Genomic DNA, 112,808 nt, shown 5'->3' with positions numbered 1-112,808 from the left:
TTGCCGCAGGCCATCCGGCCGGTCCGGGAGGACACGTCCGTCGGCCTGCGTTCATCGAGGACCCGGACCGCTCGGAGAGCGGTGCGCTGGCGCGCCCGTGTCCGTCTGCCGAAACTTCTCGCCCGCGCGCGAGACGGCGACGGCCGGGATGCACGGCCGATGGGACAGTTGTGCTGTCCTAAGTCGCGAAACTGCCAGATTGAAATGTTTTCAGCAAGAGACTGCAGGCCGCGACGGTGTCGCCGCTCTGGATGATGGGCCGGGATCCGCTCCGCGCCTCCGCAATCTCGCCCGAATCGCGGGATCTACGGGTCGTGCCGAGCACAAGCGGCATGCGGGGCAACGACCTCGCCGGCATGGTCGAGGTCCGGGTCTACCGGCCCGGACCATGCCGGAACCGGACACGAACCGGACACTCTGCCGGGTCTCCAAACCCAGAACGCACAAGAGTGACGATGACGAGCAGAGCCGCTGCGCGCTTCCCACGCCCGATGAGCCGGACGCTTCGCGCCGCGTGCCTGTCGGCGCTCGCTCTCTTGGGCGCATCGGGCGGCGCGCGCGCGCAATTCGCCTTCGAGGAGGAGGTCCTTCCGCCTCGCGTCGTCGCTTGGCGCCTCGCAGATCGCGGGTTCAGCGGCCTGAGCCGCCCGCGCTTCGACGGGCGGGTCTACGTGGTCGACGCCGTCGGTCCCGCCGGCGCGCCCGTCCGGCTGTTCGTCGATCCCATGACGGGCGGGATCGTGGGCCGCCGGCCGATCGGTGCGCCCGAGACCGTCGCTCGGCTGGAGCGACCCGCACCGGGCTTCGGCTGGACCGAGGACGAGGTCGTGCCCCGCCGCGCGATGCGTCCGGTCCCGCCCGAGGACGGTCCGATGGCTCGACCCCAGCGCCGGCCGGGCACCGAGGCCCTGCGGCCCGAGGCCAATCCCGAAGGCGTGAATCCCGACAGCGTCGGCCGGACCGCTCCGCCCAACGCTCCGCCAAAGCGGGTCGCGCGCGGAGCGCTCGCCCGGACGCCGGAGCTGAAGCCGCCGCCCCGCACGTCTCCCGAGGCACCGGCCCCCAAGCTCCCGCCGGCCGATACGGCCAAGGCGGATCCGAACGCCGGTCCCGCGCCCGAGACCAAGGCGGCGGCGATCGAGAAGGCCCCGGCCCCGGTTCCCGCTGCGCGACCCGCCGCGCCGTCGAAGCCGGCCGACGCCGCCGTGGCCGAGACGGCCAAGCCGGCCGCGAAGGATTGGAAGGATCCGCCCACGGACAAGAAGCCGGTTCGGGTGATCGGCGGCGCGACCATCGTCCCCGGCCAGGCCGAGTGAATTCGGCGGACGGAACCGGCGCGTCACGCGCCGTCCGTCAGCCGCTCGGCTCCCGTGAACACCGTCACGGTGTCGGCCCGCGCGATGGCGCAGAGCGTCATGCCGTAGGACCGGGCTCGGTCGAGGGCCAGCGACGTCGGCGCCGAGATGGCGACGATCACGGCCGCGCCGAGCCGCGCGGCCTTCTCGACCATCTCGTACGAGCAGCGGCTGGTGATGACCAGGAAACCCGAGTCCGCGGGCGTCCCGGTCCGCATCAGGGTGCCGATCAGCTTGTCCAGAGCGTTGTGGCGGCCGACATCCTCGCGCACAGCCGCGAGGCCGCCGTCGAGGCGCGCCCAGGCCGCGGCGTGGACCGCGCGCGTCTCCGCGCCGAGGCGCTGGGCGCTGTCGAGATTCGACAGGGCGCGGGCGATGGCGGGCAGCCCGACCCGGACCTCGGAGTCCGCCCGCTTACCGGCCTGCGGCAGTTGCGCCAAGTCCTCGATGCCGCAGACCCCGCAGCCGGTGCGGCCGCTGATGGCGCGCTTGCGCGCCAGATGCTCGCGGAGCCGGCCCGGCGCGAGATCGACGTGAAGGCGCAGGCCGTCCGGCGCCGTCTCGACGCGGGTCGCGCGGATCTCCTCCGCGCTGTCGACGATGCCCTCCGTCAGGCTGAAGCCGTAGGCGAAATCCTCGAGGTCGGCGGGCGTCGCCATCATCACGGCGTGCGGCACGCTGCCGTAGACGAGGTTGACCGGCGCCTCGACGGCCAGCGCCCGCGTGTCCGGCCTCGGCGCCGAGCCCGTATAGGTCATCACCTGCATCGGCGCCGGCACTGCGCAGGGCAGAGGACCGGAGGTGGGGCTGCCGGTTTGGGTGGACATCTCGAACTCCGCAGGCGTGGCACGAACGCGTCGCGACGCTTCATCCCCGGCGCGACGTGACAGGGAACGATTTCGCCGGCCCCTAGTGCGCCGACGCCACGAGGCGCCGTCAACTGGCGGGAAAGCGCGCGATGCGACGCTTGTGCGGTTGCACGTGGCCGGCCCTTGTGGTCTGAAGCGCCGGTCGGATAATGCCGGGTGACACAACCGGTACTCCGTCACGTCGGTACAATCCCGCACGCGTTCAAGACGGGGAGGTCCGGCGGCAGCCAGACAGTTTCAGGGGAGCCACGAGAGGCAGATGCGGACGGTGCGGACGATCAACCGGTCACTCTGGAGCCTCGCCGCTCTCGGCGCCCTGCTCTTCCCGATATCCGGCGCGCAGGCCGCGGGCTTCGGTCAGCCCGTGCCGTGGGAGATGGACCGGCAGATCCCGGTCACCGAGAACGCGCGCGACATCCTGAACTTCGAGATCGGCCTGCACTGGCTGTCCCTCGCCATCTCGGTGTTCGTCCTCGGGCTCATCCTGTGGTGCGTCTACCGCTTCGGCGAGAAGCGGAACCCGACGCCGTCGCGCACCACGCACAACACCGCCATCGAGGTCGCCTGGACGATCGTGCCGGTGCTGATCCTGGTCGCCGTGGCGATCCCGTCCTTCCGCCTGCTGCGCACGCAGCTCTCGGACCCGAAGGCCGACATGATCGTCAAGGTCGTCGGCCACGCCTGGTACTGGTCCTACGAGTACCCGCAGACCGAGGCCGGCGGCGGCTTCACGTTCGATGCCAACATCGACGAGGACAAGCAGCCGCGCCTGCTCCAGACCGACAACGAGATGGTCGTTCCGGTCAACAAGATCGTGAAGATCCAGGTCACCGCCGCCGACGTGCTGCATTCCTGGGCGATGCCGGCCTTCGGCTTCAAGATCGACGCCGTCCCCGGCCGCCTGAACCAGATGTGGTTCAAGGCCGACAAGGAGGGCACCTTCCACGGCCAGTGCTCCGAGCTGTGCGGCCAGCGCCACGCCTACATGCCCATCGTGGTCCGCGTGGTCAGCGAGCAGGCCTACGCCGACTGGCTGAAGGAGGCGAAGACCAAGTACGCCCGCATCGACAACGGCACGAGCTTCGCCGAGGCCCGCTGAGCCCCGGCTGATCGAACAGACCCCATCAGATCCACAAGGCATTCGAATCCATGGCTACAGCCGCAGCCCATGCCGGGGCCCATGAGGTCCACGACCACAAGCCGTCGTTCTTCGCCCGCTGGTTCCTGTCGACGAACCACAAGGACATCGGCACCCTCTACCTGCTGTTCGCCTTCTGCGCCGGAATCATCGGCGCGTTCCTCTCCTTCGGCATCCGGATGGAGATGGAGGCGCCCGGCCTGCAGTATTTCTCGAACCCCGCGACCTACAACGTGTTCGTCACGGGCCACGGGCTCATCATGGTGTTCTTCATGGTGATGCCGGCGCTGATCGGCGGCTTCGGCAACTGGTTCGTGCCCCTCATGATCGGCGCGCCCGACATGGCATTCCCGCGCATGAACAACATCTCGTTCTGGCTGACGGTGGCGGGCTTCTGCTCCCTGCTCTGCTCGCTGTTCGTCGAGGGCGCGCCCGGCGCGTCCGGCGCCGGCACCGGCTGGACCGTCTACCCGCCGCTCTCCACCGCCGGCCATCCCGGCCCGGCCGTCGACTTCGCGATCTTCGCGCTCCACCTGTCGGGCGCGGGCTCCATCCTCGGCGCGATCAACTTCATCACCACGATCCTGAACATGCGCGCCCCGGGCATGACGCTGCACAAGATGCCGCTCTTCGCCTGGGCCGAGCTGGTGACCGCGTTCCTGCTGCTGCTCTCGCTGCCGGTGCTCGCGGGCGCCATCACGATGCTGCTGACCGACCGCAACTTCGGCACGACCTTCTTCGACCCGGCCGGCGGCGGTGACCCGATCCTGTACCAGCACCTGTTCTGGTTCTTCGGTCACCCCGAAGTGTACATCATGATCCTGCCGGCCTTCGGCATCGTGTCGCACATCATCGCCACGTTCTCGCGCAAGCCGGTCTTCGGCTACCTCGCGATGGCCTACGCCATGGTGGCGATCGGCGTCGTCGGCTTCGTCGTGTGGGCGCACCACATGTACACGGTCGGCCTGTCGCTGCAGACGCAGTCCTACTTCGTGTTCGCCACGATGGTGATCGCGGTCCCGACCGGCGTGAAGATCTTCTCGTGGATCGCCACCATGTGGGGCGGCTCCATCCGCTTCACCGCCGCCATGCACTGGGCGGTGGGCTTCATCTTCCTGTTCACGGTCGGCGGCGTCACCGGCGTCGTGCTGGCCAACTCGGCGGTCGATAAGTACCTGCACGACACCTACTACGTGGTCGCGCACTTCCACTACGTGCTGTCCCTCGGGGCCGTGTTCATCATCTTCGCCGGTGTCTACTACTGGTTCCCGAAGATGACCGGTCACATCATCCCCGAGTGGGCCGGCAAGCTGCACTTCTGGCTGGCCTTCATCGGCGCGAACGTCCTGTTCTTCCCGATGCACTTCCTGGGCCTCGCCGGCATGCCGCGCCGCTACGCCGACTACCCGGACGCATTCGCCCAGTGGCACAAGGTGTCGACCTACGGCGGCCACATCTTCGCGCTCGGCATGTTCGTGTTCGTGATCGGCGTGATCCTCGCCTTCCGCTCGAAGGAGCGGGCCGCGGACAACCCGTGGGGCGAAGGCGCCACCACCCTCGAGTGGACGCTCTCCTCCCCGCCCCCGTTCCACCAGTTCGAGACGCTGCCCCGCATCGTCGACGAGCCCGGCGCGCACTGATAGAGATCCCGCGAGGGCCGCGTCCGCGGCCCTCGCCCTTCCCCGGAGGCCGGTCGGCCGACCTCCCGGCAAGGGCGAGCGATGAGGGCGACCCGCACGGGCCGAGGGAGAAGTCCCGGGCCCCGCTCACGCCGATCCTTGGAACACGTCGATTTCGAGACACGACTCGGCCGTGACGCGCGCGGCCGGGCGCCGACACAGCAGCGGCAGACGCGATGACGAGCCTGACGAACACGATCGGACCGGACGTTCCTGCCCCGGCACTCACGACCGCCGGCGGCGACGTTCCGGACTACTTCGCCCTGCTGAAGCCGCGGGTGATGGTCCTCGTGATTTTCACCGCACTGGTCGGAATGGTGGTCTCGCAGGGCCACGTGCAGCCGGCCATCGGCGCGATCTCGCTCCTCGCCATCGCGGTCGGCGCCGGTGCGTCCGGCTGCCTCAACATGTGGTGGGACGCCGACATCGACGCGGTCATGAGTCGGACCGCCACCCGGCCGATCCCGTCGGGCCGGATCACCTCCCAGGAGGCACTGGGCTTCGGACTGTTCCTCTCGGTCGCCTCCGTGGTGGTGCTCGGGCTCGCCGCCAATCTCCTGGCCGCCGCGCTCCTCGCCTTCACCATCGTGTTCTACGCCGTGGTTTACTCGATGTGGCTGAAGCGGGCGACCGCGCAGAACATCGTCATCGGCGGCGCCGCCGGAGCCCTGCCGCCTGTCATCGGGCAGGCGGTGGTGACCGGGTCGGTCGGCGTCGAGTCGCTGATCCTGTTCGCCATCATCTTCATCTGGACCCCGCCGCACTTCTGGGCGCTGGCCCTGATCAAGGCCGACGAGTACGCCCGCGCCGGCATCCCGATGATGCCGAACGTCGCCGGTCCCGCCTCCACCCGCCGCCAGATCGTCTGGTACTCGCTGCTCCTCGCACCCCTCGGCCTCGTGCCGGTGGCCCTGGGCTTCGGCGGCCTCGTGTACGCGGTGGTCGGCCTCGTGGGCGGCCTCGGCATGGTAGCGTTCAGCATCCGCGTGCTGCGGAACCGCGAGGGCGATGCCGAGCGGCGCGCCGCCATGGGCATGTTCGGCTTCTCGATCCTCTACCTGTTCGCGCTGTTCTCGGCGCTCCTGGCCGAGCAGAGCTTCGGCCTGTTCCGCCCGGTCCTGGGTTGAGCGCCATGGCGGATCCCGAGATCCAGTACCGGCCGCTCACGCCCGAGCAGGAGGCGCGCCGCCGCAAGCGCTCGATCGCGATCGCGCTAGCGCTGGGAGCCTGGGTCCTGCTGTTCTTCGTGCTGACGATCGTCAAGCTCGGCCCTCAGATCCTGACCCGGCCGCTCTGAGGCGCTCCCGATGACAGTTCCTCCATCAGGATCGAACCGAGCCGCCACGCGCACCGCCCTCGCCTGCGCGGGTCTCGCCGTGGGCATGATCGGCCTCGCCTTCGCGTCGGTGCCGCTCTACGACGCCTTCTGCAAGGCGACCGGCTACGACGGCACGCCCCGGCAAGGACCGGCCCTCTCGGCCTCCGCGGCGCGGACCGACGACAGCATGGTCGTCCATTTCGACACCAACGTCGCGCCGGGGCTGCCCTGGAAATTCATCCCGGAAGTGAGCAGCGTCGAGGCGAAGCTCGGTGAGACCAAGACGGTCTTCTTCCGCGTGCAGAACACCGGCAGCACGCCCTCGGCGGGTGTGGCGACCTTCAACGTCCAGCCCGGGTTGATGGGTGGTTACTTCGTCAAGATCGCCTGCTTCTGCTTCAATGAGCAGACGCTCCAGCCGGGCGAGACGCTGGACGTGCCGGTGGTGTTCTACGTCGATCCGGCCGTTCGGGACGACTCGAACACCGCGCATCTCTCGGAGATGACGCTGTCCTACACGTACTTCGCCTCCAAGAACGGTCAGCCCGTGAAGGCGGCGGTGGCGAAATCGTCTTCCTCGGGAACGAAGGGCGATTTCTGATCGCGGACCCGTGACAACACGGGGCCGCAGCGACTAAAGCTGCGAGCAAGCTTGGGTGTGGTGCGTGCCGCGCCCGGCCTAGGGCAAGCAACGAACAGCGTTAGGCCGGGAACGGTGCAGGGCGCGAGGGTGAGGAGCGACGGGACGATGGCCGAGGCGCACGCCAAGAATCACGACTACCACATCCTGAATCCGAGCCCGTGGCCGTTGATCGGGGCCTTCTCGGGCTTTCTCATGGCGTTCGGCGCCGTGTTCTGGATGAAGAGCCTCACGATCGGCACCCTGGCTCCTGGTCCCTACATCTTCGGGGCCGGCACGATCGGCGTCCTCTACACCATGTTCTCGTGGTGGAAGGACGTCGCGCACGAGGCCAATTCCGGCGACCATACCCGCGTCGTCCAGCTTCACCACCGCTACGGCATGATGATGTTCATCGCCTCCGAGGTGATGTTCTTCGTCGCGTGGTTCTGGGCCTACTTCGAGGCCGCCCTCTACACCGCCGACCCGATCCAGGTCTCGCGCGTGGAGTTCACCGGCGGTGTCTGGCCGCCGAAGGGCATCGAGGCGTTCGATCCCTGGCACCTGCCGCTCCTGAACACGCTGATCCTGCTGACCTCGGGCACCACCGTCACTTGGGCGCACCACGCGCTGATCGAGGGCGACCGCAAGGGCCTGAAGTACGGCCTGTGGCTGACGATCATCCTCGGCGTTCTGTTCACCGCCTGCCAGGCCTACGAGTACAGCCACGCCGAGTTCGGTTTCTCGGGCAGCATCTACTCGTCGACCTTTTTCATGGCGACGGGCTTCCACGGCGCCCACGTCATCATCGGCACGATCTTCCTGGCGGTGTGCCTGTTCCGCGTCTACGCGGGCCAGTTCACCCCGCGTCAGCACCTCGGCTTCGAGTTCGCCGCTTGGTACTGGCACTTCGTCGATGTCGTGTGGCTGTTCCTGTTCGCCGCCATCTACGTGTGGGGTTCGGGGGTCTTCCACGGCGGCGGCGCTCACTGAGCGGAACCATCCCGTCGCCGCATGGCGGATCTGCGAAGGGCGGCTCAGGCCGCCCTTCTGCGTTTCCGACGCCGCGCGAACCCCGTATCGACGAGAGCGGCCCGCGCGCGGGTCGATGGGGTCCCGCACGGAACAGGTCTGGAGTGTGCCCGTGAACAACCGAACCTACTCGCCGCCTCCGCCGATCCCGACCGGCCTGCGCGGCCGGTGCCCGCGCTGCGGTGAGGGTCACCTGTTCAAAGGGTTCCTGAGCCTGCGCCCCTCCTGCGAGGCGTGCGGGCTCGACTACGCGCATTTCGACTCCGCGGACGGGCCGGCCTTCTTCGTCATGTCGATCGTCGGCCTGATCGTGGTCGGTCTCGCCCTCTGGCTGGAGATCACCTACGAGCCGCCGATCTGGGTCCACGCCCTGGTGGCCTTGACCCTCTCGGTCGGGCTCAGCCTGATCCTGGTGCGGCCCCTCAAGGGCCTGCTGATCGCCCTGCAGTTCAGCAACCGGGCGGAGCAAGGGCGCTTCGAGCCGTGACCGCGAGCGGACCGCACCGCGCTGGCTGGCGCGACCTCGTCGCGCCGGGACTCGCCTCGCTGATCGCCCTGGCCATCCTGCTCGGTCTCGGGACGTGGCAGCTCGAGCGCAGGGCCTGGAAGGAGGATCTCATCGCCCGGATCGTGCGCCAGAGCCGCGCGGAGCCGGTGGCGCCTCCGGCCGCGGATGTCTGGGATCCGGCGCGCGACGAGTTCCGGCACGTCCGGGTCAGCGGTCAGTTCCTCAACGACCGGGAAACCCTCGTGCACGGGCTGGCGCCCGGCGAGACGCCGGGCCGCGCCCTGCAGGGCTACTACGTGCTCACGCCGTTCCGCCGGGACGACGGGAGCATGGTGATCATCAACCGGGGTTTCGTTCCCACGGAGCTGAAGGCGCAGGGCGATCGCCGGGACGGCCTGATCGACGGGTCGACGACGGTCACCGGCATCCTCCGCGCGAGCGAGGCCCGGGGGATGTTCGTGCCGGAACCGGATCCCGCCCGCGGGGAGTGGTTCAACCGGGACATCGCCGGCATCGCGGCGGCGCGCGGCCTCGGAACGGTCGAGCCCTACCTGATCGAGGCCGACGCCGTTCCCGGGCAGACGACGTGGCCGCGCGGCGGCCAGCTCCGGGTCGATTTGCCGAACAACCACCTGCAATACGCATTCACGTGGTTCGGCCTCGCCGCCTGCCTGATCGGCGTGTTCTCGGTCTTCGCGTGGCGCCGCCTGCACGATTCGCCCGCGGCCCGCGCCGCCTAGGACAAAGCCGCGCGCGCAGGATCTCGGCGAAGAAGAGTCTCGCCGAGATCGGCTTAAAAACGGCAACCCGTTCCTTTGACCGACGGCCGTCGCCCCGGAATACTTTCGGTGTTCTTGAGCGATCGGTCGCGTTCTGCATAGTGTATTCAGTTCGCGGCGATCATCCGAAGACGACACGGCGCCCGACCGCCGTGCAACTGAGGTAACGCCGGATGACCAGCCATATCGCCGACGCGGCGGCGCGCGAGCCGATCCGCTTCGCCTACTGGGTGCCCAACGTCTCCGGGGGGCTTGTCATCAGCAAGATCCCCCAGCGAACGAGCTGGGATGCCGAGTACAATCGGAAGCTGGCGCAGATCGCCGAGGAGGCAGGGTTCGATTATGGGCTGACGCAGATCCGGTTCACCGCGGGCTACGGCGCCGAGTACCAGCACGAATCGGTCGCCTTCAGCCACGCCCTGCTGGCCGCGACCACCAAGCTCAAGGTGATCGCCGCGCTCCTGCCCGGTCCCTGGCATCCGACCCTGGCCGCCAAGCAGATCGCCACGATCTCGCAACTCACCGAAGGCCGCATCGCGGTGAACATCGTCTCCGGCTGGTTCTCGGGCGAGTTCCGGGCGATCGGCGAGCCCTGGCTCGACCACGACGAGCGCTACCGCCGGTCGGAGGAGTTCATACGGAGCCTGCGCGGGATCTGGACGCAGGACAGCTTCACCTTCCGCGGCGACTTCTACCGCTACAGCGACTACACGCTGAAGCCGAAGCCGGCCCAGCCGCTGCCCGAGATCTTTCAGGGCGGCTCGTCGCGCGCCGCGCGCGACATGGCGACCCGCGTGTCGGACTGGTACTTCACGAATGGCGGCACGCCGGAGACGATCCGCGCCCAGGTGGACGATATCCGCGCCAAGTCGGCCGAGACCGGCAATCATCCCCGGATCGGCGTCAACGCCTTCGTCATCGCCCGCGACACCGAGGAGGAGGCCCGCGCCGTCCTTCAGGAGATCATCGACAACGCCGACCCGGACGCCGTGAAGGCCTTCGGTCACGAGGTCAAGAATGCCGGCAAGGCCTCGCCGGAAGGGGAAGGCAACTGGGCCAAGTCGAGCTTCGAGGATCTCGTTCAGTACAACGACGGCTTCAAGACCGACCTGATCGGCACGCCCGACCAGATCGCCGAGCGGATCCTGGCGCTGAAGGATGCGGGAGCGGACCTCGCCCTGCTGGCCTTCCTGCATTTCCAGGAGGACGTCGCGTATTTCGGCGCGCACGTGATCCCGCGGGTCCGCGCCCTCGAGGCCGCCCGCGACCGGCGCGCCGAGGCCGCCTGAGCGCCGCCCGCCGAACCGTATCCCGACTGATCGGAGTGAGCCATGAACATCGCCGTCGATGCGCGCACGCTCGAGCCGGAGCACCGCCCGGGCGCTCCCGGCCCCGCGCGGCCGCCCTCACCCGCCCACGTGATCCGTGACGACGCCGAGGCGCTGGCCGTGGCCCACGGGCTCGCGGCCGAGTTCCGGGCCGGCGCGTCGGAGCGGGACCGCCACGCCGTGCGGCCGCTCAAGGAGCTCGACGCCTTCTCGCAGAGCGGCCTCTGGTCGATCAACGTGCCGCGCGCCTACGGTGGCCCCGAGGTTTCGTACCGGACGCTGGCGCAGGTCATCGCCATCGTGGCGGCCGCCGATCCCGCCATCGCGCAGATCGCCCAGAACCACCTCGGCATCCTGGCGGCCATCCGGACCGTGTCGGACGAGGCGCAGAAGCACCTGCTGTTCGGCGAGGTCTTGCGCGGAACGCGGTTCGGCAACGCCTTCTCGGAGCGCGGCACCAAGCGGGCGGCCGATTTCGACACGCGCTTCACCGATCACGGCGACCACGTCGTGGTGCGGGGCCGGAAGTTCTACGCCACCGGCGCCCTCCTCGCGCACCTGGTCCCGATCGTCGCCCTCGATGCCGAGGGACGCGCCTGGTACGCCATCGCCGAGCGGGACGCGCCCGGACTCACGGTGATCGACGACTGGTCGAGCTTCGGCCAGCGCGGCACGGCGAGCGGGACCGTGCTGATCGACGACGTGCGCGTGCCCAAGACCCATCTGGTGCCGGCCTGGAAGGGCTACGCGGCGCCGACCGCCGACGGCGCCGTGTTCCAGATCATCCAGGCCGCGGTCGATGCCGGGATCGGCCGCGAGGCCCTGGACGACACCATCGGCTACGTCCGCGAGAAGGCCCGGCCCTGGATCGACAGCGGGCTGGAGCGGGCGGCCGACGATCCCTACACGATCCAGGCGGTCGGCGACCTGACCATCCGGCAGCACGCCGCCGAGGCGCTGCTCGACCGGGCCGGTCTCGCCCTCGACGCGGCGGTCGCGCGGCCGGACGCCGAGACGGTCGCGGCGGCCCAGATCGCGGTCGCCGAGGCGAAGGTGCTGACCACCGAGGTCGCCCTGGCGGCGTCGAACAAGCTGTTCGAGCTGTCGGGGACCCGCTCGACTCTGGCCGCCGAGAATCTCGACCGTCACTGGCGGAACGCGCGCACGCACACGCTGCACGATCCCGTCCGCTGGAAATACGCGATCGTCGGCAACCACGCCCTCAACGGCGTGAACCCGCCGCTCCACGCCTGGAGCTGATCGGCGGCCTACAGCACCGGCAATCCCCGCGCCTTGGCCTCCTCGCCGGGCTCGACGTGGATGGTCACCACCGCCCCGGGGATCGTCGTCTCCAGGGCGGATTCCAGCCGGTCGCAGATCGCGTGCGAATCCTCGACGGTCATCGCGCCGGGGACGACGAGGTGGAAGTCGATGAAGGTTGCCTGACCAGCGGAGCGCGTGCGCACGTCGTGCGCCTCCAGCGCGCCCTCGCCGTGCTGGGAGATGAGCGACCGGATCTGGCTCACCATCTCGGCCGGGGCGGCCCTGTCCATGAGGCCGTCCACCGATTCCCGGACCATGCGGAAGCCGGACCACAGGATGTTCATGGCGACCAGCCCGGCCACCACGGGGTCGAGGACCGGGTAGCCCGTCACCACCACGGCGCCGACGCCGGCCAGGACGCCGCAGGACGTGACCACGTCGGCGAAGACGTGGCGCGCGTCGGCGATCAGGGCCGGCGACCGCCACCGCCTTCCCCAGCGCATCAGTGCCGCCGCCCAGACCGCGTTGACGATCCCGGCCGCGAAGTTGATCGCGAGGCCGACCGCGGGCGCGTCGAGGGCCTTCGGGGCGAGCAGCCCGAAATAGGATTCGCGCAGGATCAGCAGCGCCGCCACCACGATCAGCGCGCCCTCGATCACCGCCGAGAAGAACTCGGCCTTGTGGTGACCGTAGGGATGGTCCTCGTCCGCCGGGCGCGCGGCGACCCGCAGGGCCACGAAGGCGCCGATTGCGGCGACCACGTTGATGATGCTCTCCAGCGCGTCGGAGTACAGGGCGAGGCTGCCGGTGAGCCACGCCGCGTAGAACTTCATCGCCGTGACGGCGAGGCCGATGCCCGCGCTGAAGAGGGCGGCTTTCTGGGTGCGGTCCATGGTTCGCGCCGTTGGGGTGACGCCGCGCCCATACGGCACCGGCCGCGGCCAAGGCCACGGCAAAGGTTCGACGCCGCCGAAAACGTGTTAGCCGCGGCTAAGTCTCCGACGCGCCGCCGTTGTCGCGGGCGGCCTCGCGCCGCCGGCTCGGCTCCGCCTTGGCACGCGCTGCCTCCGCCTTGCGCAGGAAGCGACGGCGCTGCCAGGCGAAGCGCGCTCCGGCGGCGAGGGTCTCCAGCCGGGCGGCCTCGCGCTCCCAGTACCCGAGGAGCTGCCCGTCGAGGGTGACCCGCCGGGGGCGACCGCGGGGCGTCACGCGTCGCTCCCCCGCGGCGCCGGCGGCTCGCCCGTCTCGGCCACGACCAGGGCGTCCGGATCGCCGCGGAAGCTGCCGGCGCCGGTATTCGGCACCGGGATTCCGGGGCTGCCGAAGGGCTGGCTCGGGTAGGCCGATTCGAACTTCGCGCGGGCGGTGTCGGGATCCTCGGCCTTCAGCACGATCTCGGACGTGCCGGGGAGCGGCCAGCGGGGATCGGCGGCGTCACGGGGGCGAACGGCGTACCAGGGCATGGATCGGGAGCCTCGCGTCTCGGTGACGCTGGAAACGGACGCGCTCCCCGGCGGTTCCGCGGTTGAAACCGCGTGCCGTTCGGTGCAGGCAGCCGGCGATGCGCGTGGACCTCTTCGATTTCGATCTGCCGGAGACCAGCATCGCCCTGCGCCCGGCCGAGCCGCGCGACGCCGGGCGGATGCTCGTGGTCCGACCTGGCGCGCCGCTGGCCGACCGGACCGTGCGCGACCTGCCCCAGGCCCTCCGGGCCGGCGACGCCCTGGTCTTCAACGACACGCGGGTGATCCCGGCCCGGCTGAACGGCGTGCGCACACGGCCCGGCGCCCCCGGCCAGCGCACCGAGGTGATGCTCCACCTGCGGGAAGCCCCCGACCGCTGGCGCGCCTTCGCGCGTCCGGCCAAGCGGCTCGCGGCGGGCGACGCGCTGCGCTTCGGCGATCTGGCGGCGACCGTTCTCGAGAAGGCCGAGGCCGGGGAGATCGTCCTCGCCTTCGACCGGGCCGGGCCAGACCTCGACGCGGCCATCGCCGCGGAGGGTGCCCTGCCGCTGCCCCCCTACATCGCGGGCAAGCGCGCCACGGATGACCGCGACGCCACCGATTACCAGACGGTCTACGCCCGCAATCCGGGGGCGGTCGCGGCTCCCACGGCCGGCCTGCACTTCTCCGACGCGCTGCTGGCCGATCTCGACGCCGCCGGTCTGCGGCGCCAGCACGTCACGCTGCATGTCGGCGCCGGGACCTTCCTGCCGGTCAAGGCCGAAGATACCGAGGCCCACCGCATGCACGCGGAGATCGGCATCCTCGACGCCGCCACGGCCGAGGCCCTGAACGCCGCGCGGGCCGCGGGCGGCCGGATCGTCGCGGTCGGGACCACGGCGCTGCGGCTGCTGGAGAGCGCGGCCCGACCGGACGGCACGCTCGCGCCCTTCTCGGGACCCACCGAGATCTTCATCACGCCGGGCTACCGGTTCCGCGCGGTCGACGCCCTCGTGACCAATTTCCACCTGCCGCGCTCGACGCTGTTCATGCTGGTCTCGGCGTTCTCAGGTCTCGCGACGATGCGCGCGGCCTACGCGCACGCGATCGCCGCCGGGTACCGGTTCTACTCCTACGGCGACGCCAGCCTGCTCTTCCCGGGCCCGGGCGCGGACACCCCATGACCGACAGCGCACACTTCCGCTTCGACCTGCTGGCCCGGGACGGCACCGCCCGCACCGGCGTGATCGGGACGCCGCGCGGCGAGATCCGGACCCCGGCCTTCATGCCGGTGGGCACGGCCGCGACCGTCAAGGCCATGTATCCTGGCCAAGTCCGCGATCTCGGCGCCGACGTGGTCCTGGGCAACACCTACCACCTGATGCTGCGGCCCGGCCCCGAGCGTATGGCCCGGCTCGGCGGCCTTCACCGCTTCATGAACTGGGACCGGCCGATCCTGACCGATTCCGGCGGCTTCCAGGTGATGTCGCTCTCCGCATTGCGGAAGATCGACGAGCAGGGCGTGACCTTCCGCTCGCACATCGACGGCACCGCGCATCACATGAGCCCGGAGCGCTCCATCGAGATCCAGGGTCTGCTCGGCTCCGACATCCAGATGCAGCTCGACGAGTGCGTCCGCCTGCCGGCGGACCACGGGGCCATCGAGAAGGCCATGCACCTGTCGCTGCGCTGGGCCGAGCGCTGCCGCGTCGCGTTCGGCGAGCAGGCGGGACGGGCCCTGTTCGGCATCGTCCAGGGCGGCGACGTGCCGGCCCTGCGCGTCGAGAGCGCCCGCGCGCTGACGGATCTCGATCTCAAGGGCTACGCGGTGGGCGGCCTCGCCGTCGGCGAGCCGCAGGCGGTCATGTTCGCCATGATCGAGACGGTCGAGCCGCACCTGCCCGCCGGCAAGCCCCGCTACCTGATGGGCGTCGGCACGCCGGACGACATCCTCGGCGCGGTCGCCCGCGGCATCGACATGTTCGACTGCGTGATGCCGACCCGCGCCGGCCGGCACGGCCTCGCCTACACGCGCCACGGACGGGTCAACCTGCGCAACGCCCGCCACGCCGAGGACACCGCGCCGCTCGACGAGACCTCGACCTGTCCGGCCGCGCGGGACTATTCCCGTGCCTACCTGCATCACCTCGTGCGCTCGAACGAGATCCTCGGGATGATGCTGCTGACCTGGAACAACCTCGCCTACTACCAGGACCTGATGGCCGGCGCGCGCGCGGCGATCCGGGACGGCCGCTACGCGGAGTACTGCGCAGAGACCCGCGCCGGCTGGGCGAGCGCCGAGCGCGCCGCCGCCTGACCGGGCGTCACGGGTGCGCGAGCACCCGGTAGATTCCATCCGGATCGTCGCGGCCGGTGGCGACGGCGCGCGCGAGATCGGAGACGACGCGCCCCGCCACGGGCAGGCGGTAATGCAGCGCGTCCCAATAATTCGCGTCCCGGGTCGTCAGCGGCGAGATCCGGCGAAAATCCACCACGACCGCGCCCCGGCGCTTCCCGATCGCCGCGGCGCGCGCCTTGCAGGCTTCCTCGCGACGGCCCGCCGCCGATCCCGGTGAACCCTGCGCCCCCGCATGCACCGGCATGAAGGCCACGATCTTCAGGGCCTCGGCGGGCACGCGACCGAGGAGATCGTCCAGGCGGTCGAGGGCCGGCATCGGCAGCTCGGGGGCGTCCGCCGCCGCCGAGTCCACGCGGCCTGCGCGGATATGGGCCTGGGCGCGTGCGAGGTCGTAGCGCGCCTCGGGCGGCGTGAAGACCGCGTAGCCGTCTCCGCGAATCCGCGCCCGCGTCAGCCCGAGATCGGCGAGTCCGGCCCGGACGGCCGTCGTGACCGAGCGCAGGCTGACCTGACGCAGGACATCGCCGGGCACGCGGTCCGCGTAGAGCCAGTCGGGAAAGGCATGGGCGGTCCGGGCCGGCGGATCGGCGGCGCACCATGGGGCATCGAGGCCGAACAGGACCGCGCGGATCGGCCGGCGGGCCAGGAACAGCGCGGCGAGCCGACCCTGCTCGTCGGGCGTCGCGGCATTCACCGCCAGATTGGCGAACCGGACACCGAAGGCCGCGTCGAGAGCCTGCGGGTCGAGCAGTCGCGCCGTCGAGGTGCCGAAGACCGCCGCGTCGAACGGCCCCCCGCGGGCGATCTGCGGATAGGAGAGCCGCTGATTGGCATCCATGATCGGTCCCGGCGGATGCCCGGGCGCGGCCCGCAGTCCGTAGGGATCGACCGCGGCCACGAAGCCGATCAGCGCCAAGCCCATGAGGGTGGCGCAGACGAGGAAGCTGCGCGCGAAGCCGACCCATCCAGCGGGTCGCCGGCCGGCTCGATGGTGAGAGGACGGATCCATCGGGCGGCTACATACGCCGTTCGACGGGCCCCGTCGCGGGCATCGCGTGCCCGGCCGCACCGTGGAGGCGGCGGTCGCGCCGACCTGACCCATCCCGCCGGTCGACCGTTCGATACGGGCGGATCGACAAAGCGCGTGAACCGATCGGCCGCCGCCCGTATAGACGGACGAAGGCGTTGCCCGGCACGAGTGGGCGGCGTGGGGAGGCGGCATGACGTTCACGGCACACAACATCCGCCTCGCGGACGGGTCCGAGACCTTGCCCGAGGCGGGCTGGCTGATCGGCGACAGCCCCTGGACCCAGGCGGCCCTGCGCTCGCTCCGGCTGTTCTACGGGCACAGGCTGGCCGGCCGGTCGATCGTCGATCTGGGCTGCCTCGAGGGCGGCTACACGCTCGAATTCGCCCGCGCCGGGATGCGCGCCACCGGTGTCGAGGTGCGCCGCTCCAACTTCGAGAACTGCCTGCGGGTCAAGGAGGGGACGGGCGTCCCCGACCTCGCCTTCGTCAACGACGACGTGTGGAATCTGGCGGCCCACGGCCCCTTCGATGCCGCCTTCTGCTGCGGACTGCTCTACCACCTCGACAGGCCGGCCGCCTTCATCCGCCTCATGGCCGAATGCGTCCGCGACGTGGTCATCCTGCACACGCATTTCGCGACCGAGACCAACGAGGCCCTGTTCCAGCTCTCTCCGCCCGCCGAGAACGAAGGTCTGCCGGGTCGCTGGATGCACGAGCACGATCTCGACGACACGAGCCAGCTCGAGGCGCACAAATGGACCTCGTGGAGCAACAAGCGCTCCTTCTGGCCCACCAAGCCGGCCCTGATCCAGCTTCTCAAGGAGTGCGGCTTCGACATGGTCTACGAGCAGTACGACATGCTGGGACACGACATCCGCGGCTCGATGGAGAGCGGCTACTACCACCAGCAGGGCCGGAGCATGTTCGTGGCCATGCGGACCTGAGCGGCTGCGGGGCGGACATAAATTTAGAATTCACCATCTCCAAAGACTTGCACTGGTCGGCTCAGTACGCATGTGACCGGCAATGTCCGCTTAATTCCTGCGGCGGATAAATGGCGACATAGGCCTTATTTCGCAAAGTCCCGCCGCCATGTTCGCGACGAGCCTCGCCCTGTGGGTGATAGCCATCCTGCTTCTGCTCTCTTGGTTGCATCTGCAGGAGCGGCTCACCGAGCGGTGTCGCCGCGCGATCCGACCGCAGATCGAGCGCCTGATCATCGAGAACCGGTGGATGGAGCACCACGCGCGCGGAGCGGCAGCGTTCGAGGCGCTCTGGGACCGGGAACTCGTCAGGCTGCACCGCGCCCATCTCTCGCGCCCGCTCCGCGCCGTCGTCCGGTTCCGCGGCTTCAGGCGCCTGGTCAGCGCGGAATTCGCGTCGATCCTGCCGGCCGAGGTCGCGTCCTGGACCTTCCTCGACCGCGTGAGCGCCTCGCAGGCGCATTACGAGGCGCTGATGCTGCGGTGCCTGAAGGCGGCCGGCTGGCGCCTGGATTACCAGGATCAGGACCACTTCGTGCTCCTCCGGGCCCGAACGCGCGTCGTCGTTTGCCTGCATTGGGCGGACCGCGACGTCGCGTGTCTCCCGATCTCCGACGTCGCGGCGGCGGCGGAGCGCGCCGGGTCGACCACGGCGTGCGTGATGACGAATGGTCGGTTCAGCGGCGCGGCGCGCGCCATGGCGGAGGAGCAGAACGTCCTGGCGCTGCACTGCTCGCAGATCGACCTGCTGCTGCCCCGGGACAAGTCGACGGTCGCGCCCCGCACGGCCCGCGGAATCGGTTTCCGGCTCGCCGCCTGACCGCGCCCGGACCCCGCGTCGTGCGATGAGGGCCCATGAGAACGACGACATCCCGCACGGCCGCGCGCCGGGTCCATTCCTCGACGCACCTCCCTCTGTCCCGCCGATGAACTGACCGGCGCGCACGCTTTCGTCAGGGACAGGCGCGATGCTCCTCTACGCATCGAGCGCCCCGGGCCTCGCCCGCCGGTCCGCCGATGCGGGCATCGTCTTCCGCGATCGGACTAACGCTCGCTTCACCATCACGGGCGGAGGCTGAGGCCGAATCGTGGTTCGAGCCGTTGAGGCGCATGGATCAGTCCGCAGCCCTCAGAACGGACCACCCCGCGACCGAACAGGACGCTCTCGCCGAGTTGCCGGCGGGCGATTTCGTCAGGCGATGGCGGCAGATCACCGGCGAGCCGCCGGCCATTCTCCTGAGCTCACGGTCCGAGATGATCGCGCTGCTCGTGGAGAGCGTGCCCATGGCGCCCCTGATCCCGCAGGGCGAGAGCCCCGGCACGGCGGGGTCCGGGGAGACTCCGTCCCAGGATCACGGCTCGGACGGGCCAGACGGGGCGGCCTCAGGATCCTCCGCGCGCAGTGATCAGCGGGGTGCGAGACAGGGACCGGCCTGATGCGGAGCCGGGATGGCGCGACGGCTTCGGTCCGGTCGAGGTGGCCGCATTCGCGAGAGTCTGGGAATACGCGGACGCTGACCAGCGAAGTCACGCGTCATGCGTCAACGAGGTCCCTTGCGAAGGGTGACCGTCCGTTCTCGCTGAACTTGAGATCGCGGGAATTTTGGTCGGAGTGGCAGGATTTGAACCTGCGACCCCCACGTCCCGAACGTGGTGCGCTACCAGACTGCGCTACACTCCGAAGGCCGTCCCGCGTGTCCGCCAGGGCCGGCGAGCGGGTGTATAGCCGCGCCTTTCCCGCACCGCAAGCGCGCTGTTGCGCCTTTTCAGCCCAGATGATCGGGCCAGTCGTCCGGGAGACGGTGGCAGGTGATCTCCGCCTCCGCGGATCGGGACGCCACCGTGGCGACGTGATCGCGCCCGCAATCGACCTCGGCGAAGCTCCAAGGACCGTCCAGGTTCCAGGACGCGTCGCCGTCGGCCCGGAGAAGGCGCGGCGCTTCGGGCGGAACGCTGACGCTGAACCGGTCGAGGGGCAGCGACAGGCCGCTGCCCAAAGCCTTCACCACCGCCTCCTTGCGGGTCCACAGTCCGAAGAAGCGCCGCTCGACCGCGCTTCGCGGGGCTCCGGCCAGGGCCGTCACCTCGTCGGCGGCGAAATGGGCCGCCGCGATCCGCAGCGCGTCCGCGATCGGCCGCACGGCCTCGACATCGACGCCGATCGCCGCGCCGCGGGTGAGCCCGATCAGCGCGCGCGCCCCGGAATGGGAGAGGTTTAATTCGGCGGCGCCCCGTGCCGGGCCCGCGAGCTCCGGCTTGCCGCCGGCTCCGGCGGCGAACTCGACGTCGGCCGGCGCGAGACCGAGCGCGTCGCCGAGGACCAGCCGCAGCGCGGCGTGGCTGGCGCGGAACCGCGCCCGATCCGCCGGGCGCAGGAAACGGTCAGCCCGCGCGCGCTCCGCGGCGTCGAGGACGGCATCGCACCGGTCGACCTGGCTCGAAGTCAGGGCGAGGTCGACGATCCAGACCTGCACCGCGCTCACGCGACACCTCGCGAGGCGGGAGCTGGGGCGCTAGCGTCGGGAGAGCGAAACGGCACGGGCGACGATCCGATGGGGCAGGAATGAGCAGCATCGGATCGCGGCCCGTCTCCTGCAAGAAGCGCCGCGCGCGGTGACGCGGTCCAGCGCGGATCTCCGCGTCGGCCTCCTGGGTAGACCGAGCCTCGGCCAGCGGTCCGTCCGCTACGGCGTCTTCTTCGCCACCTACCTCTACCAGGGCCTCGTCGCGGGTTTCTCGCTGACGGCGCTCGCCAACCACCTCGCGGCTAGGGGCGTCCCGGCAACCGAGGTCGGGCTGCACTTCGCCCTGGCCGGCCTGCCCTGGACGCTGCAGCCGCTGCTGTGGGGGCCCTGGGTGGACCGGGCCGGGGACACGCGGATGGGACGGCGCCGGCCCTTCGCGGTCGCCGCGCTGGTCGGATGCCACGCGACGCTGGCGCTGCTCCTCGTCGCCGGGGGCGACGCCGTCGGCGCGCTCGGTCCGGTCTTCCTCGTCCACAGCCTGTTCGCCTCGCTCCTCGATACCGCCTGCGACCGGATGATCATGGACCACGTCCCCACCCGGGAACTCGGCCGGGTCAGCGCCTGCACCCGCGCGGGCTTCGTGGCCGGAACGAGCCTCAGCGCCGCCGTCTTCGGATGGACGCTCGCGAATTGGGGTTTCGCCGCGAGCGCCCTCTGGCTGCTCGTCGCCGCGATCGTCGCGAGCCTGCCGATGCTGCTGGTCCGCGAGGCGCCCGCCGATCCGCTCTGGTCGCTCGAGCGCCGGGGACCGGCGCCGCGGCGCCTGCCGTTCCGCCGCTTCCTGCGCCGCACCGTGATCGCCCTGCGCCGCCCGCGCGCCCTGCGGCTGCTCGCTCTGTGCTTCGGCCTCGACGCGGCGCTCGGCCTGTTCGAGCTGCCCTTCTCGATCGACCTCCTCCAGCGTCAGGGCTGGGAGGCCGCGAGCCTGTCGCGTCTCCAGGCTTTCCTGACCCTGGTGAGCGGCACGGCCGGTGCGGTCGCGGTGGGACTCTGGTCGGACCGCGCGGGCGCGGCGTCGCCGCTTCGCGCCCTGCTGCTGGGCAGTGCCCTCACCTTCGTGCTGGCCGGGATCCTGATCGGCGCCGGCCTCGTCGGGGCCGCGGCGCCGGCGATCCTGGCGCTCACCAGCGTGCTGCCCGGCCTGCTGATCGTCGCCCTGATGCCGGCCCTGCTCGCGGCGAGCCGGGGCCGCCCGGGCGCGGCCACGCAGTTCGAGGTCTACATGGCGGCCATGAACCTCGGCTCGGTCGCCGGGACGGCGGTCGCGGGCTGGCTGGCCCCGGTCCTGCCTCTGCAAGCAATCGCCGCCCTCGTCGCCGCGACGTTCTTCGCGGCCTTCCGGATGGCGGGGCGCGGCGATCTGCTCGGTGCCCGCCGGTGAGGGAATCGGGGATCGCGCGCCGTGGCCGGCTCCCCGCCGGCCGCCGATGCGTTAGAACCCCGGCATGGCCGCCACGAAATCCGAACCGCTCGATCTCGACCTCAGCGCCGAGGAAGCGCGCGCCGAGTACGCGCGGCTGTCGGACGCGCTCCTGGAGGCCGACCGCCTCTACTACCAGGAGGACGCGCCCGAGATATCGGACGCCGAGTACGACCGGCTGCGCCGCCGCCTGGAGGACATCGAGGCCCGCTTCCCCGATCTCGCCGGCACGGGCGCCGCCAGCACGTCGGTCGGCGCCAAGCCCTCGGAGAAGTTCGCCAAGGTGCGGCACGCCGTGCCGATGCTCTCGCTGGGCAACGCCTTCGACGACGCGGAGGTGGCCGAGTTCGTCGCGCGCGTGCGCCGCTTCCTCGGCTGGCCGGACGACGCCCCCCTCGCCTTCACGGCAGAGCCGAAGATCGACGGCCTGTCCCTGTCCCTGCGCTACGTGAACGGCCGGCTCGACACCGCCGCCACCCGCGGCGACGGCGAGGTGGGCGAGAACGTCACGGCCAACGCCCGCACGGTGCAGGACATCCCGGCGGTGCTCGCGGGGTCCGGCTGGCCGGAGATCTGCGAGGTGCGCGGGGAGGTCTACCTGTCCCACGCCGACTTCGCCGCCATCAACGCCCGGCAGGAGGCGGCCGGCAAGCCGCTCTTCGCCAACCCGCGCAACGCCGCCGCCGGCAGCCTGCGCCAGCTCGATCCCGCGATCACCGCGTCCCGGCCGCTGCGATTCTTCGCCTATGCCTGGGGCGAGCTGTCGGCGCCGATCGCCGACACGCAGACCGGCGTGCTGGAGCACTTCGCGGCCTGGGGCCTGCCGGTGAACCCGCGGACCCAGACCTTCACCGACACGGAAGCGATGCTCGCCCATTACCGCGGCATCGAGGCCGACCGCGCCGGGCTCGGCTACGACATCGACGGCGTCGTCTACAAGGTCGACGACCTCGGGCTCCAGAAGCGGCTGGGCTTCGTCTCGCGCTCGCCCCGCTGGGCGCTCGCCCACAAATTCGCCGCCCAGGAAGCCACGACGGTGGTCGAGGACATCGTCATCAATGTCGGCCGCACCGGCTCGCTGAACCCGCTCGCCAAGCTCCGTCCCGTGACCGTCGGCGGCGTCGTCGTGTCGAACGCCACCCTGCACAACGAGGGCTACGTGAAGGGCGTCGGCGCCGACGGCGAGCCGATCCGCGACGGCCGCGACATCCGCGTCGGCGACACGGTCACGGTGGTCCGGGCGGGCGACGTCATCCCGAAGGTCATGGATGTCGACCTGACGAAGCGCCCGGCCGACTCGCGGCCCTACGCCTTCCCGGAGACCTGCCCGGCCTGCGGCAGCCGCGCCGTCCGCGCCATCAACCCCCGCACCGGCCGGCCCGACGCGGTGCGCCGCTGCACCGGCGGGCTGATCTGCCCGGCGCAGGGCGTTGAGCGGATGAAGCACTTCGTGTCGCGCAACGGCTTCGACATCGAGGGCTTCGGCGAGACCTATATCGAGGTCCTGTTCGAGGCCGGGCTCGTGCGCCAGCCCGCCGACCTGTTCCGCCTCGACTTCGAGGAACTCAAGGCCGCAATCGTGGCGCGGCGCGAAGCGCTGTCGGCCGAGCGGCGCGCGGACTCGGGGACGAGCGAGCCGCCGAAGAAGGCCGCCAAGAAGAAGGGCGACGAGGACGACAAGGCGATCCGGAACCTGCTCGCTGCTGTCGAGGCGCGGCGCGCCGTGCCGATGAACCGCCTGCTCTTCGCCCTCGGCATCCCGCAGATCGGCGAGGCGACCGCCAAGGCGCTGGCGAAGCGCTTCGCCGACATGCCGACGCTGATCGCGGCGATCCGCGAGGCCGCGGCGGCGCAGCCCGGTCCCGACTGGGTCGAGCTCACCGCAGTGCCGCGCGTCGGGGGCACGACCCGGGACCGGCTCCTCGATCTCGGCTTCCCGGAGGACGACGCGGCTCCGGCCAAGGAGCGGGCGCGCCTGAGCGCCGTGCAGCGCGAGAACCTCCTCGCCCATTACGGCGACGTCGACGCGGTGCGCGCGGCGATCGCGCGGGCTGCGGCGCAGCGTCCCGGCGACGCCTACCGGGTCTTCGCCGACGACGGCGAGATCGGCCCGGTGGCGACCGACGCGCTGCTCCTGTTCTTCGCCGAGCCGCACAATGCCGACGCCGTCGCGGCCCTGCTCGACGCGGTGGCGGTGCAGCCGATGGAGCGGGCCGCCGCGGCCTCAGCGTTCGCGGGAAAGACCGTGGTCTTCACCGGCACCCTGGAGAAGATGACCCGCAACGAGGCCAAGGCGGTGGCCGAGCGCCTGGGCGCGAAGGTCTCGGGCTCGGTCTCGGCCAAGACCGACCTGGTGGTGGCCGGCCCCGGTGCGGGCTCGAAACTGAAGGACGCGCAGAAGCACGGCGTCCGGGTCGTCTCGGAGGACGACTGGCTGGCGATGGTGGCGCAGGGTTGATGCCCGAGTCCGGGCGGCCTAGACCTCTCGGGGAACACCCCGAGAACTTCCACCCGGAATGGTTGAACCGCGATGACGGTCCTGGCCCTCGACTTCGAGACGGCCAACGAGCGGCGTGACAGCGCCTGCGCGGTGGGTCTGGCCTGGATCGCCGACGGCCGCGTCGTGCGCCGCGCGAGCCACCTGATCCGGCCGCCCGAGATGCGCTTCGCACCGGGCAACATCCGCGTCCACGGAATCCTGCCGGCCGACGTCGCCGACAAGCCCGACTTCGCCGCCGTCATGGCGCCCTATCTCGGCGATCTCGGGCGGGGGCTGATCCTGGCGCACAACGCGAGCTTCGATATCGGAGTCCTGCGCGCCGGGCTGACACGGGCCGGCCTGCCGGTCCCCGATCTCGCCTATCTCTGCACGGTCCAGGTGGCACGCCGGGTCTTCCCGGCGCCGGAGGGCTGCGGGCTCGGCAAGGTCGCGCGGCGCCTCGGCATCCGCTTCGAGCACCACGACGCCGGCGAGGACGCCTTCGCCTGCGCGGAGATCGCGCTCGCCGCGATGCGCGAGCGGGCGGTCGCGGACGTGCACGCCCTCGCGGCCGCGCTCGGCCTCCCGGTCGCGCGGGCGGTCGGCGGTCCCGCCGTGCCGCGCCGCGTGCCGGGTGCGATCAGCGCCCGGGCCGTGGCAAGCTTCCCCGACGCGCCGGCGGCCCTGCGGTTCGCCATGCGCGGCTCGACCGGCAACCGCTACCACGTCAGCCTGGAGGAACGGCCGGGGGGCCCGGAGCTGCGCTGCACCTGCACGGCCGGCCGCTACGGCATGCGCTGCCGCCACGTGAAGGCGCTGGAGGTCGGCGACATCACCGACCTGCTCTCGGACAATGCCGGCGACGTCGTGTTCCTCGCCCGCATGCTCGGCGCGAAGACCCGGGTCGCGGGCGCGGCCTGACCGGGCTCAGGCCGCGTCGAGGCAGGCGCGGAAGGCCGCGACGGCGCGGTCGATGTCGGCCGCCGCGATGTGCCGGTGCGTGACGAGCCGCAGCCGCCGCGGGCCGAGCGGGCGCGTGCGGATGCCGGCCGCGTCGAGATCCGCGACCCAGCGCGCGCTGTCCCGCCCGGTCCGAGAGAGGTCGACCTGCACGATGTTGGTCTGCGGCAGGTTCGCCGCGAGGCGCGGCAGGGCGTTCAGCCCGGCGCTCAGCTGCCGGGCCCGGTCGTGGTCCTCGACGAGGCGCGCGCCCATGACGGTGATCGCCTCGAGGCCGGCGGCCGCCACGATCCCGACCTGCCGCTGCGTCCCGCCGATCATCTTCCGCAGGCGCCGTGCCGCCGCGATCACCGGTCCGTCGCCGGCGAGCACGGCGCCGACCGGGGCGCTGAGGCCCTTCGAGAGGCATAGAGACACGGTGTCGACATGGGCCGCGAGGTCCGCCGGCGCGACCCCGAGATGGGTGGCGGCATTGAACAGGCGGGCCCCGTCGAGATGGACCTTAATGCCGCGCGCGCGGGCGATCTGCGCCACCGCGGCCATGTGGTCCGGCGGCAGCACGGTGCCGCCGGCGGCGTTGTGCGAGGTCTCCAGCGCGATCATGGCCGTGCGCAGCGGGCTCGCGCCGGGCCGGAGGGCGTCCTCGAGCCGGTCGAGGTCCATGGCACCGTCGGTCCCGGCGATCCCGTCCAAGAACGCCCCGGTCAGGGTGGCGGCCCCGCGCTCGGTGTGAAGCATGTGGGCCTGGGCCTCGAGCAGGACCTGCTCGCTGCGCTGAACCTGGGCCAGGATCGCCAGCAGGTTGCCCATCGTGCAGCTCGGCACGAACAGGGCCGCCGCCTTGCCGAGCATCGCGGCGGCGGTCTCCTCCAGCGCGCGGGCGGTCGGGTCGGCGTCGAGCCCGTCGTCGCCCAGCGGCGCCGACCGCATCCGGGCGTACATCGCCTCGGTCGGACGGGTGACGGTGTCGCTCCGCAGGTCGACCGCGGACGGCGCGTCCGTGGCTTCGCCGTGATCGTCTCGCATGTCGGTCTCGCCGCCCTACCGGTAGGCCGCCTCGTCGCCGGAATCGGTCGGGTTGGCGAGCGCCCGCTTGAGCACGTCGCTCATCGGCAACTCCAAGTTGATACCCTTCGGCGGGATCGGCTGCTCGAAATACTTGCCGTAGAGCCGCGCCACGGTCCCGTCCTGGATCAGCTCGACCACCGCCTTGTCGACCGCAGCCTTGAAGGCCGCGTCGTCCTTCGGCTCCAGGATCCCGTAAGGCGCGAATTCCAGGCCCTTGGTGCCGATCTTGTAATCCGCCGGCCGCTTGGCGCCCGCCACCGTGGCGTGGGCCAGGGCATCGTCGTTGATGGCGCCTGCCGCGCGGCCGGTCTCCACGAGCAGGAACACCTCGGCGGTGTCCTTGGCTGGCATCACCTGGATGTCGAGCTTGTCGCGGACGTTGATCCGGGTGGCGACGCGCTGGGTCTCGCCGCCGGCCTGGGCCGAGATGGCCTTGCCGCGGAACGACGCGATGTCGTCGACATCCACCGGCGTGTCCTTCTTGGCCACCAGCACCACCTGCGCCACGAAGGTTGTCGGCGCGAACGAGACCAGCTTGTGCCGCTCGGGCAGGTTGCTGGCGGTGCCGCATTCCAGGTCGATCGTGCCGTTGTTGATCAGCGGGATCCGGGTCGCCGACATCACCGGCACGTGGCGCACCTCGAGCTTGGGCAGGCCGAGCGCGGCCTTGAGCTTCTGCGCGACGTGTTCGCATATCTCCAGCGAATAGCCGACCGGCTTGGCGTTCTGGTCGAGGAAGCCGAAGGGCGGCGACGCGTCCGGGAAGCCGAGGCTGATCTGTCCGGTCGCGCGGATCTTGTCGAGGCGTCCCTCGGCGACCGACGGCGCGGCGAGGCCGGCCCAGCACAGAGTGGCCAACAGAAGCGGCAGCGTCCTCGACACGATCCGAACCCCCTCGCTATGTCTGAACCGGCGCAGCGCCCGGCCGCCCCGACGGGGAGTCGGCCCGAAGCTTTGCCGACCGATCCTAGGAGCGGCCGCGCGCGGGCGTCCAATGCCGATTCACCTGCCGAGCATACGGATCTGATATGGCCGAGCGGCGCATGACCTTCCGGCACATCGAGGCCTTCCGGGCCGTGGTGGCCAACGGGTCGATGACCGAGGCGAGCCGCCGGCTCCACACCTCGCAGCCTCAGGTCAGCCGGCTGATCGCGCAGCTGGAGGCGATCACCGGCCTGCCCCTGTTCGACCGGAGCGGGAGCCGGGTCGTGCCCTCCCTCGACGGGACGCGGTTCCACGCGGAGGTCGAGCGCGCCTTCGTGGGCCTCACGAGCCTGGAAACGGCGGCCGCGCGCATCCGCGCCTTCGGGGCGGAGCGCCTGCGGGTGGCGGCGATGCCGCGACTGGCGGGCGGGCTCCTCGCGCGCGCGGTCGTCCGCTTCCGGGCCGCGCATCCGGACGTGATCGTGGCGATCCATTCCGGCGACGACGAGACCGTGAACCACTGGCTCGCCACCGGCTCCTGCGACGCCGCGCTGACGATGCTGTACGGCGACGCCCCGGAGGCGCGCGCCGAGCATGTCGAGACGCGCGCCTGCGTCGCCGTCCTGCCGCAGGACCACGCCCTCGCCGCGCGGGAATCGCTCGCGCCCGTGGATTTTCAGGGCGTGCCCTTCGTCGCCGCGTCGCTCGGGAGCGCCCTGCGCGACCGGACCGAGGCCGTCTTCGAGGCCGCCGGCATCGGCCTGACCATCACCGCCGAGGCCGGCCTCGGCGCCTCGATCTGCACCCTCGTCTCGGCCGGGCTCGGGGTCAGCGTGATGAACCCCCTGGCCGCCCACGAGGAGGCGAAGGTCTCGCCGATCGCGATCCGGCCCTTCGCCCCCGCCCTCCCGGTGCATTTCGCGCTGCTCTTCCCCCCGGACCACGCCCGGGGGCGGCTGATGCGGGCCTTCGGTGCCTGCGCGCGCACGGTCCTGCTGGAGGAGCTCGCCCAGCTGCCGGACGCCGCGAGCGGGCGTCCGGCCGACGTCGCTCAGGCGGCGCGCTTCTCGGCGCCGGCGTAGAAGGTGCCCCCGCGCTCGGCCATGGCGGCCAGGTTGTCGGGCACGTGGAAACGGGGCCCGTGCTTGGCCTCGAGCGTCCGCGCGAGGTCGACGAAGGCCGCCGCGCCCATGAAGTCGATGTACGACAGGGCCCCCCCGGTGAACGGCGCGAAGCCGAAGCCGAGGATCGAGCCGACATCGGCCTCGCGCGGATCGGTGACCACGCCCTCGCCGACCGTGCGAGCGGCCTCCAGCGCCTGGACCACCAGGAGCCGCTGCTTCAGCTCGGTGAAATCGACGGCGTCGGGGTCGAGGCGGTTCGGCTGCAGGTCCTTCAGGCCGGGCCAGAGACGCTTCGGCGCGCCCTCGGGATAGTCGTAGAAGCCCTTGCGGTTCTTGCGGCCGAGCCGGCCCTGGTTCTCGACCATCTCGGCGAGGATCGCCTTCTGCGCCGGGTCGACGGCGCCCTGCCCGACCTGCGCCTCGGTGGCCTTGGCGATCTTGAGCACGAGGTCGAGGGCGACCTCGTCGTTGAGCGACAGCGGCCCGACCGGCATGCCCGCCTGGCGGCCGGCGCTCTCGATCATCGCCGGCGGCACGCCCTCGAAGAGCATCTTGTGGCCTTCGAGGATGTAGGCGCCGACGCAGCGGTTGGCGAAGAAGCCGCGGGCGTCGTTGACGACGATCGGGGTCTTCTTGATCAGCCGCACGTAGTCGAGGGCGGCGGCGAGCGCCGCGTCCCCGGTCGCCTCGCCCTTGATGATCTCGACGAGCATCATCTTCTCCACGGGCGAGAAGAAATGGATCCCGACGAACTGCGCGGGCCGCTGCGAGGCCTTGGCCAGCCCGGTGATCGGCAGGGTCGAGGTGTTGGACGCGAAGATCGCGTCGGGGCGGATCACCGCCTCGACCTTCTGGATCACCTCGGCCTTCACCCGCGGATCCTCGAAGACGGCCTCGATCACGAGGTCGCACTCCGCGAGGGCGCCGTAATCCGCCGTGGCCTGGATCCGGCCGAGCAGCGCCTCCCGGTCGGCGGTCTTGGCGCGGCCCTTGTTGATCTGGCCGGTGATGAGCGTGTGGGCGTAGGCCTTGCCCTTCTCGGCCGCCTCGACCGACTGGTCGACCAGCACCACCTCGATCCCGGCCTGGGCGGTGACGTAGGCCACGCCCGCGCCCATGAAGCCGGCGCCGATCACGCCGACCTTGCGCAGGTTCGTGGCCGGCACGTCCTTCGGACGGCGCGCGCCCTTGTTCAGCTCGCCCATGGAGATGAACAGCGTGCGGATCATCGCCGCCGCCTCGGTCGAGCGCAGGATATGCGCGAAGTACCGGCTCTCGACCCGCAGGGCGAGGTCCATCGGCAGCTGAAGGCCCTCGTAGACGGAGGCCAGGATCGCCTTGGCAGCCGGGTAGTTGTCGTGGGTCTCGCGCCGGTAGATGGCGTTGGCCGGCGGCCAGATCATCATGCCGGCGGGCGAGTAGACCTTGCCGGACGGCGCTTTGAACTTCGGCACATCCCAGGGCGCCACAGCCGAGCCGCCCTCGCGGATCCAGGCCTTGGCGCGCTCCACGATCTCGGCCTGCGGCGCCACCGCGTGGATCAGCCCCATGCCCTTGGCCATGGGCGCGCGGATCTGCTCGCCCTTGAACAGCATCTGCAGGGCGTCGCCGGTCTGCATCAGGCGGGCGACCCGCTGCGTGCCGCCGCCGCCCGGGAACAGCCCGACCTTGATCTCCGGCAGGCCGACCCGGGTCTTCCCGTCGTCCGAGGCGACCCGGTGGTGGCACGACAGCGCCAGCTCGAAGGCGCCGCCCAGGCACAGGCCCTGGATCGCCGCCGCGAAAGGCTTGCCGCAGGTCTCGAGCCGCCGGAACAGCAGCGACAGGCGCCGGGACGCCTCGAAGAAGTGGCGCATCGCCACCTCCTCGCCCTGCTCGGCCTTCAGCTGCTCGTAGGCCCGGCCCAGACCCTGGAGCATGGTGAGATCGGCGCCGCCGGAGAAATTGTCCTTGCCGGTGGCGATGACGCAGCCCTTGATCGCCGGGTCGGACGCGACCTGCTCGATAATCTGCTCGAGCTGGTCCATCACACCTTCGGTGATCACGTTCATCGAGCGGCCGGGCATGTCCCAGGTCGCCAGAGCGACGCCGTCGGGATCGGTCTCGAAGCGGAAATCGGTCAGCGTCACGGTGCCGTCCTCCCTGGGTTCCGCCGACGATCCGCCGGCGCACTTGCATTAAGGTTGTGTTGAGCGCGTCCGGCCATTGTCTGCCGGCCGGGGTCACTCACCGAAAGCCGCACATGACGAAGGATTCCGGCTGCCGCGCCTGTCGCGCCGGCACCAAGCTCGACTTCGACTTCACGATGGCGTTCCAGCCGATCCTCGACCTCGCGGACGGCAGCGTCTGGGCCTACGAGGCGCTGGTGCGCGGCCCGAAGGGTGAGCCGGCCTACACGATCCTCGACCGGGTGACCGACGAGACCCGCTACCAGTTCGACCAGGCCGCCCGCGTCAAGGCGATCGAGCTCGCCGGCACGCTGTTTCCCCGCGACAGCGCCACGCGGCTGTCGATCAACTTCATGCCCAACGCGGTCTACGAGCCGAATGCCTGCATCCGCGCCTCGCTCGAGGCGGCGCGGCGCATCGACTTCGCACACCGGCGGATCATGTTCGAGTTCACCGAGCAGGAGCGCTTCCGAGACATCGATCACGTCAAGGGCATCGTCGCCGCCTACCGGAAGCAGGGGTTCCTGACGGCGCTCGACGATTTCGGCGCCGGCTTCGCGGGCCTGAGCCTGCTCGCCAATTTCCGCCCCGACCTGATCAAGATCGACATGGACGTGCTGCGCGGCCTCGACAGCGACGCCGGGCGCTACGCCATCGTCTCGGGCGTGGTCGCAATCGCCCGAGCCCTCGACGTGGCGGTGCTCGCCGAGGGCGTGGAGACCGCGGCGGAGCTCGACGCCCTGCGCAGCATCGGGATCACGCTCGTCCAGGGCTACCACTTCGCCAAGCCCCTCCTGGAGGGGCTGCCCCCGGTCGCGGGCTTCACCCCCATGGTGGCCGCGCGCGCGGCCTGACGCCGGACCGACGCGCGCGGCGCTCATCGCCTACTTCGGCGCCGGGGCCGGAGCCGCGGCCGGCGGAACCGTCGGCACCGGCGGGGCGCCGGGCTTCGGTCCGTTGTCGGTCGCCGCGGCCACCGCCAGCATGTTGAGCAGCTTGGTGACGGAGTTCTGCGAGATCGCCGTGACCGACGAGTTGGGGTCGGCGTTCATCGTCTGGAACTTGAGGTAGGTCGGGTCCGAGTAGATCTCGTCGAGGTGCTTGAGCTCGGCGAGGCTGAATTTCTCGGCGTAGTCCTTCGAGAGCCCCTGGACCATGAGGGTCCGCTGCTTCTCGAACTCGTCCAGCAGCTCCTTGCGCACGGCCTCGGCGCGGGCCTCCGGCATCGGCGCGACGGTCTTCTCCAGGGCGACGTTGAACCCGGTCTGGAGGTTCTTGATCAGGGTCTTGTTGACGAGGTTGGTGGCCGCGGCCACGCGGTCCGCCGCGTCATCGGCGCGGGCGGCCACCGGCAGGCTCAGGGTGACGCCCAGACAGAGCGTCGCAATCAGGCGGTTCAAGGGCTTGTCTCCCGTTGTTTTATCGTCCGGACCGCGAAAGGGCCGAGCGTCGCCCGCGCCTCTAGCAGCGTTCCCGGACTTTGGGGAGCGGCGCGGCGCCGCTCCCGGGCGCGCGGGGATTCACACCCGCTCGATGATGGTCGCGGTGCCCATGCCGGCGCCGATACACAGAGTGACCAGCGCGCGCTCCTTCCCGGTCCGCTCCAGCTCGTCGAGCGCGGTTCCGAGGATCATCGCGCCGGTGGCGCCGAGCGGGTGGCCGAGGGCGATGGCCCCGCCATTCACGTTGACCGCCTCCGGGTCTAGGTCAAAGGCCTGGCAGAAGCGCAGGACCACGGCCGCGAAGGCCTCGTTGACCTCGAACAGGTCGATGTCCGACAGGCTCAGGCCCGACTTCGCCAGGACCTTGCGGGTGACGTCCACCGGCCCGGTGAGCATCAGGGCCGGGTCGGACCCGATATTGGCGAAGGCGCGGATCCGGCCGCGCGGGCGCAGGCCCGCAGCCTCGCCGGCAGCGCGGGAACCGATCAGCACGGCGGCGGCGCCGTCGACGATGCCGGAGGAGTTGCCGGCGTGATGGACGTGCTCCACGCTCTCCACGTCCGGATGCGCGTCCGTCGCGACGGCGTCGAAGCCGCCCATCTGGCCCATCTGCACGAACGACGCCTTCAGCGCGGCGAGCGACTGCATGTCGGTGCCTGGACGCATGTGCTCGTCGCGGTCGAGCAGCGTGATGCCGTTCACGTCGCGGACCGGAACCACCGAGCGGTCGAACAGCCCCTCACCCCAGGATTTCGCCGCGCGCTCCTGAGAGCGGACCGCGTAGGCGTCGCAATCGTCCCGCGTGAAGCCGTACTTGGTGGCGATCAGGTCGGCCGAGACGCCCTGCGGCATGAAGTAGGACTTGATGGCGATCGCCGGGTCGACCGGCCAGGCGCCGCCCGAGGCGCCGATGCCGATGCGACTCATCGATTCGACGCCGCCGCCCACCGCCATCTCGTGCTGGCCGCTCATGACCTGCGCGGCGGCGAAGTTCACCGCGTCGAGGCCGGAGGCGCAGAAGCGGTTGATCTGCACGCCCGGCACGTGCGCGCCGTAATCCGCCACGAGGGCGGCGGCGCGGGCGATGTCGCCCCCCGCCTCGCCCACCGGATCGACGCAGCCCAGCACCACGTCGTCGACGAGGCCGGTATCGAGTCCGTTGCGGTCCTTGAGGGCGCGGAGCGCCGTCTCGGCAAGCCGCAGGGCGGTGACTTCGTGGAGGGAGCCGTCCGCCTTGCCGCGCCCGCGCGGCGTGCGAACGTGGTCGTAGATGAAGGCGTCCGTCATCAGCACTCCCCCGGGGCGTCGATCTTCGCCGGTCGGCGACGCGGCCTTACAGGGCCGTCTCGGTTCGCGCCAGTCTGCCACGGCGCGCGCGCCCTCGGCCAGCCCCGATAGCGGGGAGCCGGCGAAGGGCGCGTGACAGCGGGGGTGGTTTGGTCGTGCTCGTCCGGGCTCGGCCAGATCAGCCGGGTGCCCGGCCGTCCCCGCGCCCGCCCGGATCGAACCTGCTCCTGAAAGAGCAAACTCAGCCCGGATGCGATGCGGGAAATCTCGCGCGTTCGACTAGTCCTGAAGCATCCGCTTCAGCAGCTCGACCTCGTCGCCGAGCACCGAATCTTCGCCGATCTGCTTCTCGATCTTGCGCACGGCGTGCAGCACCGTGGTGTGGTCGCGGCCTCCGAAGCGGCGGCCGATCTCCGGCAGCGAGCGCAGCGTCAGGACCTTCGACAGGTACATGGCGATCTGGCGCGGCTTCACCACCGCGGCGGTGCGCCGTTCCGACAGGATGTCGGACCGCGAGACGTTGTAGCGCGAGGCGACCAGCTTCTGGATGTCCTCGATCTTGATCCGCTTCGGCTCGCGGTTCTTCACGAGGTCGCGGATCGCGCTCTCGGCCGTCTCCATCGTCACGGCGGTGCCGGTGAGCGTGGCGTGGGCCAGCAGGCGGTTGACCGCGCCCTCGAGGTCGCGGCCGTTGGCGGTGATCGCGCGGGCCACGTAGGCCGCCACCTGCGGCGAGACGTCGAAGCCCGGATGCGCGGCCCGCACGGCGGCGAGGCGTGCCGACAGGATCGAGACGCGCAAAGCCTCGTCGAGGGCCGTGATCTCGACCACGAGGCCACCGCCGAGCCGCGAGCGCACCCGCTCGTCCAGGGCCTCGAGCTCGGTCGGGGGCCGGTCGGAGGCGACGACGACCTGACGGCCGGCATCGATGAGCGCGTTGATCGTGTGGCCGAACTCGGCCTGGATCGACTTGCCCTGGATGAACTGGACGTCGTCGAGGATCAGAAGGTCGATTCCGCGAAGCCGCTCCTTGTAGGCGAGCGCCGACTGCGTCTTCAGGGCGTTGACGAAACCGTACATGAAGCGGTCGGCGGTCAGGTAGATCACCCGGCGGCCGGCCTCGCGGGCGGCGTGGCCGATCCCGTGCAGCAGGTGTGTCTTGCCCAGCCCGACGCCCGCGTGGAGGTAGAGCGGGTTGTAGAGCGCGCCCTCCCCCTGATGGTTGGCGACCCGCTCGGCGGCGGCGTGCGCCAGCGCGTTCGAGCGCCCGATCACGAAGCTCGCGAAGGTCAGCCGCGCGTCGAGCGGCGTGCCGCTCAGGTCACCGCCGGCCTCGGCGCCGCGCGCCTCGGGCGTCGGCGCGACCGCGGCGACCGGCATCGGCGCGCTGGTCGCGTGGAGGCGGGCGAGCGGGCCGCTGACCGGGCCTGCCTTCGCGGCTCCGACGGCGACCGGACGGACCGGCGCCCCGGTCCCGCGCACGCCGACCTCGATCCGCGCGATCTCCTCGACCTCGGCCTTGAAGGTGTTGAGGACGCGGTCGAGGTAGTGCGACTCGATCCAGCTCTTGAGGAAGCGGGTCGGGACCGTCAGGCGGGCCGTTCCGCCGGCCACGGCCTCCAGCTCCAGCCGGGCGAACCAGCTGGCGAACACGTCCTCGCCGAGTTCGGCCCGCAGCCGGCGCTTCACCCGGGCCCAGGCAGACCCGTAATCCGTGTTGCCGCCGCCGTTGCGGCCCCCGTCGTCGTCGCTCGCCACCGTTCCGTCGACACGCATCACTGGCTCTCCCGACGCTGCCCACGGAATCCCGCAGGCGGCGCGTACGCACGAATTACGCCCTCAGCGTCCCGCAAGAACGGGCGGGACAGAGTCCTCTGGACGGAGTCAACCCCACCGCGAGGAACTTTTGCCGATTGGGAGAGCCTATCAACAATTACCTACGGTTCCTTTAACAGTGGGACTTGTGGGGACGGCGCCGATTCCCATTCGCAAGTGTTCCGGCGGGAGCTGAACACGGCGGCTAGAGTCTTGGCGAATCAGATCGATTCGCTGGAGTCCCGAAATCGTCGTGTTTTGCTTGTCCGCTGTCAGTTTCTGTTAAGTTACACGCCGTTTCCGGGAACCGCAATCGTGCCGATTCTTGGATAGGGTTAACGCTTTCGACTCATGGCGCCGCCGGCAGCGCGCGGCCCGATCCGGACAGCGCGCACGAAAAAGCCCGGCGCGAAGGCCGGGCTCGAGACCGTCTCGGTGGTGCGTGGCGTCTTAGGCGGCGAGCGCCTTCACGCGGGCGGCAAGGCGCGAGACCTTCCGCGAGGCGTTGTTCTTGTGAACGATGCCGTGCTGGGCGGCGCGCATCATCTCGGGCTCGGCGGCGCGGAGGGCGGCCAGCGCGTCCTGCTGGTTACCGGTGGCGATGGCCTCCTCGACCTTGCGGACGAAGGTCCGCATGCGCGAGCGGCGTGAGCGGTTAATCGCCGTGCGCTTGGCGATCTTGCGGGTCATCTTCTTGGCCGAAGCGGTGTTGGCCATGTACGTCCTCGTGTTTCTCGTCGGGCGATGCCGACGGGCCGGCTGTGCCGGAAATCGGTCGTCGCGTCAGGTTGTCTGGCGATGGCCGAGACGCAACGCGCGCGAAAGCGCGGCCCCTCGGCGAAGCGGCTTCTATAGTCAGGGGGGCGCCGCGCGTCAACGCGCTCGGAGGCGAAACCGGATCGCGGGCCTCGGCCTCAGTCCGGGCGCCGAGACGCATCCGGCAGACCTCCCCGAAGACGTCGGATCGCGGGAGGCCGCATCGCCGCGACGATGACGGGCGCCGGCCGGCTCTCGCAGGAGCGCTCCGGCTATTCGGGCCAGCGCAGGGCCGCCGCCGCCGCCAGCGTCCCGACCACGGCGGCGATCAGCGTCAGCGCCGCCAGCACCGCCAGCGGCACGAGGAACGGCACCGTGCCGCCGCTCGCCGCCTGCGCGGCCGAGACGCCGAAGATCAGCGTCGGGATCATCAGCGGCAGGACCAGCACGGCCAGGATCAGGCCGCCCCGGCGAATCGAGGCGGTGAGCGCCGCGCCCACCGCGCCGATGAAGCTCAGGGCCGGGGTGCCGGCGAGCAGCGTCAGGGACGTCGCGCCCATGGCGGTGCCGTCGAGGGCCACCAGCAGCCCGAAGAGCGGCGCGGCCAGGGCGAGCGGCAGGCCCGTGGTCAGCCAGTGCGCCGCGACCTTGCCGAGCACCACAAGCTCGAGGGGCACCGGCGCGGCGGTCATCAGGTCGAGGGAGCCGTCCTCCTCGTCGGCCTGGAACAGGCGGTCGAGGCCGATCAGCGTCGCCAGAACGGCGGCGAGCCACAGGATCGCCGGGCCGATCCGCGACAGCAGGTTGAGATCGGGCCCGAGGGCGAAGGGCACCAGCGCGACGATCATCAGGAAGAAGACCAGCGACAGGGCGCCGGAACCGCCGACCCGGCCGGCGAGGCGCAGGTCGCGGGCGACGAGGGCGATGACCGCGCGAATCACGCCCACTCCTCCAGCACGTCCGCGACCGGCGCCGCGGCAGCGGTCTCGATGCGCAGCTCCGCCGCGCGGGCGAGGCCGAGCGACTGGTGGGTGGCGGCGATCACGAGCCCGCCGCCGGCCCGATGGCCCTCCATCAGCTCGGCGAGCACCGCCTGCGAGGCCGTGTCGAGGGCGGCGGTCGGCTCGTCCAGGAGCCAGAGCGGACGGGCGCAGACGAGGAGCCGCGCCAGGGCCACGCGCCGCCGCTGGCCCGCCGACAGATAGGCCACCGGCAGGTCGTGCGCGTGGCCGAGGCCGAGCCGCACCAGCGCGGCGCGCGGGTCCAGGCGCGGCGCGCCCAGGAGCCGCTGGGCGAACAGGAGGTTCTCGCCCGCCGTGAGCGAGCTCTTCAGCCCGTCGCGGTGGCCGACCGCGTGGAGGCACTCGGGCAGGCTCGCCTCGCCGACGTCGGAGACGTCGACCCGCCCGGCATCGGCCCGCAGCCGGCCCGACAGGATGGCGAGGAGGCTCGACTTGCCCGCGCCGTTCCGCCCGGTGATCGCCAGGGCGTCGCCGGGTCCGAGGGCGAAGGACAGATTGGCGAAGATGCGGCGGCCGGAGCGGCGGCAGGCCAGATTGTCCACGCTGAGCCGCACCCGATACCCCGCCCTCGTCCCGCCACCGCGCGGCCGCTCGGCCAATCGCCGACTCCATGCCCGATTGCGCCGCGGAACGGAACCGCACGGCCCAGCTGCGCTTTCGTTCTGCAACGGAGGATTGCCCATGGCCGAGGCGAGAAACCCGAGCGAGACCGAGGTCGCCGCGACGCCCGACGCGGTGGCCGGACGCGCCAAGGTCGAGGCGCGCATGGCGCAGTGCACCCCCGAGGAGCAGACGGCGTTCTGGGAGGCGGTCGGCCGCTGCTTCGGCGGCGGCAAGCCGCCGGAGATGAAGCCGGCCTCCGGCTGATCAGCCGCCCTTCCGCGCCAGGGCCCGCAGCGCCCCGCGAAACGTCCGCACATCCTGCTCGGTCAGGCACATGCGGTGAAGCATGTCGCGCATGTTGCGGGCGATGATCTCCTTCTTCTCCGGCGGGTAGAAGCCGGCCCCGTCGAGCGCCGCCTCCAGGCTTCCGAACAGCGCGATCAGCGCCTCGCGGGTCGCCGGCGGCGACAGGAGTTCGCCCGTGAAGGGCAGGCGCGCCCGGCCGTTCGCCTGCCGCCACGCGTAGCCGACCAGCAGCACCGCCTGGGCGAGGTTGAGCGAGGGAAAGTCCGGGGAGACCGGGAAGGTGACGATCGCATCGGCGAGCGACACCTCGTCGTTGGTGAGGCCGACCCGCTCGCGGCCGAACATCACCGCGGTGCGCTGGCCCTCACGGGCCGCGAGCTCGCCCATGGCCTCCTCGGGCGCGAAGACCCGCTTCATCTGCCCGCGCTCCCGCGCCGTGGTCGCCAGCACGTACCGGCAGTCGGCGATGGCGTCGGCGACGCTGCCGTAGATCGTGGCCGCGTCCAGGACGTGCGTCGCGCCCGAGGCCGCCTCGCGCACGCCCTTCTTGGGCCAGCCGTTCTTCGGGTTGACGAGGCGCAGCTCCGAGAGGCCGAAATTCGCCATGGCACGGGCGGTCATGCCGATGTTCTCGGCGAGCTGCGGCTCCACCAGGATCACCGCGGGGGCGATCCCGGGCGGCAGTTCGGTGACCTTCCTCGGGAAAACCTCGGGGGCGTCGCCCTGTGCGTCTCGGCTCGTCATGGCGGCCGTCTGGCACGGCGGGCCCGCACCCGTCGAGGGCCGAGTGACGATGCCGCCCGGATGACAGCGAGCGCCTTCCGTCGCCGGAAGGGCCGCGCTATGTCGCGGGGCGATTCCGGCCCGGGGCGCCCGTCAGGCCACTCGGGACAACGACCGCACGGCCCTTGCATGCCGTGCGCGGGGACAACGCGGGAAGGCATCGGTCCATGGCGAAGATCAAGGTAGCGAACCCCGTCGTCGAGCTCGACGGCGACGAGATGACCCGGATCATCTGGGCCGAGATCAAGAACAAGCTCATCCACCCCTATCTCGACGTCGATCTCGAGTATTACGACCTCGGCGTCGAGCACCGCGACGCCACCAACGACAAGGTCACGGTCGACGCCGCCGAGGCGATCAAGCGCCACGGCGTCGGCGTGAAGTGCGCCACCATCACCCCCGACGAGCAGCGGGTGCAGGAGTTCGGCCTCAAGGAGATGTGGCGCTCGCCCAACGGCACGATCCGCAACATCCTGGGCGGCGTGATCTTCCGCGAGCCGATCATCTGCAAGAACGTGCCCCGCCTGGTGCCCGGCTGGACCCAGCCCTTCGTGATCGGCCGCCACGCCTACGGCGACCAGTACCGCGCCACGGACTTCAAGGTGCCCGGCAAGGGCCGCCTGACCATCAAGTTCGAGGGCGATGACGGCACGGTCATCGAGAAGGAGGTGTTCAAGTTCCCCGAGGCCGGCGTCGCGATGTCGATGTACAACCTCGACCAGTCGATCATCGACTTCGCCCGCGCCTCGATGAACTACGGCCTCGCGCGCAAGTACCCGGTCTACCTGTCGACCAAGAACACGATCCTCAAGGCCTATGACGGCCGGTTCAAGGACCTGTTCCAGAAGGTCTACGAGGAGGAGTTCGAGTCGAAGTTCAAGCCGCTCGGCATCACCTACGAGCACCGCCTGATCGACGACATGGTGGCCTCCTGCTTGAAGTGGTCGGGCGGATACGTCTGGGCCTGCAAGAACTACGACGGCGACGTGCAGTCCGACACGGCCGCGCAGGGCTTCGGATCCCTCGGCCTGATGACCTCCGTGCTGATGACGCCGGACGGCCGGACCGTCGAGGCCGAGGCCGCGCACGGCACCGTCACCCGCCACTACCGCGAGCACCAGAAGGGCCGCGAGACCTCGACCAACTCGATCGCGTCGATCTTCGCCTGGACCCGGGGCCTGTCGCACCGCGCCAAGCTCGACGGCAACGACGATCTGGCGAAGTTCTCCGCGACCCTGGAGAAGGTCTGCGTCGACACGGTCGAGGCCGGCCACATGACCAAGGACCTCGCCCTCCTCGTCGGACCGGACCAGAAGTGGCTCTCGACCACCGGCTTCCTCGACAAGGTTGACCAGAACCTGAAGACCGCGATGGGCGCCTGAGGCTCCAGCCTCGACGCGAAAAGCGGCGGGCGCCCTCCGGGACGGCCGCCGCTTTCACATCCGCGTGCCGCCGGCGCCTCAGGCGCCGCTCGCCTGGTCCTGCGGACCCGTCTGGGCGAGGGCCCGGGCGACCTCGAGAAGCAGGAGGTCGATGGCGGCCCGCATCAGCGGATCGCCGACCGAGTCGATGAGTTCGCGAACCCGCAGGCACTGCGCGGCGAGCGCGTCCAGCGCGGTATCCTTGCTGTCGAAGATCATGTTCAGGCCACCAGGTAAGCGGGTTCGGAGACGAGGACCGAGCGACTGTCGCCGCGGACGGCGCGGAGCTTGGCCAGGGTGCGGGCGTCGAACCGGGCGGTCGCGGCCATGATCTCCTCGCCGGCGATCTGGACGGGCAGGCCGAGCGGCTGCGGGCGGAAATGCAGCTGGATGACGTGGATCATGTAGAGGGTCGGCATCTGCAGCAGCAGGCTGTTGACCCCGTGGGCGAGGCCCCACTCCACGATCCCGGTGAGCAGCGCGATCGAGACCGGATTGACGACGCGGCCCTTGGCCCGGTGCGAGCGAGCGACGCCCTGGCGGGTCCACTCCCAGATCTGGGGGCCGACTGGCCGCTCGCCCTCGCAGAGCTGCGGCAGGACGTCCGACAGGAGATGCGGGCGCGTGGTCGGCAGGAGCCGGCTGTAGCCGACGACGGTGTCGTCCTCCATGGCGAGGAAGTGGATCGCGTGCGGCGTGTCGAACTGGTCGATCTCGCGGCCGTCCGGCCTAGCCAGCTCGCTCCAACCCTTCTCGGCGACGAAGATGTCGTGGCGCAGGCGCCAGGCCTGCTCCATCGCGTCGGCGTAGCGATCCGCGTTGGCGGGGGTGACGATGTGGATCACGAGCAAACCTCACGTTGGTCTGGCGTGAGTTTTCGTCGTTTCACCGGGGGCTGTGTACTACGAGAAACCGTAGGGTCCGCGAGCGCAGCCGGCAGCGGCGCCAAGGACTTGCCGCGGTGCGAACCGCGTTCACCGATGCCGGGCCGCGGAATGTGCGGACTGCGTGGCGCGTTCTCTAGGTTATCAGACCCGCTCGGAGCGCCTGCGCCACGGTGTGGGCGCGGTTGACGGTGTCGAGCTTCGCCCGGGCCGAGCGCAGATGGTAGTCGACGCCGGCGGCAGTGATGCCCATGACGATGCCGATCTCGACGTCGGTCTTGCCCTCCGCCGCCCATTGCAGGGTCTCGCGCTCCCGCGGCGAGAGGCGCACCGGCGCGCGCCCAGCCGGCCGGCTGTTCATCAGCAGCAGCTGACCGACCGCGTAGGTCGCGACGAGGTTGAGGGCGACGCGCTCGGCCGGATCGATCTCGATCCGCTCCCCCGAGACGCTGATCCCGCCCGGCTCGCCGTCGAGGGTCACGAACGGGATCGTGATGCCCGCGCGTATGCCGAAATCGCCGGCCTCGTTCATGACGCGCCCGGCCGTCGGGGTATCCGGCAGCACGGCGCTCCAGTCGAACGGCGTCGCCGTGGTGCACAGCCGCCGGACCGTGGGGTCGTGGAGCGCGTAGCCCTGCGTCACGTACCGGCGGGCCCAGCCCTCCGGCATGGTGCTCGCGAGCACGAACCCGGCGTGCCGCCGCTTCGGCAGGCCGGGTTCCGGGACGATCCCGGCCATGATGTACGAGACCCCGTAGCGGGTGAAGGCGTCGACCAGGAGCCGCGCGATCTCGTCGGGCGATGCGGCCCGTTCCAGATCGCGCAACACGCTGAAGGTCCTGTCGAGGTGCTTCGAATGCGGCATGCCCTAGCTCGAAATTGATGCACGCACTGCGACAAATGATGAGTCGAACGCAACCTGAGGATGGCATCGCCGCCGCTGAAAGGCTAGGGTAGCCGCGGAAAGCTCTGCCGTTTGAATCGGTCCAGCGGGCGGAGTGCGAGTTTCAACGGTATGACTGACGACGCGACCCCGCCGACGACGCGCTGGCTACTGGAACGGATCGCAGCCACGCTGAATGTCTGTCCGACCTACTTCCTTCAGACGGAGCGGCCCGACGAGACCGCGGCGGATCAGGACGCGCGCGACTGCGCGGAGGTCGCCGCGCTGTTCCAGGCGATCAAGTCGCCGGCGCGGCGCACGGCCGTCCTTAACCTGCTGCGCGAGATGAGCCGCGAGACCTGACGGCGCGTGCCGCACGGCCGCCGCTCCGCGGTCAGGCCGCCACGAGGAGCGCGGCCCCGGCGACGCCCGAGAGGACCAGGCGCAGGCGGCCGAGCCAGAGGGGGGTGAGCCCGCGGCGGGGCAGATCCTGATCGATGAGGCCCCAGGCGAGCACGAGGCCGCCGAGGATGCGCAGGTCCCACGGTGCGGGGGCGGCCATCGCGGCCCAGGCGACCAGGGACGGCACGATGGCCACGAGATAATCGCCGTTGCCGCCATTGCGCGCCGCGGCGGCGCCCCAGCGGATCCCGCCGAGGAACGAGGCGATCACGGCGCCGTAGGCCGACAGGATGGTGCGCGGCGACAGGCCGATGCTGCTCAGGCCGCCGTCGGTGCCCGACACCGCCAGGGCAGCGAAGCCCAGGAACGGGATGAGTCCGGCCACGCCGAGAACGATTGCGCCGATCGGGACAGAGTTCCGGTGCGCCATCCATCCTCCGGGCATCGGCAAGGGTTGGCGACCCGCGCGATCCGACCCCGGTCCGACGCCGCCCTGCCGCAGCGTTCCCGCATCGCGGCGTGGCGGTCAAGGTCGGACCCGCGGCCGGGCCGCGGGCCCGGAGCGGCGTCAGCTCCGGCGCGGCGGCGCCGTGAACGGGACAGCGCCGGGCATCGGCGCGCCGAGGAGGGACATCGGCGCGCTCGCCGGCATCTTCGGCGCGGGCGGCTCGTTGACCGCCGCGTCGATCTTTCGCGGCTTGAAGTTCGCCGCGAGGCTCTTGGCGCTGGCGAGGTCGGCGGGGCTGAGCTTGTTGGCCACGTCGTCGCGCTTCTTGCCGGCATCGTCGTCGCCTTGGCTCGCGGCGGCGGAGAACCACGCGTAGGACTGGATCAGGTCCTGCGTCAGGCCGAGACCGCGCGCGTAGAGGACGCCGAGATTGTACTGGCTGTCGCGGACGCCGAACTCGGCGCCCTGCCGGAACCACGAGGCCGCGGAGGCGAAATCCGGCTTGCCGTTGGCGGCCGGGTTCTCGGCGTAGAGCACCGCCAGATTGTGCATGGAACGGGCGTGGCCCTGCTCGGCGGCGCGGCCGTACCAGAGCTTCGCCTTGTCGAGGTCGCGGACGACGCCCGAGCCCTTCTCGTAATGGCCCGCGACCTTGTACTGGGCGGGCGCGTAGCCGGCCGCGGCCAGCTTCTCGAAGAGCTTGGCGGCGATCGACAGATCGCGCGGCATGCCGCGGCCATCGGCCTCCCGCGTCGCGAGGTCCCAGATCGACGCGCCGTCACCGTCGAGGGCGGCGAGCTTCACCTTCGCCAGCGCCGGCGGGAGGTTGCCGAACTCGGCCTGCAGGCTGTTCATCCCCGAGACCTGCGGCACCGCAGCCTTGGCGTTGGGCCGGGCGTCCGAGGGAACGGAGTTGGGCAGAGACTGAGTCGTCGTCGGATCAGCCGGCGCCGGCTTCGACTCCGCGCTCTCCTTGGCGGCGTCCTTCGAAGCGTCCTTCGAAGCGTCCTTGGAGACGTCCGCACTGTCCTTCTGGACCTCCGCGGCATCGCCGCGGGACGGCGCGACCTGGCTCGTCGGAGCCGCCGGCCGCGGCTCGTCCGCGCCGCGCATGGTGATCGCCTGGAGCGCACCGAGAGCCAGAACGATGGCCGCGAGGCCGAGCAGCAGCGGCCGGCGACGGCGATCGATCTCGGCGCGCAACCGTCCGAGGCGGCCGGTCGCCGCCCCCTGCAGAGCGGCGACCCGGTCACTCCGGGCTTCCCGGCGCTCGGCGGGCGCCTCGGCGGCCAGCTCCGCCTGGGCAGCCTGGGCCGCCCGGCGCGCGGCCGCGATGAAGCTGGTCTTGATGTCGGTCTCGGACTTGGAATCGGCCGCGGATCGCGCGGCGGCGACGTCGCCGAGGCGCTCCTGCACGGCCCGGCGGGCGGAGGGCTCGCGGGCAGCGCGCGGCTCGCGCGGCGGCCGGCCGCTGCCGGGCTCCAGAAGATCGTCGGCCAGGCGAGATGCCTCGGCATTGTCGCGCCGCGACCTTGCGCGCGCCTCGACGGGCGCGAGGGACACATCCGGGCTCGTCGACGACATCAGGCGCTCGTCGAGGGACGGCCCCCGCGCCGGGACGGCCTCGGCGGGCCCGAGCCGGACGAGGAGCCGCTCCAGGGCCGACTGAACCCCGTCGAGGGTCGCGCCGAGGCGCTGATCGGAGGCCACCTGCCGGGCCTGCATGTCCGCGAGGCTGGCGCGCAGGAGGCCGATCTCGCCGGTCTCGGCGGCACCGAGGCCGGATGTCTGAAGGGTCTGGGCCACCGCGTTGCGGGCGGCACGCTCCACCACGGCCTCGCTCGGCGCCGATTCCCGGAGCGCCGTGACCTGCCGCAGCAGGTCGCCCATCGTGCGCTCCAGCCCGGCCAGCGCCGGATCGGCGCTGTGCGGCGCGTCGAGGCGGCCGGCCAGCGAGACCACCTGCCGCTCCAGGGCGTCGAGGCCCTCGTGCTCGGACCGGGTGCCGACCTGATCGACCTTCTCGGCGAGGCTGCGGAGCATGGCGTGGATGGAGGCCATGTCGCCCGAGCGGGCCACGTTCACGTCGCCGGTGCGCTCGGACCAGTCGTCCCGTGCGCAGAGCACGTCGACCTTCTCGGCGAGTGCCTGGATCTGCTCCGCCAGCGCCGCCGGCGCGGCGATCTTCACGTCGCTGCGGATCTCCTCGAGGATCGGCCGGAGGTCCGGGCCGGCGGCCGTCCGCTGCAGCTGGGCGATCTGCGCGCTCACAGCCTGCAGGCTCTGCGCGAGACCCTGGATGCGCTCCGGGCCGGCGAGCGCGGCGATCTGACGGCGGATCTCCTCGAGTTCGGCGAACAGGCCTGCGAGGGTCCGGTCGTCCGGACCGGCGGCGCCGGTCGCGGCGGCGGTGTCGAGGCGCTCGGCGAGGCGCCGGACGTCCTCCGCGACGCGGCTGTGGACGTTCTCGGCCACCTCCTCGGCGAGGCGCTCGACCTGGGCCCGGACCTGCTCGATCGGCACCGCGATGGCGGTGAGATCGGTCCCCGCCTGGGCGCGCTCGATGCCGCTCGCCAGGGTGACGACGGCCTGCTCGAGGGCGCCGATGTCCCGGCTCGTCGCGAGCTGGTTGATCGCCTCGCGCAGGCGCGTGGTCTCCTCCTGAAGCTCGATCAGGGCGGTCGACGGGGCGACGCCCTCCTCGATCCGCGCCTCCAGACGGCGGGCGAGGTCCAGGCGCATGCTGGCGACGACGCCGCCATCGGCCGCGGACGCGGCGAGCGCCGGCTCGGCGCCCTTAGCCAGCTCGCGCTGGCGCTGGCGGATGTCCTGGACGGCGCTGCGGATGTCGGCGGCGGCGGGACGCGGGCGACGGCCGGGCGTCCGGGTCGCGGCGACCTGCTCGCCGAGCTGCGACATGCGGCGCTCGATGTCGCCGAGCCGCTCGGTGACCTGCTGGACGGGGGCCGCCTTCAGGGCGCGCTCGATGCGGGCCTCGATCTCCGCGAGGCGGCGCGCCTCGGCGTCCTGGGCGGCGCGCCGCTCGTGGTCGAGGGCGCGGTCGAGACCGTCGAGGCGGTCCATCAGAGCGGCGATACCGTCGCCGTAGCCCTCGGCGCGCTGCGCCGTCCCGTGAGCCCGCTGGTCGGGCGAGGCCGACGGGAGGGCGCGCTCGGCCGAGGCCTCGGGCCGGTTGCCGCCGAGAGCGAGCTGCTCGGCGCGGTGGCGCCGCCGGTGCCGGCGATTTCCCTGACCGGCCGATTGCTGCTGCGGCACCACCGACGCGATCCAGGTCTCGAGCGGGACCCCGGCCCGCGCCGCCACGTCGCGGGCCGCGTCGAGCACCTCGGGATCGAAACTGTCGAGCTGCGGCATCGCGTTGCGGGTCATCGGTGGCCTGTCGTCGGCAGCGTTCGGCGTCCGTTTCCTCGGCGCAGAGCGGGACCGGAATTCGGTATCCACGGACGCACGCGTCGGATCGTTCGAGCGTGACCATTAACTTTCTTGGTAAACACGAAGTTAAGGTTTGATGGGCCCGGTAATGGCCGCGACCACGCGGCTGCTGAGGAACGGCCGCGCCTGTCGCGCTCCGGGCGGGCGGAGCCGTTGCTCCGGGAGCGGCGCGGCGTTTACATGCGGCCAACGCGGCGGGCCGTTCCGAGAGGCCCGCACCAGACGGGGGAAGCCAGAGATGCCGCAGTATCGCGCTCCGGTCGAGGATACGCTGTTCTTGCTCACCGACGTCCTCGGCTTCCATGCCCGGGACAACCTGGCGGGCTTCGCCGACGCCTCGCCCGACGTGGTCGAGGCCGTCCTGCGCGAGGGCGCAAAGCTCGCCGAGGAGGTGCTCGCGCCGCTCAACCGCACGGGCGACGTCGAGGGCTGCCGCCGCGAGGCCGACGGGACGGTGCGCACGCCGACCGGCTTCAAGGCCGCCTACGACACCTACGCCAGCGGCGGCTGGATGGGCCTGTCGGTGCCGGAGGCCTATGGCGGCCAGAGCCTGCCGCACACCCTGAACACGGCGATCCAGGAATTCGCCTCGGGCGCGAACCTCGCCTTCGGCATGTATCCCGGCCTGACGCAGGGCGCGATGGCCGCATTGCTGGTCCACGGCTCGGAGGAGCAGAAGGCGCTGTACCTGCCCAAGATGGTCGAGGGCGCCTGGACCGGGACCATGAACCTGACCGAGCCGCATTGCGGCACGGATCTCGGGCTTCTCAAGACCAAGGCCGTGCCGAACGGCGACGGCTCGTACAGCATCACCGGCACCAAGATCTTCATCTCGGCCGGCGAGCACGACCTCGCCGAGAACATCGTGCACCTCGTCATCGCGCGGATCGAGGGCGCGCCCGCCGGCACAAAGGGCATCTCGCTGTTCGTGGTGCCGAAATTCCTGGTGAACGCCGACGGGTCCCTCGGGGCGCGCAACGGCGTGTCCTGCGGCTCCCTCGAGCACAAGATGGGCATCCACGGCAACGCCACCTGCGTGATGAACTACGACGGGGCGACGGGCTGGCTCGTGGGCCAGGAGAACCGCGGCCTCAACGCCATGTTCGTGATGATGAACGAGGCGCGGCTCGCCGTCGGCGTCCAGGGCCTTGGGCAATCCGAGGTCGCCTACCAGAACGCCGCCGCCTACGCGAAGGACCGGATCCAGGGTCGGGCTCTGACCGGCGCCAAGGCGCCCGAGAAGGCCGCCGACCCGATCATCGTCCATCCGGACGTGCGCCGCACGCTGATGCAGATCCGCGCCTTCAACGAGGCGGCCCGGGCCCTCATGCTCTGGACCGCGCTCCAGGCCGACATCCTGCACCGCTCCGAGGATGCCAAGGAGCGGCAGGCCGCCGACGACCATCTCGGCCTGATGACCCCGGTGGTGAAGGGCGTATTCACTGACCGCGGCTTCGCCAACGCGGTCGAGGCCCAGCAGCTCCTCGGCGGCCACGGCTACATCGAGGAATGGGGCATGTCGCAGTTCGTGCGCGATGCCCGCATCGCCATGATCTACGAGGGCGCCAACGGTATCCAGGCCATGGACCTGATCGGCCGCAAGCTGCCGAAGGACGGCGGCCGGGCAATGATGACCTTCCTGGGCGAGGTCCAGACCTTCCTGAAGGACCACGGCGAGGATCCCGCCATGGCGCCGTTCACCAAGCCGCTCCAGGCCGGGCTGAACGACCTCCAGGGCGCCGTGATGTGGCTGATGCAGAACGCGTTCAGCAAGCCCGACAATGCCGGCGCCGGCGCGACCGACTTCATGCACCTCTTCGGCCTCGTGGCCCTCGGCTACATGTGGGCGAAGATCGCAAAGGCCGCCCAGGCCAAGCACGCCGAGGCCCCCTCCCCCCGCTGGGAGTCGAAGCTGACGAGCGGCCGGTTCTTCATGGAGCGGATGCTGCCGGAGACCGCCCTGCGCCTCAACCGGATCAAGGCCGGGGCCGAGAGCACCATGGCGCTGGAGGCGGAGGCGTTCTGAGCAGCCCGCCGGCTGTGCGCCTCGCGCCAGCCGGCGGCTTCTGGTCAGATCGCTGGAAGCACCGCCGTCCTTGCGAGCGGAGCGAAGCAATCCAGGGTCGCTTCACCGCGCTCGCGATGACGCCGGGCTCACGCACCGAGTGCCGCGTCCAGATCCTCGATCAGGTCGGCCGGATCCTCCAGGCCGATCGACAACCGCACCACGTCGGGTCCCGCGCCCGCGGCGGTCTTCTGCGCGTCGGTGAGCTGGCGGTGGGTCGTCGAGGCCGGGTGAATGATCAGGGAGCGCGTGTCGCCGATATTGGCGAGGTGCGAGAACAGCTGCAGGCTCGACACCAGCTTGACGCCCGCGTCGTAGCCGCCCTTGAGACCGAAGGTGAAGACGGCCCCCGCGCCGTTCGGCGTGTAGCGCCGGGCGAGCTGATGGTACCGGTCGGTCTCCAGGCCGGGATAGCTGACCCATGACACCGCCGGATGCGTCGACAGGTGCTTGGCCACCGTCAGCGCGTTGTCGGAGTGGCGCTGCATGCGCAGCGGCAGCGTCTCGATGCCGTTCAGGATCAGGAACGCGTTGAACGGCGACAGCGCCGGCCCGAGATCGCGCAGGCCCAGCACCCGGCAGGCGATGGCGAAGCCGAAATTGCCGAAGGTCTCGGCCAGAACCATGCCGGAATATTCCGGCCGCGGCTGGCTCATCATCGGGTAGCGCGCGTCGCCGGCCCACTGGAACGAGCCGCCGTCGACGATCAGGCCGCCGATCGAGTTGCCGTGGCCGCCGAGGAACTTGGTCGCCGAGTGCACCACGATGTCGGCGCCGTGCTCGAACGGCCGGATCAGGTACGGCGTCGCCATGGTGTTGTCGACGACGAGCGGGATGTTGTGCTTCTTGGCGATCTGCGACAGCGCTGCCAAGTCGGTGATGACGCCGCCGGGATTGGCGATCGACTCGCAGAAGATCGCCTTGGTGCGCGGCGTGATCGCCGCCTCGAAGGAGGCGGGGTCGTCGTTGTCGGCCCAGGCCACCGACCAGCCGAAGTTCTTGTACGAGTGGTTGAACTGGTTGATCGAGCCGCCGTAGAGCTTGTTGGAGGCCACGAACTCGTCGCCCGGCTGCATCAGGGCGTGCATGGTCAGGAACTCGGCCGCGTGGCCGGAGGCCACCGCCAGGGCTGCGGTCCCACCTTCGAGCGCCGCGATGCGCTCCTCGAGGACAGCGTTCGTCGGATTGGTGATCCGCGTGTAGATGTTGCCGAAGGCCTGGAGCCCGAACAGCGACGCGGCGTGGTCGACGTCGTCGAACACGAAGCTGGTGGTCTGGTAGATCGGCGTCGCCCGCGCGCCGGTGGCCGCGTCGGGGGCGGCGCCCGCGTGGATCGCCAGCGTGTTGAAGCCGGGCATGCGGTCGGACATCGTCGGGTCTCCTCAGAGCACCCGAGCCTGTACGCACGCCTGGGAGTGCGGCGCAAGACTCGGGCGCGAAGACTCGGGCGCGACCGAGCGCTTCGCAATCCCTAGGCGTCCGGCCGGTGGCCGATGTCGATATGCGGCTGGCCCGCATCGACCAGGGCACGGTCCACGGCCTCGATGGCGAGCAGGGTCCGGGTCAGGTCCTCGGCCATGGAGATCGGCGCCAGGTCGAGGCCGCCCAGGCGCCGCGCGATGGCGTTCCGCTGGCGGGCCAGGGCGGCGCGCGCCCGGTTCAGATCCTCGATCTCGTCGGCGGTCATCCGCGCTCCTTCTCGTCGGGGTGCCTCGCCGCGCTCAGGCGCCCGGCGTCCAGTCGATGTTCGGGCGCTGGGCCAGCATGCGCTCGAAGTAGTTGGCGACGGCCTGCGCCCCGTCCGTGTGCATCATCGCGACCGGATGCGCGAGGTAGGCGCGGGCAAGATCGACCGGAATCCGGCCGCCCTGGAGCGCGCTCAGCACCTCGTCGATGAAGGCGTCGTTGGCCTCGTTGAAGTCGTTCGACAGCTTCTTGCGGTCGTTGAGGGCCTTGATCGGCATGCAGCATCCTTGTCGCGCGGAGCCGGGTCGCGCCCGGCCGGAGGGCTCGGCCCGAACCGGGCCGCGGTGGGGAAGGTTCCGGCCATGGAACCTGACGGACAGGTCCAACTGGCGTGCGCGCCCACACCGCTCGGTAACCTTCCACACACGATCCGTGGAGCGGAGTCCCGCGCTCGAGCGTTTACCGGTCATGACGACCGAAATCACGCGCTCTCATACCGTCGAGATCGTCCCGTGCCTGGACGATCCGCGATGTTTTCGCTGGATCATCCGAAGCCGCGGCGGCGCAGTTGTGGAGCACTCGCCCTACGCGTTCGTGACACAGAACGGAGCGCGGATCTCCGGAGAGTGCTGGATGCGCGAGCATTTCGGCGACGGTCAGGTCGCGTAGGCTGCGGCCGCGACCGGCAGGGGCGGACACGACCTTCCATGTGGAATCTGCGCGGGTGTTTCCGCGCCGCGCCGGCATGTCGATGGCAGACGATCCCGCTGGATCATGCGCCGACCGGTCCGCGTCCTCCCGCGCGACCGTCGCGGCGGCCATCAAATACAACCTTGACGATGCTCACGAGCCGTAAGGCATCGGTTAAGCATTGTTTCGCTGGCCATATTTCTTTGTCAGAACTTTAATCACGCCCGACCAGTATCGCGCCGATTCTGTTTCTGACCAGGGTGCGAACGATGCTGAGCGGCGACGGAACGGTCCGGCACGACGATGCCGCGTCGCCCATGGGCGCGGTGACGTCGATCGAGGGATCCAAGGTCCATCTCGAACTCATCGTGCAGGGCGGCCGGCCCAGGGTGCGCGTCACCGTCGGCAATCTGGTTCGGATCCGTGCCGGAGAGGCGATCCTCGTCGGCATCGTCACCACGCTGTCCTCGGGCAGCGAGCGCGGGCACCGGCCGGGCGCCTACGCGAGCCTCGACCTGCTCGGCGAGATCCACGCGGCGCAGGGCGCGCACCGCTTCAGCCGCGGCGTGAGCTGCTACCCGGCGATCGGCGACGATGTGGAACTCCTGTCCGCCACCGACCTCCGGATCGTCCATCAGGTCTCGGCGACCGGCACGGCGGCCGTGGGCGCGCTCTACCAGGATCCCGAGACCCCGGCCTGCATCAAGATCGACGACCTGCTCTCCAAGCACTTCGCGGTGCTCGGCGCGACCGGTGTCGGGAAGTCAAGCGGCGTCACCGTCATCCTCGATGAGGTGATGCGGGCGCGGCCGGCCGTGCGCGTCTTCCTACTGGACGTGCACAACGAGTACGCCGCCAGCTTCGGCGACCGCGCGAGCGTCATCAGCCCGCGGACCCTCAAGCTGCCGTTCTGGCTGTTCAACCTCGAGGAGATCGCCGACGTCATCTACGGCGGCCGGCCGGCCGTGGACGAGGAGATCGAGATCCTGGCCGAGGTGATCCCCCTCGCGAAGAGCAAGTACGGGCAGTACAAGGAGGCGAGCGACCGCCAGATCGTGAAGCGGCCCTTCGGCAAGGGCGCCGGCTACACGGTCGACACGCCGGTCCCCTACATGCTGCAGGATCTGCTCGCGCTCATCGACGAGCGGATGGGTCGGCTCGAGAACCGCGTCTCCCGGATGCACTATCACCGGCTGATCACCCGGATCGAGGCGATCCGGAACGATCCCCGGCACGGTTTCATGATCGACAACGCCAATGTCGGCGGCGACATGATGGGCGAGATTTTGGCGCACCTGTTCCGGCTCGATCCCGACGGGCGGCCGATGACGATCATGCAGCTCGCCGGTCTGCCGATGGAGGTCGTCGACGCCGTCGTGTGCGTGCTGTGCCGCCTCGCCTTCGAGTTCGGCATCTGGAGCGAGGGCGCCGTCCCGCTGCTGTTCGTCTGCGAGGAGGCCCACCGCTTCGCCTCGGCCGACCGGTCGGTGGGCTTCACGCCGACGCGGCGCGCCCTGGCGCGGATCGCCCGCGAGGGCCGCAAGCACGGCGTCCATCTCGGGCTGGTCACCCAGCGCCCGGCCGAGCTCGACGCGACGATCATGTCGCAATGCAGCACCCTGTTCGCCATGCGCATGACCAACGCGCGCGACCAGGCCTTCCTGGCCGCGGCCGTTTCGGACGCCGCCAACCTCCTCACCTTCGTGCCGTCGCTGGGGACCGGCGAGGTCATCGCCTTCGGCGAGGGCGTGCCGATCCCGGCGCGGATGACCTTCCGGCCGCTGCCGTCGGCCCGTCACCCGCGCAACGACGCGAGCGGCAGGGCCGCCGAGGACGACGCGACTGTCGCCGGCGCGGCCTTCGTCGGCGCCGTCGTCGAGCGCTGGCGCGGCGCCACCATGAACAAGGTCGCCGGGTACGACGGCGATCCGGCCGCGGCGGCGCGCCTCGCGCGCGAGGCGGGCTCGGACGGCCCGCACGGCGCCGCCCTCGAGCAGGTGCATCGCCGTCTCCTCCGCCGCCCCCTGGAGGGCGGCGACCAAGCTCAGACCGGCGCCCAGACGGGCGCCCCGGCCGGCGCCCAGGCTGCCAAGCCCCTGTGGCAGCAGGGCGGGGCATGAGCGAGCCCGCTTTCCCGGAGCGTCGAACCCTGCTCGAGGCCGCCATCCAGGCGCTACCCGTCGGGGTCGTGGTCCATGACGGCCAGGGTCACTGCGTCCTCGCCAACGCCGCCGCGCGCGCCCTCGGGGACAGGGCCGTCCAGGCGCTTCCCGCCGCGGCGGCCGGCGCCCGGGACGCCGGGACCGTCGAGGCAGTCGACGACCGGATGCTCGAGGTGCGGACGCGGCCGGTCGCCGAGGACCGGGACGGTTTCACGCTGACGACCCTGATCGACGTCACGCAACATCACCGGATCCAGCGGGAGCTGATCACCAAGGCCTTCATCGACGCCCTGACCGGCCTGCCAAACCGGACGATGTTCGAGCAGAGCATCGCGGATGTCCTGGCGGGGTCCGCGCCGGGGGACCGGTTCGCCCTGGCCTTCATCGATCTCGACAACTTCAAGCACATCAACGACTACTACAGCCACGCCGCGGGCGATGCCCTGCTGCGCAAGGTGTCCGACCGGATCGGCGGCGCGCTGCGCCCGAGCGACCTCCTGGCGCGGATCGGCGGCGACGAGTTCGTGCTGCTCCTCGCTCCCGTCACCGACGGGGACGCGGCGCTGGCCGCCGTGCGCGCCATCTCGGAGCGCCTGAAGCAGCCGTTCTTCATCGACGGGCACGAGATCTTCGCTTCCGCCTCCATCGGCGTCAGCCTCTTCCCGGAGCACGGCGACAGCTACGAAACCCTCGCCCGGCAGGCCGACAACGCGATGTACCGGGTGAAGGGCGAGCTGAAAGGCGGCGTCAGCGTCTTCGACGACGCGATGAGCCAGGCCGCCACGGCCCGCATGGCCGTGGAGCAGCGCCTCCGGCTGGCGATCCGCGACCGCTGCTTCTGCTGCGCCTTCCAGCCCAAGGTCGACATGCGCTCCCACGCGGTCACGGGCGTCGAGGTGCTCCTGCGCTGGCGCGACGAGGTCGGCATGATCCAGGCGCCCGGCGACTTCATCGCCCTCGCCATCGAGCTCGGGCTGATCAACGAGATCACCCTGCAGCTCCTGGCCGAGACGGTGCGGGCGATGCCCGACATCGACGAGGTTTTCGGACCCGACGTCACCGTGAGCCTTAACATCGCCGCCAAACAGGCCTGCGACGTGCCGTTCATGACCGCCTTCTGCGCGGCGCTCGGCGAGACGGGACTCGCCGAGCGCTTCGTGCTCGAACTGACCGAGGAGGCCTTCTTCACGACGGGCCGCTTCCAGCGCGAGGTCCTGCCGAAGATCCGGGCGATCGGCGCGCGCGTCTCGATCGACGATTTCGGCGTCGGCTACTCGTCCCTCGCGGCCCTGGCGGACATCACCGCGGACGAGCTGAAGATCGATCGCTCGTTCATCACCGACATCGACAAGCGGCCGCGCAGCCAGATCGTCCTGAAGGCGATCGAGTCGCTCGGTGCGGCGCTGGGCATGACGGTGGTGGCCGAAGGCGTCGAGACCTTCGAGGAGGTCGCCTACCTGCTCGGCGCCACGCAGATCCGCTGCGCCCAGGGCTACTACTTCGCGCGCCCGCTGCTGCTCGACCAGATCCGGCAGGCCGAGCCGCCGCGCATGGCCGGGTCGCGCGGTCCGGCCGCGCGCGGCCGCGCGTTGGACCTGCGCGCGTCGGACCTCCGCGCGTCCAGCCTGATGCGGCGCGCCTGACGTCCGCCGCGCGGCCGCGGTGTCGTGTCAGGCGGCCAGCAGGGGCCGCCACACGCCCGCCGCGTCCGCGGCCATGGCGCAGATGACCACCTCGTCGATCGAGCGGCGCACCTCGACCACGTGCGGCACACCGGGAGCGAGGGGCGCCTCGACGCCGAGGTCGAATCCGTGCCGGCCGTCGCCCACGCCCGCCGCCGCGATGTCGGCGCGGTACTCCGCCGCCACCGTCACCGCCACGATCGTCCCGTCGACCACGATGTCCAGGCATACGGGGGCGTCGGGCTGCGCGGCGTCGTGGGCCCAGCCGGCCACGCGCAGCGCGCCGTCCGCGCGCAGCGCGCAGCGATCCAGCCACGCCCGCACGGCGCCCGGACGCGACGTCGCGCCGGCCCGACGGATCAGCCGCCTGCGCAGGGCGGCGAGCTGGGGACCGAGCGCGGTGCGCGGCGCGTAGGCCTGCGGACCGATCGCGCTGTCGTCCGGATCGCGGCCGTCGAAGAGCCGCCGGAGGCCGGGAGCGGGCAGGAAGCTCTCGGCCGGCGCGCCCTCCGCCAGCAACAGGTCGTGGCTGTCGAGCTCGATATGCCAGTAGGTGAGATCGATCACGCGCTCACCGCGGGTGATGCTGGTTCCGTTGACGAGGTGGCCGGCGGCGACGAACAGCCCGTCCAGCCAAACGGCGTGGTCCGGCGAGACGAGCAGGTCGCGGGCGGGGACGCCGTCGTCGAGCGCGCCGGCCCGGATGCGCACAGGCCGCTCGGTCGGCGGGGCCGACGATCCGGGATAGGTGCGGCGACCGATCCACCGGATCGGCCGAAGCAGGCCCGCGGCCGTGACGACCCTGTCGCCCACCGCGAGCCGCTCGACAGCGACGTCGCCGCGGTCGGTCCTGATGGACGTGCCGGTGCAGTAGCACGGGGCGTTCCCCGGCGCCGCGGTCCCTTGAGCCGTGCCGGAGGACGATTGAGAAGATCCATTCGACCCGTTGGCGCCCGATGCAGGCGCCGTCGAACCGGAGTTCGACCCGGTCGCGCCCGGCTGCGCTCCGGCCGCGCCGGCGCCCGACCGGAGACCGGCCGTCGCCCCGTACAAACCCGGGTCTCGGCCATCCGGCGACGACACGCGGTCCTGCGGCACCGCGACCGCGTTGGGGTTGTTCGAGTAGACGCGGATATAGTCGATGCTCGAGCTGAAGCGGGTGCCCGTCGTCGCCGTGCTCTGCACGGCCAGGTTGGCCAGCAGATACATGGGGCTGTGCAGGTCGGACGGCGTCGCCTGCGAACCGACGAGCTGACCGTCGACGTAGAAACTGATGCGATCGGCCTGCCAGTTCATGCCGTAGGTGTGATACCCGTTGGGATTGGGCATCTCGCTGTAGACTTGGCGGGTCTGCTGCCAGGTCGTTCCGGGCGGCTGCGGGTCGGTCGTGTGGATCGTGCTGTAGACGCCGCGGTCGTTGTTTCCGTAATGCTCGACGACGTCGAGCTCCTGGTGTCCGTTGGCGCTGCTCGACTGCGGGCTCTGCTGATTCGGCAGCAGCCAGAAGGCGTCCCAGGCATCGGGATTGTTGGAGAAATCCGCGCGGATCTCGAAGTAGCCGTAAGTCTGCGAGAAGTTGCCCTGCGTGCTGATGAGGCCGGACTGCCAGCTCCCCGGATAGCCGGACGCGCTCGTCCCGGGCGGCGCCGCCGTGATCGTCAGGACACCGTTCTGGACGCTGAAGGGATCGTAACCGGACCCGGAATCGAGGAACGAGGACCGGCCGAAGCCGATGTCGGAGTTGGCGTCGTACCGCCACTCGGTGCGAATATCGCGGTAGGTCGTCCCGACGCCGTTCTGCGAGATGCTGCGCGCGTTGAACTCGTCGTCGTAGGTCAGGCGATAGCCCGTCAGATCAAGCATCGACGCCGTCTCATCACCATTCTGGTTCGCCGGACGTGGCGCGCTGTCAAATCAAGATTGCCAACAAGCAATCCGCGAATAGTTAATAATGTCCTGCGTGTCGCGCGGACGAAGTGAGCATCGGCTGCGACAGGCCGTGGCCTGAACGCCCGCCGGTCGCGTCGCGCCATCGAGCAGGCAAAGACGACACGGTTAAGGCTGACTAACCGTATCGGCCACGTGGCGCAAATCAGTCACGGCGCCGCGCGGCTGCGGCCGTACTGGCTGACGGTCAATCGAGGCGCCGCACGGAACGGCCGTGACGGGCTGGAGGGCCGGTGACGGCGGGGGCCTGTACCGCGTCATCGCGGCCAGCGGATCGGAACGCTGGGTGATGCTCGACCGGATGCTCGGACGTCGCCGCGCGATGAGCCTCGGGTCCGCCCCTGCTGTCGCCGTAGAGGCTGTTCAGGCAGGCGATCGGTGCCGGCCCGCAAGCCATTGCAGCTCCGATCTTCCGGGCCAGAACGCGCGTTCAGTGGAAGGAGCCGGCGCAGTCGCACGCGATCGCGGGGGCAAGCGGCGATCCGATCCAGCACGTGGCCTTGTCCAGGGCGACCGATGAGCGACAGGCCGCGCTCGCCGCCCTCTTCGGTCGGGCCGTGCGGCCTCGCGGGTCGGCGGCACCTCCCAGGATGCACTGATCGGACAGTCCCCCGACGAGGAAGCGACTGCATTCCGTTGGATGCAGCCGCTTCCTGGATCGCGTTGCAGCGCCTCAGAGGAAGCCGATCGAGAACCAGGGGACGAGGATGATGGCGAGCAGCCCGACCAGCAGGGCCAGGATGTAGCCGACGATCGGGCGCATCCCGGCGTCGGGGTTGATCCGGCTGATGGCGCAGGCCGCGTAATAGCCGACGCCGAAGGGTGGGGCGAACAGGCCGATGCCCATCGCGAGGATGACCACCATCGAATAGTGCACCTCGTGGACCCCGACTGCCCGCGCGATCGGGAACAGCAGCGGCCCGAACAGCACGATCGCCGGTATGCCCTCCAGCACCGAGCCCAGGATGATTAAGGCGAAGGCCGAGACGAACAGGAACCCGAGCGCGCCGCCCGGAAGGCCCTTCATCACGACGGCCAGCGTCTCCGAGAAGCCCGACTGGGTGAGCGCCCAGGCCATCCCGGTGGCCGCGCCGATGATCAGCAGGATCGCGCCGGACAGCGCGGCGGTGGTCACCAGCATCGGGTAGAGCCGCCGCCACTCGAACTGGCGGTAGATCAGCAGGCCGGCCAGCGCCGCGTAGACGATGCCGATGGTCGAGACCTCGGTGGCGGTGGCGATGCCCTCGACCACGGCGAAGCGGATCACGAACGGCAGCGCCAGCGCCGGGATCGCCACCAGGAAGGCGCGACCGATGACCCGGCCGGACGGCCGGGCGACGTGGCTCAGGTCTTCGCGGCGGTAGCGCCACCAGACCAGCGCGCAGAGCGTCGCGGCGAGGACGAGGCCCGGCATCAGGCCGCCGGTGAACAGCGCGGTGATCGACACGCCGGTGACCGAGCCGATGGTGATCAGCACGATCGAGGGCGGGATCGTCTCGGTCTGCGCGCCGGTGGTGGCGAGCAGGGCCACGAGGTCGCCCTCCTTGGCACCGCGGGCCTTCATCTCGGGGAACAGCACGGGGGCGACGGCGGCCATGTCGGCGGCCTTGGAGCCGGAGATGCCCGAGACGAGGTACATGGCCCCGACCAGCACGTAGTGCAGGCCGCCGCGGACGTGGCCGAGCAGCGAGGCCAGGAAGCCGACCATGGCCTTGGCCATGCCGGTCATCTCGATCAGCAGGCCGAGGAATACGAACAGCGGCACGGCGAGCAGGATGAGGTGGCTCATGCCCTCGTCCATGCGGCCGACCACGACCATCGACGGGGCGTTGGTGGTCAGCGTGATGTAGGCGAAGGTCGACAGGCCGAACGCGAAGGCGATCGGCACGCCGGAGAAGACCAGCGCGCCGACGCCGACGACGAAGAACAGCAACAGGTTGAGGTTGCCCAGCCCCGCCAGCCAAGGCTGGAGGGCGGCGAGCCCACACGCGACCGCAACGCCGAGCACCAGTGCGCCGGCCGTCATCCGCCAATCGGCCGTTTCGAAGAGGCGGATGACGGCGACCAGCAGCATCAGGCCGAGGCCGATCGGCAAGGCAGCGGCGCGCCACGCATTGTTGAGATCGAGGGCCGGCGTCTGGACGTAGATTTCCTCGGCCGCGAACTCGTAGGCCGGGTGCAGGACGAGGCTCACGAAGATCAGGCCGGCCACCAGCGCGACTGTTTCCAGAAAGGCGCGGCTGCGGGGTCCGGTCATGGCGACGATCGCCGTCATGCGCATGTGCTCGGCGCGGCGGAAGGCGACCACGGCGCCCAGCATGGCGAGCCACAGGAACAGGATGCCGGCGAGTTCGTCCGACCAGACGAGCGGCTCATGGAAGACGTAGCGGCTCACGACGCCGGCGAGCAGCACCCCGATCTCGGCCAGCACCAGCAGGGCGGCCGGGATCTCGACGAGATGACCGAGGAACCGATCGGCGGTCCCGAGCCATGGGTGACCGCTCAGCGGGGGCCCGTGCAGGCCGTGACTGGGCGTTGCCTCGACAGAGGCGGCAGCAGCGATATCGACGTGCATGACACCCCACTCTCAACCGAGCTTGCCGGATACGGCTTCGAGGTGGCTCCAGCCGACTTCACCGAACTTCGCCTTCCAGTCCTTGTAGAAACTCGTCTTGGCGAGAGCGGCACGGAATGGCTCGCGGTCGACATCAATGAACCTGATCCCTTTCTCTGACAGGGTCGTGCGCAGAGAGTCGCTGAGCCTGGCCACGTCCGCACGCTGATCCTGACCCGAGCGGTCGAACTCCCTGGTCACGATCGCGCGCAGGTCCTCGGGCAGCTTCTGCCAAGCGCGCTTGTTTCCGAGGATCCAGTAGCCGTCCCAGACGTGGCCGGTCAGGCTGCAGGACTTCTGCACCTCGTAGAGGCGCGTCGTGGCGATGATCGGCAGCGGGTTCTCTTCGCCCTCCACGACCTTGGTTTGGAGCGCCGAGTACAGCTCGTTGAAATTGATGGGCGCGGCCCCGGCGTCGAGGGCCTTGAAGAGCGAGGTCAACATCGGTGCTTGGGGCACGCGGATCTTGAAGCCCTTCAGATCCTCGGGCGTCCTGATCTCACGGGTCGAGGAGGTGATCTGACGGAAGCCGTTGTCCCAGCTCTTGCAGATGGTCGTGATCGGCGTCTTGGCGATCTCGGCGCGGACATAGTCGCCGAGCGCCCCGTCCATGGCCTTCCAGACGGCATCGTAATCCTTGAAGGCGAAGCCGGTGTTGGGCAGGCTGGACGCCGGCACGAAGGTCGACAGGATCGAGTGTGAGAGGTTGAAGAACTCGACCGAGCCGTTCCGCACCTGCGACAGCAGGTCGGTGTCCGAGCCGAGTTGATTGGCCGGGAACATTTTGATGTCGACGCGCCCGCTCGTCGCCTCGCGGATCCGGTCGCACGCTTCCTGCGCCCGGACGTTGACCGGATGGGTCGGGTCCTGCCCGGTGGCGAGCTTGTAGCCGAATTCGGCGGCCTCGCCCCGGCGCGTGATGATGCCGAAGATCGGGACAGCCGCGGCGCCGGCAAGAAGTGTCCGACGGCTTATGTTGAATGTGCTCACGATGTCACTCCCTGATGATGCTCGGTGGCGCGATCCGGCCTGCTACGGTCTTTGAGATCGCCGGCCTCTGCCCATGCGTGCAGGTCGCCCTTTTGCTGAGCGTTTTTATTGTTTTGATCGAATATTGAATTCGTTAATTGTTTTCAGGCGCGCATCATCGCTCGGAGCGCGCGATGCGACCGAATGAATAGAGAAATCTTTCTACGGCACAGCATGATCGCGGACGCGGAGATCCGCGATCATCTCAATTCAGCTCAATTATGGGTGCGAGTAGTCGCTTGTTGTCGCGAGCGACGGCTGCGCCTACAGCCAACCGCGGATGCTTCGAACCATCGCCTCGGTCGAGATGCCGTAGCGGTCGTGAAGGGTCGGCAGCGCTCCGGCGTCGAGGAACTCGTCCGGCAGGCCGACTTGACGGAAGCCGCGCTCCGGCAGGGTACCGTCGCGCATCAACAATCCCGCCACCGCCTCGCCGAGGCCGCCGACCACCGAGTGGTTCTCGGCAACGACCACGAGGCGCCCACCGCGACGGGCCTCGGCCAGGATCGTCGCCGCGTCGAGCGGCTTGATCGTCGGCACGTGCAGCACCGCCACGTCGACCCGATCCTCGCGCAGGGCCTCGGCCACCTCCAGGGCGCGCATCGTCATCAGGCCCGACGAGATCACCAGCACGTCGCGGCCATCGCGGATCGTCTTGGCCTTGCCCCACTCGAACCGGTAGCCGTACTCGTCGAGCACCAGCGGGACGTTGCCGCGCAGCAGCCGCAGGTAGACCGGGCCCTGGTGGGCGACCATCGCCGGGACCATCTGCTCGATCTCGTGCGCGTCGCACGGGTCGAGGATCGTCATGTTCGGCATGCCGCGGAAGATCGCGACATCCTCGGTCGCCTGATGGCTGGGCCCGTAGCCGGTGGTCAGGCCGGGCAGCGCGCAGGCGATCTTAACGTTGAGGTTCTCCTCCGCGATCGCGAGGCAGATGAAATCGTAGGCGCGCCGCGCCGCGAACACCGCGTAGGTGGTGGCAACTGAGACGAACCCCTCGCGGGCGAGGCCGGCGGCCGCGCTCATCAGGAGCTGCTCGGCCATCCCCATCTGGTAGAACCGGTCAGGGTGGGCCTGCGCGAAGATGTGCAGGTCCGTGTACTTGGCCAGATCCGCCGAGAGGCCGACGATGTCGGGCCGGGTCTTGGCGAGCTCCACGAGGGCGTGGCCGAACGGGGCGGGCTTCGTGCGCTGCCCAGGGGCGGCCAGCGAGGCGATCATCGCCGAGGTCTTGGCGCCGCCGCCGACGCGCGGCGCGGGCCTCTCATATTTCGAGCGTCTCACTGCACCCTCCCCTCGTCCAGGATCTCCAGCGCCTGCGTCCACTCGGCCGGCTCGACCCGCAGGAAGTGGTTGCGCTCGCGCTCCTCGAGGAACGGCACGCCCTTGGCCATCTTCGTGTCGCAGATGATCACCCGGGGTTCGGGACCCGGATGGTGCCGGGCGGCATCGAAGGCCTTCACGAGCGCGTCGAGGTCGTTGCCGTCGACCCGCTGAACGAACCAGTTGAACGCCTCGAACTTCGGCGCCAGCGGCTCGAAGTTGAGAACCCCGTGCGAGGGGCCGTCCGCCTGCATGCCGTTCACGTCGACGATGCCGATCAGGTTGTCGAGCTTGAACGACCCGGCCGACATGGCGGCCTCCCAGGTCGAGCCCTCGTCGAGCTCGCCGTCGGAGAACAGGTTGTAGACGAAGCTCTTCGCGTTCTTCCGCTTCAGGCCCAGCGCCATGCCGACCGCGATCCCGAGCCCGTGGCCGAGCGACCCGCCGGTGATCTCCATGCCGGGCGTGTAGGCGGCCATGCCGGACATCGGCAGGCGGCTGTCGTCGCCGCCGTAGCTCGTCAGCTCGTCCTCCGGGATGATCCCGGCCTCGATCAGCGCCGCGTAGAGGGCGATGGCGTAGTGGCCGATGGAGAGGCAGAAGCGGTCGCGGCCCTCCCATTCCGGATCCTCCGGACGGTAGGTCATCGCGTGGAAGTAGCTCACCGCCAGCACATCGGAGATGCCCAGCGCCTGGGCGATGTAGCCCTGGCCCTGGACCTCGCCCATCAGCAGGGCGTGGCGGCGGATATTGTAGGCCCGATCGGCCAGCGAGATGTTCGAACCCTCGTGGGGCCGTTCGGTTGACATGAGGTCCTCCCTCTCAGTGGATCAGCATGCCGCCGTTCACGTCGATCACCGCGCCGGTGATGTACGCGGACAGGTCGGAGGCCAGGAACAGGCAGGCATTGGCGATGTCGTCGGCGACGCCGAGGCGGCCGAGCGGGATGCCCTTGGCGATCTCGACCTTGAGCTCGGGGGTGAGCTTGTCGCCGGTGATGTCGGTCTGGATCAGACCGGGAGTGACGGAATTGACCCGGATGCTGTCAGCGCCCAGTTCGCGGGCCATGGCCTTCTGCAGGCCGAGGACGCCGGCCTTCGCCGCGGAATAGTGCGGACCGCCGAAGATGCCGCCGCCGCGCTGGGCCGAGACCGACGACATGCAGACGATCGAGCCGGATTTCTGCTTCCGCATCTGCGGGACCACGGCCTGGCTCATGTAGAGCGTGCCGCGCAGGTTGACGTCGGTGACCGCGTCGTAGTTCTCCGGTCCCACATCCATCAGCTTGAGCGGCTGGGTGATGCCGGCGTTGTTGATCAGCACGTCGATCGAGCCGAGGCGGGCGATCGTCTCATCGGCGGCAGCTTGGCATGCGCCCCGGTCGGTGACGTTGCAGGCGAGGCCGAGATGGCCGTCACCGAGGTCGCGGGCGGCCGCCTCGGCCTGGCCGGCGTCGAGGTCGAGGATGACGACGCGGGCGCCCTGCTTCGCGAAGAGCCGGGCGGTGGCCTTGCCGATGCCGCGGGCGGAGGCCGCCCCGGTGATCACGCAGACCTTGTTCTCGAGAAGCATGTAGACCCTCCCTGCAAACCGGCCGAACCCGGCTTCTTCTGCGATGGGAGGCGGAGAAAGCGTGGCATGAAGCCAGCTCACCCTCTCGGGCCGCGCTCTGACGGGCGTCAGCGTCCGAGCCGTTTCCTCGCGTCCTATCGTTGACGCCCTTATGGCTGCCCGAGAGGCAATGAACAAACGCGAAGATTGCATTCAAACATGAATGAAATTCATTAAACGCTATTCCAGCTCCGAGCTCGGCGATACAGACAGTTCTCTAGCGAGCCAGCGCGCGAAGATCCTCAGAGGTTCGCGCCGTCGCGATGATGGCGGAAAGACGAGATGGTGACCGGTGTAGTGGATATCCACTGAACGACCTGCAAGCGGTGCCACGAGGCGTCCGATCGTCATTTCCCGTTCCGCGAGACGTGTCGACTCCAGGGCGACGCCGAGGCCGTCGGCCGCTCCGGTCAATGCCAGGAAGCTGCGGTCGAAGCGCAGGGCTGCGGATGCCGGCGCCGTCAGGCCGTTCTTGTCGAACCAGTGCGGCCAGCGCACCAGCTTCGTGTCGCTCTGGATCAAGGGATGCCGGAACAGATCGGACGGCTTCTTGATCTGCTCTGCTCGCGACGGGTCGCAGAGCGGTGTCACCGTTTCAACGCCGAGAGGCATGCGCAGCAAGCCCTCGCCGCGCGGGGGGCCGTAGACGATATCGGCATCGAACTCGTCGTTGGTGAAGCGCGCGTAGTCCATGCCTGCGGCCAGTCGCACCTCCATCCCAGGATGGTCGCGCAGAAAACCCGACAGCCGGGGCGTCAGCCACTGTGCGGCAAAGCTCGGGGCGCAATGCAGGCGCAGCAATTGCGAGCCGCGCGTCGAGATCATGTCGAGCCCGCGATGCAGCTCGGCGAAAGCCCGGCTGACGTGGTCGAGGAGCGCCTCTCCCGCTGTCGTTGGCGCGATACCCTGCCCGACGCGCTCGAAGAGAGGCACGCCGAGCGACTCCTCGAGCTTGCTCATGGCGTGGCTGACAGCGCTGGCCGAGAGGTTCAGCTCGCCGGCAGCCTCCTTGAAAGAGCGACGTCGCGCCGCTGCCTCGAAGATGCGGAACGCGGACAAAGGAAGATCCGAAGCCATGACGCTATCTTAAAGTCTTCCATTTTACGAGAGTATCGCATCGCCTATTTGCGAGCAGTTTCCTCACGATGCTTGATCTTGTTGCGCTGACTGCATCCGCGACAATGAATAACGCGTCACGATGCCCTACTCGCCTTATGACCGGTCGCCTTCCGGGTTGAGGGTCTAGGCATTCCATAGGGGCACCTGCCGCATGAGATGATGCGCCAGTGTCTGGTCGAAGCAACACCTATCGGACCGCTTCCCCTTCTGTCCGCGCGGGGAACCAGCGCGCATCGGTCCAATCAGCAGGATCGAACCGGAGGCAGCATGTCCGCTTCGAGACGAAAGCGCGACATCCGATTGCGATCCTGAGCGGACAATCAGGACCGGCTCCGGCAGCCCGACACGGTCGTCGCGTTCCTCGCACGCCCACTTTTCTGGACGCGCTTCGGATCCGGGGACCGGTCGCGCGAAAATCCATGAGGCCGTACAAGCTGGACGAGGATAGACCGGGCTGCCCCTCGAACTCGGCTCGACTGGTATCGGTGACGCTGTACTCGACGTTCTCGAGATCAGTCGACCCGGTGGCGACGACCAAGCCGACCACCTACAGGCCACACAGGTAACCGCTCACCTGATAGAAGCGGCGTCGGTCTGAGCGAGCGTGCGGAGCCGGCAGAGGCTTGCAGGCGAGATCCGGCACATCGGCCGCGAGTCTATCGATCGTCAGCTCACCCGTCAGTGGAGATGGCGTGGTAGCCGCCGGCCATCCTGCCGATGAGTGGCCTCGCGTCGCGGCTCACACGCTGGTGACGTCGGGCGCGCTTCCGCGTCGTGAGGGGGCAAGAGCGCCCTCGATCAGTTCATCTTCCGGCGCCGGTCCTGCACCTCTTGCTGCGCAAGCTTCCGGCCCAGCGATATCAAGAGCGCGTCGGCCAGCGCTTTCAGAGCCGGATCTCGCAACTCCACAATCGCCTGCTGTGCGGCGATGGCGCGATCGGCGGCCCGGTCGAGCGCGGTTTCATCGGGGCGGCGCGTGCCCTCCGCGAAAGTGCCCTCGCTCATCCGCAGTGAGGTGATGTCCACGAGGATGCCGCCACCACCGACCGGTCGCCCCTGATGATCAGCGGTGAAGCGGCCTCGCGCCAGAACCCAGCGGGTCTGACGGTCGACCGAGATGACCCTGTACTCGGTCAGGAAGGTGCTACCTTCGCCGGCGCTGCGCCGGATCAGATCGAGAACCCGCACCCGATCCTCGGGGTGTATGGCTTCGACGTATTGGGTCAGTGGAACGCCCGCCTCCGCCTGCTGCGGGTCGACATCGAAGAGCAGCGCCACGAAGGCGTCCGAGCGCGCGCAGTCCGTCGCCGCGTCCCACTCCCACTGGCCGATGACGTCGAGTTCATCGAGCGCCGACTGAAATGCCTTCGGACACGTCTGACCGCCAAGGGATCGGGGCTTCGGCACGCCGTACCTGCTCTCGCTGTTCGCTCACACCCATGTGACCTGTCGCACGACACAACCACAAAGGGCAAGCTTTGCGCTAGCACAACCGTTGCGCTTCACACGCATTCAAATAGAATTTGAAACGGTATAACAGTGTACACGGCGCGTGCGGGACGCCGAGACGGAGGCCTATGAGCAGCAAGACGCCGCCCCCCAGCGCCCTTCATCATGAGGAGGAATGCTGGGTCTCGACGCTTCGGCAACAGAGAACGGAACGGCTCCTGAGTCGTATCGCGGAAGCGGTGCAGGTGCCGCCCTCTGCGTTCTACAGGCCACCGAACGCCGTCGATGCGAAAGCGTCCGCCGCGGCAATTCCGGTGGCCCCGGTCGCCAGCGACGCTGAGTGCGCGGAGTTGCTGGCCGCTTTCAATTTAGTCCGTGATCCTGAGGATCGACGCAGGCTCCTGGAGCTGATGCAGAAGACGGCCGAGCGCGCCTGAGGCTGAACAGCCGGCCCTCCGCCCGGTGAGCCGATCGGGACGTCGCGACGTGGAATATGCGACCGCCTCAGAATCCGATCCGATCGGCCGCCTTCCTGAGCGCCGGCGATGGGCTGCCTATCCAGCTGGTGCGGCCGTTCTCATACAGCCGGCCCCACGCGCGCCGCCCGCCCGGCGCGAATATCACCTGAAGTTTATGGTCGAGGCAGTCGTGGACTTTGCACACGTCAGCGAGCAGGTAGGTTTCGCCATCCGCTTTTACTTCTCTGGAAGGTTGGGACGGTCCGTTCGACGTGCGGCTATAGGCCGTCACCCACTTCGGCACTGAAGGACCACTTCTCAGCATCGCGTTGTAGGCGCGCTCGTAGTCGGGTCGGCGCAGCAGATCGAACAGGTAGACATCCGCAGCAGCGGCCGGTCCGACAGCGACGAGACTGAGTACAGCGAAGACTGTGTGCATAAGAATGAGAATAGCTCAGCCGCCGGCGCCGGCAACTGCTGGACCCAAGACATCAGCCTTAGCAATATGGTCCGCGGTATGCGACACCCGTCTGGTTCTTCCAGACCATTATCTCCGGCCCCGCCGACACCGCCGCGCGGGGCTATTGTGCATTCTGCTCTTCAGACGCGCTCTCAGGCTGTTAGGGTCCTGATTGGGGCTGATGCTCGGGTGGGTGGGGATGAGCCCTGCCCGCGAGCCGTATCTGCCCGACGTTTCCGATGAGGAACGGGCGCCGGTCGCGCACGAACTGACGCTGCTGCGCGAGGATGCCGGTCAGCGCGAGCATGCGTTGCGGGAGGTGTTCAGCGCGCTGCGCCACATCGTCAGGACCGGCTGCCTGTGGCGGCTGAGGCCGCACGACCTGCCGCCCTGGTTTGCCGTGTATCGGCAGGCGCAGCGCGGACTATCAGGTGGCTGCTTCGAGCAACGGGCCGAGGATCCGCGCGCGGTGCTGCACCTCGCCGCGGGTCGGGCGCCGGAGCCGACCGCAACCATGCTCGACGGCCGGACCTCGCGCTCCTCGCCCGAGAGCGGCGAACGAGCGGGCTACAATGGGGCCAAGCGCGAGAAGGGCTCGATGCTGCGCATGGCGGTGGAAACCCTCGGCCCTCTCCTGACGCGGCACGTCACTTCAGAATCAACCCTTGGGCGACTCGACGTGTCTCAGTTCCATGAAAAGTATAGTCGCCGGCAACGCGCGTCGTTATATTTCTGTTCACTTCGGTAATTTAATTTCTGCATTGTTTCCGAGTCGAGCTTGATCAATTTCGAGCGCCGTTGTCCATGAGCCCGCCGAAAAAGCGGCGCGTTGAGTCAGAAAGATAGCGATCCATGTCTTCGATCACCCTGTCGGCCGCGACGCGTCAGAACCTGCTCTCGCTGCAGGACACCGCCCAGCTGATGTCGACCACCCAGAACCGGCTCGCGACCGGCAAGACCGTCAACTCCGCCCTCGACAACCCGACCAACTTCTTCACCTCCCAGGCCCTCGACGGACGCTCCTCGAGCCTGAACTCCCTCCTCGACGGCATCTCCAACGGCATCCAGTCGATCCAGGCCGCCAACCAGGGCATCACCTCGATCCAGAAGCTGGTCAGCCAGGCCAAGTCGATCGCCAGCCAGGCGCTCTCGACCCAGCTCTCCACCACCGGCACCGCCGCCAACGCCTACAGCGCCAGCACCGCCTCCTCGACCGTGCTCCTGACCATCAACGGCAGCTCGGTCTCGGCCACGGTCGCCGCCTCCTCGAGCATCAGCGCCACCGTCGCGGCGCTCAACGCCGCGGTCAGCTCGGCCTCGACCGCGTCGAGCGGTGCCTTCGGCGCCGGCGCGATCTTCTCGGCCGACAGCACCGGCACCAAGATCGTCCTGAACGCCCAGGCGGACGTGGAATTCCAGAACTCCGGCAGCCAGACGGCGCTCGGCTTCACCGCCTCGGCCACCACCGCCTCGACCTACGGCACCGCCGCCAGCACCGTGATGTCCAGCGACCTGTCGATCTCGGGCGTGACGCAGCGCGCCTCGCTGGCCAACCAGTACAACAACCTGCTCAACCAGATCACGCAGCTCGCCAGCGACGCCAGCTACAACGGCGTCAACCTCATTGCCGGCAAGGGCAATGACATGAACATCAAGTTCAACGACACCGGCAGCTCGAACCTGAACGTCGCCTCGGTCGACGCGACCTCCAGCGGCCTGGGCCTGTCGTCGATCACCAGCTCGAACAGTTCGTCGAGCCAGAACGGCCTCGGCAACTTCCTGCTGAACGCGGACGTCAACAAGACCTTGTCGACCCTGACCAAAGCCGACGCGACCTTGAATTCCGCGGCGAGCGCGCTGGGCTCGAACCTGTCGGTGGTTCAGAACCGCCAGGACTTCTCCAAGCAGCTGATCAACGTGCTGCAGACGGGCTCGGCCAACCTGACCAACGCCGACCTGAACCAGGAGGCGGCGAACTCGCAGGCGCTGTCGACCCGCCAGTCGATGGGCATCTCGGCCCTGTCGCTGGCCAACTCAGCCCAGCAGGGCGTCCTCCAGCTCCTGCGGTAAACCTCACCCTGAGCGTCTACACCACGCCCGGAGCTCGGCTCCGGGCGAACGCATTCCAAGGTATGGATGGTGGCTCCCGGCTACCGGCGATCGATTGCCGGGCGCCGAAAGCTCGCAGAAGCGAGACGATTACAGCGCTACTGCCCGGAACGTAGGGGAATCGTAGATCTGGAAGCAGCCTGCCCAGTGCAGGGCCAGAGATGCTCCAGTGCCCTATGTTGAGGAACCTCAATTCATTCTGAGCCGATGTCGATGACTGACTGGCGGATGGCTGCTTTCGGGATCAGCCAGACAGCTGTCCACAAAGCGGTATGGGTCGGCACCAGTCCGTTCGGTCCTGGAGCCGGTCGATCCGATCCAGCAGCCGCTCGAGCACGGACAGGGCCGGGAGGATGTCGGTCGGAGCGAGGAGCCGGGCCTGGGCCTCGGCGCGGGCAGCGTTGCCTCAGGTGAGAAACAGAAACAGGGCGCCGGTCGCGCGCAGCGGCTCCGAAGTCAGCCCGGCGACGTCGCCGACGATGAGGTCCGGCAGCTCCGCCGGCGCGATGTCGTCATACAGGTCGTGGACGGTGCAACGCCGCGCGGGGCCGAGGGAACGTGCGAGGCGCCCGGTCCGGATCATCAGAGATCAGCAACAGCCCGCCCAAGGCGGCCTCCGTGCGACGACGGGGCGGTGCAGCGTCCAGCTTCGATTGGCGGCCACAGTCACAGAGTGGGCGGAAACCGCTGCGTCGAGTTGGCGAGCTCCTCTGCCGCGCTCACGAAGCTTCGCAAGGCTTCGATCGTGGCAGCATCCTGCAGCCCAAGCTCATGGAGCGAGAGATCCATATCCTTGATCGGGTGCTCCAACGCGCGGCTCAGTTGGAGCAGCCTTTCGCCGCCGGCCTAGATGTGCGGCGCGCGCGCCGAGATCCTCGCCCCGCGCGTACGCGGCAGCGAGATTTGCGTGCAGCCGGTCGGACTGGTCTGAGCCGTTCGGCCGGGCCGGGACGACGCGGATCTCGGCCGTGGCCACCCTCAGGCGGCGCGCACGGTTGCGAGGAAGCGGGCGACCTCGGCGCCGAGATGCTCGGATTGCCGCGACAGCTCCGAGGCCGCCGACAGGACCTGGCCGGCGGCCGCCCCCGTCTCCTCCGAAGCCTGCGCTACGCCCGCGATGTTGCCCGTAACCTCGCTGGCGCCTGCCGCCGCCTGGCTGACGTTGCGCACGATCTCCTGGGTCGCCGCGCCCTGCTCCTCGACGGCGGCCGCGATCGAGGTCGCCACGCTGTCGATCTCCTGGATGCGGCCCGTGATCCCGCCGATCGCCGTCACCGCCTGCGCGGTCACCCCCTGGACCTCGCCGATCTGGCGCGCGATCTCCTCGGTCGCCTTGGCGGTCTGCTCGGCCAGCGCCTTCACCTCGGAGGCCACGACCGCGAAGCCCCGCCCGGCCGCGCCGGCGCGGGCCGCCTCGATGGTGGCGTTGAGCGCCAGCAGGTTGGTCTGGCCGGCGATGCCGGAGATCATCCCGACCATGTCGCCGATCCGCGCGGCGTTCTGGCTGAGCGCCTGGACGAGGTGGGCGGTCTGGTCGGCCTCGCCGACCGCGGCCTGGGCGAGGTGGGCCGAGCCGGTCACCTGCCGGCCGATCTCCTGCACGGAGGAGCCGAGCTCCTCGGCGGCGGCAGCGACCGTGTTGACGTTGGTCGACGCCTCCTCGGCGGCGGCGGCCACGGTGGTCGACTGGGATGCGGTCTCCTGGGCGGTGGCGGTCATCTGCTGGGCGGTGGCCTGGAGTTCGGTGGCCGAGGACGAGACCAGGCCGACGATCCCGCCGACGGCGCGCTCGAAGCCGTCGGCGAGCTCGATCATGGTACGCTTGCGCTCGGCAGCCGCGGCCTCATCGGCGCGGCGTTTCACCTCGGCCTCCTCGGCGGCCTTGCGGGCGACCATGGTCTTGATGCCCTCGACGGCCTGGCCGACGGCCCCGATCTCGTCGCCGCGGGCGGCCTCGCGGATCTCGGCGTCGACCGCGCCCTTGGCCATCCGCTGCAGGACGCCCACGAGGCTGCCCAGCGGGCGGGTGATGCCGAAGATCACGATCAGGGCGGAGAGCGCGACGGCGCTGACGAGGCCAGCCACGGAGGCGCCGATCAGCACGGTTTTAGCCGTGGTGACGGCCTGCTCGGAGTCATCGCGGGCTTGGCGCAGCTCGGCGTTCAGCCGCGTGACGCGACCTTGAACAAAATCCCGCATCTTGGTGCGCGCGGCAGAAGCGTCAGTCAGAAGGACCTTAGCAGCAGCTTCATTGTCATTCTTGAGGCCGAGCGCGTTGGATTTATCCAGAGCAGAGTAGAACTCCTTGAGAATACTCTGGAGAGTTTCGTTGGTGACCTTCCGATCGGGCGTGTCCGCCATCGCGATCAAGGTGTTCGCAGCATCGAGTGACGTCTTTACAGCCGCATCGTACCGCACTTTATAGCCGGCCATCTCCTGCTCGCGGGTTTCGAGAATGAGGTTGCGCGCCTGGATCGCTGCATCGTTGGTGTTGACCTGAACAGCCAAGATCCGTTCGAGGCGGACTGCCTGCGTGTCGACGATCTCGCGCATTTGCCCTGCGAGTAGATTGAGCTCTCCGATGGCGTAATGAACCAGGCCGGCGGCGACTGCGGCCATGATCAGCAGCGGAACAGACGCCTTGATCAGGATACTGGAGTTTCGCAGCATAGAGGCACCACTTTATACTTCTTTAAGTGACACAAAGTAATCTGCATTACTTAAAATAATATTAAAATACATTGATTATGCAGATCATGCAACAGAGATTTCAATATAATATTCGATAATAGAATGATGGAGCAGATTACGAGTGTGCACCTGAATATCGTTATCTGGAGATACGACAACGCAATCAATCGATGATTAATGGCGAATATCGGTATCCAGGATGCATTCGCGAGACAGGTCACGCTCGATGGCTGGCTGCCTCGGCATCATCATCGGTGTAGCAGATTTGATCGCGGTCACCGCCGCCTTATGGCGCACCGCATGCCTGATCCTTAACATTCAGCGTCGGGGTAAGCTCCAAGACAGCCGACGCCCTCTTAAGCCTCATGGCAGTTGACGTATCTGACCCGTCAACGGTCCGAGGCGTGACGCGATCGCGGCCAGGCGATCGGCGATTGCCGAAAACTTGCAGCTTCATCCCGGCTACCGGGATATCCTCTGGAAGAAGCCCGCACCCGAGGGTCCGACGGTCTCTATAGAGATCCAGAAGACTTGCCCCACGGCAATCGCGTTCCGGGATGTGAGACCGCACTCAATCGATGGAGTCCGACGATCCGTGGAAGGCCGCTTTCAGGAACCGTCAGCTCCGTTCCGGCCGTCTGGGTTGGGTCGCGATTGGCCGTGAGCATAGTCACGCTGACAGGGCCCTGTTCCGAGCAGACAAAATCCGGCGCTGGAGCGCTGTTATGCGACCGGCCGCGGGCGTCGGGAAGGGATCCAGACTCGTCAGGGCGGAAACGCGGTGAGCGATTCTGATGGCCTCGTGACGAGTCGAGCCGCCTGCAAGACGCGGCCTGCTGTGAGGCGCGTCATGCGCTCGACGCCACCCTGCGTTGAATCACGATAAGCGCATTGTCCTAAGCACGCGATTCCGAGTGCCTCGAAGCGCTGTATCGCCCGGATATCAACCACCGATAGCCAGATCAACGCGAGTGCCTTTACCTAAAGTAGTCATTATGAATACATTACATTAATGTGGATTAGATTTCATATGCGCCGCGTCTTTCTAAGACGTATAGACAATTTTCGACCGAAATGTGCGGGAGTAGACAGAGAAATGAATAATGATGCGGCCAACGCATGCAACGTCTCCCTCGATTACAGCGCAATGACGGCGAACCTCGTGGCGGCCTACGTGTCTCACAATCGCGTCGCAGCCTCGGAGATGCCGGCGCTGATCGCGACGGCGGCCGCTGCCCTGACCGGCCTTCAGCCCACCGATCCGTCGACCGCGGATGGAGACAGGAAAGCGACACCGAAGATGGTCCGGGCGTCGATCACACGCGAGGCACTGATCAGCTTCGAGGATGGTAAGCGGTACAAGACGATCAAGCGGCATCTGACCGCCTGTGGTTTGACGCCGGAGACGTACCGGGCGAAGTGGGGCCTGCCGAACGACTACCCGATGGTCGCTCCTGCCTACGCGGCGAAGCGATCCAGGATCGCCAGGAGCTTGGCGCAGGGTCGGTCCCAGCGCGATCCCGGTCCGGAAACTGCAGCCGGATAGCTGGCGCATTCCGAAGCTTCGTGCCCAGTCATGAAGTTCGCAAGATATTCGAAAGGTGATGGCTGGCCAGAGTGGTTCTGCCCCGGTCCGCTTTCAGGGGGCAGAGGCATCGGAGCGGACATCGCCATTCGGCCCGCTGCCGATCCTTAACCGATCTGAAGCCGGTGCGATCCCCTTCCGTGATCGGGCGAATAACCCGGCAGGGCACGCCTGCGGCGACGATATTCGGCGGTATGTTCTTCGTGACGAGGCTGCCCGCCCGGACGATGCCGTGATCGCCTGATCCGTGATCTCGGCGGCCTCGCGCAGTCCGGAGACGGTCGCGGGTCCCTGAGCCAACGAGTCCCGTCAGCTGGTGGGGCAGACGGTGGGGTGGACCGCCAAACGGCGGGAAGCTTGTCCACGATCCAGGCCTGCTGGCGGAAGGGGTGGGATTCGAACCCACGGTGGAGTTGCCCCCACGGCGGTTTTCAAGACCGCTGCCTTAAACCACTCGGCCACCCTTCCTGGCAGCATCCGCGACCTCACGGTTACGGCCGCGGCCGAGGTGGCGTCAACAGCAGAACAACCGGTTGACCTCCCGAACCATTCCGCCTATCTCACCGCCCACGCCCGGAGCCGCTCGATGCGCTGCGGGCTCTGCCCCGCCATCTTCGAAACCGGATGCGCAGGGCTCACGGCTGATTGGGGGATAGTTTAACGGTAGAACGGTGGACTCTGACTCCTCTAGTCCTGGTTCGAATCCAGGTCCCCCAGCCACCGCGCCGGCCCGCCCGATCTCCGATCCGGCGGGTTTTTTCTTGCCCGGAGCCCGGCGCATCCTCCTCTGATCCTCAGCGAGGTGTGGGTCTGGCACGGACCGAACAGCGGTCGGCCGTTGACGCGCCGCGGCGCGGCCGCCTAGATCGGTCCATGCGCCGGTGCCAGCCTCTCACGGTTCGAGGGCGCGCGATCATCGGCTTGGTCGCGCTCTACGCGCTGCTGCTCCAAGCCTTCCTCGGCTTCGCCACCCCGGCACAGGCCTGGGTCGATTCGGACGCGGCGATCTGCGCCGGTCACGCCTCGGGCGACCCCGCCGGCCCGGTGGCGCACGCTCATCCGTGCTGCACGCTCGTGCAGGCCGGCGCGCTGGTCCTGCCGACCGTCGACCCGACCGCGACCGGCTGGCCCGTCGCCGCCGAGACGCGCCGCGCGTGGCGCCCCGAATCCGAGATCCCGACGACCGGCCCGCCGGCCTCGACGGGCACCGCGCGAGGTCCACCCAAGGCCTGACGATCCCGCTCCCGATCGTTCAGGCCCGGACCTCCCATCATGTCGATTGTTCTCCACGGCGACGCCCCCGCGTACGGGGCGGCGGCAACGCGGCGACTGTCCCGCGACGCCGTCTATCGGGCCGTCTGGCGGTGGCACTTCTACGCCGGCCTGCTCTGCCTGCCCTTCCTGATCGGCCTCTCGGCCACCGGCGCGCTCTACCTGTTCAAGGACGAGATCAATGGCAGCCTGTTCGCGTACCGGACCCGGGTCGCGCCGCAGGCGACGGCGCCGATCGGCCCGGACCGGCTGATCTTCAACGCGCTGCAGGCCGTGCCCGACGGCGCGCCCGTCACCTACATCGACCCGGCCGCGCCGGACGCCGCGGCGCGAGTGACGCTCGCTTCCGGCGACCGCCGGATCCACGTCTACCTAAACCCCTATACCGGCGACGTGCTCGACCGCGTCGACCGTGACCGCGAGCTCATGGCGGTGATCCGCGGACTGCACAGCCTCGCCCTGGTCGGGCCCCTCGCGAACGCCGTCATCGAGATCGTCGCCGGTTTCGCGATCGTCCTAGTGTTGACCGGCGCGTATCTCTGGTGGCCCCGCGGCCGCGCGGGCGGCGTCGTCACGGTGCGCGGCGGCCCGCGCCGGCGCGTGTGGTGGCGCGACCTTCACGCCGTCACCGGGTTCGTGGCCGGCGGCGGGCTGCTCTTCCTGGCACTCACGGGCCTGCCCTGGTCGATCTGGTGGGGGCAGGAACTGCGCGCGTGGTCGAACGCCGCCGGCCTCGGGCAACCGGCCGCGCTCTGGGCGAATCGGCCGGTCTCGACGGTGCCGCTGCGCGACCGGCTGGAGGATGCCGGGTGGACCCTGCAGGACGCGCCGGTGCCGCGCTCCGTGCCGGCCGCGGCCGCGAGCGTCGGGATCGACGACGCCGTGGCGATCCTTCGACATCTGGGGATGCCCCCCGGCTTCGAGCTGGCGCTGCCCGTCGGCGCGGACGGCGTCTACGCCGCCGCGATCTACCCGCGCGACGTCACGCGGCAGCGGGTCATCACCCTCGACCAGTATTCCGGCCGGCCGCTGGTGGACGTCCGTTTCACCGATCTCGGACCGGTCGGCCGGGCGATCCAGTACGGGATCGGCATCCACAAGGGCGAGCACTGGGGCCGCGCGAACCAGATGGCGATGCTGGGCTTCTGCCTCGCCACATTCCTGCTCGCCGTCACCGCCGGGACGATGTGGTGGAAGCGGCGCCCGGCCGGCGGCCTCGGCGTGCCGCCCTGGCCGGCGGATCGGCGGGTGGCTGCGACCGTGACCGCGATCATCCTCGGGCTCGGGGCGCTCTTCCCGCTGACCGGGCTCGCCATCGCCGCCATGGTCGGTCTCGACCTCGCCGCGGGCCGACTGCGAAGACGGTGGGCGCGCTGAGCCGGTGCGGGCGGGCGCCGTGCCCGTGCACACGTCTCCGCGCCTGAGACGCGGGCGCCCGGGCCTCCCGGGCGCGGTGCTGATCGCGCTCGCGCTCTGGATCCAGGCGCTCGCGCCGGCCGTCGCGCTCCGGATGGCGCAGGCGGATCGGGGCGCGCTGCCCGGCCAGATCCTGTGCGGGCACGCGCCGGATCAGGCCGGTGACACGGCGGTCGGCCCGGGCGCGCCGGCACCGGGGTCCTGCGCCCTCTGCGGGCTGTGTCGGGCCGGTGCCGTCCCGCCGCTGCTCCCGCACGCGCCCGGCCTCGCGCGCCGCCTGCGCTGGACGGCGGTGGCGTGGCCGATCCCGCCCCCCGTCCGGACCGCGTCGGTCCCCGCCTTCATCGGCCAGCCCCGCGGGCCGCCCCGCTGTGCCTGATCGCCCGTCCTCCGGGCGGCGCCGCCGCTCGCCCCATCGATCAGACGAGACCTCCGATGACCTCCGACTCCCCCGTCCTGCACGGCGGCGCCCTCGCGCTCCTGCTCGCCGGAAGCCCCCTCCCCGCCCTCGGCCAGACCGCCGTCACCCTCGAGGAACTCTCAGTGGAGGGCGAGGCCGCGCCCGTTGCGGGCCGGCCCGCCGCGCCGGCCTTCGGCGTGGCGGCGCCGCCGGGCTCGGCGCCCGCGGTGATCGAGCACCCGGTCGGCGAGATCGTCACCGGCATCGGCCGCGATGACACGATCGCGAACCGGCCGGCGACCAGCATCGGCTCGGTCCTGGTGAACAGCCCCGGCGTGACCGTGCGGCAGGGGAACGGCGGCCGCGACGTGGTCATCTCGATCCGCGGCAACAACGCCCGCTCCACCGGCGTGATCAAGAACACCGTCGTCCTGGAGGACGGCTTCATCCTCACCCAGCCGGACGGGGCGGCGCGCTTCGACCTCACGGACCCCCGCGCCTACGGCCGGATCGACGTGTTCCGCGGGCCGCAATCGCCGCTCTTCGGCAACTACGCCACCGGGGGCACCATCGCGTTCCGGACACGCACCGGGCGGGAGATCGACGGCTACGAGATCGGGGTGGATGCCGGCAGCTTCGGCTACCTCAGCAACTATTTCACCGTCGGCGGCGTCAGCGGCCCGTTCGAGATCAGTCTGTTCGCCAGCGATGTCCGCGCGAACGGCTACCAAGACCACGCGAGCTACGACACGCAGACCATCAACCTGCTCGCGAGCTACACCCCGACGCCGGACAATCGCTTCACCCTGAAGGTGATCAACAACACCCTCGACGCCAACCTGCCCGCCCGTGCGTCCCTGGCCCAGTACCGGATCAACCCGTACCAGCGCGGCTGCGCCGCGGCCGCGAACGCGGCTCCGGGCTGCACCACCTTCAACCTGTTCCGGAACGGGGCGTTCGGCGCGACCGTGCCGGTGACGGCCGACGAGGGCAGCTTCGGGCGCAACGACCGCCGGACCATCGTGGCCGTCCGCTGGGAGCACGACCTCGACGCGTTCACCACGTGGCGCACGCAGCTCGGCTTCGACGAGCGCAACTTCGACCAGCCGTTCTACACGACCGCGTCGCGGGGCTCCTACCCGTCCTGGAACTTCCTGACCGACCTGACCCGGCAGGGCGACGTGTTCGGCCTGCCGGCGACGGGCTACGTCGCGCTCGCCTACAACACGATCGACAACCACATCACCACCTTCAACCGGGCCCCCTACGTCGGCCCGCGCCTGGGGGCGCTGATCGGCGATCAGACGGCGGTGCAGTCCAATCTCGGCGGCCGGGCGCGGCTGGAGCTGGGGCTGTTGGACCAGTGGACCGGCATCCTCGGCCTGAGCGCCGAGACCACGGCGATCACCGGGCGCAACGTCGCCTACGCGTACGCGGCGAGCGGCACGACGCGGACGGTGGCGGACGCGAACCGGTCCTTCCTCAACGTCGCCCCCGAACTGGCCCTGGTCTACCGGCCGGACGCGGCCTGGGCGCTGCGCGGCCGGGTCGCCACCGGCTACACCACGCCGGCCGCCAGCAACCTGTTCATCACCCCGGCCGGGCTGCCCGGCAACAACACGCAGCTCCGGACGCAGGAGAACCTCGGCTTCGATCTCGGCGCCGAGTGGAGCCCGGTGACCGATCTCCGCCTGAGCGTGACCGGGTTCTACGAGTTCTTCCGCAACGAGCTGGTCTCGCAATCGCCGGGGGCCGGCCTCCTCGCCTACACGTTCAACGCGCCGGCCTCGGAGCATCGCGGCATCGAGGTCGGCGCCGACTGGGCCTTCGCGCCCGGCTGGCGCGGAACGCTGGCCTACACGTTCGACGACCAGATCTACACCCGCTACGCCGAGCAGCTCAGCGCCGGCAGCCTGAGCCGGTCCTTCGACCGGGCCGGGAACCGGATCCCCGGGGTTCCGGCCCACCAGATCCTCGCCCGCCTCGGCTACGACGTGCCGAGCGGCCCGCTCGCGGGTCTCGGCGCCTTCGTGGAGACGGTCGTCCAGGGCGATTTCTACCTCGACAACGCCAACCTGCTGAAGGCGCCGGGCTACGCGGTGGTCAACGCCAACCTGCACTACGCCACGGAGCTGACGGGCGGCTACGCGAAGCGGCTGAGCCTGTACGTCGAGGTGCGCAACCTGTTCGACACGACCTACGTCGCCTCCGCGCAGAACCTCGCCAACAGCATCAGCGGCACGACCGGACTCCAGAACGGCGCCGCCGTGCTGGCGACCACCACGGGATCGGTCTTCGCGGGTGCTCCGCGAAACATCGTCGGCGGCATGCGGCTGGCATTTTGATAACTGCGCGGCGGCTCGCGCGTGGTGTCGCAGTCGAGCGTACACTATGCTTCGGCAGTCGATCGCAGGGCGGGGCCTGAGCGCGCGGCGGGGCCGTGGGCGGGGATGTGGCGCGATGGTCCGATGAGGCGGCGAACCGTACTCGCTGGGTTGCCCCTGGCGCTCGCCGGGTGGCCGCGCACCGTGCTGGCGCAGGGTCAGGCCCATGTCGCGGCCCTCTGGCCGTTCGCGGAGGGCGATCCCGAGGGCCGGGTGCTGGCGGAATCGTTTCATGCCGGCCTGCGCGACCACGGTCATCCCGATCAGCGGGTCGACGATCGCTGGACCGGGGCCGACCGCGAGCGCACGCGTCTCCTCGCGACCGAACTCGTGGCCGCACAGCCGCAGGTGATCTTCGCCTACCTCAGCGCGCAGCTCACGGCCGTGGCGGCTCTGACGAAGCAGATCCCGATCGTGTTCGTCGGCGCCTCGAACCCGGTCCGCTTCGGGTACGTGGAGAGTCTCCAGCGCCCGGGCGGCAACATCACCGGCTTCACGCTCTACGAGGCGCCGCTGGGCGGGAAATGGGTGGCGGCCCTCAAGGAGGCTGTTCCGAGCCTCAGGCACGTCACGCTCCTGTCCAATCCGAGCACCGAGATCCGCGGCGAGAACCTCTACGCCGAGCCGTTCCGCGCCACCGCGGCCGCGCTCAGGATCGAGCCGGTGGTGGTGAAGATCGACAAGGCGGCCGAGATCGAGCCGGTGATCGCCGCGCTCGCGCGGCGGGGCGACGGGGGCCTGATCGTCGCCCCCGGCACGTTCAGCGAGGCCAACGGCGACCACATCGTCGCGCTCACCACGAGTCTCCGGGTCCCCGCGGTCTTCGCGATCCGGCGTTTCGCCTATCGGGGCGGCCTGATGTCGTACGGACCGGATCCGGTGGAGACGGTCCGCCGGGCGGCCGCTTATGTCGGCCGCATCCTGCGCGGCGAGAACCCCGCGACCCTGCCGGTCCAGGCGCCGACGAAGTTCGACTTCATCGTGAATCTCAAGACGGCCCGCAGCATGGGCGTGACGATCTCGTCGGCGCTCCTCGCCCAGGCGGACGAGATCGTCGAATGACGGCGCCGCGCCCGACAGCCTCCCCGCCGGCCGCGACAGCGCCGCCGCGCTGGTTCCGCCTGCCGCTCGCGGGGAAGTTCGCGGTGGCCTTCGTGGGCCTGGTCAGCCTCGTGCTGCTCATCAACGGCGCCGTCGACCTGACGCTAAACTACCAGGACGCCAAGCGGACCGCGATCGAGACGCAGCGCACCAAGGCGCGCGCGGCCGCCGAGCGCGTCGACGCCTTCCTGTCCTCGATCGAGGGCCAGATCGGCTGGACGACGCGCGCCGAGTGGCGGCGCGTCTCCCCCGAGCAGCAGCGCTACGACTTCATCCGCCTGCTGCGCCAGGCGCCGGCCATCACGGAGGTGGCGTACCTCGATCCGGCCGGCAAGGAGCAACTGCGCGTCTCCCGGCTGGAGCCGGACGCCGTCGCCAGCGGCAAGGATTTCTCGACCTCGCCGCGCTTCACCCAGGCGCTCGCCCAGAAGACGTGGTTCGGCCCGGTCTATTTCCGGCGCGGCTCCGAGCCGTACATGACCGTCTCGGTGGCCCATGCCGGCCGCGACCCGGGCGTGACCGTCGCGGAAGTCAATCTCAAGCTGATCTGGGACGTCGTCAGCGCGATCAACGTCGGCGAGCACGGCTACGCCTTCGTGACGACGGCGACCGGTCGCCTGATCGCGCACCCGGACCTCAGTCTCGTCCTGCGCGACACCGACCTCTCCGGCCTGCCCGAGGTCGCGGCGGCCCTGCCCGGCTCCCGCATGGCGGGTCAGGACTACGAGATCACGACCGGCCTCGACGGCGGCTGGGTGCTGGCGGCCCACGCCACCATCCCGCGGGTCGACTGGATCGTCTTCGTGCAGGAATCGCTGCGCGACGCCATGGGGCCGGCGCTCGAATCCGTGATCCAGACCACGTCGCTGATGGGTCTCGGCGTCCTGCTGGCGGCGGTGGCGGGCACCTTCCTGGCGCGGCGCATGGTCGTGCCCATCCGCGAGCTCGAGGACGGGGCGGAGCGGTTCGGCGCGGGCGACCTGTCCGAGCGGATCGTGATCCGCACCGGCGACGAGATCGAGACCCTCGCGCACCGGTTCAACACGATGGCGAGCCGGGTCCAGGATTCCTACGAGACGCTCGAGGCCAAGGTCGAGGAGCGGACCCGCGACCTCAACCGGTCGCTCGACGATCTCCAGCGGGCGCAGAGCCGGCTCGTCCAGTCCGAGAAGCTCGCCTCGCTGGGTCAGCTCACCGCCGGCATCGCCCACGAGATCAAGAACCCGCTGAACTTCGTCAACAACTTCGCGTCGCTCTCGAACGAGCTGGTGGACGAGCTGCGGGAGGTGCTCGAACCGACGACCCTCGACCCGGACACGCGCGCGGAGGTCGAGGAGCTCGCCGGCCTGCTCAAGAGCAATCTCGAGAAGGTCGTCCAGCACGGCAAGCGCGCGGACTCGATCGTCAAGAACATGCTGCTGCACTCGCGCACCGGGTCCGGCGAGCATCGCCCGGTCGAGGTCAACGCGCTGGTCGAGGAGAGCCTGAATCTTGCCTATCACGGGGCCCGTGCGGCGAAACCCGGCTTCAACGTGACCCTCGTGCGCGATTACGATCCGGCGGCCGGCCTCGCCGACCTGTACCCTCAGGAGATCACGCGGGTCCTGCTGAACCTGATGTCGAACGGATTCTACGCCACCGAGAAGCGGGCCGCCGATGGCGAACCCGGCTATGCGCCCACGCTCTCGGTCGCCACCCGGGACCGGGGCGACGGCGTCGAGATCCGCGTGCGCGACAACGGCACCGGCATCCCGGACAGCGTCAAGGCCAAGATGTTCGACCCGTTCTTCACCACCAAGCCGGCCGGCGAGGGAACGGGGCTCGGCCTGTCGCTGAGCCACGACATCCTCGTCAAGCAGCACGGCGGAACGGTTGACGTCGCCACGGAACCGGGTGCCTTCACGGAATTCATCATCACCCTGCCGCGGCAGAGTGTTACGCCGGACGCGCCGCCTCGGCCACCGACCTTGGCGGCGACCGAGCCGGCGACCGAGGCGGCGACCGAGACTGAGAGCCAGCCATGAACGTCCTGATCCTCGTCGTCGATGACGAACCCGACGTGACAGACCTGTTCCGGCAGCAGTTTCGCCGCGAGCTGCGCGCCGGACGCTTCGCGATGGCCTTCGCGCACTCGGCCGCGGAGGCCCTGGAGCGGATCAACGGCTCGAACGAGCCGAGCCTGATCCTGATGCTGTCGGACATCAACATGCCCGGGATGACCGGCCTCGAATTGCTGCCCCTGGTGCGCGCGGCCCGCCCCGACGTGCCGGTGATCATGATTACGGCCTACGGCGACGCCGAGACGCGCGAGAAGGTCCGCGCCGCCGGCGCCGTGGGCCTGATCACCAAGCCGATCGACTTCGCCGTTCTGAAGGCCGAGATCGATCGCCGTCTGTCCGCCTTCGCGGGGACCGAATGACGCCCGGTGCGCCGAGCGCCAAGATCCTCGTCGTCGACGACGAGCCGGATCTCGAGGCGCTGATCACCCAGAAGTTCCGCCGCCAGATCCGGCAGGGCCTCGTCACGTTCCTGTTCGCCCACGACGGGCAGGAGGCGCTGGACCGCCTGGCCGAGAGCCGCGACGTCGATCTGGTCGTCTCCGACATCAACATGCCGCGGATGGACGGGCTGACCCTGCTCGCCAAGCTGCAGGAGCTGGCCGAGCGCCCCTCGATCATCATCGTCTCGGCCTACGGCGACATGGCGAACATCCGCACGGCAATGAACCGGGGCGCCTTCGACTTCCTGACGAAGCCGATCGACTTCGCCGACCTCGAGACGACGATCGAGCGGACGCTGCGCCACGTCGAGGACCTGCGCGAGGGGCGGCGGCGGCAATCGCTCGCCGAGCGGGCCCACGCCTCCCTGGCCCGGTACTTCTCGCCGAACCTCGCCGAGCGGCTCGCGGGGGACGCGTCGGGCCTCGAACTCGGCGGCCACCGCCGCGACGTGGCCTCCCTGTTCACCGACATCGCGGGCTTCACCAGCCTGGTGGAGAGCCTCGACCCGGCGCAGCTCGCCGAGATCCTCAACGGCTATTTCGCCGAGATGACCGACGTGGTCTTCGCCCACGAGGGGACGGTGGCCAAGATCGTCGGCGACGCCCTGCACGTCCTGTTCGGCGCGCCGGGGGACCAGCCGGACCACGCGGCGCGGGCGGTGGCCTGCGCCCTCGCCCTGGACGAGGCGGCCGAGGGCTTCCGCAATCGCTGGCGCGAGCGGGGAATCGAGATCGGCGTGACGCGGATCGGCGTTCATGCCGGCCCGGCGATCGTGGGCAATTTCGGCGGCGGCCGCTACTTCGACTACACGGCCTACGGCGACACCATCAACACGGCCGCCCGTCTGGAGAACGCCAACAAGGCCTTCGGCACGCGGATCTGCGTCAGCGACGCCGTCGTGATCCGCGCCGGACAGTTCCGCGGCCGCCCCCTCGGCGACCTCCTCCTGCGCGGCAAGCAGACGGCCCTGCGCGCCTACGAACCCCTGACGGAAGCGGCCTACGGCGACGCGCTGCTCGCCCAGTACCAGGACGCCTACGCCAAGCTCGATACCGGGGAGGCCGGCGCGCTGGCCGCCTTCGCGGCCCTGGTCGGTCTGCGCCCCGACGACGGGGTGGCGGCCTTCCACCTGAAGCGGCTGCTGAACGGCGGCAGCGGCAGTCGGGTCGAGGTCCGCTGAGTCGCGCGCGGCTTCCCCGTCGCCCGCCCCGATAGCCCCGCCTTAAGGCAGCGCCTATTACCGTCCGAGGGCGTGCGATCGGAATCCCTCCCGATCGGCGATGCTCGGAACGGGTTCGGACGGGAGACCGGCGGATGAGACGGCGCGACGTCATCGCGGCCCTCGGCGGCGCGGCCGCGTGGCCGGCCCTCGCCGCCGCGCCGGCGAAGGGTCAGCGTCGCCTGGGGATCCTGCTGGTCTACGGCGAGGCGCATCCCGACAGTCCCGTCATCGTCGAGACGCTGAAGGAGAGCCTGAAGCGGGCCGGCTGGATCTGGGGTGAGAACCTGACGGTCGACCTGCAGTACGGCAACGGCGACGCCGAGCGGATGCGCGTCCAGGCGGAGGAGATCGTCGCGCGCGCGCCCGACGCGGTGCTCGCGCAGGGCGTCGTCGGCGCGACCGCGCTCCAGCGGGCGACCACGACGGTTCCGATCGTCTTCATGATGCTTCAGGACCCGGTCGGCGGCGGCTTCGTGACGAACCTGTCGCGGCCCGGCGGGAACCTCACCGGCTTCACCAACTTCGACTTCGTCCTCGTCGGCAAGTGGCTGCAGCTCCTGAAGGAACTCAGCCCCGGCGTGACGCGGGCGCTCGCCCTCATCAACCCCGATTACCGGGCGCGCTTGGCGGGCTACACGGCCGAGATGGCCCGCATCGGCCCAGCACTCGGGATCGACGCCCGGATCGCGGGCGTGCACGACGCGGCCGAGATCGAGGCGGCGATCGCCGGCTTCGCCGGACAACCGGAGGGCGGCCTCATCGCGCTGCCGGACGCGGTGACCGGGGTGTACGGCCAGCTGATCGTCGATCTGGCGGCGACCCACCGCCTGCCGGCCGTGTACGCCTACGCGGCGCCGGTCCACCTCGGCGGCCTCGCCGCCTACACGACCAGCGTCGAGCAGGACGTGCAGCGGGCGGCGGGCTACATCGATCGGATCCTGCGCGGCGCAGTGGTCGGCGACCTGCCGGTGCAGGCGAGCGAGCGCTTCATCACCCTGCTCAACCTGACGACGGCCGCCTCCCTGGGATTGACCATCTCGCCCTCGCTGATGGCGAAGGTGGACGAGCTGGTCGAGTAGCGGCCGCCGGAACCGGTGCCGGTCGTCGCGGCGGCACCGCCGCGACGACCGCGACGGAGCGGATCAGCTGAAAGCCGGCAGGCGTCCGTCGGGCGAGTAGCGGTCGATGGCCGAGGGCAGGTCGCGCGAGAGGCGCGCCAGCAGCTCGCTCTTGCTCAGGCCGGTGCGCTGCTCCAGGGCCGCCAGCGTGTCCGGTCCGATGGCGCGCTCCAGATCCGCGGTCGGGATGTCGCGGTTCGGCCCGTGATTGATCCAGGACTGGGCCGTCTCGGCGTGGCCGCCCTTGGTGAAATGGTCGACCAGCTCGGTCAGGCCCCCGGCGATGAGGCCGCCGACGCCGCCCGCGCTGGCGCCGCCGAGGAGCCGATCCAGGTTCGCCGGGATGGTCGAACCCGTCGCGGGCGGGACCTGCGGCGCCGGCGACCGGGACGCGTCCTTGGCGTGGCCGCCGAGCCACTCGGCGATCCGGTCGCGGTTCTGGTAACCGGCCACGGCCAGCAGGCCCAGCAGGGCGGTCATCGAAGGGTATCCCTTGCTCATCGCGTCGTCCTCTTGAGGCGGGCCCTCGGCCCGGGTGGTACGGCGGTCATCCGCCGCAATGGGTCAGGCCCCGCTCGGGCCCGCGTCGCTCGCGACCGTCCGGCCAGCCAACGCGGACCCGTCCTCCGCGCTCCGGCCGGTCGTGATGGCGCGCTTGACGGTCGAGCGGGCGGCGTCGATGGCGATGGCCGCGGCCGACATGGTCCGCGCCTCGGTCGGTCGCTCGAGGGCGTGCTTGGCGATGTCGCCCGCGAGATCGTCGATCTCCCGGGCGAGGCTCTCGAGACGCGCCGGGTCGGTCGTCTCCTGCGCCTCCTGGCGGATCCTCAGCAGGCGGTCCGTCGCTTCCTCGACGCGCTCCCGGCGCAGGCGCGACAGGCGCTGGCCGATCCAGGCGAGCGCGGAGCCGATACCGCCGCCGAGGAAGGCGAGCAGGTAGATCCAGGTCTCGTAGCGCTCGATGAAGCTCTGCTGCTCGCGCTCGTAATAGTCGACAGCGCCGGGATGGATCGGCAGCCGGGCGCTCGTCGCGCCGACGGTCCCGTCATAGGCGGGCGCCTGAAAATAGTCGGCCGCGGGCGTGACGTTGGCCATGGCGCTGCGCAGCTCGAACAGGTGCTGGGTGACGTCGGCCGCCACCGACCGGGCGAGGTTCGCGCGCGCCATCAGGCGGTACGAGGCGCCGACCGTGTGAACCTCCTCGTCGGGCACCTTGGGGCTGCCGCCGAAGGTCTCGGCCGGCATGGTGACGACCTGCAGCCGCGGTAGACGGGCAACGATCGCCTCGGCGTTCTCGACATCCACGAAGGAGATCTTGCGATCGCGGCTGGCCGCCTGGACGAGGCCGACGATCCGCTGCGCCGTCGGCGCGGTCGGCGCGATGACCGAGATCACCGCGTCGACCCGCTTCCGGGCGAAGGCCGCGCCCAGGTCGCTCTCGGCCATCTCGACCAGGGCGACGTGGCGCGGCGGCAGCGCGCCTGCCGGCTCGGTGGTCACCAGCGTCAGACCGTAATGCTCCAGCATGGCGCGGATGAGCGCCTCGTCGGCGTCCCTGTGGGCCAGGATCGCCAGGCGCTTGCGGTCGAGATCGGGGAAGCGGGCGATCCCGGCGGATTCCGGCGACGCGATGATCATCGCCTGATCGCGCAGGATCGCCAGCGTCAGGCCGTTATCCGGAAGCTCCACATCCGGCCGCACGATCGCCAGATCGGCGCGGCCGTCGCCCAGCGCCTCGGCGCTGTCGCGCACGTCGTCGAAGGGCAGGATCTTGAGGCGGATCTCCTTGTGGCGCTTGGCCAGAGCGTCCGCGTAGGCCTGGATCAGGGCCGGCTCGGTTCCGTCCTTCGGGGCGACAGCGATCGTCAGGACGGTGGCCCGCGACGCCCAGTAGGCCACGCCCGCGCCGACACTCAGCAGGATGGCCAGCATCAGGAAGACGAATTCCTGACGCAGGAAGAGGCTGGCGAAGCGCCGCATCGGCTCTGCTCTCGCGCATCGAGCGGCCAGGCCCGGCACCGTGCCGGGCGAGGGCCTGAGGGCGGCGCCGAGGGGACGGCGCCGCGGGACGGGCTCAGTGCTTGCCGATGATCTTGTCGGCGACGGACTTGGCGCCGTCCTTGACGTCGCCGACGGTCTTCTGCGCCTCGCCCTTCAGCTCCTGCGCCTTGCCCTCGGCCACCAGCTTGTCGTTGCCCGTCGCCTTGCCGGCCGCCTGCTTGACGTTGCCCACCGCCTCGTTGGCCAGGCCCTCGATCTTGTCGGTCGTGCTGCTCATCGCGTGCGCTCCTTCACGGTCGTGGTGGCGGTCGTACTCGTCGGTCGAGAGGTCCGGTCGGGCGCGCGGCCCACCGGGATAGACGGCCCCCGCATGCACGCGGGGGCCGAGGGGATCACCGGGTGACCGGAGAACGGTCCGCCGACGGTGAGATGGCGGTCAGATGATGGCGACGTCTGGTGGATCAATAGTTCCAAATTACCAGTATAATGAAATTCAGCCACCGGGTCCCTGGAGTGGAAATCCGTTCTCCCGGCCCCAAACAACCGCTTCGGTCCGGCGATGGACTCCGAGCTTCCGGTACAGTGCGGCGCCGTGATTGCGCACCGTGTTGCGCGACAGCCCGAGCTTGCGCGCGATCGCGTCGTCGCTGAGCCCCGAGCAGATCAGGTTGAGGATCTGGCGCTCGCGCACGGTCAGGTTCGGCGCCGCCGCGTCGCCGCCCTCCCGGCCAGGCCGGCGCAGGTTCGCCAGCTTCTCGATCAGCCCGCGGCTGAACCACGACGTGTCGGCCATCACTGTCTCGATCGCGTCGAACAGCTCCCGCTCGGAGTGCTTGCGCTCGGTGATGTCCTGCAGCACCAGCAGAAGGAAATCGGCGTCGTTGATCGTGATCCGCTCGGCCGAGACCAGGCAGTCGAGGTTCGCGCCGCTCTCGTGGCGCAGGCAGACCTCAGTACCCAGTACGTAGCCCTCGCTCACCAGCCTCTTCTCGAAGGCCTCCCGCTGAGACGACGTCACCCACAGGCCGGCCTCCTCCAGCGAGCGGCCGACGACGCGGTCCTCGCCCAGGCCGAAGGCCCGGCTGAACGCCTCGTTCACGCCCGTGACCTGGCCGTCCTCGGCCCGCACCAGCACGGTCGGGATCGGCGTCAGCCTGAACGCCTTGGCGAAGCGCTCCTCGCTCTGGCGCAGGGCGGCCTCGGCCTTCCGGCGCAGCTCCAGGTCCGCGAAGGTGAACAGCATGCAGGGCTCATCGCCCATCTCGATCGGCTGCCCGGCGACGATCACGAAGCGACGCCCGCCGTCGGGCAGGTCGAGGCAGGCCTCCATCTGCGGGATCGTGCCGCCCGCATTGAGCCGCGCGACGGCGAGGTCGCGGTTGCGCGCGCCGGCCAGGACGTCGACCTCGTAGACGCTGCGGCCGATGACGGCGTCGCGGGTGTGGCCGGTCATCTCCAGGAAGCCGAGATTGACCCTGACGTGGCGCAGGTCGGACAGCCGCGTGATCACCGCCGGGGCCGGGTTGGCGTTGAAGGTGCGCTCGAACCGCTCCTCGGCCTCGAACTGGTCGGAGACGTCCTTCAGGATCAGCGCGAGGCAGCTCGGGTTGCCGTCGCGGTCGGTGGCGACCAAGCCTCTGAGGGAGTGAACGAACTCGACACCGGGCCGGTCTGTCCGCGTGACCTCGACCACCACGTCGTGGAAGGTCTCGCCAGCGATCACGCGCTCGATCGGGTAGTTCTCCGGCTCGTGATTGTTGCGGTAGCGGAGGCAGAAGCGGTCGCGATAGGCGTCGACGGTTGGGCCGAGCTCGTCGAGGCTCTCGGCACCGTGCATCGCCAGGGCGGCCGCGTTGGCGTAGGCGATGGTCTGGTCGGGCTCGACCAGGATCACGCCCTCGCTCAGGCCGGCGATGATCTGCCGGAGCTCATGCCTGTCGACACCCGCCGTCACGATCCGTCCGGTCCCCGCCGCCTCGACGCCGCGCCCCTCGCAGCGGGGCACAAACGGGTTGCGCGCAAGCAGGTTCCGCCCGATCCGCAATTTTCACTGGTATACCTGCATCATTGACGTCGTCGAGATCAACCAGAGATAAGTTCGCAGCCCTCCCGCGAGATGTCGTGCCCGTCGCGACGCTGTCTCCACCCCATCGAGCCCAGAGCTTCACCGTGAAGCCCGCTGTCGAAGAGCGCGATCCGGCCGGCGCGTCCGATCCCGTCATCTCGTATATCCAGGCGCAACTCGGTCATCGGCTGCGCCAGTACTATTCAGAAGTTGCACCGATCGAGATGAGCTCACGGCTGGCCGGCGTGCTGGGCCGCCTGTCCGCGGCCCTGGATGCCGCCGAGTCCGAACGGCAGGTTCCCGGTGCGTTCAAGGACGATCTGATCGCCCTGGTGCCGCGCCTGCGCCGCTACGCCCTGTCGCTGACGTTCGACGGTGTCGAGGCCGACGATCTCGTGCAGTTCACGCTGCTCAAGGCGTGGGAGCACCGGCAGCGCTTCCAGCCCGGCACGAGCCTGGTGGCCTGGCTGTTCACGATCTTGCGCAACGGCTTCATCAACGGACGACGCAAGCGACGCTTCGAGGTCCCCGATCCCGACGGCGCGCACGCCGTCACCCTCTTCGAACCGGCCGCCCAGGAGCACAGCATGGGCCTGAAGGAGGTCCGGGCCGCGATCGATCGGCTCGACCCGGCCTATCGCGAGGCGCTGATCCTCGTGGCCGTCGACGGTCTTGCCTACGAGGCCGCGGCCTCCGTAATCGGGTGCCCGCCGGGCACGGTGAAGAGCCGGGTCAGCCGCGCCCGCGACCGCCTGCTTCACGAGCTGGGCGAGCGCTGACACACGCGCGACTCCGGTGGCCGGCGCAGGATGCTGGGCCATCGTCGCGAGCCAGCAATCGCGGGGACGCGAACGCCGCACCCGATCGATCAGGCGGAGCGGCGGTCGGGCCGTGTCTGCGCGGGCGTCCGCTCGATGGGCAGGCGCGCGACCGAAGCCCCTCTGGCATCGCGCACCACCAGCACCCAGTCCTCCGCGTAGCCCTCGTCGGCGAGCTCCTGGACCATGTCCCGGATCACGCTCCGGGCGTCGTCGAGCGCCTGGTCGATGCTCGTGGCCTCGATGCCGATCTCGTCCTTGATGATCTCGCGACCGTGCTCGATGTCGAAGTAGAGGCGGCGCGGAACGAGCCGAAAGTCGCTGCGGTCGCCGCTCGTGAGCCTGTCGATGTCGAAGATCTTCGCCGGATCCTGCGAAGTCCGGGACCTCGCGACCTTCAGGAGCGCGAGTCCGCCACCCACCAGTACGGCGGCTGCACTGGCGACACAGGACGCGAGTATTATCGTGTAGAAGCCGAACGTTTGCCAGCCAAAGGCAAGCACAGGCAATCCGCCGCACAGGGCGGCTAAGATGACAACCAGCGGCATCCCCCCGGCCCTCGATCGCGCGTTGGCTCTCCGATGTGGGGTATACGGCAAAACTCCGGTCCGCAAGAACGTCCTGACAATCGGTGCGCGTTCGACGGGACGGGCTGAAATTAACGCTACTCGCGCGACCGACGGATCGAGTATCCCGCGTGAAGAGCGAACACAGGGCGCCGAAATCCGTCTCGCGCGGTCGCTGGTCGATGGTTCATCCAGCGATCGGAACGCGGTCGAGCGCTCGGATCGCGAGATCTGGCGCACGCGGAGAGGCACAATCTCGTGAGCCTGCACGTGTCGACTGACGGGACCTCGCGCGCCACGCACCGCGCAGTCTGATCGAAAGCCTATCGGAACTCACCGGCGCCTCTGTCCACGCCTTGCCATCACCGTGGGCGGCAAAATCATCGTATGTCGCCAGGACGGCCCTGAACTTGGCGACGAGCGGGCTGTCGACCGGGTCCGCCAGCTGGCCGAGACTCGCGACGCTGCCGCTAGGAAGGGTCGCCGCCGCATTCGCCTCGGATCGCGCGTCGCTCGAATTGCGCCACTGTCTGCCATTCTCGGCAGGACGAGGCCGCTCCGGTTCGTGCGTGGGAGGAGCCGTTCGCGCATCCAGGGCCCATGCGTGAGCTGCATTCAGCGCGAGGCACAGAGCGATGAGGTGACCGCGGCGCATAGTCCAGATCCCGTTTCCCGCGTGTTTCCCGCGCGACGCCACGCGCCGCGTGGCGGGGCCCGCCTGTGCCAGGGCGGAGCCGTCCGTGATACGATGGCATACGACTGCGCGATGAGGACAGGGATGCGCGTGCGCGGCGTCGACAACCGAGAGCTTAGGCAATGGTTCTACGACAGCCGACCAATGGTCTTCGGCTTCTGCTTGACGGCGTTCGTCGCGATCTTCTGGCAGGTCAGCCGGTTCGAGGGCTTTCAGCCGATCTTCTCCTGCGCCCGCACGACGGACGTGGACCGTCAATTGCTGCGCCTGGGAATGGATGCCTGCATGGGCAACGCGCGCACCCAGTCGGATCGCGAGGGATGCATGCGGACCGTCCATCTGCTCGCTTGCATGAAGGAGCGCTGGCGCTGATCGACCGCGGCCGCGGCGCGAGAACCCGCAGCGGGGTTGCAGCGGACGCGATCACCTACAGCAGGCCGCTCGACGCGCCCCCGTTCAGCGAGCGGCTGGCGCGCGCGACCAGCTTCGCGAAGGCCAGAGCCGCCGCCGAGGCCTGCGTCCGGGAGGGAAACGACCGGTCGGATTCGGCCACCGTCATCTCGGTCTCGTCGAGGAGCACCCAGGTCCAGAGATGCTGTCCGGTGGCTTGGATCCTGAAATGCATCGCGAACTCGCAGGCTGAGGCATCGTGCGATCATGCCCGGCGGAAAGTCGCGCCGTGTTAATGGGTTGCGCCGCGCAACATCCTATGTCGGTGGGATCGCGTTCCATCCCCGATATCCCCGCCGATCACAGGCTGCGACGCTCGGCAGCGATCGATCGGAGATTCGCACGACGCGCTGAGCCGGCAATCCGATCGGCGCGAAGGCATCTTTTGATGAGGACAGCGACGCCGGATGTTGGTCGTAAGGCACCGTTGTCGCCGACCGCATCCACGGGGCCCCGAGCGCCCCGGGCGAGCAGCCTTCGGGCATGCGTTCGGCCGGAGATGCTTCCGCCTCGCTGATGGATCAGATCGCCCCCGCTCGTACCGGCCGCACCCGCAGGAGGCCTCATCCGGCCCTTGTCGTGGCGTCTGTCGCCCTCGCCATCGGCCTCTGGTTCGTCATCTACGCGGTGGCCGGACGCGCCATCTGGTTCTGGTGAGGCGGGACACCCGGCCCCGTCCCGCCGGAGCTTCCTAGCCCTCAAGAGGTCGCGACTGGGCCGGCGCAAACCATCGCCAGTAAAGAAGCTCAGCGGCTGGACGACGCGCGTGCCTCGAGGGCGCGGAGCGCCCACGGAACGAGCCGGGCTTTCCGCGCAATCAGGTTTCTTGGAGAAAGTTCGCAGATTCTGGTGACTGCCAGCGTGCTGGCGCTCCCAAGGGGACCGCGCCGAGGCTGATGCATCAATGCTTTAGGCCGAAGTGGGACCCGATAACCGCCCACGGGATCATTGGGCTTTTTGCCCCTGAGGTCCCACCGTTTGGCGCCCTCCCCTGCCCGCGGTAGCCTCGCCTTATGAGCGAGGGCCACGATCCAATTCTCGAAGCCGTTGCGGCGCTCCGTCTGCGCGGTCACGTCGTCGAACCCTGGAGCCGGCGCTACCCGCTCTGGCTCGTCGACGGCGAGACGCTGACGGACGGCGATCTCCTCGCCCTCGCTGTGCGGGTCAGCCTCATGGACTCCACATCGACCAAGCTGCATTGACGGGCGCAGGCCCGTCCGGCCGCCAAAGCACGACGTACTGCCCTACCAAGGCCGCTGGCATCCATTCTGATCGCAGACGTAGATCCCCGTATCAGCCTGTAGGGTGCAAGGCTTTTTCAGCGGATCGCGGAGCGCAACGTCTCGGTCCTTCGTCCACTCTTTGGCGAACCGCTCGGAACAGGCGGGCGGGAACTTCCTGGGCTCAGCCCAAGCAGGTGCGGTGAGCAAGGTCGAGATCGCGAGTGTCAGCACGGCGCTGGCCGTGGACACAGCTCGGAGTGATGTAAGGGACATCGGCTCGCATAGACGGACGTAGCCGCCCGCGCTAGGCCGTCGCCATGGCGAGAGAACCCCCGACCGTTTCCGAGCTGTGCAAGGCCGCAGAGGTCACTGATCAGGAGATCGACGCCGCGGTCGACGCGGTGCTCGCCGACCTCGCCACCGAATCGTACCCGCTGGCGAAGGGCTGGACCCTCGACCTCGTCGAGACACTCCGCACGAATACCCGCGCCGCCGAGGCGCTGAGCACCGACAAGGCCGCCTGGAAGCGCAACATGGTCCAGACCGCGATCCTGCTGGCGCACCCGGTGAAGGGATGAGCGGCGACACCGATCCCGACCGCACGGCGACCGTCGATCGTCTGATGGAGCGGCTGAGCGGCTTCGCGCAGGGAATCGGGATAAGCGGCATCGAGGCGCGCCAGATAATCAAGCGCGTGATCGCGTCCGACCCGTCAGCGGGCGACGGCGACCTGATGGCCAAGGCGCGCACGTGGATGCTGATCGCTCTGGGGTAGCGGCATGAGCGAAGAGGCCGACCCAAGTCCATCAAATGTATGATGGCCTGGCCTCCCGCTCGGGCTACCCGGCGTTCATGACCGACGACACTGACCCGGTTCTCGAAGCCATCGCCGGGCTGCCGGCGTCGCGGTGACGCCGATCGGCGACGAGCTTGAATGCTGGCAGATCGGCGACTTCCTATTTTCGGACGCGGACCTGTGGCGCCTCGCCGCCAGCCGCGGACTCGTCGAGGATGGGCGACCTTGAGATCTGCCGGCGGCAGAGCTACCCCGAAACAGGCGTCAGAGCGAGCGGCTCAAAACATCTTTTGATGGCGATGCAAGCGGTGTCGGCAATTTAATCTCGCCGATCAATCGCGTGAGAAGCAGCCAATGGCTAAAGATTTCCTCGCCGGTCATCGCGTTCTCGTCGTCGAGGATGACTATTTTATCGCCAGCGACCTAAAAGGAGAACTGGTTGCTGCTGGCGCGACGGTTATTGGACCTGCTCCATCGGTAGAGGCCGCGCTTGATCTTCTCGAAGAGGACAGGCCCGACGCTGCGATCCTTGACGTGAACTTGCTCGATGAAAAGGTCTTTCCGGTGGCGGATGCTTTGACATCGGACGGTGTACCGTTCTGCTTCATGAGCGGCTACGATCGACGAGGTATGCCCGAACGATACGCTACGGCGTGCTGGCTACAGAAGCCGCTCGGGCGACCGAAGTTGATGTCGGAACTCCGGCGCCTCCTTGATAGGGCGGCGTAATCGCGAGCCGAAGACTGGCCGAGGAGGGCGACTCGCGGTAGCCCGGTGCCATGCCGAAAGCCCCATCGCCTCGAGGCGGCCGGCCGCGCCAGGATCTCCGCCCGCGCGTGCTGGCGGCGCTGAAGTCTGAGACGGCGACCGCCGGCGCGCTGCTCCGAAGACCGATCATCCTGAAGGCTCCTCAAGACACCCGCGAGCTGAAAAGTGACGATCAAGGGGCTCCCTCGATCACTTCGCCGGAGCATGGCTTGAGACGTATTGGCTCGCACAGCTCCTTGCGAGAGACGCGTTAAGTTGAGCGAGCCTACAGTCGCGACCCCGATTTTGGCCTGAAACGGGGCATCTTCAAGCCGCTCCAGCTCGATTAGCAGACTGCGATCGCAGAGCGTTTCGCGCCAGATCTTAAAACTGTCTTGTCTATGCATTCCTTCTGTTGAAAACAGGGTCTGCATCTCGGTTGTCCGGGGCGGCGCCATCAAATCAGGTGATTTGAGAAAGACTCATTACAGGCAAGCGCGTCAAGCAATATTTGGCGCCGGTCGTCAAATGCATTGAACACCGTGATCGCAGGAAGAAGGCTTTCAACGGGGCCGCCTAGGCAGCAGGATTGCAGATTTCTTTTTTATTCACCAGCTCCCGATCCGGAGCTCTCGGTCCACGGCCATGCCGGTCGCCGCGGCGGACCACCCCAACTGCCTCAAACTCATGAGTCGCGCGCCCCACGGGCGCACTGGCTGTTATCTCGGCAGATTTGCCGACATGCTTGAATTGCAGATCTTCCACGCGGCGTCTCAGGAAGTTGCTTTGGTGCACAATGGGGTGCCCAGGGAGGAAGCCGCCTGCATAGCCCCTGGGGTATCGAGTTGAATCGCCATCCAATCCGAATGAAACCCATTCTTCGCAGCCCGCTCGCGGCACATATTGTCGCACCAGACCAAAGTTTTTTCGGGCCTCAATGACCGATTTCGTGTCATAAACGGGAGCCGTTCTATATTGATTTTAATTATCTCTTAGTCCCTACATCGGTAGATGTTCACTGGTTTCGTTATGTCGCCCTGTGTCACATCATGCTTCGCAGCACCAAGGTTCTCTTTAAGTCGATCGCTCCTATCCTATTGATGGCGGCAGTGGCCGCCGCTCTGATTGTCTACGCCACTGCCAATCTTGACGCCCTCGCAAGACAGACGCGGGAGATTGTCGACCTTCAAGCAGTTCGGCTCGAGAAGATCCTAGGCGTCCGGGTCAGTGTGAACGAGGCCGCAGTCCAGGCCCGAAATATCATCATAGAGACACGCCAGGACGAAATGGCCAAATACCGGGAACGCTATAACGATGCGGTTAAGGCGACCCTCGATGATGTGAACACGCTGATCGCGCTGGCTGAGTCCCCCGATCGCAAGGCAACGAACCAGTCGCTCAAGGGCTTGCTCGAGAACTTCTTCGCCGCGTTGGACAAGTCGAATGCCCTCGGTCTCAGCAACGATAACGACGCTGCCATCCGCGTCCTATTGACCGATGGGGGCGTGGCCCGCGGCAAGGTCCGGGACTTCGTTCAAGGGCGCATCGATCGCTTGACGGCCGAGTTGCGGCAGGCGCGCGACAATGCCGAGCAGGCGGCGGCAACGACGATGGTGGTCCTGATTGCCGCTGCTGCGGTTGGTCTTCTCGGTACGGTCGCCCTGTCTGCCCTGATCGTCGTATTCGGTATCACGCGCCCGCTCGCCAGCCTCGTCGGTGTTCTGCAGCGCATGGCCCGCGGCGAGGTCGACGCCGAGATCCGGGAGGCCGCCCGCGGCGACGAGATCGGCGCCGTCGGCAAGGCGGTCGAGGGCATCAAGGCCATGGTCGCCCGCAAGGCCGCCGAGGAGGCCGAGGTCAAGCGCCGCGCCGACGCGGCCGCCGCCGCCGAGCGCCGCCGCACCATGGTCGAGCTCGCCGACGGCTTCGAGCGCGCCGTCGGCGGGATCGTCGGCATGGTCTCGTCCTCGGCCACCGAGCTCCAGGCCACCGCCCAGCAGATGACCGCCACCGCCCAGGAGACGGCGAGCCAGTCGACCACCGTCGCGGCCGCCGCAGAGGAGGCCGCCACCAACGTCAACACAGTCGCGGCCGCGGCCGAAGAGCTCGGCTCCTCCGTCCAGGAGATCGGCCGGCAGGTGACCGGCTCGGCCCATCTCGCCCAGGCCGCCGTGGGCGCGGCCGATGAGACCGCCCACCTCGTCCAGGCGCTCAGCCAGACCGCCGCGCGGATCGGCGACATGGTCGGGATGATCTCCGGCATCGCCGGCCAGACCAACTTGCTGGCGCTCAACGCCACCATCGAGGCGGCGCGCGCGGGCGCGGCGGGGCGGGGCTTCGCGGTGGTGGCCACCGAGGTGAAGGCGCTGGCCGAGCAGACCGCCAAGGCGACCGAGGAGATCGCGCGCCAGATCGGCGAGGTTCAGGGTGTGACCGCGCGGGCGGTGACGGCGATCGGCGGGATCACGGGCCGCATCCAGGAGATCGACAGCGTGGCGACCTCGATCGCGGCCGCCGTCGAGGAGCAGGGCGCGGCGACCCAGGAGATCGTGCGCAACGTCAGCCAGGCGGCGGCAGGCGCCAGCGAGGTTACGGGCAACATCGCGGGCGTAGCGCAGGCTTCGGAGGAGACGGGGGCGGCCGCCGGCCAGGTCCTGTCGGCGGCCTCGGAGCTGTCGCGGCAATTCGAGCATCTCGGCGCTGAAGTCAGCCGCTTCCTCGCCACCGTCCGCGCCGCCTGAGGTCACCATGCCCGAGATCCGCGTCCTCCCGGTCCGAACCCGCCGCCCGGACCAGTCCGACCGACTGCACGCGGAACTCGCTGCCGCGTACGCGCGTGGCACGGATCTCGGCCCCCGAGCCCCCCACATCCAGGCTGGTGGCGACACGCTGCTCGAACTGACCCGCGCCTTTCAACGCGCGATCGGAGACCTGGATCTCACGTTGATTGAGCCCGGTCTCCAGGATCCGGACATGCATGAAGCCCTGCGAGGCTTCGTCGTCAAGGCGGAGGGCCTCGCCAACACCGCACAGAGCTTCGCGAGCAGCGCACAGGGCCTCGCCAACACGGCCCATCGATTTCCGGCCGCGCTCTGACTGCGCCCACGACTTGGGACCGAGCACAGGACCGGGCAATCATCCGATGGAGGCCGGCTTGGGCAGGCTGTTGTTGATCTCTGACGACTTGGCCCGGACCGGCCGCCTTGCGCGGTCCCTCGGCCCAACCCGGCGCTGTACCGTCCAGGACCTGTACGATGACAGCCTGCCGTCGGTGCAGCCGGATCTGATCGTCGGCGACGTCGCCCAACTCACCTCCGAGGCGATTCTGCGCCTGCGGCGGATGCTGGAGCCGCTGCGGGCGGCTGGCGCCCCTTTCCTGTTCCTGACCCACGGCAACGCCGCCCGCGCCGAGGCCCAGGCTCGACTCCTCGCTCCCACCGACATCCTCCCGGCCCTGACCATGCTCGAGCGTCTGCTGACTCGGATCGACCGCCTTCTGGAGGTCGGTGGCTCCGCCGTCGCTGCCCGGATGGCGGACGAGGCCCGGCAGTTCTTCGACAGGACCTTCTTCTCCGGCCAGATGGTCACGCCCGAGCTCGCGAGCACCGGCACTGGCCTGATCGCCAGATCCGTGCAGCATTGTGGCATCCGCGACTGGATCGGGGCGGTACAGCGCTTCGACGAGGCCACGCACCGGCACTGCCTGATCGTCACTGGTCTCGCCGCCGCCTTCGCGACCAAGCTCGGCTTTGTCGAGCTGGACAGCTACCGTCTGACCAAGGCGGCGCTGCTGCACGACGTCGGCAAGACCCGGATCTCGACCGCGATCCTGAACAAGCCCGGGCGGCTCACCGACGAAGAGATGGCGGTGATGCGCACGCACGCGGCGCTCGGCTACGACATGCTGGTGGATAGCGGCTTCTCGCCGGAGATGCTGCAGGTGGTCCGCTCGCATCATGAGATGCTCGACGGTTCGGGCTACCCGGACGGGCTGCGGGCATCCGAGATCCCGGACCTCGTCCGACTGGTGACGATCTGCGACATCTACGGCGCGCTGATCGAGCGGAGGCCCTACCGGGCACCGATGCCGGGCGTGGAGGCCTTCGGGATCGTGCAGTCTATGACAGGCCAGCTCGACCCTGATCTGGTCATGGCATTCCGCCCAGTGATGACCACGTTTGATCCGGCCGGCACTGCTGCAGCCTAGGATCGGAATGAAGTGGGACAGCGACGTCCGCTTCGATGCGCTTGCTGCTCCAGAGCGGACCGCCGGCTTTCCACCCTAAGCGGTCCTCCGGCTTTCGACCCGATCCGGCCGCCGGGACCCCCGCCAGCACTTCTCCAGAGCGGTCGTTCATCGGCCCTTCGGCGGCTACGGCTCAGGGCGGAAAGCGGTCGGTCCGGCAGCGCTATTTGCAGTATTACGGCATCGAGTTAGGGTCGCCGGGCCAATGCTTCGTAGGGTCGTCGCGTTCGCCTGACGCACTTGCCAGCCATCGCCTTCGACCAAGACGGTGCGGCTTCTGAGAAAGGTAGAAAACTGCGGCTAAAACAACCAGAGCCACCGCGACGCCAATAACCACTAGCAATGCCTCATACATCGCGCCGCTCCAAGACCGTGGTCTATCTTACGATCGGCCAATTCCAGTGCCTCATCCACCCACTGAAGCTTGCTAAAGTTGGAAATTGAGCTTCATGCGTCCATGGTATTTGGCGCACCCGGCTGGAGGGTGATTGAGACGGAGCGCGCACGGATCAGACCATCCAAGCCGTAGCAGGGCTCAAGCTCGATCTCGATGTCTCTTGGTAGCGGATCGAGAGCAAGATGACCCCGCCGCTCTGGGCGGTCAGGCGCGCGGCGCAGGATCAGCCCACCGATGACGTTCTGTTGGCTGAAACCATCGAGTTGCAGGTCCATAATCCCGTCGAGGGCAAACGACACGATGGCCTGCCGTTCGAGCACAAGGAAGCCACCCTCGCCGACCTTGTCCGTCGTGATCCAACCATGAAGGCGTAGCGTGCTCTGCCCTTTGCGTCGAAGATCGAGGCTCAAAATCTCAGCGTCGTGGAAGCTCGACACGCGACCCAACCAACGCAGAAGCTCCGCGCCACCGGACACCTCATGGTAGATCGTTTCGTCCTGTTCGGCCGCCCTGCAGAACATTCAGCCATGGCCACGAAGGATCTGCAATGGTTCGGGAGCGAGCGGAGCAACCACGTCCGCTTCCTTACCTTATCGCCCGTTAGCAGACCGGCAGAAAAGCACCCAACCTAGCCGTTCAGTGGCGCCAGCCAGCGAGGCCGGAAGTGGCCGTACGCGGAATGGCTGCTTCGGAGCAGGTGTGCCGGAAAAGCGGACGGCCTCATATCGACCCGACGCAGCCGCTCAATGCGGCTAACACCATTCCCGAAAGCGGACCTCTGATCTGGTGATGTTATCCAGTTACTCCGAGGCCTGTTTATCCGGAGCTTCACGGAGTGGATGTCGGTCTATCAAGGGAAAAAAAGCCCGGCCGTTAGGCCGGGCTTAGTAGGGTCCCGTTGCTCGGGGACATCAAGACCAGGAAGCTTTGGAGAGCGAACCGGTCTCGATCTGGGATTAGAAGTCGCGCTGGACGCGGAAGCGGAAGGTGGACACGCTGTCCGCCGTCGTGGTCCGCGGCACGAAGGTGCCGTTGTTGATGCCGGCGACGTTCGCGTAGGCTGTCGGGGTCTTGTCGCGGTCGATAACGCGGCCGTTCTTGACGCCGATCTGGGTGTAGAAGCCCTCGACGCCGATATCGAGGTCCTTGACCGGCGACCAGATGATGCTGCCGCCCGCCACGAACTGGTAGGTGTCGCGCAGCGCCTCGCTCAGCTGGAAGAACCGGGTGCCCGGCACGCCGACGGCGTTCACGCCGAAGGAGTTGGCGCCGGCCGGGTTGGCGAGCGAGAACGCCGCGCCCTGCGCCAGACGGGCACCGCTGCCGTAGCTCATCTCACCGTACGACCCGAAGAAGGCCGAGCGCCACTCCGGCGACCAGTAGTGGAGGTAAGACACTGTGGCGGTGAAGCTGGTCGACTGCTCGAGTCGGCCCGAGAACGGGTTGATCGTCGCGTCGACCATGTACTGCGCGAACTTCTGCCCCTGGATGGTGGCCGGGTTCTGCGAGTAGCAGCCGCTGAAGGCGCAGTAGCCGGTGTACATCTGGGCACCGGAGCCGTAGGCGCCCTGCAGGTAGAGGGCGTCGCCCGGCGCGATGAACGGCGTGTTGATCTTCAGGCCGCCCTGCACCGCCCAGCCGTACGAGTTGCTGGTGTGCGGGATGCTGATGTTCGAGCCGGTGCCGGTGCCGGCGCCGCTCTGCACGTTGCCGACGTTCAGCTCGTGAACGGCGGCCGAGACCTGAGCCGAGCCCCAGGCCTCGTCGAGGCGCAGGGCGCCGACGACGTCGGGCATGCGCGAGCGCTGGATCGCGTCGACGAAGCTGTACCGGGTCGGCACGCCGCCGGTGTAGCCGATGAACACCTCGGCGGGCGCGGCCGTCTGAGCGAAGTTCTGGATCGTCGCGTTAACGGTGGCGCCGCCCGGGTTGTTGGTCTGCGAGAAGATCGGGCTGCGGCGGAAGACCGGATCTTCGACCGAGATCGTGGCGGACAGGCCGTTGCCGAGCGTGGCCGTGTAGGCGAGCAGGTTGGTCGAGGCGACGTCGGAGCCGAGCGTATTGCCGATGATTTCGAAGTCGTGGGCGTAGAAGTCGAAGAACGACGAGGCGCGACCGGCGGTCATGCCGGCGAACTGGATGAAGGCCTTGTCGACGTTCACGAACTGCTGGGCGCGACCGAACTGGTCGATGCCGAGGCCCGGGAAGGCCTGGCCGATGCGCTGCTGGGTGCCGGAGGTGCCGACGCCGGAGTAGCCCGTGCGGGATCCGGCATCGAGGCGCACGAAGGCGCGCAGGGTGCCGTAGGCGGTCTGGGTGCGGGCATCGAGGTTGATGCGCATCCGGCCCTGGTAGCCCGACGTGTCACCGTTGGTGCCCTGCCGCGAGTAGCTGGTCATGTAGCCGCCCTCGAACCGGGCGCGGCCGGAGAGACGCAGGCAGGTGTCGGTGCCGGGGATGTAGAAGAAGCCGGCGCCGTACGCGCCGCAGACGCGGACGTACTCGATCGGGACCGCCTTCTTGACCGGGAGGTCGGCGGCGTGGGCTGCGCCTACGGCCGCGAACGCGGCAGCAGACCCGAGCAGCGAGTGCTTCAAAAACCTCATCGATATCCCCAAAACTTCGAGACCCATCTCGTGGCGACGTCCGTTTCCCGGATCACGCCTGTTCATTTGTTGGTTGGGCCCGCGTCTTGGTGGCTGGCTCCAGCAAGCTCTCACGTTGAGGAGGCCCGCTGCTTTCAGATCATGCCGGAAAGGTTCCGGACAGCAATGCCATTTAATCCCGAAATATATCCCTCTCAGGGCGCGCGGTATTTTCGCAACACTAGGTTTGCCGGCTCTACCGGAGGTGTGATCGTGAGTTCGATCGGACGCGGGGAGCGACGCTCATGAAAAACCATTACAAATGAGATACTTGCCAATTTTGCATCGCAACATGACAACCCATGTTAGAACGGTATGGCAAGGCCGCGAATGTTTCTGAAGAGAAATATAGAACGTTCGAAGGCAGATGATGAGTGCGATGTACTGCGTCTCTCACTTAGACCGGACCCGGCCGAAGTCGCCTCTCCTTGGCGCTCATCCGCCATGTGAGTCGCGACAGGATCGGATGCGAGACGTAGATAAATCGCGCCTCGACCATTCAAGAATGGCAGTGAGTTTCTAAGGTGATCGTGGTAGACGCTAGAAATCTCGAAGAAGCTTCTGGAGCTTGCGTTGGGTGTCCTGAAGGCTTGCTAGGCGCCAAAAAGCCGAGCGGATCTTGGTCGCTGGCCGGAGCGCGCTCATGCCCGATCAGAATAGGTCGGACACCGCAGCGAAGGCTGTCTGTTTACGTGCATTCGCTGCCCGGAAGCGGACGGGCAGGAAACCACCCTGATCAGCCATCTCGCTTCGGCCCCTTCGCAAACTCCACGACTGGGCACGAAGCTTTGCAAAGCACCCGCTATCCGGCTGCGCCTTTTGGACCGGGATCGCGCTGATACCGAGCCTGCACCAAGCTACTGGCGATCCGAGATCGCTTCTCGGAGTAGCCAGAGGCCACCATCGGGTAGTCGTGAGGAAGGCCCCATTTCGCCCGGTAAGTCTCCGGCGTCAGGCAACGGGTCGTTAGGTGCCGCTTGAGCGTCTTGTAGCGCTTGCCATCCTCGAAACTGATCAGCGCATCGTGAGTGATCGAGCTTCGAATCTCCGCCTGCGTAGCTTTTCCAGCGCCTTCAGCGGGTGGCGCCTCGGAGACCTCAAGGCTGATAAGAGCATCAGCGGCGATCGCGATCAGCGCAGTCAGATCCGATGTCGGGACGTTGTTGTGCCTGACGTACGCACTCACGAGAGCGGCGGTCATACGTGTGTAGTCGACCGACGAGCCTACGCCGGCGATCCTGATTTGATTCATGGTGCCCCCAGCAGTGGTAGAACCTCTGCGGGATAGCACAAGTCGATCGCTCACAATCTTAATCGCCGAAGATTGTATCTAATTGTTGCATTAGTGGCACATATGTATATTTAAGACTGATTGTTCTGGATGAATCTCTATCAGAAGCAGATGATGAGTCACGACCATCTCTTTGTGTAAATCTAGACAATTGCCGCGTCTCGCTCGCAGCCTGAGTTTAACTTGGCTCTCAGATGACCGGGGCAGCGATGGCTGCTTCTCCGGTTTTTCGCGCGAGAACGGATCTGCTTGAAACCGCCCGTCCGAAAGCGATCGATTGCGCTCGATGGAGTACCCGAGAGCCGTCACGAAAGCGGTGTACTCGCCAACCTTTGCGGCAGCTCCCGCTTCCGCACGATCCGCGCTCGATCTCGAAGGGTGATCTCGTTCGTTGGCCACTCCAGGCAGGCGGCCTCGAACGCGGCGATCGCCACGGTCAGCGGGTAGATCATGGCGAGGTGCAGCTCGAGCTTGCCGCCGATCCGGTCCCAGACCTCGATCGTGTAGGGGACGCCAGGCGGCAACGGCGGTATTTGCTTGGCGGCCGGCGGCGTGCTTCGAGGTGTTCGCGCCGACGATCTTCGCGACCGGTCGACGAATGTGAATGGCCGCCGATTTCGGCTGTCAGGCCATCGGTTTGCGGGGGAATCGCGGTTGGATCAGAGCAGGCCGCTCAACCTGGGTGCAGCCGACATCTTGCCTGCAGCATCGCAGGTCACTTGGCGCTCTCGCTCAGTGAGAGCGTGCGAGCGAGTGCCAGTAGCTTCTGCCGGTTCGCGGGTACGTTGAGCCCATGCCAAAGCCGCAGCAGCTCACAAGCATCACGAGCTTCAATCTCCAGAGGCTCGTTGCTCAGAAGCGCAGCAGGCTGAACGTCAAGTGCAGCTGCGATGCGACTGAGAAGCTCGCTGCTTTGGGCGGGGCCCATGGGTCCTTGATCTGCCTCGCTCATGACCACCAACGTCAGATCCTACGACACGAAGGCGTCGACCAACCCAGCGGTCGAAGGGATGCCCTGCCTGCTCTCATAGGCTCTACCTAGGTGCGATGAACTGCCACACATTAATCACTTAGAAATTGAATCTTAGGGAGCCAGTTCCGTCTGCGCACTGGGGGCGAGCGATGACGGCAGGGGACGATTTCGAGGCGATGGCACAGGCCTGCATCGCCAATTACGAAAAGATCCTCCGCTACGGCCCGCCGGAAATGCAGACTGCGTCGCGCATGCTGCTCTACGCCCTAGTCGAGGAGATCCACCGACGCGAGCAGGCCATGGCTGCCGTGAACGACGATGAGAACTAGCGCCCTTTGGCCGCGATCTCCCAGGTTTGACTCGGGGTGCCACTTAAGGGTTTCGAAACCGATCAAACATGAGGCGGCGAACCAAAATCAGTCTGATCGGTTGGCCCAGCCTTCAGATCGAGCGGGATGCGCAGTGGCTTCGTCGAGATCGCAGCTGGAGACCGTTGGCGATCTTCTTCACGCTGGAATGATCACGCGGTCTCAACTCAATGTCGCGATCGAGGCATTTATCGCCAATCCGAAGATCGGCGCCTTCGAACTTGCCCCCGGCTGCATCGTCGACCTCACGGCGGCCGTGAAGGCGGATCGGCATGCGACAGCGACCTTCAAAGAGCCGACGGCCAAGGCCGGCAGCCGGCGGGCAGCAATCAGATCCGCGCTCCAAGTCGCTCGCCCGATCTAGGGCTGACGGCACTAGGGCGTCTCTGCAAACTCATGTGAGCCAGAGCATGGTCATGCCAAGGGTGACCATGGCGAGGTAGTTGGCAGCCCGCTTCTCGTAGCGGGTGGCGATGCGGCGATACTGTTTGAGGCGGTTGATCAGCCGCTCGACCTTGTTGCGCTCGCGGTACGCGGCCTTGTCAAAGTCGGGCTGACGCGGCTGGTCCTTGCGGGTCGGGATGACCGGCTCGATCCGACGCTGCCTGAGTCGACAACGCGCCGGCGGACTGGAGTAACCCCGGTCCCCTGCCGTCCTACGGGGCCGCAGGCGCGGGCAGCCTCGCCCCGAGCGCGGCACCGCGGCCTTGTCCATCAAGGCGTCCAGTGCGAACTGCTCGTGCCTTTCGCCGGCCGTCAGCACCGCCGCGATCGGCTTGCCGCCGCCCTCGGCGCGCAGATGCAGCTTGGTGGAGAACCCGCCCTGGCTGCGCCCGAGCGCTTCGCCCACGCCCTCGACGGTCGCCTCACCCCCCGATGGCGCCGGACCGGCGTGCCCCGGCGGCGTGCTGGTGGGCGCGCACCACCGTGGCGTCCACGAAGTGCAGATCCCAGTCCAGGGCGCCGCGGGCGTCCGCCTGCGCCTGCGGGCGCTGCAGCACCCGGTCGAACACGCCGGCCTTGCGCCAGCGGTAGAACCGGCTCGACACGGTTCCGACCGCCCCGTAGCGGGCTGGCAGGTCCTCCCAGGGAGCACCGGTACGCAGGATCCAGAGCATGCCGTCGAGCACTTGGCGGTGATCCTCGGCGGGCCGGCCCGTGCGCGGCTTCTGCGGAGGCAGCAGCGGGGCAATCTGCTCCCACTGCGCGTCAGTCAGTTCAAAGCATCGCATCAGGCCTACATGGGGCCGATCCCGCGGCCTGTGAACCCTTTGCAGAGACGCCCTAGCCCCGTCTCAATCGGCCTGAGCAGCATCAATCAGCACGGCGAGGCGTGCTCGGACAGGCGCTCGATCTGGTCGCGCCAGGAGGCGACGGTGGGCGGAAGGTCGGCGGCAGTGAGGCTGGCTGACATGTCCGCGGCGGTACGGACGTAAGGTTAACAAAAAGCGGCTAGGCAGCTTGTGCGATTTGAATATCCCGGTCATCCTGAGATGCAAGATCCGACTTATGAGTTGAATAAAGTATGCAGTTCGCGGACACAGATTTCAATCTAAAATCACTTTTTTCGACGATCTCTACGATATCGTTTGGTTTGGTAGATAGCAAACCAAAGCATCGCCGCAGCAATAACTCCCCATGCCCCAACTCCGATCGCCAACGCAATTAGGGAGGCGGTCATGTTGTGGGGTTTCTCTCTCGGCTTCTGGCAGACCGCTGTCTTCTGGCTTTGGTTCGTAACGGCAAGCGCGGGAGCTCTCGCGGTCGCGGCGTCGTTCGGATCGTCTGTGATCTCCTACTACATCAGTGACGCGACCGAAACAGCTGCCAAAATCGAAATCAGCAAAGCTAAATCAGACGCGGGCGCTGCCAATAGAGCTGCCGGCGAAGCAAATGAGAGAGCAGGAAAAGCGAACGAAAGAGCAGCGGAAGCATTGGCCAGAGCGGAACACGAAGCGCTGGAGCGTGCCAGATTAGAAGCTCAGTTTGCCTGGAGACGAATTGGTCAGGCGGCCGGAAAAAAGGCAATTGACGCATTGTCGAAAAATCCAAGAAGTATAAATATAGTCGTCATCAACGGGTATCCAGAGGTTTCATTTTACGCGCACCAATTATCGGCATATTCGAAGCCGCAAGGTGGGAGGTTAAGACGAGCTTCCATATCATTGGTGGCTTTATTCCGTTTCAGGCGGCGATACGGCCAAGCAGAAACCCGCGTGAATACGAAGCCTTGAATGCGCTGCACGATGCTGGCGTCTTGTTCTTATTGCAGGATTTCCCTCTCGGCGCCGCATACACCGGTAACATGAAAAGCGATGCGGACGTCGACTTTTTCGTGGGCTCTAAAATTTCGATGGGACCACAGCCACGGTAATCTCTGGCAACGAAGCAAATACTTTAGTCCGAAAGAATCCGCTGATCAATTTGTATAGAATTTCGTCAGTGCTACCTTCCTCGAAATCGGCATCATACGGCGTGGCTCAAAAGGCTAATCCCGCCCCGACCTGCTCACGGGGCGGGAAAGCGTCCGATCTCACCAGCGTGTGAGCCGAGCGCCCTACGGATCCGTAATGTCGATGCTGGCCCGCGCCTGCATCACCAAGCGGCCATCTTCATCGCAGGCACGCGCGCTGCACTCCGTTGCCCCGTCGTTCGCGCTTTCATCGTGGAGAATGGCCGTCAGCGTCCTCCGAAGAATGGTGCGCAGTTCCTCCCGGCCGGATAGCTCCACGCCCTCCTCGTCCTCGACTTCGTGGCCATTGGCTGTGCTGATGAAGTAGCGCGACACTCACGCCTCCGGATCAAGGAGCCCCCCCTCTGGCTCAAACCCGAGGTGCCGCAGACGGTTCGCTGATTGCTGCCGGGACGCAACTTGGCCAAGCGATCAGAGAGGGCACCGATCACCGGTTCAATCGAACGGGTCCTGTTCGCTAGGAGAGATTGAGAGTTCTCCCAGCCAGAGGCCAGCGAACGATACGGTGGCTGTGTAGGCAGTTGCGTTGGCGGCATTGCGAACGACAACCGTAAAGGCTTGAGTTTCGCCATTCTCGGGAATGATTTCTTTGGCAATGAGCGACAAAGCTCGCACGGCCTCATTCCGTATCATTTCACGATCACTGCATTCAAAGCCTATAGGGTCGCGCAGGAACGCCTGCCCATCGTGAAAATCAAAAAAGAGGCGTGACATGCCAGTCCCCGCTGATGGGCGGGAGCGCACGTCACTCTCGGCCGCCAGCGCCCGAGGCAATCTGCCAGCGATGGTCTACCGTCGCACAATGGCGCCTCGTTCACACTCGCCTGGGTCAGCGCGAGCCGATGAAAGCCCCGTCCGGCTGTGCCGGCCGGGCTGAAGGTGTGGAGTCTCGCTGGCGGGATAGCAGCGTAGCGGGCGCCGCGACATCAGCCGTTCGGGGGGTGCGAGGCACAAAAAAACCCGTGCCGGAGGACCGGGCGGGCTCGGATCAACGGGAGATGCTGCCAGGCAGGACTATGCGGCCAAGCGCATCGCAGGCGCATCGGGACGGCAGGTAGCTGCTTCGGCCGCACGAGCCATAGCCGCGCGCGCGTCCCATCCGCCGAGACCTGCGGCTCTCCCCTCAAGGATCGTCGTCTCGAGGCTTGAAGGCGCCGCCGTCACGGGGCGGGGCAAGGTGGGTTGCCGGCTGGGCACCATGGCTCTCGCTGTTGCAGCGCAGCAGTGCACTCGAATGGTTACCGGCATGTCTCCGCGGGGCGTGCGCGCGAGTATGTGATGCGGCGACCGACGGATGGAAAGGCCCCGCGCGGCCGTGCCGACGGGGCCGATAGGCTCAGCGCCATCGCCTTTAGGATGTTGCCAGCACCATAATATCCACCTAGGGCTGCACCAAGATCGTGCGAGCGCGGTCCTGGCTGGGTATACAGATGGGCGTCTTCAGACGGACAAAAATTGCTCTTATTCGGTCCTTAATGGACCGCCAGTTTTACCAAGACCGGTATCCAGATGTTGTTGCTAGTGGCGCAGATCTGGCAGAACATTTCGCTGATTACGGTTTGGGCGAACCCATTCGTTCCTTGAGCAAGCGCTTCGAAGCCGCGTTGTTGATTGCCTCACCCGCGGTCCTGGTCGCGCTCGCCTATCGCGGCAAGCGCCGAACGGACATTGAGGATATCTACGCCGAGCAGATGCGTCGATCGTGCGGGCGCGGTAGCGCTGTGCGCGGCTTTCTCTGCTACGCAACTACCCAAGCCTTGATCGGAATCCACGGCGTGCGCGGACGCGCCGGACGCGACGCCGCTGCGCAGGAGCGACGGGCGTCGGTCCTGCGATTGCAGGAAAGCCTCGCGGAATTCTCGCGCCGGTCCCCCCGCGACCACGATCGCGCGAAGGCCGCGTTCGAAGGCCTGACGGTGGTGCCGGTCCTATTGCGGGCGTTCGGCGCGTCGAAGTCGCCGCAGGATCGCGATCGGTACATTGAGACCGTTGTGGACCGCGCCCGCACCGCCTACCGCGCGGACAGGCGACTGCTCTACTGGCTCTACGAACGCGCCCTCGCCAGACTGACGCACGGACCCGCCGCCGGCGGCGGTGTCAGGCCTGGCGCCTTCGTCGCTCGCCAAGTCCATCCGTCGACCCTGTCGGCAGCCGACTGTTCCGCAAATCCTGCGTTCCGATTCGCGGAGGGGACGCCGATCGGCCAGCCGCATCTGTTCGGTCAGCCGCACGAGCCGAACATCACGCACCTCCCCGATCGACCGATCCGCTTCCCGAGCTTGATCGACGCGACGCTCTTTGCCCGGTCCAACACTGTCCTCCTGTCGAGCGGCGGCGCCCTCAATGAGACCGGCGGCAGTCCTCAGCAGGAGCGCAAGGTGCTCCACGCCTCGGATCGGATCGTCATCGGAAAGTCTGGCACGAGCTTCGCCCTCGATATCAGCGGATACGATATCATCGAGCTCGACCGCGCCGTCATGCTGTGCGGCGTCGCGAGCAACGCGTATGGGCACTGGCTGTCCGACTACATCTCGCGGCTCGAATTTCTGGAACAGCACGCGAGCTTCTCAGCCTCGACGATCGTCGTCGACGATGACATGCCGCAGTCGCATTACGATCTGCTCGGCCTGATCACGACGAACGACGTCTACAGGCTTCCGCGCTCCGGTGCGGTACGCGCCCGCAGGCTATTGTATTCCTGCCCCCTGACCTTCTTTCCCGTCCACCTGATGCCGCACCGGATGCAGATCAATGCGCTGAACGCGGTCAATCCTCAGTCCTACCGGTTCATCAAGGCGCGCGTGGAGCGTGGACTCCCGAAGCCGTCTGGACCGCACCGCAAGATATTCCTCTCGCGCAGGACCAGCACGTGGCGTCGTCTCGTGAACGATACGGATGTCGCGGGGCTGCTTTCGAAAAAGGGCTACGAGACGATCATCATCGAGAACTACGACTTTGCGGAGCAAGTCCGGATATTCCAGGAAGCCAGCCACATCGTCGCGGCCAATGGATCGGCGCTTCAGAACGTCATCTTCTGCGATCCGTCGGTGAGACTACTCATCCTCGCGCACCCCGAGCTCAACAATTGGGGCGCTTTCAACGCGCAAGTGGGAGCTCTTGGCTTCCAAATGGAGTTTCTTTGCGGACACCCTGCAAATGTCGGCGGTGTGCATGCGGATTATGAGATCCCGCTGCCCATCTTGGCTGATGCGGTCGATAAGCTTCGACATCCGTGAAGCCCAGATCCGAAAAGAAAAACCGCCGCGGCCGGAGCCGGGCGGTTCAAGGTGGTTCGTGCTGAGGACCAGAAGGCCAGACTACGCGCAGGCGGCCCAGCGGTTCCGATCAGATTCGCGCCGCCGCTCGTGCCCCCCTCGGGCGGATCAGCCGTTCGTTGGCCTGTGTCCGAGGTGCCGCTGCTCCTGCCAAATCGCCCCTTGAGCGATGAGCGCCCGGCAAAAAACAACCTGTGATAATTTACGCCGCTGCAACGTATGATAGGCGGCGCGCCCTGAGGTTTGCATCTTTAAGGGCGACTGGATGAGTGCGGGCGCAGATCAAGTCGGCTCATCCTCGGGTTGGGTGTCGATCGAGACAGCCCCCGATGCCGACTCCAGCGCTCGGGTGTGGGTACTCGGCGGGCGCTACAGGGAGCCGACGTTGATGTGGGCGAATGGCGCCTACTGGCGCTTCGAGGCTCAGGCCCTCCCGGGATGCAGCAGAACCCCCACGCTCTGGCATGCGAATGCGGGCGGCTGGACGCCGCCCGAGATGCCGCCGCAGGAGATGATCGCTGCTCATGCCGTAGCGGTGCCGGCGGACGAACCGGATCCGATCTCGAAAGCTAGGGCCATCTGGGAAGAGACCGATCCGAACCTGGGCACGCCGATGGAGTACGTCGGCTATCTTCGCAATCGCGGAGGCGGCGAAAACAAAGCCAAGGCGGATCGTATCGAGAAGGCGATGCGTGATTTAGCTTCGGAACGCGCGACAAGAAGTGCTGCTTAATATGTACGGCCTCGCATTTCCATTTAGCAAGGTTATTAGCCTCGGCGCTCATTGCGCCGTGCGATACCAAATAGATCGAGTGTTCGGCAAAGCTGGCTCAGGTCCGTTTGAATGGACAGTCTCTCCATTTCAGTCCGTCATTGACGCAATAGAGAGCCGGTTTGAGGAGATCGGGCGCAATATCGTTGCCATATCCGATGGCCATTCGACCGTCGATGGCAGATATCGAATTTGCTATCATCACGAGTTTCAGCGCGATGCGAATGATAAGGCCGTTGTAGACGTCCCTTCGCTTGTCAATTTGCGTTCGAAGATGCAACACAAGTCCCGGTCGTTCGAGAGAAATGTCTCCGCGGGAACAGTTCTTTTTGTCCGCTATGGCAGCGAAAAGACCGATGCTATTGCCAACATCGGCTTAGAAGATGAACCGATGAGATACTCTCGCCTCAACGAATTAGCGGGCGTAATCGGCAAAACATATCCGGAAACTCGATTTAAGATCGCTTACGTCCATCACGCCAACGTCTGGGGTGATATGATCCGCGACGAAAACCTCGATGAGCGGGTCGATGTTTTTACATTTGATTGGATCGGAGGCACGGAGTGGACCGGCAATCAAGATAGATGGGATCGGATATTCGGCCACTACACCAGCGTCGAGGTTGGCGCGCCTTCCGCCATTCATGAGGAAGGTCGGCAGATCAGCGGCGGCGATGACCGATCCATCGTGATTAGATTGGACCGCGCATCTCATCCGCACGCTGCGGCATCTGCCCCAGTAAAGCCCGCGCACCCGCGCCAAATCATCCCAGTATATACTGAGCGGATGCAAACTGCTCTGAATGAAGCGTCGTTCCTTAAAGACAAAATCGACGCCATGCTGGTCGATCAGCAAAATCAACTAGCCGAAATAATACTTGGATCGGTAGACGAAAGCCGCCGTGTCATCGGGATGGTCAGCTACGAATTGCATCGGCTTCAATCGGAGGGCCGGAAGTCTCATGGCGGGTGATACGCCGCGGGATGCGTTCGTAACTGGAGAGACGGTTGTGAGGAAGGCAGCCGTTGACGCGCGCCTCGACGAGGCGGTCCGAGCTGGCGCGCCTATTCGAGAGGTCTACGACCTGATCCAGGAATCGGCCTGTCTGTTCGAGGCGCTGGAGTTGCGCCGGGACGGCTTGTGCCGCGACGCAGACCCGAAGCCCGGCGAGGCTTGAGCCATCCCAAAACGACAAAGCTCGCCGCGGCGGTGAGCCGGGCGGGCTGGACGTTCTCCTGTCTGGTTTCGGTCAGCGCCTTCCTCGAGTCTGCCGGCCGTGGTCGTCCTCCCACCGGTCCATGACCTCGGTGAACCGGGTCAGCGCGGCCGTCATCTGGCTGGTGTGTTGTGCCTCCTCGGAAGCCGTGTCCGCGGCGATGGCAGCGGTCAGACCGTTGATGGCCTTGGCGAGGTCCGCAAGAGCGATGCTGTCGAACACGGCCCCGCCGGAGACAGCGCTGATGTCGCGCGCGACCTCGGGCTTCATCGCTTCGGCCGCCCTCACCTCTTTCCTGTAGCCCCACCACTCCTTCATGAAGCCGGTCAGCGGGACCAGCACCACCGCGAACGCGCCCAACAGGGCGATGACGATTCCCGGCCACCCGTCAAGCTGCTGTGCTGTTGCCGGCACTGGCCCTTCTCCGTTTCCTGAAGCCGAAGGTGTCTTCCGCAGCCATGTCGCCGGCCGCCCGGCCGGACGAGTGCAGCTCGGCAATCGCGAAGACGGAGTAGATGCCGGCGCTCAGCGAGAGCGGCGGGAAAGCCATGGCGAACCCGAGGGCCATGGCGAGCCAGAACAGGAAGCCGCCCAGGCAGCCGAGCGTCCGGATGAACGACGTCTCCCGGCCGCGCCGCCCGTTGATGTAGAGGGCGGTGATCCGGGCGGTGCCGACCGCCAGGGCGATCACACCGGCCGTCGACTCGCTGACGTAGGAGGTGATGATCCGGTACTGCGGACCGACGAAGGTCGGCCACAGCATCAAGCACGTCAGGCCGACCACCCACATGATCACCGAGAACCAGATCTCGGCCCATCGGGTCTGCCCGTAGCGGACGGCGCGCCGGATCCTAGCGTCGATCGCGGGGTCAGGGTCGTACTGTCTCATGGTGAGGATGCGGCACACGACTGGCGCGGACACGAGACGCGCCGCTGTGGGGATCTGGTAGACCATGGGGCTCTCCTCGGGCGTGAGGGCTTCGGTAGAGCCCGGCGAGTGAATGCGGGGATCAGCGGCGCGTGGCCGCCGGCAGGAGCGCGGTGATCTGCGTGTCCTTGACCTGCGAGGAGCGGGACGAGCCGAGCCAGAAGGCGATGGCAGTGCCGAGCGCGAGGTTCGCGGCGCCGTAGGCCTGGCTCAGGAGCTGGTAGACACGCTCGGGGATCTCGGCCTGGACGAAGTAGAGCGCGATCGTCAGCGTGATCCAGGACGCGATGATGAGAAGGGTCAGGATCGCGGGCATGTTCTGCACCCACGAGTGACTCTGCACGAGCGCGATCTGCATGGCCCGGGCGTTGGCGATGTCGGCGAGCTCGGCCTCCCGGCCCTTGGTCTCCGCCTCGATCTGCGCCAGCTTCACGGCCGCCGCGTTCGGATCTGCCGCGATCGCCTGAGACACCGCCTGCGGGGTCGGCTCGACGCCCAGCGCCGCCGCCACACCCTTGCCGACGAGGCCGCCGATGGTGCTGCCCAGCGGGCCACCGAACAGGCCGCCCAGCGCGGGGAGCCCGATCTGCGCGATCTGACCCGCGATGCTCTGCCATTCCATGATCAGGCTGCCTTCTTCGAGAACAGGGACTTGAGCGACGCCCAGAGGCCGCCCGTCTGGACGGTCGGACCGGCCGGCGCGGCGGGGACGGTCGATGGGAGCACGGGCGAGCCGCTGTTGCGCGGCGCGGCCGCCACGAGGGGCGGCGTGGGGACGACAGCCGGAACCATCGCAATGACCTGCCCCCACGAGGTGGTCCGAGTTCAAAATTAGTGCAGGGTCGGCCTCTGCTCTACGGGTAGCTTGGCCGCCGGAGCCGGTCGGGCGAGC

General features: G+C 68.5%; 107 protein-coding genes, 3 tRNA genes and 1 pseudogene. 57 read left to right on the top strand and 54 right to left on the bottom strand.

The window, feature by feature from the left end; translation table 11 throughout:
• Nucleotides 1–455 precede the first annotated feature (455 nt).
• Complete coding sequence (locus ABIC30_RS02745) at nt 456–1,316, top strand: hypothetical protein (RefSeq protein WP_244435389.1); 861 nt, start codon at nt 456–458, stop codon at nt 1,314–1,316.
• A 23-nt stretch (nt 1,317–1,339) separates the two neighbouring features.
• On the opposite strand, the gene fdhD is transcribed toward ABIC30_RS02745, so the two are convergent.
• Complete coding sequence (gene fdhD / locus ABIC30_RS02740; RefSeq protein ID WP_020091413.1) at nt 1,340–2,113, bottom strand: formate dehydrogenase accessory sulfurtransferase FdhD; 774 nt, start codon at nt 2,111–2,113, stop codon at nt 1,340–1,342.
• A 370-nt stretch (nt 2,114–2,483) separates the two neighbouring features.
• Between fdhD and coxB the strand changes: the two genes are divergently transcribed.
• The 10 genes from coxB (at nt 2,484) to ABIC30_RS02690 (ending at nt 11,885) form a co-directional block, all read left to right on the top strand.
• Nucleotides 2,484–3,323, top strand: a complete 840-nt coding sequence (gene coxB / locus ABIC30_RS02735) for a cytochrome c oxidase subunit II (RefSeq protein WP_056522032.1) — start codon at nt 2,484–2,486, stop codon at nt 3,321–3,323.
• Between the two features lie 50 nt (nt 3,324–3,373).
• A complete protein-coding gene (gene ctaD, locus ABIC30_RS02730) occupies nt 3,374–5,002 on the top strand; it encodes a cytochrome c oxidase subunit I (protein WP_020091411.1) in 1,629 nt (542 codons plus the stop codon).
• 215 nt (nt 5,003–5,217) lie between these two features.
• Nucleotides 5,218–6,168 (top strand): heme o synthase, encoded by a 951-nt coding sequence (locus ABIC30_RS02725; RefSeq protein ID WP_020091410.1) that lies wholly within the window; start codon nt 5,218–5,220, stop codon nt 6,166–6,168.
• A gap of 5 nt (nt 6,169–6,173) precedes the next feature.
• Nucleotides 6,174–6,338 (top strand): cytochrome c oxidase system small membrane protein, encoded by a 165-nt coding sequence (locus ABIC30_RS02720; protein ID WP_020091409.1) that lies wholly within the window; start codon nt 6,174–6,176, stop codon nt 6,336–6,338.
• Nucleotides 6,339–6,348: 10 nt separating this feature from the next.
• The gene (locus ABIC30_RS02715; protein WP_026604661.1) at nt 6,349–6,960 is read left to right on the top strand and encodes a cytochrome c oxidase assembly protein; all 612 of its coding nucleotides are present in this window, start codon (nt 6,349–6,351) and stop codon (nt 6,958–6,960) included.
• A 147-nt stretch (nt 6,961–7,107) separates the two neighbouring features.
• Nucleotides 7,108–7,971 carry a cytochrome c oxidase subunit 3 gene (locus ABIC30_RS02710; RefSeq protein WP_020091407.1) on the top strand — a complete coding sequence of 288 codons (864 nt, stop codon included), beginning with the start codon at nt 7,108–7,110 and terminating at the stop codon, nt 7,969–7,971.
• 115 nt (nt 7,972–8,086) lie between these two features.
• Nucleotides 8,087–8,497, top strand: coding sequence for a DUF983 domain-containing protein (locus ABIC30_RS02705; RefSeq protein WP_170855114.1), 411 nt, complete (start codon nt 8,087–8,089; stop codon nt 8,495–8,497).
• Complete coding sequence (locus tag ABIC30_RS02700; protein ID WP_020091405.1) at nt 8,494–9,258, top strand: SURF1 family protein; 765 nt, start codon at nt 8,494–8,496, stop codon at nt 9,256–9,258. Before ABIC30_RS02705 ends, ABIC30_RS02700 begins: the two co-directional genes overlap by 4 nt.
• A 212-nt stretch (nt 9,259–9,470) precedes the next feature.
• A complete protein-coding gene (sfnG, locus tag ABIC30_RS02695; protein ID WP_020091404.1) occupies nt 9,471–10,586 on the top strand; it encodes a dimethylsulfone monooxygenase SfnG in 1,116 nt (371 codons plus the stop codon).
• 42 nt (nt 10,587–10,628) lie between these two features.
• On the top strand, nt 10,629–11,885 hold the full coding sequence (locus ABIC30_RS02690) for an SfnB family sulfur acquisition oxidoreductase (RefSeq protein ID WP_020091403.1): 1,257 nt from the start codon (nt 10,629–10,631) through the stop codon (nt 11,883–11,885).
• 8 nt (nt 11,886–11,893) lie between these two features.
• Here ABIC30_RS02690 and ABIC30_RS02685 read toward each other — a convergent pair whose 3' ends face one another.
• The 3 genes from ABIC30_RS02685 to ABIC30_RS02675 form a co-directional block, all read right to left on the bottom strand.
• A complete protein-coding gene (locus tag ABIC30_RS02685; RefSeq protein ID WP_020091402.1) occupies nt 11,894–12,781 on the bottom strand; it encodes a cation diffusion facilitator family transporter in 888 nt (295 codons plus the stop codon).
• 97 nt (nt 12,782–12,878) lie between these two features.
• Nucleotides 12,879–13,097, bottom strand: coding sequence for a hypothetical protein (locus ABIC30_RS02680; RefSeq protein WP_020091401.1), 219 nt, complete (start codon nt 13,095–13,097; stop codon nt 12,879–12,881).
• Entirely contained in the window at nt 13,094–13,351 is a 258-nt protein-coding gene (locus tag ABIC30_RS02675; protein ID WP_020091400.1) for a hypothetical protein, read from the bottom strand. The genes ABIC30_RS02680 and ABIC30_RS02675 overlap by 4 nt, the downstream gene beginning before the upstream one ends.
• Before the next feature lie 98 nt (nt 13,352–13,449).
• Here ABIC30_RS02675 and queA point away from each other — a divergent pair, with 98 nt between their 5' ends.
• Together queA and tgt are read left to right on the top strand one after the other, a co-directional pair.
• On the top strand, nt 13,450–14,514 hold the full coding sequence (gene queA / locus ABIC30_RS02670) for a tRNA preQ1(34) S-adenosylmethionine ribosyltransferase-isomerase QueA (protein ID WP_354453867.1): 1,065 nt from the start codon (nt 13,450–13,452) through the stop codon (nt 14,512–14,514).
• Nucleotides 14,511–15,647: a tRNA guanosine(34) transglycosylase Tgt gene (gene tgt / locus ABIC30_RS02665; protein WP_020091398.1), complete on the top strand. Its 1,137-nt coding sequence runs from the start codon at nt 14,511–14,513 to the stop codon at nt 15,645–15,647. The genes queA and tgt overlap by 4 nt, the downstream gene beginning before the upstream one ends.
• A 7-nt stretch (nt 15,648–15,654) precedes the next feature.
• On the opposite strand, the gene ABIC30_RS02660 is transcribed toward tgt, so the two are convergent.
• Complete coding sequence (locus ABIC30_RS02660; protein WP_020091397.1) at nt 15,655–16,698, bottom strand: hypothetical protein; 1,044 nt, start codon at nt 16,696–16,698, stop codon at nt 15,655–15,657.
• A gap of 211 nt (nt 16,699–16,909) precedes the next feature.
• Between ABIC30_RS02660 and ABIC30_RS02655 the strand changes: the two genes are divergently transcribed.
• Together ABIC30_RS02655 and ABIC30_RS02650 are read left to right on the top strand one after the other, a co-directional pair.
• Nucleotides 16,910–17,662, top strand: a complete 753-nt coding sequence (locus tag ABIC30_RS02655; RefSeq protein ID WP_020091396.1) for a class I SAM-dependent methyltransferase — start codon at nt 16,910–16,912, stop codon at nt 17,660–17,662.
• Nucleotides 17,663–17,810: 148 nt separating this feature from the next.
• Entirely contained in the window at nt 17,811–18,521 is a 711-nt protein-coding gene (locus ABIC30_RS02650; protein WP_020091395.1) for a restriction endonuclease, read from the top strand.
• Nucleotides 18,522–19,305: 784 nt separating this feature from the next.
• Here ABIC30_RS02650 and ABIC30_RS02645 read toward each other — a convergent pair.
• Nucleotides 19,306–19,382: transfer RNA gene (locus ABIC30_RS02645), tRNA-Pro, on the bottom strand.
• Between the two features lie 85 nt (nt 19,383–19,467).
• Nucleotides 19,468–20,184 (bottom strand): 4'-phosphopantetheinyl transferase family protein, encoded by a 717-nt coding sequence (locus ABIC30_RS02640; protein WP_020091393.1) that lies wholly within the window; start codon nt 20,182–20,184, stop codon nt 19,468–19,470.
• A 130-nt stretch (nt 20,185–20,314) separates the two neighbouring features.
• Here ABIC30_RS02640 and ABIC30_RS02635 point away from each other — a divergent pair, with 130 nt between their 5' ends.
• From ABIC30_RS02635 to ABIC30_RS02625, 3 genes are all read left to right on the top strand, one after another.
• Nucleotides 20,315–21,607 carry an MFS transporter gene (locus ABIC30_RS02635; RefSeq protein ID WP_020091392.1) on the top strand — a complete coding sequence of 431 codons (1,293 nt, stop codon included), beginning with the start codon at nt 20,315–20,317 and terminating at the stop codon, nt 21,605–21,607.
• A 64-nt stretch (nt 21,608–21,671) separates the two neighbouring features.
• Entirely contained in the window at nt 21,672–24,104 is a 2,433-nt protein-coding gene (gene ligA / locus ABIC30_RS02630) for an NAD-dependent DNA ligase LigA (protein ID WP_234081145.1), read from the top strand.
• Between the two features lie 72 nt (nt 24,105–24,176).
• Entirely contained in the window at nt 24,177–25,046 is an 870-nt protein-coding gene (locus ABIC30_RS02625) for a 3'-5' exonuclease (RefSeq protein ID WP_042674654.1), read from the top strand.
• A gap of 6 nt (nt 25,047–25,052) precedes the next feature.
• Here the strand turns inward: ABIC30_RS02625 and ABIC30_RS02620 are convergent, their stop codons facing one another.
• Together ABIC30_RS02620 and ABIC30_RS02615 are read right to left on the bottom strand one after the other, a co-directional pair.
• Nucleotides 25,053–26,111, bottom strand: coding sequence for a GntG family PLP-dependent aldolase (locus ABIC30_RS02620; protein WP_042674655.1), 1,059 nt, complete (start codon nt 26,109–26,111; stop codon nt 25,053–25,055).
• A gap of 15 nt (nt 26,112–26,126) precedes the next feature.
• Nucleotides 26,127–27,011 (bottom strand): amino acid ABC transporter substrate-binding protein, encoded by an 885-nt coding sequence (locus ABIC30_RS02615; protein WP_056522091.1) that lies wholly within the window; start codon nt 27,009–27,011, stop codon nt 26,127–26,129.
• Between the two features lie 170 nt (nt 27,012–27,181).
• Here ABIC30_RS02615 and ABIC30_RS02610 point away from each other — a divergent pair, with 170 nt between their 5' ends.
• Complete coding sequence (locus ABIC30_RS02610; RefSeq protein ID WP_354453862.1) at nt 27,182–28,159, top strand: LysR substrate-binding domain-containing protein; 978 nt, start codon at nt 27,182–27,184, stop codon at nt 28,157–28,159.
• Here the strand turns inward: ABIC30_RS02610 and ABIC30_RS02605 are convergent.
• Nucleotides 28,129–30,330 carry a 3-hydroxyacyl-CoA dehydrogenase NAD-binding domain-containing protein gene (locus ABIC30_RS02605; protein ID WP_354453861.1) on the bottom strand — a complete coding sequence of 734 codons (2,202 nt, stop codon included), beginning with the start codon at nt 30,328–30,330 and terminating at the stop codon, nt 28,129–28,131. The genes ABIC30_RS02610 and ABIC30_RS02605 overlap by 31 nt on opposite strands.
• A gap of 113 nt (nt 30,331–30,443) precedes the next feature.
• On the opposite strand from ABIC30_RS02605, the gene ABIC30_RS02600 reads away from it, so the two are divergent.
• On the top strand, nt 30,444–31,223 hold the full coding sequence (locus ABIC30_RS02600) for an EAL domain-containing protein (protein ID WP_020091385.1): 780 nt from the start codon (nt 30,444–30,446) through the stop codon (nt 31,221–31,223).
• A gap of 30 nt (nt 31,224–31,253) precedes the next feature.
• On the opposite strand, the gene ABIC30_RS02595 is transcribed toward ABIC30_RS02600, so the two are convergent.
• The 6 genes from ABIC30_RS02595 to ccmA form a co-directional block, all read right to left on the bottom strand.
• Nucleotides 31,254–31,769, bottom strand: coding sequence for a hypothetical protein (locus ABIC30_RS02595; protein ID WP_020091384.1), 516 nt, complete (start codon nt 31,767–31,769; stop codon nt 31,254–31,256).
• Nucleotides 31,770–31,889: 120 nt separating this feature from the next.
• Nucleotides 31,890–33,098 (bottom strand): acetyl-CoA C-acetyltransferase, encoded by a 1,209-nt coding sequence (locus ABIC30_RS02590; RefSeq protein WP_026604659.1) that lies wholly within the window; start codon nt 33,096–33,098, stop codon nt 31,890–31,892.
• Nucleotides 33,099–33,377: 279 nt separating this feature from the next.
• Nucleotides 33,378–34,874: a chromosomal replication initiator protein DnaA gene (gene dnaA, locus ABIC30_RS02585; RefSeq protein ID WP_020091382.1), complete on the bottom strand. Its 1,497-nt coding sequence runs from the start codon at nt 34,872–34,874 to the stop codon at nt 33,378–33,380.
• 489 nt (nt 34,875–35,363) lie between these two features.
• Nucleotides 35,364–35,630, bottom strand: a complete 267-nt coding sequence (gene rpsT, locus ABIC30_RS02580) for a 30S ribosomal protein S20 (RefSeq protein ID WP_007561677.1) — start codon at nt 35,628–35,630, stop codon at nt 35,364–35,366.
• Between the two features lie 311 nt (nt 35,631–35,941).
• Nucleotides 35,942–36,610 (bottom strand): heme exporter protein CcmB, encoded by a 669-nt coding sequence (gene ccmB, locus ABIC30_RS02575; protein WP_026604658.1) that lies wholly within the window; start codon nt 36,608–36,610, stop codon nt 35,942–35,944.
• Complete coding sequence (gene ccmA / locus ABIC30_RS02570; RefSeq protein WP_020091380.1) at nt 36,607–37,245, bottom strand: heme ABC exporter ATP-binding protein CcmA; 639 nt, start codon at nt 37,243–37,245, stop codon at nt 36,607–36,609. The genes ccmB and ccmA overlap by 4 nt, the downstream gene beginning before the upstream one ends.
• Nucleotides 37,246–37,372: 127 nt before the next feature.
• On the opposite strand from ccmA, the gene ABIC30_RS02565 reads away from it, so the two are divergent.
• Nucleotides 37,373–37,558 (top strand): hypothetical protein, encoded by a 186-nt coding sequence (locus tag ABIC30_RS02565; RefSeq protein ID WP_020091379.1) that lies wholly within the window; start codon nt 37,373–37,375, stop codon nt 37,556–37,558.
• Here the strand turns inward: ABIC30_RS02565 and ABIC30_RS02560 are convergent, their stop codons facing one another.
• The gene (locus ABIC30_RS02560) at nt 37,559–38,344 is read right to left on the bottom strand and encodes an RNA methyltransferase (protein ID WP_020091378.1); all 786 of its coding nucleotides are present in this window, start codon (nt 38,342–38,344) and stop codon (nt 37,559–37,561) included.
• A gap of 206 nt (nt 38,345–38,550) precedes the next feature.
• Here ABIC30_RS02560 and ABIC30_RS02555 point away from each other — a divergent pair, with 206 nt between their 5' ends.
• Nucleotides 38,551–39,765: an NADP-dependent isocitrate dehydrogenase gene (locus ABIC30_RS02555; RefSeq protein ID WP_020091377.1), complete on the top strand. Its 1,215-nt coding sequence runs from the start codon at nt 38,551–38,553 to the stop codon at nt 39,763–39,765.
• Between the two features lie 78 nt (nt 39,766–39,843).
• Here ABIC30_RS02555 and ABIC30_RS02550 read toward each other — a convergent pair whose 3' ends face one another.
• The 3 genes from ABIC30_RS02550 to ABIC30_RS02540 all read right to left on the bottom strand — a co-directional run bounded on the left by ABIC30_RS02550 (nt 39,844) and on the right by ABIC30_RS02540 (nt 41,553).
• A complete protein-coding gene (locus ABIC30_RS02550) occupies nt 39,844–40,023 on the bottom strand; it encodes a hypothetical protein (RefSeq protein WP_020091376.1) in 180 nt (59 codons plus the stop codon).
• Between the two features lie 2 nt (nt 40,024–40,025).
• The gene (locus ABIC30_RS02545; RefSeq protein WP_026604656.1) at nt 40,026–40,649 is read right to left on the bottom strand and encodes an acyl-homoserine-lactone synthase; all 624 of its coding nucleotides are present in this window, start codon (nt 40,647–40,649) and stop codon (nt 40,026–40,028) included.
• 175 nt (nt 40,650–40,824) lie between these two features.
• Nucleotides 40,825–41,553: an autoinducer binding domain-containing protein gene (locus ABIC30_RS02540; protein WP_020091374.1), complete on the bottom strand. Its 729-nt coding sequence runs from the start codon at nt 41,551–41,553 to the stop codon at nt 40,825–40,827.
• A gap of 150 nt (nt 41,554–41,703) precedes the next feature.
• On the opposite strand from ABIC30_RS02540, the gene ABIC30_RS02535 reads away from it, so the two are divergent.
• Complete coding sequence (locus ABIC30_RS02535; RefSeq protein WP_020091373.1) at nt 41,704–41,934, top strand: hypothetical protein; 231 nt, start codon at nt 41,704–41,706, stop codon at nt 41,932–41,934.
• 31 nt (nt 41,935–41,965) lie between these two features.
• Here the strand turns inward: ABIC30_RS02535 and ABIC30_RS02530 are convergent, their stop codons facing one another.
• Complete coding sequence (locus ABIC30_RS02530) at nt 41,966–42,403, bottom strand: DUF3429 domain-containing protein (RefSeq protein ID WP_020091372.1); 438 nt, start codon at nt 42,401–42,403, stop codon at nt 41,966–41,968.
• A gap of 138 nt (nt 42,404–42,541) precedes the next feature.
• On the bottom strand, nt 42,542–45,811 hold the full coding sequence (locus ABIC30_RS02525; RefSeq protein WP_354453854.1) for an SEL1-like repeat protein: 3,270 nt from the start codon (nt 45,809–45,811) through the stop codon (nt 42,542–42,544).
• Nucleotides 45,812–46,112: 301 nt separating this feature from the next.
• On the opposite strand from ABIC30_RS02525, the gene ABIC30_RS02520 reads away from it, so the two are divergent.
• Entirely contained in the window at nt 46,113–47,900 is a 1,788-nt protein-coding gene (locus ABIC30_RS02520; protein ID WP_354453852.1) for an acyl-CoA dehydrogenase C-terminal domain-containing protein, read from the top strand.
• 128 nt (nt 47,901–48,028) lie between these two features.
• Here the strand turns inward: ABIC30_RS02520 and ABIC30_RS02515 are convergent, their stop codons facing one another.
• The 3 genes from ABIC30_RS02515 to ABIC30_RS02505 all read right to left on the bottom strand — a co-directional run bounded on the left by ABIC30_RS02515 (nt 48,029) and on the right by ABIC30_RS02505 (nt 49,903).
• Nucleotides 48,029–49,309 (bottom strand): O-acetylhomoserine aminocarboxypropyltransferase, encoded by a 1,281-nt coding sequence (locus ABIC30_RS02515; RefSeq protein WP_020091369.1) that lies wholly within the window; start codon nt 49,307–49,309, stop codon nt 48,029–48,031.
• A gap of 101 nt (nt 49,310–49,410) precedes the next feature.
• Nucleotides 49,411–49,626, bottom strand: a complete 216-nt coding sequence (locus tag ABIC30_RS02510; RefSeq protein WP_056522126.1) for a hypothetical protein — start codon at nt 49,624–49,626, stop codon at nt 49,411–49,413.
• A 34-nt stretch (nt 49,627–49,660) separates the two neighbouring features.
• On the bottom strand, nt 49,661–49,903 hold the full coding sequence (locus ABIC30_RS02505) for a hypothetical protein (protein ID WP_020091367.1): 243 nt from the start codon (nt 49,901–49,903) through the stop codon (nt 49,661–49,663).
• A 190-nt stretch (nt 49,904–50,093) separates the two neighbouring features.
• On the opposite strand from ABIC30_RS02505, the gene ABIC30_RS02500 reads away from it, so the two are divergent.
• From ABIC30_RS02500 to ABIC30_RS02490, 3 genes are all read left to right on the top strand, one after another.
• The gene (locus ABIC30_RS02500) at nt 50,094–50,294 is read left to right on the top strand and encodes a hypothetical protein (RefSeq protein ID WP_056522129.1); all 201 of its coding nucleotides are present in this window, start codon (nt 50,094–50,096) and stop codon (nt 50,292–50,294) included.
• Between the two features lie 290 nt (nt 50,295–50,584).
• Nucleotides 50,585–52,435 carry an ATP-binding protein gene (locus ABIC30_RS02495; RefSeq protein ID WP_354453849.1) on the top strand — a complete coding sequence of 617 codons (1,851 nt, stop codon included), beginning with the start codon at nt 50,585–50,587 and terminating at the stop codon, nt 52,433–52,435.
• Nucleotides 52,432–54,120 (top strand): putative bifunctional diguanylate cyclase/phosphodiesterase, encoded by a 1,689-nt coding sequence (locus ABIC30_RS02490; RefSeq protein WP_354453848.1) that lies wholly within the window; start codon nt 52,432–52,434, stop codon nt 54,118–54,120. Before ABIC30_RS02495 ends, ABIC30_RS02490 begins: the two co-directional genes overlap by 4 nt.
• A gap of 27 nt (nt 54,121–54,147) precedes the next feature.
• On the opposite strand, the gene ABIC30_RS02485 is transcribed toward ABIC30_RS02490, so the two are convergent.
• The 8 genes from ABIC30_RS02485 to ABIC30_RS02450 all read right to left on the bottom strand — a co-directional run bounded on the left by ABIC30_RS02485 (nt 54,148) and on the right by ABIC30_RS02450 (nt 65,212).
• Complete coding sequence (locus tag ABIC30_RS02485) at nt 54,148–56,022, bottom strand: Hint domain-containing protein (protein ID WP_354453846.1); 1,875 nt, start codon at nt 56,020–56,022, stop codon at nt 54,148–54,150.
• Nucleotides 56,023–56,779: 757 nt separating this feature from the next.
• The gene (locus ABIC30_RS02480) at nt 56,780–58,681 is read right to left on the bottom strand and encodes a TRAP transporter large permease (protein WP_354453844.1); all 1,902 of its coding nucleotides are present in this window, start codon (nt 58,679–58,681) and stop codon (nt 56,780–56,782) included.
• A gap of 12 nt (nt 58,682–58,693) precedes the next feature.
• Nucleotides 58,694–59,710, bottom strand: coding sequence for a TRAP transporter substrate-binding protein (locus ABIC30_RS02475; protein ID WP_354453842.1), 1,017 nt, complete (start codon nt 59,708–59,710; stop codon nt 58,694–58,696).
• A gap of 303 nt (nt 59,711–60,013) precedes the next feature.
• A complete protein-coding gene (locus ABIC30_RS02470; protein WP_354453840.1) occupies nt 60,014–61,036 on the bottom strand; it encodes a transketolase family protein in 1,023 nt (340 codons plus the stop codon).
• Nucleotides 61,033–61,884 carry a transketolase gene (locus tag ABIC30_RS02465; protein WP_056522141.1) on the bottom strand — a complete coding sequence of 284 codons (852 nt, stop codon included), beginning with the start codon at nt 61,882–61,884 and terminating at the stop codon, nt 61,033–61,035. The genes ABIC30_RS02470 and ABIC30_RS02465 overlap by 4 nt, the downstream gene beginning before the upstream one ends.
• 13 nt (nt 61,885–61,897) lie before the next feature.
• The gene (locus tag ABIC30_RS02460) at nt 61,898–62,647 is read right to left on the bottom strand and encodes an SDR family NAD(P)-dependent oxidoreductase (protein ID WP_056522144.1); all 750 of its coding nucleotides are present in this window, start codon (nt 62,645–62,647) and stop codon (nt 61,898–61,900) included.
• Nucleotides 62,648–62,866: 219 nt separating this feature from the next.
• Nucleotides 62,867–63,763 carry a LysR substrate-binding domain-containing protein gene (locus tag ABIC30_RS02455; RefSeq protein ID WP_091924202.1) on the bottom strand — a complete coding sequence of 299 codons (897 nt, stop codon included), beginning with the start codon at nt 63,761–63,763 and terminating at the stop codon, nt 62,867–62,869.
• An 840-nt stretch (nt 63,764–64,603) separates the two neighbouring features.
• Nucleotides 64,604–65,212 carry a PAS domain-containing protein gene (locus tag ABIC30_RS02450; RefSeq protein ID WP_020091354.1) on the bottom strand — a complete coding sequence of 203 codons (609 nt, stop codon included), beginning with the start codon at nt 65,210–65,212 and terminating at the stop codon, nt 64,604–64,606.
• A gap of 170 nt (nt 65,213–65,382) precedes the next feature.
• On the opposite strand from ABIC30_RS02450, the gene ABIC30_RS02445 reads away from it, so the two are divergent.
• The gene (locus ABIC30_RS02445) at nt 65,383–65,691 is read left to right on the top strand and encodes a hypothetical protein (RefSeq protein ID WP_354453837.1); all 309 of its coding nucleotides are present in this window, start codon (nt 65,383–65,385) and stop codon (nt 65,689–65,691) included.
• Nucleotides 65,692–65,758: 67 nt separating this feature from the next.
• On the opposite strand, the gene ABIC30_RS02440 is transcribed toward ABIC30_RS02445, so the two are convergent.
• Nucleotides 65,759–66,151, bottom strand: a complete 393-nt coding sequence (locus ABIC30_RS02440; protein ID WP_081636440.1) for an Ivy family c-type lysozyme inhibitor — start codon at nt 66,149–66,151, stop codon at nt 65,759–65,761.
• A gap of 220 nt (nt 66,152–66,371) precedes the next feature.
• Between ABIC30_RS02440 and ABIC30_RS02435 the strand changes: the two are divergent.
• Together ABIC30_RS02435 and ABIC30_RS02430 are read left to right on the top strand one after the other, a co-directional pair.
• Nucleotides 66,372–66,824, top strand: a pseudogene (locus tag ABIC30_RS02435) (IS5/IS1182 family transposase); the annotation flags it as partial.
• 200 nt (nt 66,825–67,024) lie between these two features.
• Nucleotides 67,025–68,242 (top strand): flagellin N-terminal helical domain-containing protein, encoded by a 1,218-nt coding sequence (locus ABIC30_RS02430; protein WP_234081149.1) that lies wholly within the window; start codon nt 67,025–67,027, stop codon nt 68,240–68,242.
• Between the two features lie 445 nt (nt 68,243–68,687).
• Here the strand turns inward: ABIC30_RS02430 and ABIC30_RS02425 are convergent, their stop codons facing one another.
• Complete coding sequence (locus ABIC30_RS02425) at nt 68,688–68,864, bottom strand: hypothetical protein (protein WP_020096387.1); 177 nt, start codon at nt 68,862–68,864, stop codon at nt 68,688–68,690.
• Nucleotides 68,865–69,259: 395 nt separating this feature from the next.
• Entirely contained in the window at nt 69,260–70,951 is a 1,692-nt protein-coding gene (locus tag ABIC30_RS02420) for a methyl-accepting chemotaxis protein (protein ID WP_354453834.1), read from the bottom strand.
• A 1,117-nt stretch (nt 70,952–72,068) separates the two neighbouring features.
• Between ABIC30_RS02420 and ABIC30_RS02415 the strand changes: the two genes are divergently transcribed.
• The gene (locus ABIC30_RS02415; RefSeq protein ID WP_042669594.1) at nt 72,069–72,518 is read left to right on the top strand and encodes a Ros/MucR family transcriptional regulator; all 450 of its coding nucleotides are present in this window, start codon (nt 72,069–72,071) and stop codon (nt 72,516–72,518) included.
• Between the two features lie 417 nt (nt 72,519–72,935).
• Here the strand turns inward: ABIC30_RS02415 and ABIC30_RS02410 are convergent.
• A tRNA-Ser gene (locus ABIC30_RS02410) sits at nt 72,936–73,025 on the bottom strand.
• Nucleotides 73,026–73,203: 178 nt separating this feature from the next.
• On the opposite strand from ABIC30_RS02410, the gene ABIC30_RS02405 reads away from it, so the two are divergent.
• The 10 genes from ABIC30_RS02405 (at nt 73,204) to ABIC30_RS02360 (ending at nt 83,932) form a co-directional block, all read left to right on the top strand.
• Nucleotides 73,204–73,277, top strand: a tRNA-Gln gene (locus tag ABIC30_RS02405).
• Nucleotides 73,278–73,478: 201 nt separating this feature from the next.
• A complete protein-coding gene (locus tag ABIC30_RS02400; RefSeq protein WP_020096383.1) occupies nt 73,479–73,790 on the top strand; it encodes a hypothetical protein in 312 nt (103 codons plus the stop codon).
• A 39-nt stretch (nt 73,791–73,829) separates the two neighbouring features.
• Nucleotides 73,830–75,206 (top strand): PepSY-associated TM helix domain-containing protein, encoded by a 1,377-nt coding sequence (locus tag ABIC30_RS02395; protein WP_020096382.1) that lies wholly within the window; start codon nt 73,830–73,832, stop codon nt 75,204–75,206.
• A gap of 25 nt (nt 75,207–75,231) precedes the next feature.
• Entirely contained in the window at nt 75,232–75,624 is a 393-nt protein-coding gene (locus ABIC30_RS02390; protein WP_234081150.1) for a DUF2946 family protein, read from the top strand.
• 56 nt (nt 75,625–75,680) lie between these two features.
• Nucleotides 75,681–77,990: a TonB-dependent receptor family protein gene (locus ABIC30_RS02385; protein ID WP_354453831.1), complete on the top strand. Its 2,310-nt coding sequence runs from the start codon at nt 75,681–75,683 to the stop codon at nt 77,988–77,990.
• Between the two features lie 123 nt (nt 77,991–78,113).
• Nucleotides 78,114–79,091, top strand: a complete 978-nt coding sequence (locus ABIC30_RS02380; protein ID WP_026605450.1) for an ABC transporter substrate-binding protein — start codon at nt 78,114–78,116, stop codon at nt 79,089–79,091.
• Nucleotides 79,088–81,154 carry a sensor histidine kinase gene (locus ABIC30_RS02375; RefSeq protein WP_042674860.1) on the top strand — a complete coding sequence of 689 codons (2,067 nt, stop codon included), beginning with the start codon at nt 79,088–79,090 and terminating at the stop codon, nt 81,152–81,154. The genes ABIC30_RS02380 and ABIC30_RS02375 overlap by 4 nt, the downstream gene beginning before the upstream one ends.
• A complete protein-coding gene (locus ABIC30_RS02370; RefSeq protein ID WP_020096377.1) occupies nt 81,151–81,549 on the top strand; it encodes a response regulator in 399 nt (132 codons plus the stop codon). Before ABIC30_RS02375 ends, ABIC30_RS02370 begins: the two co-directional genes overlap by 4 nt.
• Nucleotides 81,546–82,811 (top strand): adenylate/guanylate cyclase domain-containing protein, encoded by a 1,266-nt coding sequence (locus ABIC30_RS02365; RefSeq protein WP_020096376.1) that lies wholly within the window; start codon nt 81,546–81,548, stop codon nt 82,809–82,811. Before ABIC30_RS02370 ends, ABIC30_RS02365 begins: the two co-directional genes overlap by 4 nt.
• Before the next feature lie 134 nt (nt 82,812–82,945).
• On the top strand, nt 82,946–83,932 hold the full coding sequence (locus ABIC30_RS02360; RefSeq protein WP_020096375.1) for an ABC transporter substrate-binding protein: 987 nt from the start codon (nt 82,946–82,948) through the stop codon (nt 83,930–83,932).
• 63 nt (nt 83,933–83,995) lie between these two features.
• On the opposite strand, the gene ABIC30_RS02355 is transcribed toward ABIC30_RS02360, so the two are convergent.
• The 4 genes from ABIC30_RS02355 to ABIC30_RS02340 form a co-directional block, all read right to left on the bottom strand.
• Nucleotides 83,996–84,472: a YidB family protein gene (locus tag ABIC30_RS02355; RefSeq protein ID WP_026605449.1), complete on the bottom strand. Its 477-nt coding sequence runs from the start codon at nt 84,470–84,472 to the stop codon at nt 83,996–83,998.
• A 63-nt stretch (nt 84,473–84,535) separates the two neighbouring features.
• The gene (locus ABIC30_RS02350; protein WP_020096373.1) at nt 84,536–85,951 is read right to left on the bottom strand and encodes a TAXI family TRAP transporter solute-binding subunit; all 1,416 of its coding nucleotides are present in this window, start codon (nt 85,949–85,951) and stop codon (nt 84,536–84,538) included.
• 94 nt (nt 85,952–86,045) lie between these two features.
• Nucleotides 86,046–86,249, bottom strand: coding sequence for a CsbD family protein (locus tag ABIC30_RS02345; protein ID WP_020096372.1), 204 nt, complete (start codon nt 86,247–86,249; stop codon nt 86,046–86,048).
• Between the two features lie 216 nt (nt 86,250–86,465).
• The gene (locus tag ABIC30_RS02340) at nt 86,466–87,926 is read right to left on the bottom strand and encodes a helix-turn-helix transcriptional regulator (protein ID WP_026605448.1); all 1,461 of its coding nucleotides are present in this window, start codon (nt 87,924–87,926) and stop codon (nt 86,466–86,468) included.
• A gap of 113 nt (nt 87,927–88,039) precedes the next feature.
• Between ABIC30_RS02340 and ABIC30_RS02335 the strand changes: the two genes are divergently transcribed.
• Nucleotides 88,040–88,816 (top strand): sigma-70 family RNA polymerase sigma factor, encoded by a 777-nt coding sequence (locus tag ABIC30_RS02335; RefSeq protein WP_244603161.1) that lies wholly within the window; start codon nt 88,040–88,042, stop codon nt 88,814–88,816.
• A gap of 89 nt (nt 88,817–88,905) precedes the next feature.
• On the opposite strand, the gene ABIC30_RS02330 is transcribed toward ABIC30_RS02335, so the two are convergent.
• On the bottom strand, nt 88,906–89,403 hold the full coding sequence (locus ABIC30_RS02330) for a DUF6894 family protein (protein ID WP_020096367.1): 498 nt from the start codon (nt 89,401–89,403) through the stop codon (nt 88,906–88,908).
• 796 nt (nt 89,404–90,199) lie between these two features.
• Between ABIC30_RS02330 and ABIC30_RS02325 the strand changes: the two genes are divergently transcribed.
• The gene (locus tag ABIC30_RS02325; RefSeq protein WP_026605446.1) at nt 90,200–90,487 is read left to right on the top strand and encodes a hypothetical protein; all 288 of its coding nucleotides are present in this window, start codon (nt 90,200–90,202) and stop codon (nt 90,485–90,487) included.
• 55 nt (nt 90,488–90,542) lie between these two features.
• On the opposite strand, the gene ABIC30_RS02320 is transcribed toward ABIC30_RS02325, so the two are convergent.
• The gene (locus ABIC30_RS02320; protein ID WP_020096365.1) at nt 90,543–90,740 is read right to left on the bottom strand and encodes a hypothetical protein; all 198 of its coding nucleotides are present in this window, start codon (nt 90,738–90,740) and stop codon (nt 90,543–90,545) included.
• Between the two features lie 838 nt (nt 90,741–91,578).
• Here ABIC30_RS02320 and ABIC30_RS02315 point away from each other — a divergent pair.
• From ABIC30_RS02315 to ABIC30_RS02285, 7 genes are all read left to right on the top strand, one after another.
• Complete coding sequence (locus tag ABIC30_RS02315) at nt 91,579–91,767, top strand: hypothetical protein (RefSeq protein WP_042674851.1); 189 nt, start codon at nt 91,579–91,581, stop codon at nt 91,765–91,767.
• Between the two features lie 338 nt (nt 91,768–92,105).
• Nucleotides 92,106–92,366 (top strand): hypothetical protein, encoded by a 261-nt coding sequence (locus tag ABIC30_RS02310; RefSeq protein ID WP_042674849.1) that lies wholly within the window; start codon nt 92,106–92,108, stop codon nt 92,364–92,366.
• The gene (locus ABIC30_RS02305; RefSeq protein ID WP_042674848.1) at nt 92,363–92,563 is read left to right on the top strand and encodes a hypothetical protein; all 201 of its coding nucleotides are present in this window, start codon (nt 92,363–92,365) and stop codon (nt 92,561–92,563) included. The genes ABIC30_RS02310 and ABIC30_RS02305 overlap by 4 nt, the downstream gene beginning before the upstream one ends.
• A gap of 375 nt (nt 92,564–92,938) precedes the next feature.
• A complete protein-coding gene (locus tag ABIC30_RS02300; RefSeq protein ID WP_083916298.1) occupies nt 92,939–93,313 on the top strand; it encodes a response regulator in 375 nt (124 codons plus the stop codon).
• Between the two features lie 1,067 nt (nt 93,314–94,380).
• The gene (locus ABIC30_RS02295) at nt 94,381–96,072 is read left to right on the top strand and encodes a methyl-accepting chemotaxis protein (RefSeq protein ID WP_354453822.1); all 1,692 of its coding nucleotides are present in this window, start codon (nt 94,381–94,383) and stop codon (nt 96,070–96,072) included.
• Nucleotides 96,073–96,079: 7 nt separating this feature from the next.
• Nucleotides 96,080–96,427: a hypothetical protein gene (locus ABIC30_RS02290; protein ID WP_103984739.1), complete on the top strand. Its 348-nt coding sequence runs from the start codon at nt 96,080–96,082 to the stop codon at nt 96,425–96,427.
• A 58-nt stretch (nt 96,428–96,485) separates the two neighbouring features.
• The gene (locus tag ABIC30_RS02285; protein WP_244603163.1) at nt 96,486–97,538 is read left to right on the top strand and encodes an HD-GYP domain-containing protein; all 1,053 of its coding nucleotides are present in this window, start codon (nt 96,486–96,488) and stop codon (nt 97,536–97,538) included.
• A 486-nt stretch (nt 97,539–98,024) separates the two neighbouring features.
• On the opposite strand, the gene ABIC30_RS02280 is transcribed toward ABIC30_RS02285, so the two are convergent.
• The 4 genes from ABIC30_RS02280 to ABIC30_RS02265 form a co-directional block, all read right to left on the bottom strand.
• Nucleotides 98,025–98,411: a hypothetical protein gene (locus tag ABIC30_RS02280; RefSeq protein WP_354453819.1), complete on the bottom strand. Its 387-nt coding sequence runs from the start codon at nt 98,409–98,411 to the stop codon at nt 98,025–98,027.
• 519 nt (nt 98,412–98,930) lie between these two features.
• A complete protein-coding gene (locus ABIC30_RS02275) occupies nt 98,931–100,580 on the bottom strand; it encodes a porin (protein WP_354453817.1) in 1,650 nt (549 codons plus the stop codon).
• Nucleotides 100,581–101,421: 841 nt separating this feature from the next.
• Complete coding sequence (locus ABIC30_RS02270) at nt 101,422–101,871, bottom strand: Ros/MucR family transcriptional regulator (RefSeq protein ID WP_354453815.1); 450 nt, start codon at nt 101,869–101,871, stop codon at nt 101,422–101,424.
• 344 nt (nt 101,872–102,215) lie between these two features.
• Complete coding sequence (locus ABIC30_RS02265) at nt 102,216–102,434, bottom strand: hypothetical protein (RefSeq protein ID WP_210186940.1); 219 nt, start codon at nt 102,432–102,434, stop codon at nt 102,216–102,218.
• A gap of 598 nt (nt 102,435–103,032) precedes the next feature.
• Here ABIC30_RS02265 and ABIC30_RS02260 point away from each other — a divergent pair.
• Both ABIC30_RS02260 and ABIC30_RS02255 read left to right on the top strand, forming a co-directional pair.
• Nucleotides 103,033–103,212, top strand: a complete 180-nt coding sequence (locus ABIC30_RS02260) for a hypothetical protein (protein WP_100253805.1) — start codon at nt 103,033–103,035, stop codon at nt 103,210–103,212.
• A 133-nt stretch (nt 103,213–103,345) separates the two neighbouring features.
• On the top strand, nt 103,346–103,615 hold the full coding sequence (locus tag ABIC30_RS02255) for a hypothetical protein (RefSeq protein ID WP_354453812.1): 270 nt from the start codon (nt 103,346–103,348) through the stop codon (nt 103,613–103,615).
• A 30-nt stretch (nt 103,616–103,645) separates the two neighbouring features.
• Here the strand turns inward: ABIC30_RS02255 and ABIC30_RS02250 are convergent.
• A protein-coding gene (locus ABIC30_RS02250) for an IS5 family transposase (protein WP_354453810.1) occupies nt 103,646–104,483 on the bottom strand; the annotation gives its coding sequence in 2 pieces (ribosomal slippage) (nt 103,646–104,125 and nt 104,127–104,483; 837 coding nt in all).
• Nucleotides 104,484–105,038: 555 nt separating this feature from the next.
• Between ABIC30_RS02250 and ABIC30_RS02245 the strand changes: the two genes are divergently transcribed.
• On the top strand, nt 105,039–105,485 hold the full coding sequence (locus ABIC30_RS02245) for a hypothetical protein (protein WP_354453808.1): 447 nt from the start codon (nt 105,039–105,041) through the stop codon (nt 105,483–105,485).
• 323 nt (nt 105,486–105,808) lie between these two features.
• Here ABIC30_RS02245 and ABIC30_RS02240 read toward each other — a convergent pair whose 3' ends face one another.
• Both ABIC30_RS02240 and ABIC30_RS02235 read right to left on the bottom strand, forming a co-directional pair.
• Nucleotides 105,809–106,039 carry a DUF6894 family protein gene (locus tag ABIC30_RS02240; protein ID WP_100253803.1) on the bottom strand — a complete coding sequence of 77 codons (231 nt, stop codon included), beginning with the start codon at nt 106,037–106,039 and terminating at the stop codon, nt 105,809–105,811.
• 120 nt (nt 106,040–106,159) lie between these two features.
• Nucleotides 106,160–106,438 (bottom strand): DUF6894 family protein, encoded by a 279-nt coding sequence (locus ABIC30_RS02235; protein ID WP_354453806.1) that lies wholly within the window; start codon nt 106,436–106,438, stop codon nt 106,160–106,162.
• 866 nt (nt 106,439–107,304) lie between these two features.
• Between ABIC30_RS02235 and ABIC30_RS02230 the strand changes: the two genes are divergently transcribed.
• The 4 genes from ABIC30_RS02230 to ABIC30_RS02215 all read left to right on the top strand — a co-directional run bounded on the left by ABIC30_RS02230 (nt 107,305) and on the right by ABIC30_RS02215 (nt 110,949).
• Complete coding sequence (locus ABIC30_RS02230) at nt 107,305–108,960, top strand: glycosyltransferase family 61 protein (RefSeq protein WP_354453804.1); 1,656 nt, start codon at nt 107,305–107,307, stop codon at nt 108,958–108,960.
• A gap of 304 nt (nt 108,961–109,264) precedes the next feature.
• On the top strand, nt 109,265–109,732 hold the full coding sequence (locus ABIC30_RS02225; RefSeq protein ID WP_354453802.1) for a hypothetical protein: 468 nt from the start codon (nt 109,265–109,267) through the stop codon (nt 109,730–109,732).
• A gap of 1 nt (nt 109,733) precedes the next feature.
• Complete coding sequence (locus ABIC30_RS02220; protein ID WP_354453800.1) at nt 109,734–110,744, top strand: DUF1796 family putative cysteine peptidase; 1,011 nt, start codon at nt 109,734–109,736, stop codon at nt 110,742–110,744.
• A 37-nt stretch (nt 110,745–110,781) separates the two neighbouring features.
• Complete coding sequence (locus ABIC30_RS02215) at nt 110,782–110,949, top strand: hypothetical protein (protein WP_354453798.1); 168 nt, start codon at nt 110,782–110,784, stop codon at nt 110,947–110,949.
• Between the two features lie 72 nt (nt 110,950–111,021).
• Here ABIC30_RS02215 and ABIC30_RS02210 read toward each other — a convergent pair whose 3' ends face one another.
• The 4 genes from ABIC30_RS02210 to ABIC30_RS02195 are packed head-to-tail and all read right to left on the bottom strand — an operon-like array spanning nt 111,022 to nt 112,708.
• Entirely contained in the window at nt 111,022–111,402 is a 381-nt protein-coding gene (locus ABIC30_RS02210) for a hypothetical protein (protein ID WP_354453796.1), read from the bottom strand.
• Nucleotides 111,377–111,943 (bottom strand): hypothetical protein, encoded by a 567-nt coding sequence (locus ABIC30_RS02205; protein WP_354453794.1) that lies wholly within the window; start codon nt 111,941–111,943, stop codon nt 111,377–111,379. Before ABIC30_RS02205 ends, ABIC30_RS02210 begins: the two co-directional genes overlap by 26 nt.
• A 55-nt stretch (nt 111,944–111,998) precedes the next feature.
• Entirely contained in the window at nt 111,999–112,538 is a 540-nt protein-coding gene (locus tag ABIC30_RS02200) for a hypothetical protein (protein ID WP_354453792.1), read from the bottom strand.
• Between the two features lie 2 nt (nt 112,539–112,540).
• Complete coding sequence (locus tag ABIC30_RS02195; RefSeq protein ID WP_354453790.1) at nt 112,541–112,708, bottom strand: hypothetical protein; 168 nt, start codon at nt 112,706–112,708, stop codon at nt 112,541–112,543.
• Nucleotides 112,709–112,808 lie beyond the last annotated feature (100 nt).

This window comes from Methylobacterium sp. 1030 (assembly GCF_040544715.1).
Lineage (GTDB): Bacteria > Pseudomonadota > Alphaproteobacteria > Rhizobiales > Beijerinckiaceae > Methylobacterium.
The sequence above is the reverse complement of the archived record's forward strand: the minus strand, read 5'-3'. Positions and strand labels throughout refer to the sequence as shown.

Coding starts and splice junctions, on each gene's coding strand:
- ABIC30_RS02350 (WP_020096373.1), bottom strand. CDS start 85,951: ATGCGGCGCTTCGCCAGCCTCTTCCTGCGTCAGGAATTCGTCTTCCTG.
- coxB (WP_056522032.1), top strand. CDS start 2,484: ATGCGGACGGTGCGGACGATCAACCGGTCACTCTGGAGCCTCGCCGCT.
- ABIC30_RS02520 (WP_354453852.1), top strand. CDS start 46,113: ATGCCGCAGTATCGCGCTCCGGTCGAGGATACGCTGTTCTTGCTCACC.
- ABIC30_RS02220 (WP_354453800.1), top strand. CDS start 109,734: ATGTACGGCCTCGCATTTCCATTTAGCAAGGTTATTAGCCTCGGCGCT.
- ABIC30_RS02375 (WP_042674860.1), top strand. CDS start 79,088: ATGACGGCGCCGCGCCCGACAGCCTCCCCGCCGGCCGCGACAGCGCCG.
- ABIC30_RS02395 (WP_020096382.1), top strand. CDS start 73,830: ATGTCGATTGTTCTCCACGGCGACGCCCCCGCGTACGGGGCGGCGGCA.
- ABIC30_RS02505 (WP_020091367.1), bottom strand. CDS start 49,903: ATGCCGATCAAGGCCCTCAACGACCGCAAGAAGCTGTCGAACGACTTC.
- ABIC30_RS02610 (WP_354453862.1), top strand. CDS start 27,182: ATGGCCGAGCGGCGCATGACCTTCCGGCACATCGAGGCCTTCCGGGCC.
- ABIC30_RS02315 (WP_042674851.1), top strand. CDS start 91,579: ATGAGCGAGGGCCACGATCCAATTCTCGAAGCCGTTGCGGCGCTCCGT.
- ABIC30_RS02565 (WP_020091379.1), top strand. CDS start 37,373: ATGGCCGAGGCGAGAAACCCGAGCGAGACCGAGGTCGCCGCGACGCCC.
- ABIC30_RS02290 (WP_103984739.1), top strand. CDS start 96,080: ATGCCCGAGATCCGCGTCCTCCCGGTCCGAACCCGCCGCCCGGACCAG.
- ABIC30_RS02440 (WP_081636440.1), bottom strand. CDS start 66,151: ATGCACACAGTCTTCGCTGTACTCAGTCTCGTCGCTGTCGGACCGGCC.
- ABIC30_RS02660 (WP_020091397.1), bottom strand. CDS start 16,698: ATGGATCCGTCCTCTCACCATCGAGCCGGCCGGCGACCCGCTGGATGG.
- ABIC30_RS02560 (WP_020091378.1), bottom strand. CDS start 38,344: ATGACGAGCCGAGACGCACAGGGCGACGCCCCCGAGGTTTTCCCGAGG.
- ABIC30_RS02655 (WP_020091396.1), top strand. CDS start 16,910: ATGACGTTCACGGCACACAACATCCGCCTCGCGGACGGGTCCGAGACC.
- ABIC30_RS02385 (WP_354453831.1), top strand. CDS start 75,681: ATGACCTCCGACTCCCCCGTCCTGCACGGCGGCGCCCTCGCGCTCCTG.
- ctaD (WP_020091411.1), top strand. CDS start 3,374: ATGGCTACAGCCGCAGCCCATGCCGGGGCCCATGAGGTCCACGACCAC.
- ABIC30_RS02625 (WP_042674654.1), top strand. CDS start 24,177: ATGACGGTCCTGGCCCTCGACTTCGAGACGGCCAACGAGCGGCGTGAC.
- ABIC30_RS02330 (WP_020096367.1), bottom strand. CDS start 89,403: ATGCCGCTGGTTGTCATCTTAGCCGCCCTGTGCGGCGGATTGCCTGTG.
- ABIC30_RS02305 (WP_042674848.1), top strand. CDS start 92,363: ATGAGCGGCGACACCGATCCCGACCGCACGGCGACCGTCGATCGTCTG.
- ABIC30_RS02465 (WP_056522141.1), bottom strand. CDS start 61,884: ATGTCAACCGAACGGCCCCACGAGGGTTCGAACATCTCGCTGGCCGAT.
- ABIC30_RS02425 (WP_020096387.1), bottom strand. CDS start 68,864: ATGATCCGGACCGGGCGCCTCGCACGTTCCCTCGGCCCCGCGCGGCGT.
- ABIC30_RS02260 (WP_100253805.1), top strand. CDS start 103,033: ATGACGGCAGGGGACGATTTCGAGGCGATGGCACAGGCCTGCATCGCC.
- ABIC30_RS02650 (WP_020091395.1), top strand. CDS start 17,811: ATGTTCGCGACGAGCCTCGCCCTGTGGGTGATAGCCATCCTGCTTCTG.
- ABIC30_RS02685 (WP_020091402.1), bottom strand. CDS start 12,781: ATGGACCGCACCCAGAAAGCCGCCCTCTTCAGCGCGGGCATCGGCCTC.
- ABIC30_RS02295 (WP_354453822.1), top strand. CDS start 94,381: ATGCTTCGCAGCACCAAGGTTCTCTTTAAGTCGATCGCTCCTATCCTA.
- ABIC30_RS02590 (WP_026604659.1), bottom strand. CDS start 33,098: ATGACGGACGCCTTCATCTACGACCACGTTCGCACGCCGCGCGGGCGC.
- ABIC30_RS02550 (WP_020091376.1), bottom strand. CDS start 40,023: ATGATCTTCGACAGCAAGGATACCGCGCTGGACGCGCTCGCCGCGCAG.
- ABIC30_RS02320 (WP_020096365.1), bottom strand. CDS start 90,740: ATGCATTTCAGGATCCAAGCCACCGGACAGCATCTCTGGACCTGGGTG.
- ABIC30_RS02725 (WP_020091410.1), top strand. CDS start 5,218: ATGACGAGCCTGACGAACACGATCGGACCGGACGTTCCTGCCCCGGCA.
- ABIC30_RS02525 (WP_354453854.1), bottom strand. CDS start 45,811: ATGACCCGCAACGCGATGCCGCAGCTCGACAGTTTCGATCCCGAGGTG.
- dnaA (WP_020091382.1), bottom strand. CDS start 34,874: ATGCGTGTCGACGGAACGGTGGCGAGCGACGACGACGGGGGCCGCAAC.
- ABIC30_RS02235 (WP_354453806.1), bottom strand. CDS start 106,438: ATGTCACGCCTCTTTTTTGATTTTCACGATGGGCAGGCGTTCCTGCGC.
- ABIC30_RS02415 (WP_042669594.1), top strand. CDS start 72,069: ATGAATAATGATGCGGCCAACGCATGCAACGTCTCCCTCGATTACAGC.
- ABIC30_RS02310 (WP_042674849.1), top strand. CDS start 92,106: ATGGCGAGAGAACCCCCGACCGTTTCCGAGCTGTGCAAGGCCGCAGAG.
- sfnG (WP_020091404.1), top strand. CDS start 9,471: ATGACCAGCCATATCGCCGACGCGGCGGCGCGCGAGCCGATCCGCTTC.
- ABIC30_RS02420 (WP_354453834.1), bottom strand. CDS start 70,951: ATGCTGCGAAACTCCAGTATCCTGATCAAGGCGTCTGTTCCGCTGCTG.
- ABIC30_RS02510 (WP_056522126.1), bottom strand. CDS start 49,626: ATGACCGCCGACGAGATCGAGGATCTGAACCGGGCGCGCGCCGCCCTG.
- ABIC30_RS02500 (WP_056522129.1), top strand. CDS start 50,094: ATGACGACCGAAATCACGCGCTCTCATACCGTCGAGATCGTCCCGTGC.
- ABIC30_RS02485 (WP_354453846.1), bottom strand. CDS start 56,022: ATGCTTGATCTGACGGGCTATCGCCTGACCTACGACGACGAGTTCAAC.
- ABIC30_RS02495 (WP_354453849.1), top strand. CDS start 50,585: ATGCTGAGCGGCGACGGAACGGTCCGGCACGACGATGCCGCGTCGCCC.
- ABIC30_RS02620 (WP_042674655.1), bottom strand. CDS start 26,111: ATGCGAGACGATCACGGCGAAGCCACGGACGCGCCGTCCGCGGTCGAC.
- ABIC30_RS02515 (WP_020091369.1), bottom strand. CDS start 49,309: ATGTCCGACCGCATGCCCGGCTTCAACACGCTGGCGATCCACGCGGGC.
- ABIC30_RS02710 (WP_020091407.1), top strand. CDS start 7,108: ATGGCCGAGGCGCACGCCAAGAATCACGACTACCACATCCTGAATCCG.
- tgt (WP_020091398.1), top strand. CDS start 14,511: ATGACCGACAGCGCACACTTCCGCTTCGACCTGCTGGCCCGGGACGGC.
- ABIC30_RS02270 (WP_354453815.1), bottom strand. CDS start 101,871: ATGAATCAAATCAGGATCGCCGGCGTAGGCTCGTCGGTCGACTACACA.
- ABIC30_RS02360 (WP_020096375.1), top strand. CDS start 82,946: ATGAGACGGCGCGACGTCATCGCGGCCCTCGGCGGCGCGGCCGCGTGG.
- ABIC30_RS02205 (WP_354453794.1), bottom strand. CDS start 111,943: ATGGTCTACCAGATCCCCACAGCGGCGCGTCTCGTGTCCGCGCCAGTC.
- ABIC30_RS02200 (WP_354453792.1), bottom strand. CDS start 112,538: ATGGAATGGCAGAGCATCGCGGGTCAGATCGCGCAGATCGGGCTCCCC.
- ABIC30_RS02705 (WP_170855114.1), top strand. CDS start 8,087: ATGGGGTCCCGCACGGAACAGGTCTGGAGTGTGCCCGTGAACAACCGA.
- fdhD (WP_020091413.1), bottom strand. CDS start 2,113: ATGACCTATACGGGCTCGGCGCCGAGGCCGGACACGCGGGCGCTGGCC.
- ABIC30_RS02225 (WP_354453802.1), top strand. CDS start 109,265: ATGAGTGCGGGCGCAGATCAAGTCGGCTCATCCTCGGGTTGGGTGTCG.
- ABIC30_RS02325 (WP_026605446.1), top strand. CDS start 90,200: ATGCGCGTGCGCGGCGTCGACAACCGAGAGCTTAGGCAATGGTTCTAC.
- ABIC30_RS02600 (WP_020091385.1), top strand. CDS start 30,444: ATGACGAAGGATTCCGGCTGCCGCGCCTGTCGCGCCGGCACCAAGCTC.
- ABIC30_RS02530 (WP_020091372.1), bottom strand. CDS start 42,403: ATGGCGCACCGGAACTCTGTCCCGATCGGCGCAATCGTTCTCGGCGTG.
- ABIC30_RS02380 (WP_026605450.1), top strand. CDS start 78,114: ATGAGGCGGCGAACCGTACTCGCTGGGTTGCCCCTGGCGCTCGCCGGG.
- ABIC30_RS02355 (WP_026605449.1), bottom strand. CDS start 84,472: ATGAGCAAGGGATACCCTTCGATGACCGCCCTGCTGGGCCTGCTGGCC.
- ABIC30_RS02745 (WP_244435389.1), top strand. CDS start 456: ATGACGAGCAGAGCCGCTGCGCGCTTCCCACGCCCGATGAGCCGGACG.
- ABIC30_RS02365 (WP_020096376.1), top strand. CDS start 81,546: ATGACGCCCGGTGCGCCGAGCGCCAAGATCCTCGTCGTCGACGACGAG.
- ABIC30_RS02455 (WP_091924202.1), bottom strand. CDS start 63,763: ATGGCTTCGGATCTTCCTTTGTCCGCGTTCCGCATCTTCGAGGCAGCG.
- ABIC30_RS02480 (WP_354453844.1), bottom strand. CDS start 58,681: ATGCACGTCGATATCGCTGCTGCCGCCTCTGTCGAGGCAACGCCCAGT.
- ABIC30_RS02535 (WP_020091373.1), top strand. CDS start 41,704: ATGACTGACGACGCGACCCCGCCGACGACGCGCTGGCTACTGGAACGG.
- ABIC30_RS02300 (WP_083916298.1), top strand. CDS start 92,939: ATGGCTAAAGATTTCCTCGCCGGTCATCGCGTTCTCGTCGTCGAGGAT.
- ABIC30_RS02430 (WP_234081149.1), top strand. CDS start 67,025: ATGTCTTCGATCACCCTGTCGGCCGCGACGCGTCAGAACCTGCTCTCG.
- ABIC30_RS02675 (WP_020091400.1), bottom strand. CDS start 13,351: ATGCCCTGGTACGCCGTTCGCCCCCGTGACGCCGCCGATCCCCGCTGG.
- ABIC30_RS02460 (WP_056522144.1), bottom strand. CDS start 62,647: ATGCTTCTCGAGAACAAGGTCTGCGTGATCACCGGGGCGGCCTCCGCC.
- ligA (WP_234081145.1), top strand. CDS start 21,672: ATGGCCGCCACGAAATCCGAACCGCTCGATCTCGACCTCAGCGCCGAG.
- ABIC30_RS02275 (WP_354453817.1), bottom strand. CDS start 100,580: ATGAGGTTTTTGAAGCACTCGCTGCTCGGGTCTGCTGCCGCGTTCGCG.
- ABIC30_RS02445 (WP_354453837.1), top strand. CDS start 65,383: ATGAGCAGCAAGACGCCGCCCCCCAGCGCCCTTCATCATGAGGAGGAA.
- rpsT (WP_007561677.1), bottom strand. CDS start 35,630: ATGGCCAACACCGCTTCGGCCAAGAAGATGACCCGCAAGATCGCCAAG.
- ABIC30_RS02370 (WP_020096377.1), top strand. CDS start 81,151: ATGAACGTCCTGATCCTCGTCGTCGATGACGAACCCGACGTGACAGAC.
- ABIC30_RS02690 (WP_020091403.1), top strand. CDS start 10,629: ATGAACATCGCCGTCGATGCGCGCACGCTCGAGCCGGAGCACCGCCCG.
- queA (WP_354453867.1), top strand. CDS start 13,450: ATGCGCGTGGACCTCTTCGATTTCGATCTGCCGGAGACCAGCATCGCC.
- ABIC30_RS02715 (WP_026604661.1), top strand. CDS start 6,349: ATGACAGTTCCTCCATCAGGATCGAACCGAGCCGCCACGCGCACCGCC.
- ABIC30_RS02490 (WP_354453848.1), top strand. CDS start 52,432: ATGAGCGAGCCCGCTTTCCCGGAGCGTCGAACCCTGCTCGAGGCCGCC.
- ABIC30_RS02345 (WP_020096372.1), bottom strand. CDS start 86,249: ATGAGCAGCACGACCGACAAGATCGAGGGCCTGGCCAACGAGGCGGTG.
- ABIC30_RS02195 (WP_354453790.1), bottom strand. CDS start 112,708: ATGGTTCCGGCTGTCGTCCCCACGCCGCCCCTCGTGGCGGCCGCGCCG.
- ABIC30_RS02720 (WP_020091409.1), top strand. CDS start 6,174: ATGGCGGATCCCGAGATCCAGTACCGGCCGCTCACGCCCGAGCAGGAG.
- ABIC30_RS02540 (WP_020091374.1), bottom strand. CDS start 41,553: ATGCCGCATTCGAAGCACCTCGACAGGACCTTCAGCGTGTTGCGCGAT.
- ABIC30_RS02555 (WP_020091377.1), top strand. CDS start 38,551: ATGGCGAAGATCAAGGTAGCGAACCCCGTCGTCGAGCTCGACGGCGAC.